This window comes from Kitasatospora sp. NPDC092948 (genome assembly GCF_044754805.1).
In the GTDB taxonomy this organism is placed as follows: Bacteria; Actinomycetota; Actinomycetes; order Streptomycetales; family Streptomycetaceae; genus Kitasatospora.
Genome location: NZ_JBIVPU010000016.1, coordinates 55880 through 157643, shown reverse-complemented (window position 1 = coordinate 157643; position 101764 = coordinate 55880). Strand labels below are relative to the sequence as shown.

Genomic DNA, 101764 nt, shown 5'->3' with positions numbered 1-101764 from the left:
TGACTTTTGGCACGCTGTTGAGTTCTCAAGGAACGGACACTTCCTTCGAGCCGCATTCCTGCGGGCCCTCCGGGCGCTTCGTTCTTTCGTGTTTCGAGCTTATCAGACCGTTTCCTCGGCGTTGACCGTGGGTTTACGTTCTCGACTTGCTCTGTTTACCGCCGTTGCGCGGCGACCTGAGCAACGATAGCGGGTCGGCGGCCGAGTGCCTAATCGAGGCGCGGGTGGATCACTCGGACGGCAGTCCTGCCCGTGTGGGCAGGGCTGAGGGGGCGTCACCCGGATGCCGTAGAGTGCGGCGCGTTGGCCAAGAGGACTAGACCACTTGAGGGCGGCCGGTCCGGAGGAGAGGGTGCGCGAAGGTCGGTTCGTGCGCGGCGGGGTGGACGTCGGGATCGATCTTCACTCGGGCGACTCGTGAGCGTTACGTCATGAAATGTCCGAGTTGACGTAATTTGGGTTCCGTCGATCACCGGGCCGCTGCCCCGCGGCCGCACGCGATGTACTCCGTACCTGGGAGGCTCCACCATGACCACTGTGACGTCGCCGCTCGCCGGACGTGCTGTCGGCCTCGCCAATGTGCCCGACCCGGTGTTCGCCGGAGCGATGGTGGGGCCCGGGACGGCGATCGATCCGTTGCGGGAGCCGATCGAGGCGCTGTCGCCGGTGGACGGGCAGGTGGTGTCGATGCATCCGCACGCGTTCGTGGTGATGGACGAGAACGGGCACGGGGTGCTGACGCATCTGGGGATCGACACCGTGCAGCTGAATGGGGAGGGGTTCGAACTCCTCGTGCACAAGGGGGACCGGGTGAAGCGGGGGCAGCCGGTGATCAAGTGGAATCCGGCGGCGGTGGAGGCGGCGGGGAAGTCGCCCATCTCGCCGATCGTGGCGTTGGAGGCCTCGGCGGAGCAGCTGAGCGGGGTGGCCGAGTCGGGTGAGATCACGGCCGGCGGCGAGCTGTTCATCTGGAACTGACGGCGACGACGGGCGAAGGGGTTCGGGCCATGGAGCGGATGCTGCGCGGTGTGGGCGTGAGTCACGGGGTTGCCATCGGGCCGGTGCGGCACATGGGTACGGCGGTGCTGGAGCCGCCGTCCGCCCAGATCTCGGCTGCGGACGTGCCGCGCGAGCAGGCCAGGGCGCAGGCCGCGGTGGAGGCGGTGGCTGCGGATCTGATCGCGCGCGGGAATCTGGCGGGCGGTGAGGCGCAGGCGGTGCTGGAGGCGCAGGCGCTGATGGCGCAGGATCCGGAGCTGATCGCGGATGTGAATCGGCGGATCTCGGAGGGCAACAGCGCGGAGCGTGGGGTGTACGACGCGTTCGAGGCGTACCGGACCCTGCTGGCTGCGGCGGGCGAGTACCTGGCGGGGCGGGTCGCCGACCTGGACGACGTGCGGAACCGGATCGTGGCTCGGCTGTTGGGGGTGCCGATGCCGGGGGTGCCGGACAGTGACGAGCCGTATGTGCTGCTGGCGCGGGACCTGGCGCCGGCGGACACCGCGTTGTTGGATCCGTCGCTGGTCCTGGGGTTCGTGACCGAGGAGGGCGGGCCGACGTCGCACAGCGCGATTCTGGCGCGGGCGCTGGGGGTGCCGGCGGTGGTGGCGCTGCCGCGGGCGACGGAGTTGGCGGAGGAGGTGGTGATCGCGGTCGACGGGTCGACCGGCGAGGTGGTGGTGGAGCCGTCGGCGGAGCGGCAGGCGGAGTTGCGTCGGCTGGCGGCGGAGCAGCAGGCGGCGTTGGCGGCGTCCTCGGGGCCGGGTCGGACGTCGGACGGGTTCATGGTGCCGTTGCTGGCGAACGTGGGTGGTCCGGCGGATCTGCCGGCGGCGTTGGAGCACGGGGCGGAGGGCGTGGGGCTGTTCCGGACGGAGTTCCTGTTCCTGGACGATTCGGCGAAGGCGCCGAGTGAGGACAAGCAGGTCCAGGCGTACCGGAAGGTGTTGGAGGCGTTCCCGGACGGCCGGGTCGTGGTGCGGGTGCTGGACGCGGGGGCGGACAAGCCGCTGGATTTCCTGACGCCCGGGGACGAGCCGAATCCGGCGTTGGGGGTGCGGGGGCTGCGGTCGCTGCTGGAGCACCCGGAGGTGTTGCGTTCACAGCTGCGGGCGTTGGCGCGGGCGGCGGAGGGGTTGTCGGCGCGGCTGGAGGTGATGGCGCCGATGGTGGCGGACCGGGAGGACGCGCGGGCGTTCGCGGAGGCCTGCCGGGAGGCGCGGTTGGACGCCAAGTACGGGGCGATGGTGGAGATTCCTTCGGCCGCGCTGCGGGCGGGGTCGTTGCTGCGGGAGGTGGAGTTCCTGTCGCTGGGGACGAACGACCTGGCGCAGTACGCGTTCGCGGCGGACCGGCAGGTGGGTTCGCTGGCGCGGTTGCAGGACCCGTGGCAGCCGGCGTTGCTGGATCTGATCGCGTCGGCGGCGGAGGCGGCGAAGGCGGCCGGTAAGAGCTGCGGGGTGTGTGGGGAGGCGGCTTCGGATCCGCTGCTGGCGTGTGTGCTGACGGGGCTCGGGGTGACCAGTCTGTCGATGGGGGCGGCGTCGATCCCGTATGTGCGGTCGGCGTTGTCGCAGGCGTCGTTGGCGCAGTGTCGGCAGGCTGCTGCGGCGGCGCGGGCGGCGGACTCGGCGGAGGAGGCCCGGGCGGCGGCGCGGCAGGTGTTGTCCGGGGTGTAGGCGTCCGGACGTTCGACTCCCGAGGGGTCGCTGCCACCGTGGGGGTTGGCGGCGGCCCCTCGGGTCCTTCGGGACCGTCGGGGTGTGGAGTGGTCAGTGCTTGCGAGTGGTGGCGAGCTGCTCGAAGAAACGCAGGTGGTCGAGGTTGTCGACGGAGCCGGGGTTGACCGCCTTGGTGAGGGGGGTGCCGCCCAGCAGGCGCTTGACGGGGACTTCGAGGCGCTTGCCGGTGAGGGTGTGCGGCAGGCCCTGGACGGTGATCACCTCGTCGGGGACATGGCGCGGGGAGAGCTCGGTGCGCAGCGAGGTGCGGATCCGAGCGGTCAGGTCGTCGTCCAGGACGGCGCCGGGGGCGAGCACGACGAACAGCGGCATCCAGTAGCCGCCGTCGGGTTCCTCGAGGCCGATGACCAGGGATTCGGCGATCTCGGGGAGGCGTTCGACGACCTCGTAGATGTCGGAGGAGCCCATCCGGACGCCCTGCCGGTTGAGGGTGGAGTCGGAGCGGCCGTGGATGACGATGGTGCCGCGGGTGGTGGCGGTGATCCAGTCGCCGTGGCGCCAGATGCCGGGGTAGGTGTCGAAGTAGCTGTCGTGGTAGCGGATGCCGTCGGGGTCGTTCCAGAAGCCGGTGGGCATGGACGGGAGCGGCTTGGTGACGACGAGTTCGCCGACCGCGTCGGTGAGGGGTCGGCCGGCCGGGTCCCAGGATTCGACGGCGGCGCCGAGGCAGGGGGCCTGGATCTCGCCGAGGTACACGGGGAGGGTGGGGACGCCGCCGACGAAGCAGGAGCAGACGTCGGTGCCGCCGCTGACGGAGGCGAGCCAGACGTCGGGCTTGACCTCGTCGTAGATCCACTGGAAGCCGTCGGGCGGCAGCGGGGAGCCGGTGGTGCCGAGGCAGCGGACGGCGGACAGGTCGAGGTCGCGTCCGGGGTGCAGCTCGGCCTTGCGACTGGCGATGACGTAGGCGGCGGAGGTGCCGAGGACGGTGGCGCGGGTGCGGGCGGCGACCGACCAGAGGGCACCGGTGTCGGGGTGTCCGGGGCTGCCGTCGTAGGTGACGATCGTGGTTCCGGTGAGCAGGCCGGCGAGGAGGAAGTTCCACATCATCCAGCCGGTGGAGGTGTACCAGAGGAAGCGGTCGTCCGGGCCGAGGTCGAGGTGGAGGGCGGCCTGCTTGAGGTGTTCGACCAGGATGCCGCCCTGGCTCTGCACGATGGCCTTGGGGAGGCCGGTGGTGCCGGAGGAGTAGAGCACCCAGAGCGGGTGGTCGAAGGGAACGGGCTCGAAGACCGGTTCGGTGTCGTGGGCGACCAGGTCGTCGTAGTGCAGGGCGCCTTCGGGGGCGGGGGTGTTCAGCAGCGGGACGTGGACGACCGTACGGAGGGTGGGGAGTTCGCGGCGGAGCTCGGCGACCACCTCGGTGCGGTCGTGGTTCTTGCCGCCGTAGTGGTAGCCGTCGACGGCGAACAGGACGGTCGGCTCGATCTGCTGGAGGCGGTCGAGGACGCTGCGGGCGCCGAAGTCGGGGGCGCAGCTGGTCCAGGTCGCGCCGACGGCGGCGGTGGCGAGCAGGGCGACGGCGGCCTGCGGAATGTTCGGCAGGTAAGCGCTTACCCGGTCGCCCGGGCGGACGCCGTTGGCGCGCAGGGCGGCGGCCAACGAGCCGACCTGGCGGCGCAGTTCGGACCAGCTGGTGGCGACGGGTTCGGCGGTGCGCTCGTCCAGGTGGAGGATCGCCGGGCGGTCGGCGTTGGCCGGGTCCTCGGCGGCGCGCAGGGCGTGCTCGGCGTAGTTGAGGGTAGCGCCGGGGAACCAGGTCGCGCCCGGCATGGTGGCGGGCTCGGCGAGGACGGCGGTGGGTGGGGTGTGGAAGCGCACGTCGAAGTACTCGGTGACGGCGGTCCAGAAGCGCGGGAGGTCGTCGGTGGACCAGCGGTGGAGGTCCGCGTAGCGGGTGGCGGCCTCGGCGTCGGTGGTGACCGGTGCGAGCGGGGCGGCCGGGGCTCCGTGGTGTTCGGCGGCCCAGCGCTGGAAGTCGACCAGCCGGCTGGCGGCGGCGCGGGCGGGGTCCGGGCGCCAGAGCGGCTCGGGGTCCGGGTGCTGCAGGTCCTGGGGGGTCGGAGGGGTACTCACGTGGTGGTCTCCAGGCCGGTGGGGACGGATGGGCTTGTGGCAGGCCGTCCGTGGGTTCTGACGGTGCAGACCATGCCATGTGATCGCCCGGTGGTCCAGGGTTCGTCCTGGTGGTGGACAGTGCGAGGTCGGCGGCGGGCGGCGCGGTGGTGGTGGGGTGGGTGCGGGCCGGGCCGGTCGGTTGCTGCGCGCCGGCCTGCGGTGCGGGCCGGTCGGATGGTGCGCGGTGGGTGGTGGGCGGCGACGGGGGGTGGTAGGACGGCGGGATGACGGTGGCTTATGACGTGGTGATCGTGGGTGGCGGGCACAACGGGCTGGTGGCGGCCGGGTATTTGGGGCGTGCCGGGCTGCGGGTGCTGGTGCTGGAACGGCTCGGGCACGTGGGTGGGGCGGCGGTCTCGGAGCGGGCGTTCCCGGGGGTGGATGCGCGGCTGTCGCGCTACTCGTACCTGGTGAGTCTGTTGCCGCGTCAGATCCTCTCGGACCTGGACGTGCGGGTGGACCTGCGGCGTCGGCGGATCTCCTCCTACACGCCGTGGGAGCGGGACGGGCGGTCCGGCGGGCTGCTGGTGGATGCCTCGGACGAGCGTCGAACGGCCGAGTCGTTCCGTGAACTGACGGGAAGCGAACGGGAGTTCGCGGCTTGGCAGGAGTTCTACGGGATGACCGGGCGGGTGGCGCAGCGGGTGTTCCCGTCGTTGACCGAGCCGCTGCCGTCGCGGGCGGAGTTGCGGACTCGGGTGAACGATGCGGCGGCCTGGGCGGAGTTGTTCGAGCGGCCGTTGGGCGAGGCCCTGGAGCGACGCTTCACGGACGACGTGGTGCGGGGAGTGGTGCTGACGGATGCCCTGATCGGGACGTTCACGCATGCGCACGATCCCTCGCTGCGACAGAACCGGTGCTTCCTCTACCACGTGATCGGCGGCGGCACGGGCGACTGGGACGTGCCGGTCGGCGGCATGGGCGCGGTAACCGGTGCCCTGGCGGCGGCGGCCCGGGCGGGCGGCGCGGAGTTCCTGACGGGGTGCGAGGTCGTCGCGGTGGACCCGGGCGGACCGGGGCGGCCGGCCGAGGTCGGATACCTGGACGCGGACGGGACGGAACGTCGGGTCGGCGCGCAGTGGGTGCTGTGCAACGCCGCCCCGGTGGAGCTGGCGCGGCTGCTGGGTGGGAGCGGCGAGGCGGGAGCGGGGCTGGTCCCGGAGAGCGGCGGAGGCGCTCCGGAGGGGGCGCAGCTGAAAGTCAACATGTTGCTTCGACGCCTTCCCCGGTTGCGGGACGAGGCGGTGGACGTGCGGGACGCGTTCGGGGGGACGTTCCACATCGCGGAGTCGTACCGGGAGCTGGAAAGCGCTTACCGAGTGGCTTCGGCGGGCCGACTCCCCTCTCCCGCGCCGTCCGAGATCTACTGCCATTCGCTGGCGGACCGCTCGATCCTCGGCCCGGACGTGCCGGCCGGCTGGCACACGCTCACCCTGTTCGGCCTGCAGCTGCCGGCGCGCCTGTTCGCCGGCGATCCGGAGGAGATGCGCCAGGCCGCGCTGGAGAGTGTGCTGGCCGCGCTCGACGGGGTGCTGGCGGAACCGCTCGCGGACTGCCTGGCGGTCGACGCAGACGGTCGGCCCTGCCTGGAGGTGCGCAGCCCGCTTGACCTGGAAGCCGATCTGCGGCTGCCGGGCGGCAACATCTTCCACCGGGACCTGGCCTTCCCGTTCCGATCGGAGGGAGGGGAACGCGGGGTTGGGGCGCTGGAGGGGGACCCCGGCCGGTGGGGCGTGGAGACTGCCGCGGCTCGGGTCCTGCTGTGCGGGGCCGGGGCGGTTCGCGGTGGCGGGGTCAGCGGGATTCCGGGGCACAACGCGGCGATGGCGGTGCTGGGGAGGTAGGCGCGGGGCCGGCAGCGGTGGCGGGCGGCGGGCGGTGGGCGATGGGAAAGCGCTTACCGGTTGCTGGGGCGACCCGAAGGGGGTGAACGGTAAGCGCTTTCCGATTGCCGCGGCAGCCCCCGGAGAGTGAACCGGAAAGCGCTTTCCCCTCCCCCGTCGGGCTCCCCCCCTGCCGCCCCTCCCCGCGGCCCCTCCCCGCCGGTCCCGCTCTCGCGTTAGCGCGAGCTCAGCGGGTGGGTGAACTCGCCGTCGAACCAGGAGCGGGCGACGCGGGTGTGGAAGGGGAAGGCCAATGGGGTGTCGATGGTGGCGAGTTGCCAGCCGTCGGTCTCGTCGGTGGGGACGGACGGCGGGAGGTCGGCGAGGTTGCGGGCGGGGAGCAGGGCGAACAGGCAGAGGAAGCCGCCGAGGGTGTCGGAGTCGGTGGAGACCAGTCGGGCGTCGGCGGCGTCGGCCAGGATGCCCGTCTCCTCCCGCAGTTCGCGGACGGCGGCCTGCTGCCAGCTCTCGCCGTAGTCGACATAGCCGCCGGGGAGGGCGAGTTGGCCGTAGCCGGGCTCGATGGTGCGGCGGATGACGGTGAGCCGGGTGTCCCCGTCGGGGTGGTGGATCGGGAGCAGCGTGACGGTGACCGGGAGCGGGTTGCGGTAGCTGATCTCGTGGCAGCCGGGGCAGCTGCGCGGCCAGGTCTCGGTGCCGGCCGGGTACGGCGTTCCGCACCAGTGGCAGTGCGTGTTGGGGCCGAACAGGGTGGGGCGGGCGGACGGCTGGGTCGTCATGAGTGGATGGTAGTTCGATCGGGTGACGGGCCGGGTGCGAAGTGAGAAGCCGGTGCCGGGAGCAGTCGCGTAGGCGGTGGGGCAGGGAGGCAGGAGACAGGGAGGCGGCGGAGTGCCTCTCGACATCAGGCGCGCGGTGGTGCGGTGGGGGCGGTCGGGTGGCGTCGTGGCCCGGCCGGACGGGTGAATGTGGAGTACGCGGTTGGAATTCCGGCGGGCGCACGCGATAGCGATGGGGCGAGCCCGTGATCGACGCGGGTGTTGAAAATGCTTAAGGATGATTGTGCGAGCAATTCTGGTTTCCATGGTGGCCGCAGCCTCGGTGCTCGGTGCGGCCGCTCCCGCCCCTGCGGCGCCGCGGGCGGCAAACGGCCAGGTCGTCGTGTTCTCCACCGAACTGCAGCCGCTGGACGTCTACAACAACCCGTCCGGATGCCAGCAACTCCCCACTGTTGCGCATGTGTTGAGCAACCAGACGGACCGCCCGGTGCAGGTGTACGGCAACCCGTTCTGCGTGGGCCCGTCGGCTGTGGTGCAGCCCGGGTTCGGCACGCATGTGCCGGGTGGCGCGGGGAGCTTCTCCGCCTGACCTGAGCATCGGGAATGCGGGTGGATGGCCGCCGGAATGGCCATCCACCCGCTTTTCGGTTAATCACAGAATTGCATCCATTCAGCGGCATTGTGCCATCATGGTGCGCGCCGACTTCTCGCCCGTCGTGGCGAATTGGCGCACCGTCAGCGCGGTCGGCTCGTTGTCTGAGGCCGCCCGGCGCAGTGGCGTTCCAGGGTTGCGGCCGCCATTGAGAGGACTGCTTTCCGTGGAGCACGTCACTGTGTCCGCTGCTCCGGAGGCGGCGGCCGCCACCCCCGGAGCGACACCCGCTGCCGCCGGGGCAGCAGCCGCACGCGGGGCGACCCCCGCCGCCTGGCGGGCGTATGCCAGGCTCGCCAAACTCGACATCTACGACTACTACTTGAGCGTTCCGCTGGTGGCCGCGATGGTGCTGGCGACCGGTTCGGGCGCGGCGGCCGGGGCGGGTCTCGGCGGCACGATCGCCGTGCTGGTGCTGTTCCTCGGCGGCGAGGTCGCGATGAGTGCCGCGATGTGCACCTTCGACGACGTGACCGGCTACCGGGACGGCAGCGACGCGGTGAACTACGGTCCCGACGCGCCCGCCCGCCGACTGGCCCGAAAGCCTTTGGTGGCAGGCACGTTGACGGAACCGCAGGCGATCCGGTTCGGCTGGGCGACGGTGGCGGCGTGCGTACTGTGCTGGCTCGCGGCGGTCGCACTGGCACCGGCCCGGCCGGCCTGGGCGGTGGCCGGGGTGATCGCGCTCGCGGTGTACGGCTTCCAGTACTCGTGGTGGCTGCGGATCAGCTACAACGGCTTCCAGGAGTTCTTCCTCGCAGCGCTCGGTTGGTTCTTCGTGCTGCCCCTGTACGGGCTGCTGACCGGCCGGTTCGACGGCTTCGTCGCGGTGCAGGCGCTGGTGTTCGGCCTGGGCCCGCTGCTGTTCGGCGTGTACTCCAACACCAACGACATCCCGGGCGACCGGGCAGTGGGTCGCAAGACCGTCGCCGTACTGGTGTCGCCGCGCGGCAACTCCGTCTTCGTGGCCGGGTGTTCGGCGCTGGAGGCGGTGCTGCTGGTGGGTTCGGCGGTCGCCGGGATCGCACCGTGGTGGTTCCCCCTGGTGATGGCCCCGGTGATGGTGCTGCGGGCCCGGCAGTGGGTGCTGGGGTTCGTTCGCGGCGACATTCTGGTCGCACGCCGGCTGGGCATCCACCTGCACCGGCTGTGCTGTGCGCTGCTGGTGGGCGTGGACCTGGCGGTCGCCGTGTTCGGCGGCGGGCTGTGACGGGGACCGGCCGGGCGACCCGGCACAGCAACGGCCCGGCGGCCCTGCACAGTGGCGGCCAGGCGGCCAGGCGCAGTGGCGGCTTGGCGTCCATGGTCCGGCGGCTGCCGCTCGACCTGGGCCCGCTCTTCGACACGCTGGCCGAGCAACGCCCGTCGGTGGACGTCCAATTGGGGCGTCCGCTGGACCTGGCACCGGACGGTGGCACCAGCTGGGACACCGCCGGGCTGGCCGAGCTGGTGCGGGAGACCGCGGCCTGGCTGGCGGCGGCGGGCGCGCGTCCGGGGTCGTCGGTGGCGATCGTCAAGCGCAACCACTGGGACTACGTGCTGCTGGCGTGCGCGGCGGCGCGGCTCGGTGCGGTGCCGGCGCTGCTCTCCGACCGGGTCGCGCCGGATGCGCTGGTCGCCCTGCTGCACCGGCTGCGCCCGGACGTGCTGGTCACCCAGCGGGACGTCCTGGCGGGCGCCCGGGCGGCCGGGCACGACCTGGACCGGCTCGCCGTCCGCACGGTGTGTCTGGACGGGCCCGCCGAGGGGGCGTTGACGCCGGACGAGCTGCGCGGCGGGGCGGTCCCGCCGGTGCACGCGCGTGGGGACGACGAGCCGCTGGCGGTCATCCACACCTCGGGTACCACCGGGGTGCCGAAGTTGGTGGTGCACTCCACCCGGACGCTGATCCGGCGGCTGTCCGCGTTCGAGGCGCGCCCGTGGCCGGTGCTGTCGGTGCGCGGCGACGACACCGTGGCCAGCGCGATCTCCTTCGCCCACGGCCGGGCCCTGACCTGGACCGTCAGCGCGTTCTGGCGTTCCCCGCGCACGGTCGCGCTGCTGCCGGACTCCGACCTGTCGACCGCCGCGGCGCTGCTGCGCAGCCACCCGCCGACCGTGCTGGAGGCGATGCCGTCCAACTACGTGCGGTGGCAGCAGTTGGCCGACGGCGCAGCGGGTGCGGCAGCCGGGGCGCGGGCGGAGCCGTCCCGGGAGGCGAGTCCGGTCCAGGGCGCGGAGCCGTCTCCGGAGGCGAATCCGTTCAGGAATGTGCGGCTGTTCATCTCGACCTTCGATGCGATGCACCCGCCGACGGTGCGGGCGTTCCTGAATGCGAGTCAGCGGCGGCGACCGTTGTGGATGCAGGGTTGGGGACAGAGCGAGACCGGTCCGTTGAGCTTCCGGTTCCTGACTCGGAAAACGCTTTCCGCACCCGCCGGCCGACACCCGACCACCCGCGATCTGGGACGTCCGGTGCCCGGGTGGGTGCGGGTGAAGGTGGCCGATCCGGAGCGGCCCGGCCGGGCGGTTCGCCGGGGCGAGCTGGGCATGCTGTACGCCCGTACCGGTGCGCTGTGCCTCGGCTACCTCGGCGAACCGGAACGGTGGGCGCAGAAGGTCGACGGCCCCTGGTTCAACACTGGCGACCTCGGGGTGCACACCCGCGACGGCCGGGTCTTCGTGCTGGACCGGGAGGTGGACATGGTTCCCGGGCTGAGCTGCGTCGAGATCGAGGACGTACTGCACGAGCGGCTGCCGGACGTCGAAGAGGCCGTGCTGCTCTCGGTCGCGGACGGCCGCCCGCAGCCGGTGCTGGTCACCGCCGACGGCGAGCTCGATCCGCAGCGTTGGCGGGCTGCCGTGCGTGATCTGCCGCCGCTCGCCAAGCCGTTGATCGTCCCTTGGGACGCGGTGCCGCGCACGGCCACCGGGAAGGTCCGGCGGCACGAGCTGCGCGAACAGGTGCTGGCGGGGAGCTCGCCGATCGGGACGGGCCGGTGGACGTGAATCGGCGCGCTTGAGTCGGTGGCAGTCGTGGGCCGGTGCGTTCTGGGCCGGCGTGCTTGAGGTCGACGTGCTTGAGGTTGGCGCGCTTGGGGTCGGTGCGCTTGGGGCCGGTGACCGGCCGGGTCGGGTGGTGGAACGGATGGAGGAGTTGGGCGTGGACGAGCTCGATGTTGCGGTGGTGGGTGCGGGGATCGCGGGGTTGTCCGCGGCGCACCACCTGGCGGCGGCCGGGCGTGAGGTGCGGGTCTTCGAGGGCGCGGAGCGGGTCGGCGGGCGGATGGCGTCCACCCGGGTGGACGGCTGGCTGCTCGACGAGGGCGCGGAGACCATCGCGGGCGCCGGGTACGAGGCGACCTGGGAGTTGATCCGTGCGGTCGGTGTCCCGGAGTCGGAGGTGCCGGTGATCGAACCCGGCTTCGCGCTGTGGCGCGGCGGCCGGGCGCACCCCCATCTGGGCCATCCGAAGGGCCTGTTGACGGGTGCCGGGCTGTCCTGGCGCGGCCGGGCGGCGTGGCTGCGGTTCGCGGTGGAGCTGGCCACGTCCTGGCGCGGTTTCGACCCGGACCACCCCGAGACCGCGCCCAGCGGCGACCTGACGCTGAGCCGGTTCTGCGCCGGTTCGGCCGGGCGGGCGGAGTTGCTGGCGGCGATGCTGCAACCGCTTTCCAGTCACTGTTTCGGCTGGCGGCCCGAGAGTTCCGCGGTCGCGCCGATGGTGGCGACGCTGATGTCGGTCGGAGGGGCCGGTGCCCGCTGGATGACCTACCGGGACGGCATGGACACCCTGGCCCGGCGGCTGGCCGAGCGTCTCCGGGTGGACCTGGGCTCGCGGGTGGTGGCGGTCCGGGATGCGCCCGGCGGGGCGGGTGTCCGGCTGGAGTTCGCCGACGGTGCGCAGGTGGTGGCCCGGCAGGTGGTGCTGGCCGTGCCGGCGCCGCTGACGCTCGAACTGCACGGCGACGCCGCGCAGGACGCACGGCCGTACCTGGCGGCCAGTACGTACGCGCCGATGCTCAAGGTCGCGTGCCTGCTGGACCGTCCGCTGCCGAGTCCGACCCGCTCCCCCAGCTACGCGATGTCGGTGCCGGAGAGCGAGAGTCGGGTGTGCACCGGTCTGCTCCTCGACCACCTGAAGGCGGCGGGCCGCGCCCCTGAGGGACGTGGCCTGGCGAGTGTCTTCGCCTCGCCGTGGATCTCCCCCGAGCTGATGGACGAGCCCGACGAGCGGGTGGTGGAGACGGTCTGCACCGAGGCCGAACGCTTCCTGCCGGGCCTGCGGGACGCCACCGTCCGCACGCTGGTGCATCGCTTCCGGCTCGGCCTGCCGCAGGGTTCACCGGCGGCTGTGCGGGAGCGGGCCGCCTTCCTGGCCCGGCCGGCCCGGGCGGTGGAGTACGCCGGAGACTGGGTGATGCTCCGGCCGAGCAGTGAAGGAGCCGTCCGTTCGGGCAAGTTGGCGGCCGAGCGGGTGCTGGCGTTCGCAGCGGAGCGGTCCGGGGCGGTGTCGGTGGCAGGGCCCTCGTCGATGGCAGGACCGTCGTCGACGGCAGGGACGTCGCCCGTGCCAGGGATGTCGCCAGTGGCAGACCTGTCATCGGTGCCAGGGCCGCGTGTTCCGGGAGCAGCTTCGGATGCGGATGCGGATACTTCGGGGGTGACTGCTGGCGGGGTTCCAGTGTCGGATCCCTCGGCGGGCGACCGGGGCGGCGAGACGGCTGGGGCGGTCTGATGACGGGTGTGGTGCGGGAGTTGGGGTCCGGAAGCGGTGGGGCCTCGTACCTGTTCGACAACGCCAGTGTGCATGCGGGTGGCCAACACCGCTGCCTGGCCGGGTGGTTGGACTGGATCAGCATTGGCGAGCTGACCCGGGTCGGGGTTCGGCCCGGGGCGAGCTGTCTGGACGTGGGGGCCGGGGCGGGCAGCATCGCTGTCTGGTTGGCAGATCAAGTCGGGCCCGAGGGTGCCGTGCTGGCCACGGATCTGGCTCCGCTGCCGATGGCCGAGCGGCCCGCGTTGACGGTGCGTCGCCACGACGTGGTGCGGGATCCGCTGCCGGAGGCCGCGTTCGACCTGGTGCACGTCCGGCTGGTGCTGTCCCATCTGCCGGAGCGGGAAGCCGTGTTGGCGCGCCTGTTCGCGGCCCTGCGGCCGGGCGGCGTGCTGCATCTGCTGGAGTTCGACGCCGAGTACGCACCCGTCCTGACCGTCCCGGACGAACGGGCCCGCGACCTCTACGGGCGGTACCAGCAGGCCAAGTTGCTCGCCTTTCGGGCGCGCGGCTCGGACCAGGGGTGGGGCCGGAAGTGCGCCGCGGCGATGGTGCGCGCCGGTTTCGTCGGCGTGGAGGCATTGCCGTACCTGGACACGCTCGGGCCCGGCACGCCGCAGCTGGAGATGCAGGTGCACAACACCTGGCACCTGCGGGACGCCTTACTGGGCCAGGGCCTGACGGACGACGAACTCGCCGAGCTGCGCGCGCTGTTCACCGATCCGCTGTTCCGGGCCTGCTCGAACGTGGTGTACGCGGTGCACGGCCGCAAGCCGTGAGGGTGGTGAAGACATTGGCTCCCGCTCCCCCGTCCGGGTGGGCGGTCGGTTCGGTCGGGTGTGACGTGGTGGCCTCTCGGTGAGGCGGGGCGGGGTGGTGCGGCTGGCCCGTGACGGTTCTGGGAGGTTCGAATGACAAGCGATCAACTGCTGCGCGAGTCAACGATTTTGGTAGGACAAGGCTCGACACCGCGAGTCGCGGCCCGGGTCGCGGCGGGCCTGCTGCGGGCTGCCGGGGTGGAGGTGGCGGAGGCGCCGGACGGCGTGCTGGAGGTCGATCGGGCGCTGACCTGTCGGCTGTCGTGGGCGGGGCCGGTCGCGCTCCCGCTGCGGAGTGAGGCGGACGTGCAGGCGGCATGCGGGGTGATGCACGTCCACGGGCGCAGGTACGGCGGTCCGCGCCTGCTGGGCGTGGACTTCGCGTCGGTTGCGGCCGGGGTGCTGGCCGCCGGAGGTTCTCTCGCCGCGTTGCGGGCACGGCAGTTGGGCGTGCCGTACCGCGAGGTGGGGGTCTCGGTCGCGCAGGCCGCACTGCTCGGCCTGTCGCAGTACCTGGCGGCGGCGACGGCGGACGAGCTGTGTGCGGAGCCGGCCGGGGTGGGCGGTCCGCCGTTCCGCTCGTCGGACGGGATCTGGTTCGAGCTGGAGACCCTGGCCCCTGACGGCTGGTTGCGTTTCTGGACCGAACTCGGCGTCGACCGGCGGGTGGTGGGCCGTTCGTGGCTTCCGTTCCAGGCCCGATACGGGACGGCGACGTGTCCGCTGCCGGACGAACTCTTCGCCGTGGCAGAGCAGTTGGCGTTCCAGTATCTGGTGGCGTCGGCGGAGCGGTGCGGGGTCGCCGTGACGGCTGTGGAGGCTCGGCCGGTTGCGGCGGACGGGGTGCCGTGGCGCCGACGAGAGGGAGCGGCCGGGGCGCAGCGGCCGTGCGAAGCGCCGCGCGGTGGGTGGGGCCCGCTGGACGGCGTCACCGTGGTCGAGGTGGCACGCCGGGTTCAAGGACCCATGGCTGGGCGGGTGTTGAGCCTTCTGGGTGCGCGGGTGGTGCGGGTGGAGCCGCCGGGTGGGGACCCGTTGCGGGGTGTGCCGCCGATGACGGCTCTCGACGGGGAGCCGGTGTCGGCGAGGTTCGCTGCACTCAACCACGGCAAGGAGGTGCTGGAGGCAGACCTTCGATCGGAGGAAGGGCGCTCCGCAGTACGGGAGTTGGTGCGCGAAGCGGATGTGTTGGTGCACAGTCTCGCGCCGTCGAAGGTGGTCGAGCTGGGCCTGGACGCGGACACACTGGAGGTGGTCCGTCCGGGCTTGGTGTATGCGCAGGCGTCCGGGGGCGCACCTGGGGTGAACACCGACTACCCCGTCCAGGCGTACTCCGGGCTCGCGGCGCTGGTAACTCCATCCGGGCTGCCGCCGCGGCCCACCCTGCTGACGGTCTGCGACGTTCTCGGCGGACTGGTCTGCGCAACGGCAGCCGTCGCCGGCCTGACGGCACGGGCCCGGACCGGGCGGGCGCAGCGAGTCGAGTCGTCGCTGCTGTCGGCGGCGAGGCTGCTGAGCGGCGCCGCGAGCGGGGCGGACCGCTTGGGGGGCGGGGTCGCGGTCTGTACGGACCTGGCGGCGCTGGCCGACGATCCTCAATTCGCCGCGGCGCTGGACAGTTCAGGGTGCACCGTCGTCCGCGCGCCCTGGGAGTTCCGGACGTGAGCGGGCGACGGTGGCGCGAGCGACGCCCTCGTCCGCTGTGCGGACGCTCAGCCCGAACGCCGTCCCGCCAGCGCCTCACCGGCCGGGGCCGCAGACGCTGCACGTACGGACGCTGGAGCCGCTGCACCCCTCCCCCGGAGGGCGCACCGGACAAGCCCGAGCCGGGGCACGGGCACGGGCACGGGCCGGGGCACGGGCCGGGGCACGGGCACGGGCACGGGCCGGGGCACGGGCACGGGCACGGGCCGGGGCACGGGCACGGGCACGGGCACGGGCACGGGCACGGGCACGGGCACGGGCACAGCGATGGGCACGGCGCGGCGCGGTCTGCGATGCCGGGCCGAAGGACGGGTGACTGCCACGGCGCTGGTCCGGGGTCCGGAGGTTCGGGCGGGCGGTGGACCTGGGTGGCGGGTCGGTGCCGGCATTCGGGTGGCGGGGCGTCCGCACCGGGGGCGGGTGAAGGCCCAGTGGGGACGGACCGGCGTGGAACTGTGCGGCCAGGGGCGGTAGGTCGATGGTCGGGTGCCGACGCTTCGCCAGCCGGGGGCTGGCGATCCGACGGTTCGGCAATAGCTGTTCCGCGAACGGGTGGCTGTCGTTTCGGCGGACGGAGAGCCCCGGCGGCGAGTCGGTGCCGACGCAAAGGCGGCGGGATGTTCGCGCCGCCGACAGCTGGCGAAGGCCCGGTGGGGGCGGACCGGCACGGGGGCGTCCGCCCGAAGGTGCCGGGCGCATGTGCAGCCGCCTGTCCCTCGCGGTACGCGGACGAGCGAGCCTCCAGTCAGACAGCACTCGCCCGCCGGGGAGGCAGCAGCCGTTCGGACAAGCCACGCACACATCAGGCCGGTCGACGTCGACAAGCAGACGGCAGGGCACCCACGCCCAGAGCCACCGAAGGCCGGATGACGAGGCGCCCTCGCAGAACTGGGCATCCCGGGACGCCAGGCGCGTGGGCTCCCGCTCACCCTTCTCTCAGAAGGTTCGGGCGATCCGACGAGTCTGCTGCCGCTGCCCTGGGAGACGGTAGCTGCCCAAGCCGGTGGCGGGCCCGGGCCGCGGATCGGTGCCGGCAGGAGGGGAGCGGGGTGCCCGCGCCCGGATCCGGCCACGGCCGGGCAGTGAGCTGCCCTTGCGGAACGGCGGGTCCCGGGACGCCGAGTACGTGGGCGCCTGTTCGGCCCTCGCGTTACGGGCTCGGGGGAACCAACGGTTCAACAGCCACTTCCCGACGAAACAGTGGCTGCCCAAGCCAGCGACGAGCCACGACCACAGGCCGGTGTCGGCAGAAGGGGAGTGGGGTGCCCGGAGCCGGCCGAGGCCAGGCGGCGAGCTGCCCTTGCGGAACGGCGGGTCCCGGGACGCCAAGTGCGTTTCGGCCCTCGCACTGCCGGCTCGGGGGAACCGGCGGTTCAACAGCCACTTCCCAAGGAAACGGTGCCTGCCCAAGCCCGCGGCAAGCCAGAACCGCAGATCGGTGCCGACAGAAGGGGCACGGGGTGCCCGCGCCCGGAGCTGGCCAAGGCCTGGCGACGAGGCACCCTCGCGGGACGGCGCATCCCGGGACGCCGAGTGCGTGGGCGCCTGTTCGGCCCTCGCGTTACGGGCTCGGGGGAACCGGCGGTTCAACAGCCACTTCCCAACGAAACAGTGGCTGCCCAAGCCCGCGACGAGCCCGGACCGCAGGCCGGTGCCGGCAAGAGGGACGCGGGGGATCCTTGCTGGGGGTCAACGAGGGCCTGGCGGGGACCGGCTGTCGCGAAGCTGCTCGTGCCAGGAAGACGCGGGACGCCGGTCGCACGCCTGCGCGCTTCAGGTGGTGTGGAGATTCGACAACAACCGCTTCTCGTACGGGCGGTGGCTGTCCAGATGGGCGGCGCCTGCCGGGTACTGCGGATGACGATGCACGCACGCCCAAGGCCGGTGACGGCCCAGCCGCAACGAACCGGCGCGAAGCCGTTCATCCCGAGGCACCCGGTGCATGGACACACGGCGACACCGCACGGAGCGGGTTCGGGCCCGCCGCCAGTTCCACAACAGCCGCTTCCCGAAGGAACGGTGGATGTCCGGTCGGGTCGCGGGTCCGGGCGGCGAATCGGTGTCGGCGTGCGGATGGCGGGGCGTCCGTGCCGAAGGCCGACGAAGGCGCGATGGGGACGGAGCGGCACGGGGCTCTTGACCCGAGGATGTCCAGCGCACGGGCAGCCGCTTGGCCCTCGCACTGCGTGGCCGGACGGTCCGACAGTTTGGCAACATCCGGCTTCCGAGGAGGAAGTGGCTGTTCCGGCGGGCCACGCATCCACCTGACCGTCCGATGCCGGCGCGGTGACACCGGAATGCCCGCGCCCGAGGCAGGCAACGGCCCGGCGGGAACGGGCCCGGGCGCAGTTGTCTTCCCTTGGACACCAGAAACAAGGGTGCCTACTCGCCCCTCGCACGCCAGGTTTGGGCGATCCGATGCTTCGCCACCAGCCTCGTGCCGACCGAGTCGCGGCTACGCAATCGGACAGCGAGCCCGGGTTGCGGGTCGGTGTCCGCACACGAGGGACAGTGGGTCCGCAGCTGGGCTCGACGAAACTCGGGCGAGGGCGGGCGTGCGGCCCAGGGCTGCGGGCCGGAGGGCGGCTACCAACGTGCCGCCGGGCGGGATCGGGCAATCCGGCCGTCCGACAACAGTCCATTCCCGAACGGGCGGTGGCCACCCGGTGGGACGGCCCGCCCGGATTACGACTCGGTGTCGACCCACAAGGGACGGAGCGTCCGAATCGGGACTTGAGGAAAGCCGGGAGGGTCGGCGCGGCACCGCTCAGGCCAGGGCCGTGAGCCGGAGGGCGGCTACCGACGTGCTGTCAGGCGAGATCGGGCAATCCGGCCGTCCGACAACAGTCCATTCCCGAACGGGCGGTGGCCACCCAGCCGAGCGAAGGGCCCGGGCGGCGGATCGGTGTCGGCCGATGAGCGGCAGGGGGTCCGTATCGGGACTCGATCAAGTTCGGATGGGGACGAGTCGGCGCTGCGCCATGCGACCCGGGGCAGCAGGCCGGAGGCTGGCTGCCGACATGCCGCCAGGCGAGATCCGGCGATCCGGCCGCCGTCGACCACCGCCATTCCGCCAGAGGGCGGCTGCCGTCGGGGCGGGCCAAGGGCCCTGGCAGCAGATCGGTGGCGGCGTGCAGCCGTTGGGGCGTCCACGTCGAAGGCCGGCGAAGGCTCGGTGGGGACGGGGCGGCACGGGGCTGATCGCCCGAGGGTGCCGGGGGCGTGGACAGCCGTCTGTCCCTCGCGTGACGCATTCCGGCGATCCGGTGGTTCGACAACAGCCGGCAACGCAACGGGCGGTGAGCGTCCAACCATGCGAGGGGCCTGGATCGCGCGACCGTCTCGACCTACGGAAGGCGGGGGGTCCGCGCCGACCTTCCGTGCGGGGGCGGCCGCGACGTGGCACCTGTCCACACCGTTCGGGGCGCGCTCCCGGCGGGGGGGGTGCCCGCGTGGCCGCACGATGCGCGGACCGTCGACAGGGGCCGGGCCGGCTGTCTCCGGCTCGGGCCGGCTCTGCGTCGAACGCGCCGACAACCGGTCTGCGAGCCCTGCGGTGTGTCGCCGGTCGGCGCGGGCGCAACGGGCTTCGGTGCGGAGGCCGACGCCTGGGCGATGCGGGCGAAGGGGGAGCCTTCGGCCGGCAGGGGGCGGGGGGATCAAGTCAGTGGATCGATCAAGTGATGGGAGTGGTGGTTGTGGACGGAACGTGGGTCTCGGTGGCCGGGGTTGAGTTTCCGGATCAGGTGGAGCGGGGGTTGCGGGAGGAGTGGGTGGCTCGGGGGTGGTGTCCGGGGCGAGGGCTGTACGAGTTGTTCGTGGAGCGGGTGGGGACGGACGGGGGGCGGGTGGCTCTGGTGGACGACGGCGGTGAGTTGACGTTCGCGCAACTCGCCTCGCGGGTGCGGGGGTTGGCGGCGGGGCTGGCGGCGCGGGGGGTGGGGCCGGGGTCGGTGGTGGCGACGAAACTGCCGGCGGACTGGCGGGGGGTGGCGGTGGATCTGGCGGTGGCGGCACTGGGGGCGGTGGTGTTGCCGTGTGTGCCGGGGCACGGGCGGCGGGATCTGTTGGCGCTGCTGGGGACGTCGCGAGCGGATGCGGTGGTGACGGCGCCGGAGTGGAAGGCGCTGGTCGACGGCCTGCGGCCCGAACTGCCTTGGCTGCACGAGGTGGTGGTGCTGGGGTCCGAGCCGTGGCCGGAGCGGGCGGGGTGGGAGCCCGCGGCAGTGGACGCGGAGGCGCCGGCGCGGATTCTGGTGTCCTCGGGGTCGGAGGCTGCGCCGAAGCTGGTCGCGTACTCGCACAATGCGTTGGCCGGGGGCCGGGGGCGGTACGTGGAGCGGGTGTTGGAGACGGTGGACGGCGCGCCGCCGCGGGTGTTGCTGTTGGTGCATCCGGCGACGGCGTACGGGTCGCTGGCGGTGGTGTCGTTGGTGCGGTGCGGGGCCACAGTGGTGTTGCGGGAGCGGTTCGACCCGGCGGATGCGCTGGCGGCGGTGGGGCGCCGGCGGCCTACGCATCTGGCCGCGGTGCCGACGATGCTGCGCCGCCTGGCGGAGCAACCGCCGTCGCCGGATGAGGACTTGTCGTCCTTGCAGGCGGTGGTGTCGAGTTCGGCGATGTTGTCGTCCGCCGTGCTGGGGGCCGCGTTGCGACGCTTCGGGTGTCCGGTGGTGAACGTGTATGGGGCCAGTGACGGATTGAACTGCCATACTCGGTGGACGAGTTCGGATGTGGATGTGCTGCGGGTGGGGCGGCCGGATCCGGCGGTGGTGGAGTTCCGGGTGTGTGGGCCGGACGGGCGGGCGGTGCCGGCCGGGGTTGCGGGCGAGGTGCAGGCGCGCGGGCCGATGAGTCCGCTGTGCCACGTCGGGGAACCGGAGTTGGACGCCCGGCTGCGGGTGGACGGCGGGTGGGTGCGGTCCGGGGATCGGGGAGTGCTGGAGGCCGACGGGTCGCTGCGGGTGGTGGCGCGGATCAAGCAGATGGTGAACCGGGGCGGGGTGTCGATCGGCCTGTCGGAGGTGGAACGCCTGCTGGAGGGCCACCCGGGCCTGGTGGAGGCGGTGTGCGTGCCGGTGCCGGATCCCGACCTCGGGGAGCGGATGTGCGTGTGCGCCGTGCCGCGGGAGCCGGCCGGCGGGCTGGCGCTCGTGGAACTCACGGACTATCTGGGCCAGTTGTGCGGCTTGGAGAAGTACAAGTGGCCGGAGCGGCTGGTCCTGCTGGACCGGCTGCCGCTGGGTGCGTCCGGGAAGCCGGACCGGCTGGTGCTCACCGAGCTGGCCGCGGCCGCGACTCGCGTGCAGGAGGCGGCAGTTGTGCTGACTTGATGCCCTGATGTCTCGACCCCGCCCGGCTTGGGCCCCTCACGGGCCCGGGCCGGGCGGGCGACTGTCTCAGACCACGGATACGGACGCGTCGGCGACCGAGCCCACCGCCGCCGCGCCGGCGAAGGAGAGCACCGCGGCCGTGATCCGGTCGACCTGGGCATCCGTCAGGTGGGGGTAGATCGGGAGGGACAGGCACTGCCGGGCCGCGCGTTCGGCGTTCGGCCAGCGGCCGACGGCAGGAACAGCAGGGCCACCGGGGGCACCTGGGCCACCGGGGCCGCCGGGGCCGCCGGGGGTCGCGGTGGCGAAGGCGGGCTGGTGGGGCAGCGCGCGGGGGTAGTAGATGTGGCTGTCGACGCCGTGGGCGGCGAGGTGCTGCTGGAGCTGGTCGCGGTGGTCGGCGAGCAGTGAATAGACGTAGTAGCAGCGGCCGTTGGTGCCGGGCGGCGGCGGGGTGATGCCGTGGGCGGCGAGTGGTGCGAACTGTTCGGTGTAGTGGGCGGCGATCTCGGCGCGGCGGGCCAGCCGGCGGGCCAGGCCGGGGTGGCGGCGGAGCTGGAACGCGGCGAGGACTTCGTCGAACCGGCTGTTCATGCCGATCAGGTGGTGCCGGAAGCGGTGCACGCCGTCCTGTCCGTGGTTGCGCAGCATCCTGACAGTGCGGGCGAGTTCGGGGTCGTCGGTGACCACGACGCCGCCCTCGCCGGGGCCACCGAAGGACTTCACCTGGACGAACGAGAACAGGGCGGCGTCGCCCCAGGTGCCGGCGGGTCGGCCGTCCAGGACGGCGCCCTGGGCGACGGCGGAGTCCTCGATCAGGCGGAGGCCGTGGCGGTCGGCGAGGGCACGCAGGCGCGGCATGTCGGCCATCACCGAGAACATGTGGGCGGGCATCAGCGCCTTGGTGCGGGCGGTGATCAGGGCCTCGGCGGCGTCCGGGTCGACGACCAGGGTGTGCGGGTCGATGTCGGCGAACACGGGGGTGGCGCCGACACCGAGGACGGTGTTCGCGAGCGGGGCGCAGCCAAACGCGGGGACGATCACTTCGTCGCCGGCGGTGATACCCATGGCGCGGAGGATGAGGGTGAGCGCGGTGGTGCCGCTGCCGCAGGCGACGACGTCGGTGACGCCGAGGTCGGTGCGCAGCAACTCCTCGAAGCGGGCGACGCGTTCGCCGAGGATGAAGCGCTGAGTGGGGTCGGTGGCGACTTCGTGGACTACGTCCAGCAGCAGGTCGCGGTCGTCCTCGAAGAGGTCGGGCGGGAAGAACGGGATCGGCGGGCGCGTGGTGGCGGTCATCGGTGCTTTCCGTGCTGGAAGCCGCGGACCAGGTCGCTGACCAGGTCCAGGTCGTGGTCGGCGAGGTCGGGGTAGAGCGGCAGTGCGAGGGCGCGCTTGCAGGCGGCCTCGGCGTGGGGGAACTCGCCGGGCCGGTGGCCGAGTTCGGCGAAGCAGGGCTGGAGGTGCAGCGGCGTCGGGTAGTACGTCTCGGTCTGGACGCCGTGCCGGGCGAGGTGGGCGGCGAGTTCGTCGCGGTGGTCGGACTCGATCACGTAGACGTACCAGACGGGGTTGGTGGCGGCGGTGCGCGGGACGACGGTGGGAACGGTCAGGCCGGGGGTGCCGGCCAGGCGTTCGGTGTAGCGGGCGGCGAGTTCGGCCCGGCGGGCGATGCACTGGTCGGCGCGGTCGAGTTTGGCGAGCAGGACGGCGGCCTGGATGTCGTCCATCTTGCTGTTGGTGCCGAGGAGTTCGGTGGGCCGGTTGATGGTGTGGAAGTCGTCGACGGTGGCGCCGGTGCGGCCGTGGTGGCGCATGGCGGCGACGGCGTCGGCGATGGCGGGGTCGTCGGTGAGCACGGCCCCGGCGTCGCCGATCGCCCCGAGGGTCTTGGTGGGGAAGAACGACAGCACGCCGCCGGCGCCGTGGAGTCCGGCGTGGACGCCGTTCCAGCGCATGCCGAAGGCCTCGGCGCTGTCCTCGACCACGGTCAGTCGGTGGCGGTCGGCGAAGTCCAGCAGGGCTCCCAGGTCGGCGAGTTGGTGGAACAGGTGGACCGGCATGACCATCCGGGTGCGCTCGGTGCGGACGGCTTCGGCGCCGGCCGGGTCGAGGCTGTAGCTGTGCGGGTCGATGTCGGCGAAGACCGGGCGGCCGCCGGCCAGCACCACGGCGGTGGCGGAGGCGACGAAGCTGTAGGTCGGGACGATCACCTCGTCGCCGGGCCGCAGGCTGGCCGCCCGCAGCAGCAGGACCAGCGCGTCGGTGCCACTGTTGACCCCGACGACGTGGCGGGCGCCGGTCCAGGCGGCGAGGGCGGCTTCGAGCTCGGCGACCTTTGGACCGTGCGAGTACTTGCCGCGGTCCATCAGTTCGTCGAGGTGGCGCCGAGTGGTGGGCCAGAGGGATTCGAAGGTCTCGGTCTGGTCGAAGAAGGAGACGCCGGAGGAGGCACCCATGAGACTCTCATCGGGTTGTGGGCGGTGACGGACGGGTGGCACGCCGACCGCAGTGGGAAAGCGCTTTCCGATCACCGCCACGCAGGGGGATCACCGCCACGTAGCGGCATCTCCACCACGCAGCCGTAGCTCCACCACGCACGGGGATCTCCACCACGAGAGGGACCGCCGCCACGCAGCGGAATCCCACCGCGCGGGGGAAGTGAAAGCGCTTTCCGGTTGCCCGAGCCGATTCGCCACCGACATGCGGGCGCAGTTGAATCGCCGCGCGACGGTCCGACGCACCCCGCTGAATCTATGCGGCCACGACCCCCGTCCATCGCGCGAAGGCGGCCGCTTCACTCGTTCGAATGGCCTGCCAGATAAGCGAGTTGACGATCTGTCAGGTCATCCCGAAAGTGCTGGTTGAATACCCGGCGACGCGATCCCCGCGCATCGGACGGAAGGACGGCCCGCCATGTCGAACGGACTCGGGACCTTACTGGTCGGAATGGGGCGGGCGGGCAGCGGGCTCCACCTGCCGGTGCTGCGTCGGTTGCGCACCGCCGCCGATTCCGCGCACCTGTTCGCCCCGGCGCCGATACTCGCGGTCGACCCGCGTCGGCGGCCCGGGACCGCGGTCGATCTGCGGCCCGTCAGCCTCGCGGAGGCTCCCCGGCTGGCCGACCCCGCCGAGACCGTGGTGCACCTGTGCACCCCGCCGACCGAGCGGGTCGCCGCCCTCGACACGCTGGGCCGACTCGGCTACCGGCGCATCCTGCTGGAGAAGCCGTTCGCCGCCGACGCGGCCGGGCTGGACGAGCTGCTCGCGCTGCGCGAGCGCCACGGGCTGGACCTGGTGGTGGTCGCCCAGTGGCTCGGCAGCCGACTGACCGACCGGCTGCGCGCCGCGCTGGCGAGCGGCGCGTACGGGCCGCTGCGAACGATCCACGTGGTGCAGCGCAAGCCGCGGTTCTCCCGGTCGCTGGCCGGCGACGGTCACCCCACCGCGTTCGACATCGAGCTGCCGCACTCGCTCGGCCTCTGTCTCTCCCTGGCCGGGCCCGGCCAGGTCACCGCTGCGGGCGGCACCGACATGGTGGTCGGTGGGCAGGTGCTGCCGCGGCTCGGCACCGCCTGGCTCAACCTCCAGCACGACGGGGGCGCGTGGACCCGGATCCGCTCCGACCTCACGTCCCCCGTCCGCGAGCGCCGGGTCACCCTGGAACTCGCCCACGGCACCCTGATCGGCCACTTCCCGGGCAGCGAGGCCGACGCCTACGCCCGCCTCACCGTCATCGACCATGCCGGCGAGAGCACCGAGCTGCTCCACGACGACTCGCTGAGCACCTTCCTGCACCGCGTCTACGCCTACTTCGCGGCGGGCGGCGCGGCCGGGGGCGCCCACCATCCGCACCCCGACCTGGCGGTCAACTCCCAGGTGGTGCGGCTGCTCGACCAGGCCAAGACGATGGCCGCACAGGCGCGCGACACGCAGGCATCGGAAGCGGGGACGCGCGGCGGGCAGGCCCGGGACGTCCCGGCCGGCGACGTCCAGGCCAGCAACGTTCAGGCTCGGGGCGTCCAGGCCCGTTCGGCGGCGGTCCGATGACCGACTCCGCCCCGCAAAGCGCAGGCACCGCCTCCGCAGCGCCGCTCGACCCGCCACCGAGTGACCCGCCACCGCTAAAACCGCCACCACTCGGCCCGCCACCACTCCGCGCGTCCACCAGGCCGCTGCCACACTCGCTGTCCCGCGCGCCGGCCCCCACGCTGTCGCGCCCGTTCGGCGACCGGCTTCCAGGCCCCACGATCAGCTTCGGCGGGATCGGCGACGAGGCCGCCCCGGATCTGCCCGGTCAGCTCGATGCGCTGAACGAACTCGGCTGGCACGACCTGGAGTTGCGGACTGTGGACGGCAGGTGGATCGCCGAGCTGCCGCTCGACCGGGTCCGTCGGATCGCCGAGACGCTCGCCGCCCGTGGCACCCGGGTGACCGGCCTGGCCTCGCGGATCGGCAACTGGGCGAGCCGGATCACCGACGACTTCGACCGCGATCTGGCGGAGCTGTCCGCGCTCGCCGTCCGTGCCGCGCTGCTGGGCACCGACCGGATTCGCGTGATGTCCTATCCCAACGCGGAGCTGTCGGAGGCGACTTGGCGCCGCCGGGCGCTGGAGCGGCTGACCCGGCTGGCCGAGCTGGCCGACCGGAACGGCCTGACGCTGCTGCACGAGAACTGCAGCGGTTGGGCCGGCACCTGCGCCGAGCGCCAACTCGACCTGGTCACCACGGTGGACAGCCCGGCGCTGCGCCTGCTGTTCGATGCCGGGAACGGGGTTCCGCACGGCTACGACGGCTACTCGATGCTCCGCGAAGTGGTCGACCACGTCGCGCACGTCCACATCAAGGACGCGGTGGGCGGCGGCCACCGCACCGAGTACGTGCTGCCGGGCGAGGGCGTGGCGCGGCTCGCGGAGAGCCTGCGCTTCCTGGTCGACCGGGGCTGGTCCGGCGGCTGGTCGCTGGAGCCCCACCTCGCCACCCGCCCGCATCACGGCCTGGCTGCGGACGGTACCGCCGTGAGCGGATTCGTGGCCGCCGGAAGGGCGTTGGGCGCACTGGTGGAGACCGAGATCCTGCCGTCCGCGGCCGGCTGGCGCTCGGTGCCGGGCGGTCTGGAGTGCTCTGCGGCGGTGTCGCATGAGCAGTGACACCTCTCCCCCGGCCTCTCCCCCCGCATGTCCCCCCGCGTCTCCCCCGGCCCCTCTCCCCGTCTCTCCCTCAGCGCTCCTCCCCGCCTCCGCTCCGGCCCCCCGTCCCGCCCCGCGCACCGGTCCCGCTCCGCTCCCGACCGAGGCCCGACTCCGGCCGGGTGAGCACGAGTTGCTGCTCGACCTGCTGCGCCTGCCGACCGCCGGCCCACTGGAGACCGGGCCTGGCGCGCCACCCCCGCTGCTCCCGGAGGCGCTCACGGTTTATGCCCGGGCCGCGGCGGCGAGCGGCCTGGTCGAGGTGTATCGCGGCGCGCCCCGCGCCGCTGAACTCGACCGGCCGGACGTGCCGTTGACGGTACGCCGAGGTGTCCGCGAGGAGGGGTTCCTGGCGTGCCAGCCGAGTCTGGTGCTCCGGCTCGGCGCGGAGCTTCCCCGGTCGGCGACGGTGATGTTCAACGTGCACCTGGACACGGTGGCGGGTCTGGAGCCGGTCGGTTTCGACGGGCGGCGGTTCACGGGGCGTGGTGCGATCGACGCCAAGGGCCCGGCGGTGGCGCTGCTGGCGGGGATTCGGGCGGCGGTCGCGGCGGAGCCCCGGGTGGGCCGTGCGGTCGGGGTGCTGGTGCAGGCTGTGTCGGGCGAAGAGGGCGGCGCGATGGGCGTGTTCGGCACCCGTCCGCTGGTGGAGGCCGGGTACGTGGGTGCGCTGAACGTGTTCTGCGAGCCGACCGGTCTTCGGTATCTGCCCCGGGCCACCGCCGCCGCGACCGCCCGGCTCCGGGTGTGCGGTGAGGACGCGATCGACGACGCCCCCGGCGGGGGCCACAACGCGACGGTTCTGCTCGGGTTCCTCGCCCAGTACCTGGCACGGGAGTTGGGCGCGCTCCCGACCCCGCGCGACCCGGTGTGCGTGGCGGGCCTGCACACCGGGTCGCTGCACAACCGGGTGTACGGCACGGGCGAGTTGCTGCTCAACCTCCCTTATCGGGACGCCCGTTCGGGCCGTCGCGTGGAGCAGACCGTGCAGGCGGCGGTCTCTGCCGGACTGGCCGCGTTCCGGCGTGAGTTCGCGGGGCTGCCGGAGTTCGTCCGGACGGCCGCCGACGGTGCGCGGATCACCCGGCTGGACTGGCTCAAACGCGGCCTGCCCGTCCTGGACAACCGGCATCCCGCCTTCGAGGAGTTGCTGGCGCGGCAGGCCGGCATTCCCCGATTCCCGGACCACGAACCGGCGTTCACCTGCGACGCGATCTGGACGGCGGGTCTGCCGGACGCGTTCACCGTGGTGCTCGGCCCCGGCGACCTCGGCGCCAACCGGGCGCACGCGGAGGGCGAGTTCGCCGAGCTGTCCCAACTCGACGGCTTCGCCCGCACGGTGGCCCGCCTGCTGGTGGCCTTCGCCCGTCGGCAGCCCCGGCACTGATCGCACCGGCCTCCGCCGGAAGCGCCAACTCTGCGATTCCGGCCACCACTTCACCTTCCCACCAGCAAGGAGACCGTTTCCCCATGAGTACCGTGGCGTCCGCGCCCGATTCCGCCGCCGGCCCCTCGTCCCACCCCTCCGTCCACCCCTCCTCCCACCCCTCCGACGATCCCTCCGTCCGCACCGTTCGCGTCCCGTACGACGAGCTGCTCCGGTTCACCACCGATGTGTTCGTCGCGCACCAACTGCCGCCCGACCGGGCCAGGTCGGCGGCGGAGGCGCTGTGCTACGGGGATGCGGCGGGGATGGAGTCGCACGGGCTGGTGAATCTGTCCCGGCTGTATCTGCCGCTGTTGGCGGAGGGGCGGGCCGATCCGCTGGCCGAGCCGGCGGTGGTGGCCGACCGGGGGGCCGCGGTGCTGGTGGACGCGGGGAACGCGCTCGGGCTGTGGCAGGCGGGCGCGGCCATGGAGTTGGCGGCGGAGCGGGCCGAGCGGTTCGGCATCGGGCTGGTGTCCGTACGGCGGGCGACGCACTTCGGGTGCGCCGGGCACCATGCGGCGCGAGTGACCGGGCGCGGCATGGTCGGGCTGTTGGCGTCGAACTGCGGCCGGCAGCGGATCGCCCGCCCACCGGGCGGTGCGGTCGCGCTGCTCGGCACCAATCCGTGGAGCGTGGCCGCGCCGGCGGGTGAACTTCCGCCGTACGTCCTGGACATGAGTACGACGGCCGTGCCGACGGGGCGGGTGCGGGCGGCGGCGCGGGCGGGGCGGTCGATTCCGGAGGGGTGGCTGGCCGACGAGGACGGCCGGCCGGTGACCGACCCGGCCGCGTTCGACCGGGGCGAGGCGCATCTGTTGTGGCTGGGGTCGGGTTCGGGCGCCGAGTTCAAGGGGTTCGGGCTGGGTCTGATGGTGGAGGTGCTGGCGGCGCTGCTGCCCGGTGCGGGTCTCGGCCCGGAACCGGCGGCGCTGGACGGGGACGGCGGCCCGACCGGCCGGGACGACGACATCGGCCTGTTCGCCCTGGCGATCGCCCCGGCGACGCTCCGCGATCCGGATCAACTGGCGGCGGATGCAAGGACGTTGTTCGGCACGGTGCTGGACTGTCCGCCGGCCGGGGATCAGGCCGGGCCGGTCGTCTACCCGGGTTGGCACGAGGCGCGGCGGACCGCCGAGGCGCGCCGCGACGGTGTGCCGTTGGCGGCGCCGCTGCTGGCGGAACTCGCCGCGGTGGCCGAACAGTTCGGTGTCCGTCCGGTAGCCGTGGAGGTGGCGGAGTGAGCGGCCTGCGGGTGGGGGTGATCGGCCTCGGGGTGATCTCGCGGTTCTACCTGACCGCGCTGGAGCAGGTCCCGGGGGTGTGCCTGGCGGCGGTCTGCGACCGGGACGCCGAGCTGCTGCGTGAATTCGCCGACCGGGCGGGGTGTTTCACGGACCACCGGGCGATGCTGGCGGCGGGCGGGCTGGACGCGGTGGTGGTGACCGTTCCGAACGACCGGCATCTGGCGATCTGCCGGGACGCACTGCGGGCGGGGCTGCCGGTGTGCGTGGAGAAGCCGCTGGCGCTGCGGGCCTCGGAGGGCGCGGAGTTGGCGGCGCTGGCGGCGGAGCGCCGGGTGCCGTTGTTCACGGCGTTCCACCGACGGTACAACGCGGCGGTGCGGGAGCTGCGCCGAACGTTGGAGAGCGCGGCGCCGGTGCGGTCGGTGACGGCGCGGTACTTCGAGCTGATCGAGGAGCATGTCGGCCGGGACCGCTGGTACTTGGACCCGGCGCGCTGCGGCGGCGGCTGCGTCGCCGACAACGGCCCGAACGCGTACGACCTGCTGCGGCTGCTGGCCGGGCCGATGGACGTGGACGCTGCGGCGGTGGTGCGGGACGGGACCGGGGTGGACCGGTCGGCGGTGCTGGAGCTGTCGGGCGCGGGCGGGGTGCGCGGCCGGATCGAGCTGGACTGGTCCTATCCGGGTGAACTGAAGGACGTCGCCGTGGAGTTGGCGGACGGCTCGGTGCTGCGGGCGGACCTGCTGGCCGGGCACGACGGGTTCAAGCAGTCGCTGTGGCACGAGTACGTCGGCATCGTCACCGAATTCGCCGGACTGCTGACCGCCGCCGACCCGAGCGGACAGAACGGCCGGGGCCCGGACGGGGTGGACGCGCTACGGGTGGTCGAGGCGGCGTACCGGGCCGAGCGGGCGGGGGTGCGCGGATGATCCGGCAACGTGGCGAGCGGCCCCAACTACCGGTCGTGGTAAGGGAGAACGGGCCTAAGCGGACGGTGACGGGCACCCTGGTGAAGGTGCTGCTGCACAGCCGGACAGAGCGCGGGATGTGCCTGGAGCCGTTCGCCAGCCGGTGTGTGCGGGCCGGCGAGGTGCACGAGCTGGTGACCACCGATCAGCGGGACACGGCGGCGGGTGCGCGGATCGACCGGGTGGGATTCCTCGGCTTCGCGGAGATCGCGGCGGCGGGGGTGCTGGACCGGGGCGACGAGGTGTTCGTCGGCGAGCACCGGGTGGGGACGGTGCTGGGCTTCGACGCCTGCCACTTCCCCAACCACTACAACGTGCTGATCGCAGCCGACCGGCTGCTGACCGGCGAGAAGCTGGACCTGCGGCCGGAGTTGCCGGTGCGGTTCGTCCCGGCGGCCGCGAAGTCCTGAACGACCGGCCCGGCGGCCACGGGGTCCCGCCGGGCCGCAGCCGCCGGCACCGCAGCCCGCCGACCGCAGCACGGCACAGGCCGCCCACCACAGACCGTCCACCGCAGGCCGTCCACCCCAGGCCGCCGAATGCAGGCGTCCACCGCAGTACGGGCACCACAGCATGGGCACCGCAGCGCGGCCGAGCGTGTCCCGGCATGCCACAAGGGCCCGGATCGGGGGGCGCCTTCCCCGTTCCGGGCCCGGTTGCGTCAGGCCGTCGCCGGCCGCGCGGTGGGGCTCAGCCGAGCAGCGGAACGTCCAGCTCGCCCACGTGGTAGGCGCGGACGGCGTGGACCAGCTCGTCGACGGACAGCTGGCCGTCGCCGTTGGCGTCGATCTGGCGGAAGGCGTCGGCCGGCTCGATGCCCTCGACGCCGATGGCGTCCAGCCAGGTCTTGAACTCGGCCGGGTTGACCTGGCCGTCGCCGTCCACGTCGACCAGCTCGACCATGGCCTGGATGGTCGGCTTGACGATGCGGCCGAAGCCGGCGCCGCCGTTCTCCAGGACGTGCTCCTCGGCGATGTGGTTGAACTGCTCGGGGGTGAGCGCGCCGCCGTGCTCGTCGATGCCGGCCTTCTCGGCGAAGAAGCTCCACATGCCGAGGTAGGCCTCGGTCAGCGCACGGCCGGCCGGGGAGGCCGAGGTCTCGCCGAAGGCCTGCAGGATGCGGGTGGCCTCGGCGTTCCAGTCGTCACGGTCGATCTGGCCGTCGCCGTTCACGTCCCAGAGGTCGAAGCGCTTCTGGGTGCGGTCGGCCTGCACGGAAATGGTCATCGGGTGTCTCCACGTGAGTCTGTTGCGGGCGGCGGCCGGCCCAGGGACGTCCAGGGACGTCCGGGCACAGGGCGGCGAGTGTCGCCCGCCGGGGTTCGAATGAATGGCGATCACACAATCAGTGCGGTCGGCCACGGAACGTCACACTACCGGCGCGGTTCACTCCACTTCCTCGGCGTGCCGCCAAGTGGGTGACATATTTCGCGTATTGACTGACCGTCAGGCCAGGTGTCGTTGAACTCCAAGGCCCCAGACACGATTTGGGGACGTGGTCAACGGTTTCGTGGTCCGTCTCCCGAGTGGGTGATCGGGGCCCGGCAGGTCGTCGGCGGGCCCGCGCCGGGCCTCTAGTCTCGCTCCGTGACCGACACCTCTGCGGCCTCCGCCGCCTCCGCGCCCCTTGCGTCCGGGGCACTCCCCGCACTCCCGATGACCGAGCTCGCCCCGCAGGCCTTCGCCGCCGTCCACGCGCTGCACGGCGCGGTGGAGCAGGCCGCGGCGGCAGCCGGGATGGAGCCGCTGCTGCTGGAGTTGGTGCGGCTGCGCTGCTCGCAGCTGAACGGCTGCACCTACTGCGTGGACCTGCACACCGCGGCGGCACGGAAGGCCGGCGAGTCGGACGAGCGGCTGGACCGGCTGACGGCCTGGCGGGAGTCCGGCCCGCTGTTCACGCCCCGCGAGCAGGCCGCGCTGGCCCTCGCCGAGGCGGTCACCCGGCTCCCCGACCACGCGGAGGGCGCGCGGGCGCAGCGGGCGGCGCGGGCGGTGCTGTCCGATCCGGAGGCGGCGTTCGTGGCCTGGGCGGCGGCGGTGGTGAACACGTACAACCGGATCGCGGTCACCTCGCGGCCGGTGCCGGCGGTTTAGCGCGCCCCAGGGTCCGCAGGTTCGCCCGGCGGCGGGCGGTGCGGCAGGCTGGAGGGGTGGCAGCGACATTCGACGGCGCGGGGGCGTTCGGCGGCGCGGGCGGGTCCGGTCCGGGCGGGTCCGGTCCGGGCGGGTCCGGTCCGGGCGGGTCCGATCCCGGTGCGGCCTTCGCGGCAGCGGTGTCGGCGGTGTCGTCGTCGGCGCCGGCGACCGGGCCGGTGGTATTGGACGGCGGGCTGTCCGCCCAGTTGGAAGCTCAGGGCTGCGATCTCTCGGACGCGCTGTGGTCGGCGCGGCTGTTGCTGGACGATCCCGGGCAGGTGGTGGCGGCGCACCGGGCGTTCTTCGCGGCCGGGGCGCTGGTGGCCACCACGGCGAGCTACCAGGCGAGTCGGGCGGGGTTCGCGGGGCGCGGCGTGGGCGCGGCGAAAGCGGACCGACTGCTGGCGTTGAGCGTGGAGTTGGCGCGGCAGGCGGCCGAGGAGGCGTCGGCGGAGCTGGGTGACGGGCGGGCGCGCTGGGTGGCGGCGTCGGTGGGTCCGTACGGGGCGGTGCTGGCGGACGGCTCCGAGTACCGGGGTCATTACGGGCTGTCCGCCGCCGAGTTGGCCGCCTTCCACCGTCCGCGGCTGGAGGTGTTGGCGGCGGCGGGGCCGGACGTGCTGGCGGTGGAGACGGTGCCCGACCTGCTGGAGGCGTCCGTCCTGGCGGACTGTGTCCGGGGGTTGGGCCTGCCGGTGTGGTTCTCGTTCGGCGCGGCGGACGGCCGGACCAGGGGCGGCGAGCCGCTGGCGGAGGCGTTCGCGTTGCTGGCGGACGTGCCGGAGGTGGTGGCGGTGGGCGTCAACTGCTGTGCGCCGCAGGAGGTTTCGGCGGCGGTGTCGCTGGCGGTGGAGGTGACGGGCCGGCCGGCGGTGGCGTACCCGAACAGCGGTGAGGGCTGGGACGCGGCGGCCGACGGCTGGGCGGGCCCGCCTGCCTTCGACCCTGTCGACGCGCCGCGCTGGGTCGCGGCGGGCGCCCGGTTGGTGGGCGGCTGCTGCCGGGTGGGCCCGGACCGGATCGCGGAGTTGGCGGCGGCGCTCTCCGGGTGACCGCCACGCGCCGAAGCCGGGGAACGCCGGACCGCGCGGCGCGGGCCGGCCGGGAGGGCCCGATGGCCGGCCCGGCCCCCGAATCGCCGGGCCGGCCGCAGGGGCGGCCGGGTGCGGAGGCGGGAGGATGGTCGCGGTGATCGACGGGCGGAGAGGGGTCGTGGTGCGGGCGGTCGGGTTGGTGAACGGTCTCGGGGCGCGGTGGGGGCGGGAGTTGGCGTTCGAGGCCGGGCAGGTGTGGACGGCGGTGGGGGTGTGGCCGCTGTTGGCGATGCTGGCGGCGGGGGCGGGCGAGCCGGTCCGGTCGGAGTTGGGGCGGGCGTTGGGGGTTTCGGCCGAGGAGGCTCCGGCGGCGGCCCGTGAGTTGCTGGGGCTGGTGCGGCGGACGCCGGGGTGTGCGGCGGCGCTCGGGTTGTGGACGGCGGAGCGGGTCGAGGTGGAGCCCGGCTGGGTGGCGCAGCTGGGCGCGTCGTCGTGGGGGAGGTTGACGGGCGAGGTTGCTGCCGATCGGGCGGCGCTGGACCGTTGGGCGGCGGAGCGGACCGGTGGCCTGGTGCGGCAGCTGCCGATGGATCTCGCCGGGGCGGAGTTGGTGCTGGCGTCGGCGGTGACGGTGCGGACGGACTGGGCGGCGCCGTTCCGGAGGGGCCGTTTTCCGGTGGCCGGGGGCCCGTGGGCGGGGCGGGAGTTCGAGCAGTTGGCGCGGTCCGGGCCGGAGCTGTTCGAGCGGATCTCGGTGGCGGAGACCTCGGCGGGCCCGGTGACGGAGGTCCGGGTGGTGGGGGACGGCGAGGTGGACGTCCATCTGGTGCTGGGCGGGCGCGACGCGGCGCCGGGTGCGGTGGTGGCGGCCGGGTTCGAGCTGGTGTCGGGTGGGGCGGGGCGGCTGCCGGTGGCCGACCGGGTGGACGGGAAGCCTTGGCCGGGGCTGGAGTTGACGACGGTGGAGTCGGCGTCGTCGGGTGATGTCGGCGAGCTGCGGACGGCGGGTTTCACCGTCCGGGCCGAGCACGACCTGTTGTCGGCGGCGGAGCTGTTCGGTCTGCGGACGGCCGTCCGGGACGGCGACTGGTTCCGGGGCATCAGCCGCAGTTTTCCGTTGAAGGTGTCGCAGGCCCGGCAGGTGGCGATGGCGGAGTTCTCGGCGAAGGGTTTCGAGGCGGGCGCGGTGACGGCGGTGGCGATGACGAGGTCCGCGTCGGTCGTCCTCCGCCGGTTCCGGGTGCGCCGGGCGGTGGCGCAGTTCGACCGGCCGTTCGCGTTCCTGGCGGTGCACCGTGCCTCGGGCCTGGTGCTGATGGCGGGCTGGGTGGCGGAGCCGGGCGCGGCGGGGGCTTGATCGTGCGGCCGGGCGTCCGGGCGGGGGCGGCGGGGTAGTACGGTCGGAGGACGGTAGGTGGGGTCGGCATGGCCGACCGGTGGTCATGGAGGTGGGCCGGTGTCCGGTGCGATCCAGTCGCTGTCGCGGGCGGCCGCGATCCTGCGCCTGTTGGCGGGCGGGGAGCGGCGGCTCGGCCTGTCGGAGGTGGCGACGGGGCTGGGGCTGGCGAAGGGCACGGCGCACGGCATCCTGCGCACCCTCCAGCAGGAGGGGTTCGTCGAGCAGGATCCGGACAGCGGCAAGTACCAGCTGGGGGCGGAGCTGCTGCGGCTCGGCCAGAGCTACCTGGACGTGCACGAGCTGCGGGCCCGGGCGCTGGTGTGGGCGGACGACCTGGCGCGGGCGGCCGGCGAGACGGTGTACCTGGGGGTGCTGCACCAGCGGGGGGTGCTGGTGGTGCACCACGTGTTCCGGCCGGACGACACCCGGCAGGTGCTGGAGGTCGGTTCGATGCAGCCGCTGCACGCGACGGCGCTGGGCAAGGTGCTGCTGGCGTACGACCCGGTGGCGCGCGGCGAGTTGGGCGACGGGCCGTGGGAGGCATTCACGCCGCGGACGGTGACCGATCCGGCGGCGCTGGACGCGCAGTGCGCGCTGGTGCGGGAGCGGGGCTGGGCGGACGCGGTGGAGGAGACCTGGGAGGGCGTGGCGTCGGTGGCGGCGCTGATCCAGGACCGGCGGCGCAACCCGGTGGGCGCGGTGTGCGTGAGCGGCGCGGTGGAGACGGTGTGCGAGGGCGGTGCGGTGCGGCCGTCGCTGGTGGCGTCGGTGCGGACGGCGGCCCGGGCGATCTCCCGCGACCTGGGGGCGCACCGGTTCTGAGTGGGCGTGGTGGGCGCCGGGTGATCATTCGACGGCGGTGCGTGTCCGTCGGGGGCGTCGCGGGTCACAACGCCTTGACGTCGGGCGTCCGGCTGCGGTTGGCTTCCAAACGTCGGTCGACATTGTCGAACGACGGCTGGAGAGTCCGGGTGTTCCGCGCCGCCCGCGTGGTTTGCCGGACCTGCGCGCACGGGGACTGACGAAGGGTCGGCCCCCACTCCCCCGTCGACATCCCTGAGCCGAGCCGAGCCGAGGAACCGCATGACTGCCAGCTACATCGCCGCGATCGACCAGGGCACCACGTCCAGCCGGTGCATCCTGTTCGGGGCGGACGGCCGGATCGTCGCCGTCGAGCAGCAGGAGCACGCGCAGATCTTTCCGCAGCCGGGCTGGGTCGAGCACGACGCGGCGGAGATCTGGACCCGAGTGCAGGCGGTGGTGCGCGGCGCGCTGGACAAGGCGGGGCTGACCCGGGAGGACATCCGGGCGGTCGGCATCACCAACCAGCGCGAGACCACGGTGCTGTGGGACCGGCACACCGGCGAGCCGGTGCACCACGCGATCGTCTGGCAGGACACCCGGACCGAGGCGCTCTGCCGGGAGCTGGGCCGCAACGTCGGCCAGGACCGGTTCCGCCGGGAGACCGGGCTGCCGCTGGCCAGCTACTTCGCCGGGCCGAAGATCCGCTGGCTGCTGGACAACGTCGAGGGTCTGCGCGAGCGCGCCGAGGCCGGGGACATCCTGTTCGGCACCATGGACACCTGGGTGATCTGGAACCTGACCGGCGGTGTGCACGGCGGCCGGCACGTCACGGACGTCACCAACGCCTCGCGCACCCTGCTGATGAACCTGCACACCCTGGAGTGGGACGAGCGGATCGCCGAGTCGATCGGCGTGCCGATGGCGATGCTGCCGGAGATCCGCTCCTCCGCCGAGGTGTACGGCGAGGCGGTCGGCGTGCTGGCGGGCGTGCCGGTCGCGGCGGCGCTCGGCGACCAGCAGGCCGCGCTGTTCGGCCAGACCTGCTTCGACGTCGGCGAGGCGAAGTCGACGTACGGCACCGGCACGTTCCTGCTGCTGAACACCGGCGAACGGATCGTCAACTCGTACCACGGGCTGCTCACCACGGTCGGCTACCGGATCGGCGACCAGCCGCCGGTGTACGCCCTGGAGGGGTCGATCGCGGTCACCGGCTCGCTGGTGCAGTGGCTGCGCGACCAGCTCGGGATCATCTCGACGGCGGCCGAGATCGAGACCCTGGCGGGCACCGTCGAGGACAACGGCGGCGCGTACTTCGTGCCCGCGTTCTCCGGCCTGTTCGCGCCGTACTGGCGTTCCGACGCGCGCGGCGTGATCACCGGCCTGACCAGGTACGTCACCAAGGGCCACCTGGCCCGGGCGGTGCTGGAGGCGACCGCCTGGCAGACCCGCGAGGTGGTGGACGCCATGCAGAAGGACTCCGGCGTCACGCTGACCGCGCTGAAGGTCGACGGCGGCATGACCTCCAACAACCTGCTGATGCAGAACATCGCGGACGTGCTGGACGTCCCGGTGGAGCGCCCGTACGTCGCCGAGACCACCGCGCTCGGCGCGGCCTACGCGGCCGGCCTGGCGGTCGGCTTCTGGGACTGCCTGGACACCCTGCGCGCCAACTGGCACCGGGCCGCCGAGTGGACCCCCCGGATGGACGACGCGACCCGCGAGCGCGAGCACCGCAACTGGCTGAAAGCGGTGGAGCGCACCATGGGCTGGATCGAGCAGGACGACGAGCAGCCGCAGCTCTGACGCCCAGTCAGAGACCCATCACCGAAAGGAGACGCGGACCGGCGAGAACCGGGCCCGCCGCACACACCATGGCAAGCATCCCGACCCTGGGCGCCGAGCGCGCCGCCGGCCGCGTCGCCTCCCGTGCCGCCACCCGCGAGCTGCTCGGCCGGGCCCGCTACGACCTGCTGGTCATCGGCGGCGGCATCCTCGGCACCGCCACCGCCTGGACCGCCGCCCAGGCCGGGCTGAAGGTGGCCATGGTGGACGCCGGGGACTTCGCGAACGCCACCTCCTCCGCGTCCTCCAAGCTGGTCCACGGCGGGCTGCGCTACCTGCAGACCGGCGCGGTCAGGCTGGTCGCCGAGAACCACAAGGAGCGCCGGGCGCTGGCCACCGACGTGGCCCCGCACCTGGTCAACCCGCTGACCTTCTTCGTCCCCGTCTACGAGGGCGGGCCGCACTCGGCGCCGAAGCTCGGCGCGGGCGTGTTCCTGTACTCGGCGCTGTCCGCGTTCCGCGACGGCCTGGGCCGGGTGGTCTCCCCCGCGCAGGCGGCCCGCGCGGTGCCCGGGCTGCGCACCGAGGGCCTGCGCCGCGTCGCGGTGTACGGCGACCACCAGATGAACGACGCCCGGATGGCCGTGATGACGGTCCGCGCGGCGGTGGACGCGGGCGCGGTGGTGCTCAACCACGCCGAGGTGACGGGTCTGCGCTTCACCCGCGGCCGGGTGACCGGAGCGGAGGTCCGCGACCGCCTGGACGGCGCCGAGTTCGGCATCGACGCCCGCCTGGTGCTGAACGCCACCGGCCCGTGGGTGGACCACCTGCGGCGGATGGAGTTCCCGGGCGCCGAGCCGTCGATCCGGCTGTCGAAGGGCGCGCACGTGGTGCTGCGCCGACAGGCCCCGTGGCGGGCCGCGCTGACCATTCCGATCGACCAGTACCGGGTGTCGTTCGCGATCCCGTGGGAGGACCACGTCCTGCTGGGCACCACCGACGAGGAGTACGTCGGCGACCCGCTGGACGTGCGGGCCACCGACGCCGACATCGACCAGATCCTGTCCGAGGCGGGGCACGCGGTGCGCGACGAGCACCTGCGGCGCGAGGACATCACGTACGCCTTCGCGGGCCTGCGGGTGCTGCCGGGCGGTCCGGGGGCGACGGCCGCGGCCAAGCGGGAGACCGTCGTCACCGAGGGCCGGGCCGGGATGCTGTCGGTGGCGGGCGGCAAGTGGACCACCTACCGGCACATCGGCCGGGTGGTGCTGGAGAAGCTGAAGAACGCCCGGGGCGTGGGCCTGGCCGAGGACGTCTCGCCCATCCCGGCGACCGTGCCGCTGCCGGGCATCGGCGCCCCGCAGGCGGTCGCGCACCGCCTGCTGATGGACCGCGAGCCGGGCTCCCGGATGGACCCGCTGGTGGCCCGGCACCTGGCCACCCACTACGGCACGCTGTCGTTCGAGATCGCCCGCATGATCGCCGAGCGCCCGGAACTGGGCGAACGCGTGCACCCGGGCGGGCCGGACGTGTGGGCGCAGGTGGCGTACGCGGCCGAGCAGGAGTGGGCGTACACGGTGGACGACGTGCTGCGGCGACGCACCACGCTGACGGTGCGCGGGCTGGACACCGAGGAGGTCCGCAAGCGGACCGCGGAGCTGCTGGCGCGGTAGGCGCCCGCGGAGCCGCCGACGCGCCGGCCGTCCGAAGACACGACGACGCCCTCCGGGAGAGAAGCGGGATCCGGAGGGCGTCGCGGTCTGTGGGGCGCTCGGGCGCTAGATGATCAGGCTGAGCGGCAGGATCAGGGCGATCGCGACCACCGAGATCACCGTCTCCATCACCGACCAGGACTTCAGCGTCTGGCCGACGCTCATCCCGAAGTACTCCTTCACCAGCCAGAAGCCGGCGTCGTTGACGTGCGACAGGAACAGCGACCCGGCGCCGATGGCGAGCACCAGCAGCGCGGCGTGGGTGGTGGACATGTCGGCGGCCAGCGGGCCGACGATGCCGGCGGCGGTGATGGTGGCGACGGTGGCGGAGCCGGTGGCGAGGCGGATCAGCACGGCGATCAGCCAGCCGAGCAGCAGCGCGGAGATGTGCCACTTGCCGGACCACTCGCTGACGGCGTTGCCGACGCCGACGTCGATCAGGGTCTGCTTGAAGCCGCCGCCCGCGCCGACGATGAACACGATGCCGGCGATCGGGCCGAGCGAGTTGCCGACCGTCGCGGAGATCCGGGCCTTGTCGAACCCGGCGGCCCGGCCGAGGGTGACCATGGCGAGCAGGGTGGCGGCGAGCAGCGCGATCAGCGGGGAGCCGATGAAGTCGAAGAACCGCTGAACGGTGTTCTTCGGGTCGTCGACCACCACGTCGGCGAGGGCCTTGCCGAGCATCAGCACGACCGGCAGCAGGATGGTGACCAGGACGGCGCCGAACCGCGGGGTCTTCCCGTGCTTGGCGGTGTCGACGGGCGCGGTGTCGGCGGGGATCTCCAGCGGGCCGACCCAGCGCTGGGCGAACCGGGAGAACAGCGGGCCGGCCACGATCAGGGTGGGGACGGCGATCAGCAGGCCGAGCGCGAGGGTGACGCCGAGGTCGGCCTTGAGGGCGTCGACGGCGACCAGCGGGCCCGGGTGCGGGGGCACCAGGCCGTGCAGCACGGACAGGCCGGCCAGCGCGGGGATGCCGATCCGCATCAGCGGGACGTTGCCGCGGCGGGCGACCAGCAGCACGATCGGGATCAGCAGGACGACGCCGACCTCGAAGAACAGCGGCAGGCCGAGCACGGCGGCGATCAGCGCCATCGCCCAGGGCAGCATCTTCGGGCCGGTCCGGGCGAGCACCGTGTCGGCGATGATGTTGGCGCCGCCGGAGTCGGCGAGCAGCTTGCCGAGCATCGCGCCGAGGCCGATCAGCAGGCCGACGGAGGCGACGGTGGAGCCGAAGCCGGTGGAGAAGCTGCTGAGCAGCTTGTCGAACGGCGCGCCGGCGACGGCGGCGAGCAGGCCCGAGCCGAGGGTGAGCGCCAGGAACGGGTGCAGCTTGAACTTGGTGATCAGCAGCACGATGGCGCCGATGCTGAGCAGCACCGCGAGCAGCAGTTGGCCGTTGCTGGACGTGTGGGGGAGCGCCGGCGCCGCGGCGGCCAGCAGGGTGGGGGTCACGCGAGTCTCCATTGACGGGCCGTCGTCGCCCGGGGGTCCGGTGGGCGGCGGCGGGGTGTGACGGGGTGGGGCGGGGCGGGGCTCAGCTCGCCAGGCCGACGACGGCGCGATCGACGAGGGTGTCGGGGTCGGCGTCGACGTCCAGCACGGTGCCGCTCTCGTCCGCCTGGAGCGGTTCGAGGGTGGCGTACTGGGAGTCCAGCAGCGAGGGCGGCATGAAGTGGCCGGTGCGGTGGGCGATCCGGTCGCCGACCAGGTCGTGGCTGCCGGTCAGGTGCAGGAAGAACGCCTCGGGGCAGGCGTCCCGCAGGATGTCGCGGTAGCTGCGCTTGAGGGCGGAGCAGGTGACGACGCCGCCGGTGCCGGCCTCGGCGCGCTCCCCGAGCCAGGCGCCGAGGGCGCGCAGCCAGGGTTCGCGGTCGTGGTCGTCCAGCGGGGTCCCGGCGCTCATCTTGGCGATGTTGGCGGCGGGGTGGAAGTCGTCGGCCTCGGCGTACGGAAGGCCGAGGCGGTGGGCGAGCAGTCGGGCGACGGTGGTCTTCCCGACTCCGGAGACGCCCATCACCACGATGACGGGCGGCTTCTGGTTCTCGACGCTGAGAGCCATGGGTGGTGCTCCTGTCCTTGCCTGGTCCTGGGCAAGGTAGACCCAAAGGTATGACTTATTCAAGCCGCCGAAACCTAATCGTCATACTTATGTGCATCGCCGCAGGTGGGAGGCGTTCACCGCTCCCCCGCCCCCGGGTCGGCCGCGGCCTCGCCGATAGGCTGGCGGGATGGAGATCCAGGGCCTGCCCGGCCGACTGCTTGCCCACCTCGGCCCCGCGATCGCCTCCGGCGAGCTGCCCGCGGGCACCGTGCTGCGCACCGAGGAGCTGGAGGCGCAGCACGGGGTGTCCCGCACGGTGGTGCGGGAGGCGGTGCGCATCCTGGAGTCGATGCGGATGGTCGAGCCGCGCCGCCGGGTCGGGATCACGGTGCGGCCGCAGAGCGACTGGGACGTGTTCGACCCGCTGGTGATCCGCTGGCGGCTGGCCGGAGCCGGCCGCTCCGCGCAGCTGCGCTCGCTCGGCTCGCTGCGGGTCGCGGTGGAGCCGGCCGCGGCGGCGCTGGCGGCCCGCAACGCCAGCGACGACGACCGCCGGGAGCTCAGCGCGCTGGCCGTCGAGCTGACCGTCACCGCCCGGGCCGCGGACCTGGAGTCCTTCCTGGAGCACGACATCGCCTTCCACGCGACGGTGCTGCGGGCGTCCGGCAACGAGATGTTCGCGCACCTGAAGGACACCGTCGGCGCGGTGCTGACCGGCCGCACCGAGCACCGGCTGATGCCGCACCGGCCGCGCGAGTACGCGGTGCAGCTGCACCGGGACGTCGCCGAGGCGATCTGCGCGGGCGATCCCGAGCTGGCGGAACAGGCGATGCGCACCATCGTGGCCGGCGCGTTGGAGGAGCTCGACGCCACCCTGCCCGACTGACGCCCCGTCGGCCCGATCGGCCCTCTTGCCGGGCGGAATACGATCCTGGACGGGGGGGGTTGACGGTCCGTCGGCGCAACACGCCCGGTTTGAGTGGAATTCAGCCGGGTGGCGGCATACCTTCACCCTTATTGGGCAGCCTGGGTAGCACCGGACGGGTGCGCATCCGACAGGGGGGTGGGCGATGGCGCGTCGTCGGCGCAGTCGGTTGCCGGACGAGGTGCGGGACGCCGCGGTCCGGGCCGGGCTGGCATTCGCCTTCACGGTGGTGACGGTGATCGTCGCCGTCCTGGCGTCCTGGTCGCACACCACGATCATCGTGCCCGCGCTGGCGATGATGGCGATGGGCGTCTTCGTCACGGCCTGGTGCCTGATCGACGTGGTGGTCTCCCGCCAGGTCGCCGCGTCCCGCCGCCGCGCCCCCAACTCGATAGGCCCGTTGGACGGTTCGCGCGAACGCACCCGCCGCCCCCAGCCGTACGGCAGCCACCCGCAACGCGGCTGACCGCCCGTCACGGCAGCCGTCCCGACGCGGCCGACCGCCCGTCACGGCTGCCGGTGGCGGCCGGGGGTGGTGCCGAACGCGTGCCGGAACGCCTCGATGAACGCGCTCGGCGAGCGGAATCCGCAGGCGGCGGCGGTGGACGTCACCGAGCGGCCCTGCGCGAGCAGCACCAGGGCGTGCTGGAGCCGCAGTTGGGTGCGCCACTGCGGAAAGCCGAGGCCCAGCTCGCGGCGGAACAGCCGGCTCAGGGTGCGTTCGGCGGCGCCGACGGCCCGGCCGAGTTCGGCCAGCGAGCGCCCGTCGGCGGGATCGGCGGTGAGCAGCGCGGCGACGTCCCGCAGGCGCGGGTCGGTGGGCCGCGGCAGGCCGAGCGGCAGTTCGGGGGCGCGTGCGAGCTGGTCCAGTGCGGCGAGTTCGAGCGTCCGGGCCGGCCGTCCGACGGGGGCGTCCGGGCCGGTGAGGTGCGCGATGATCTCGCGCAGCAGCGGGGTGACGGCCAGCACGGCGGGCGCCGCCAGCCCCAGCGGGTTCGTCCCGGCCGGATACACCAGGCACCTCAACTCGCTCGTCCCGTGGGACCGGTGGGTGTGCGCGACGCCGGCGGGCAGCCACACCGCGCGGTGCGGGGGCACCACCCAGCGGCCGTGCGGGGTGCTCACCTCCAGCACGCCGAGCCCCGGCGTGATCAGCTGGTTGACGTCGTGCCAGTGCCAGGCGATCCGCTCCCGGTGCACCAGCCGGTGGCGGCTCGGGCCGGTCTCCTTCTGGTGCGGCGCCCGCGAAGGCGGTCGGGGCGGGTCGGCCGGAGGTTGGCGGGTCGGCGACATGGATTGGCAGAGTAGCGGAAGCCAGCCCGGCGGGTCGGCGGCCAGGCTGGGCGTCATGACAACGGATCGGGCCGGCGTGTGGCGCCGGATGAGACTGTGGGGTGCGGCGCACGCCGTGGACGACCTGTACCAGGGCCTGGTGCCGGCGGTGGTCCCCTACTTCGTGCTGGAACGCGGCTACGGCTACGTCGCCGCAGGCGGGTTGACGCTCGCGGCCACCCTCGGCAGCGCGATTCCGCAGCCGCTGGTCGGCCTGCTGGTGGACCGCCGCCCGCTGCCGTGGCTGTCCGCCGCCGGGCTGGCCCTGGCCGGGCTGGGCGTCGGCCTGAGCGGACTCGCCGACGGCTACGCCCTGGTGTGGCTGCTGGTCCTGCTCTCCGGCCTCGGGGTCGCCGCGTTCCACCCGGCGGCCGGGCGGGCCGCCCGGGAGGCGGCGGGCGACAGCGCGAGCGCGATGAGCGTCTTCGCGGCGGGCGGCAGCGTCGGCTTCTTCCTCGCGCCGGTGCTGGCCACCCCGCTGCTCACGGCGTGGGGCGTGCGGGCGACGGCGGTGTTCGTGCTGCCGGCGCTGGTGATGGCCGCCGTCCTGTACCGGGCCCGGCACCGCGGCCGCGGCGGGTCGGGCGGGAGCGCGGCCCGCACCGGGAAAGACCGGTGGCGGCCGTTCCTGGTGCTGACCGGGGTGGAGATCGTCCGCTCGGTGGCCTTCTTCGGGGTCAGCACGTTCATCGAGCTGTACTGGCTGCGGCAGTTGGGCGCCTCCCACCTGCTGGCGGGCGCGGCCCTGACCTGTTTCCTGCTCGGCGGCGTGGTCGGCACCCTGGGCGGCGGCCGGCTGGCGGACCGGATCGGCATGGTCCGCACCGCGCAGTGGGGGACGGCGCTCACCGCCCCCGCGCTCGTCCTGCTGCGGGTGACGCCGGGCCAGTGGGCGCCGCTCGCCTTCGCCGTGCTGGCCGGCGCCATGCTCAACCTGCCGTTCGCCGTCCTGGTGAAACTCGGCCAGGACTACCTCCCCACCCGCCCCGGCACCGCCGCCGGCGTCACCCTCGGCCTCGCCGTCAGCGTCGGCGGCCTGATCGCCCCGCTGTTCGGCCTCGTCGCCCAGTCGCACGGCCCCCAGGGCGTGCTCACGGTGCTTCCGGCGGTGCCGGTGCTGGGCGTGCTGCTGGGGATGTTCATGGTCGAACCCCGGGCGGACTGGGCCGAACCGGACGGCGACGGGACGGACGGCGACGGGACGGGCGGGGCCGGGGGCGCTGCGGACGCCGCCGCCCCCGCGCCCCCGTCGACTCAGCCCCTGGAGCCCACCGCGTAGCCGTACTGCACCGGCCAGGTGCGCTCCGCGCCCAGCGCCTTCGCGGCGTGCAGCGGCCAGTACGGGTCGCGGAGCAGCTCGCGGCCCAGCAGGACCACGTCCGCGTCGCCGGCCGTGAGGATCTGCTCCGCCTGGGCCGGTTCGGTGATCATTCCGACGGTGCCGACCGGGAGGCCGGCCTCGCGCCGGATCTGCGCGCCGAAGGGCACCTGGTAGCCCGGCCCGACGGTGATGTTCGCGCGCGGGACGATGCCGCCGGAGGAGACGTCGATCAGGTCGACGCCGAGGGCCTGGAGTTCCTTGGCGAGCAGGACGCTCTCGTCGACGGTCCAGCTGGGCCGGTCGGTGACCCAGTCGGTGGCGGAGATCCGGAACAGGACGGGGAGGTCCGCGGGCCAGACGGCCCGTACCGCGGCGGCGACCTCGCGGGCCAGTCGGCTGCGGCCGGCGAAGTCGCCGCCGTAGCCGTCGGTGCGGTGGTTGGTGAGCGGGGACAGGAACTGGTGGATCAGGTAGCCGTGGGCGCCGTGCACCTCGACCGCCCGGAAGCCGGCGGCCAGTGCGCGGCGGGCGGAGGACGCGAAGTCCTGCACCAGTTCGGCGATCTGGGCCTCGGTCAGCTCCGCGGGAGTGGGGTAGCCGTCGTCGAACGGGATCGGCGAGGCGCCGACCACCGGCCAGCCGCCGTCCTCGACGGCCAGCGGGCCGCCGCCCGCACTCGCCTTCGCGGTGGAGGCCTTGCGGCCGGCGTGGGCCAGCTGGATCGCGGGGACCGAGCCGTGCTCGCGGATCAGGGCGGCGATCCGGGCGAGCGCCTCCTGCTGGCGGTCGTTCCACAGGCCGAGGTCCCAGGGGGAGATCCGGCCGTCGGGGCGGACGCCGGTGGCCTCGACCATCACCAGTCCGGCGCCGCCGGCGGCGCGGGAGCCGAGGTGGGCGAGGTGGAAGTCGGTGGCGACGCCGGTCTCGGGGCCGTCGGCGGGGGCCGAGTACATGCACATCGGGCTGAGCCAGATCCGGTTGGGGACGGTCAGCGAACGGAGGGTGATCGGCTCGAACAGGGCGCTCATGGGGCCCGTCCTTCCTGTGGTCCCGACGGTGGCATTCTCTTCGCTTCGTACGATAGCTGCCGTACTACGAGATCTGTCAAACTACGAGGACTCTCGTACTATGGACGGGTGACCATCGACCAGGACTGTGCGGGCGACCCGGACTGCCCGAGGCTGCTGCCCGAGCCGGCCGTCGCCGAGCTGCGGCTGGAAACGGTGCTGCACGCGCTCGCCGACCCGACCCGGCTGCGGATCGTCGCCGAACTCGCGGAGGCGGGGGGCGACGAGCTGAATTGCCTCGCATTCGACCTTCCAGTCACCAAGTCGACATTGACACATCACTTTCGGGTCCTTCGTGAAGCGGGCCTGATTCGTCAGCATCGGCGCGGCACTTCTAAGATGAACACACTGCGCTTGGCCGATCTCGGCGAGCGCTTTCCTGGCCTGCTGGACGCGGTGCTGGCCGCCGCCGAGCCGTGCTTCCCCACCCCGAAGCCGGCTGCCCGCTGACCTTCCGACCGAACCGCGGGCCACGAGCCTGACGATCCGTCAATTCCTGCGGCGAGTCCCCGCCATGGACTTCGGCGACCCTTCGCCAACCGCATTCGCAACCATTCGAACAACGCTGTACGTCAACCGCCACAGAAGCCCCTCCCGGCACAGCCGAGGGGCAATTCCTGGCGCGGTCATGCCTGGTCACACAGGCTTCACCGAAGTTGCCCCAGCGTTCATCGTGCGTGGTCATTTGGTCTATACCAATCAGGTAATCTGACCGTCGACAGGTGTCAATGACCGGCCGTGGGGGGCCTTATGACTGTCAATCACCTTCCGTCGCCACCCTCCGATCAGGAGCTCTACTGGTACTTCGGGCCTCAGCGCCGCTGGGTCCCACTGCTCTCCGCGCTCGCCTTCGTGTTCAGCGCGGCCACAATGTTCAGCTTCTCGCTCCGCAATCCCGTGCTCTGGCCGTTCCTGGCCGTGCTCGGCATCAACCTCGTCGCCCTGGCGCTGACTTGCCTCAACGGGCTGCGCCGTCGGCGTTTCACCCGGGCCGGGCACGAACTGCTCGTCGCCGCCTGGCAGCCCGCCGAACCGCCGTCCGTCGACCTCTACCTGCCGACCTGCGGCGAACCGCTCGACATCCTCGCCAACGCCTACCGGGCGGTCGCCCGACTGGACGCCCCCGGGCGCCTCGACGTGTGGGTGCTGGACGACGGAGACCGGCCCGAAGTGGCCGCGCTGGCCCGGGAGTTCGGCTACCACTACGTAGTGCGACCGAACCGCGGCGAGTTCAAGAAGGCCGGCAATCTCAACCATGCGCTGACCTTGAGCAACGGCGAGTACATCGCCATCCTGGACGCCGACTTCGCGCCGCGCGCCGACCTGCTCCAGCACCTGCTGCCGTACTTCGGCGACCCGAAGGTCGGCATCGTGCAGAGCCCGCAGTGCTTCGACACCGACGCCGAGATGGGCTGGGTGCAGCGCGCCGCGGGAGCGGCCCAGGAGTGGTTCTTCCGCTGGGTGCAGCCCAGCCGGGACGCCTCCGACGCGGCGATCTGCTGCGGCTCCAACGCGGTCTACCGACGCTCCGCGATCGACGCCGCCGGCGGCTTCGCCCGGCTCGACCACAGCGAGGACATGTACACCGGACTCGCCCTGCACCAGCGGGGATTCACCACCCGCTACGTGCCCGTCCTGGTCGCCAAGGGCACCTCGCCCGAGTCCACCACCAGCTTCGTCAACCAGCAGTACCGCTGGGCGATGGGCAACCTTCACCTGATCGGCGACCGCACCACCCGCAAGGCCATGACCTGGCGGATGCGCCGCTGCTTCGACGAGGGCATCGTCGGCTACCTGGCCGCCGCCGTGAACGTGCTCACCGCACCGCTGCCGCCGCTGATCATGCTGTTCGCGTTCCCCGGCGAGGTCCGCGCCTGGTACGTGCTGCCGATGCTCTCCCTGCTGTGGCTGTGGCACGTGCTGCTGCCCCGGGTCAGCCGCACCCGCTGGCGCACCGAGGTGCTGCGCGCCAACGTGCTGATGAGCTTCGCCGCCGGCACCGCCTACTGGCACACCCTGCGCGGCCGCAGCGCCGCCTGGGTGCCCACCGGCGCGGCCAAGCCCGGAAGCAACCGCGGCATGGCCCGCAACGTCCTGCTGGTCTCCCTGCTGTGGACGGCCGGCACCCTGGTCGCCACCACCGTCGGCGTGGCCGTCGCCACCGCCCTGCACGGCTGGCACTACACCTGGGGCCTGGCCCTGTACCTGGCCGTGCAACTGCACGCCGGCGTGCCGCTGGTCCGCAACCTGTACTCCGAGCTGCGGCCGCACACCACCGAGAACACCGAATCCGGGGCCCGCCCGGCGATGCGGCCCAGGCGCTGGCCCGAGGCCCTCGCCGTCACCAGCGCGCTCGCCCTGATCGCCCTGCTCGCCTCCGGCTGGGTAGCGCCGATGCTGCCCTGGCTGGGCTGAAAGGTCCACCTCCCGTGTCCACCAGCACCGCCCCGCTCACCGTCGTTCTCGGGCAACCACCCGTCGAACGGCCCCGGTTCAGACCCGACATCGAAGGACTGCGGGCCGTCGCCGTGCTCGCCGTGCTCGCCTTCCACGCGGCCGTCCCCGGCCTGGCCGGCGGCTTCGTCGGCGTCGACGTCTTCTTCGTCATCTCCGGCTACCTCATCACCGGCCTGCTGCGCAGCGAGAGCGCCGCCACCGGAAAGGTCCGGCTGGCCGAGTTCTACTCGCGCCGCGCCCGCCGCCTGCTGCCCTCCGCCGCCGTGGTGCTCGCCGTGGTCGCCGTCCTCGGCGCCCTGCTCACCGCGCCGCTGCGCCGCGCCGACCTGGAACGCGACGTCCTCGCCTCCGCGCTGTCCGTCGCCAACTGGCGCTTCATCGCCGAACAGACCGACTACCTGGCGGCCGGCCGCGACCCGAGCGTGCTGCTGCACTTCTGGTCGCTCGCCGTCGAGGAGCAGTTCTACCTGCTGTGGGCCCCGCTGATGGCCCTCGCCGCCCGCTGGGCCTGGAAGCGGCGCACCCTGCTCGGCCTGACCCTGGTCCTCGGCGCCGGCTCGTTCTGGCTCTCCCTGCACTGGAGTGCCGGCGCCTACCTCTCCACGCCCACCCGGGCCTGGCAGTTCGCCGCCGGCGCCGTCGTCGCGCTGCTGCCGATCCGTCGAATACCACGCCTGATACGGGAGTTGCTGGGCCTCGGCGGCATGGCCGCGGTGCTCGGCGCGGTGCTGGTCTTCGACGCCCGCACCCCCTACCCCGGCTACGCCGCGCTGGTGCCCACGATCGGCACCGCCGCGATCGTGCTGGCCGGTGAACAGCACCTGGTGGGGCGGGTGTTGGCGCTCGGCGCGCCGCGCGCGATCGGCCGGCTCTCCTACAACCTGTACCTGTGGCACTGGCCGGTGCTGGTGCTCGCCGAAGCCCGATGGGGCACCCTGCACTGGGGGGTGAAGGTCGCGCTGACGGCAGCCGCCGCGCTGCCCGCACTCGCCGCCCTGAACTGGCTGGAGCAGCCGCTGCGCCGCAGCCGGGTGCTCGGTGAAATCCCGCGCCGCGGACTGTCGTTGGGTCTCACCGCGGTGGTGATGCCGGTGGTGCTGGCGCTGGTCGTCGGCACCGGCACGATCAAGATGCTCGGCCCGGCCACTCCCCCGGACCCGTCCGGCCTGCCGCCGGGCGCCCGCACCGGCCCGACCCTGCTCGCCGGCGCGCCGCCCGCGCACGGCCCGACCGTGCCCAACCCCGTGCAGGCCCGGCAGGACTTCCCGCCGGACGGCATGTGCGAGGTGAACCCGACGGACACCGTCAGCCCGCCCTGCCGGTTCGGCACCGGCGACGACCGGATCGTGCTGCTCGGCGACTCGCACGCCGGCCAGTGGTTCTCCGCGATGCTCGGCATCGCCGCCCAGCACCGCCTGGCCGTCGAGGAACTCGTCAAGCAGGGCTGCCCGCTGCCCGAACTCACGGTCAACAACCCCCAGTTGGGCCGCACCTACCACGAGTGCGACACCTGGCGGTCGTACGCGCTGAGCCGGCTGAAGCAGGGGCCCAAGCCCAAGCTGATCGTCATCTCCACGCTGAACCGCTACACCGCCGACCGGGCGGCGCTGCTGCACGGCTGGGAGCAGACCCTCGCCCCGCTGCGGGAGCTGGGCGTCCCGATCGTCTACCTCCAGGACACCCCGATCCCCGGCCGGGACATTCCCGCCTGCGTCTCCGGGCACTCCGACACCACGTCCGCCTGCGACTTCCCGCGCAGCGACAGCCTGTGGGCCGATCCGCTGGCCGAGGAGATCGCCGCCGGCCGCGTCCCCGGCGTCCGCACCATCGGCGTCAACTCGGTGCTCTGCCCCGGCGAGGGAAAGACCTGCCCCTCCGTCCTGGAGCACGTGCTGCTCTACCGCGACGACTCGCACCTGACCAACGCGGCGTCCGTCGTCCTCACCTCCCGGATCGACCAACTCCTCGCCGACGCGGGCGTGTTCGGCGAAGGCTGGGCCACCCTGCTGCACGACGACTTCGACGGCCCGGCCGGATCGAAGCCGGACCCGGCGAACTGGCAGTACGACACCGGCACCTGCTACCCCGGCTGCCCCGCCGCCCAGTGGGGCACCGGCGAGTTCGAAACCATGACCGACTCCACCGACAACGTCCGCCTGGACGGCCAGGGTTCGCTGGAGATCGTGCCCACCCGGGACGGGGCCGGCCACTGGTTCTCCGGCCGGATCGAATCCCGGCGCGCGGACTTCGCCGCCCCGGCGGGCGGCGTGCTGCGGGTGGAGGCGAAGGTGGCCCTGCCCGCCGTCAACGGGCCTGCCGCCGCCGGCTATTGGCCCGCGTTCTGGGCGCTCGGCGGCAAGCTCCGCGACGGGTACACCGGCTGGCCGGGCGTCGGCGAGCTCGACGTCCTCGAGTCGATCGGCGGGCGCGGGGTGTTCGGCACCATGCACTGCGGCACCACCCCGGGCGGCCCCTGCAAGGAGCCGACCGGCCTGGGCTCCGGCGAGAAGCCCTGCCCGGACTGCTGGGGCACGTTCCACACCTACACGCTGGAGGTCGACCGCTCGTCCCCCGTCGAGAAGGTCCGCTGGCTGCGCGACGGCCAGGAGTACTTCGCCGTCACCTCCGACCAGGTCGACCCGGCCGCCTGGGACCAGGCGGTGCACCACGGGATCTTCCTGATCCTGAACGTCGCGATCGGCGGCAACCTGCCCACCGCGTACGACAGTTCGCCGACGACGGCAACGGAGCCGGGGCACCCGATGAAGGTCGCGTCCGTCACCGTCTCGACCAAGCAGTAGGAGCGCGCGCAGTCGGGCGCGAAAACAGGGGCGCGTGGGGCACCTCCCAGCCCGCTGGGGCTGGGGGAGAACTGCGCGAGCGGCCACGCACCCAACCGCAAGGTCGCGATCAACGGCAAGTCATTGCCCGCGTCGCGACCTTGCGGTTGGGTCCTCCCGCTTCGCGCGGTTCCCCGCGCCCCCGGTTGTGCGCCCGCCTGTCCGCGCGCCCCTATTCGGGCTTGCGGAACATCCTGGTCGCCGTGATCTCCCCGTGGATCGTCGGACCGTCCGGGTCCTGCGGTGCCGGGAGGCCCGGGCGGAGGTGTTCCTCGACCGAGATGTACTTCAGGCCGGCCCGGAGGTCCGCGTCGTTGCGCAGGCGGATGACGAGCGGGAACTCGGCCAGTGCCGTGGTGTCGAACAGGCCGGTGGTGTAGATGAGTTGGACGCCGAGCGCGTCGGCGACGGCGCGCTGGAGCTCCAGCAGGTAGGTCGCGTTGGCGCGGCCGATCGGGTTGTCGAGGAAGAGCGTGCCGGCGTGCCGGAGCTGCGACTGGCCGCGGTCGTTGGCGCGCAGGGCGGCCATCGTGCAGTAGAGGGCAATCGCGGCGGTGAGCAGCTGGCCGCCGGAGAAGACGTCCGACATCTGGCCGACCGAGACCCGCTCGGCGCGGAGTACCGCGTCCGGCTTGAGGATCTCGACCGAGACGCCCTTGGGGCCGATCGCCGCGGCGACGCCGCGCAGCAGCAGGGACATGCCGTCGCGGCGCAGGTCGGAGTTCTTCCGGACGGCGGACTGGGTGGCTTCGTCGATGACCTCGCCGAGCCGTTCGACCAGGACGGCGTGGTCGGGGTCGTCGAAGCGGATGCGCAGGAATTCCTGGCCCGACCATTCGCCGAGGCCTTCGGGGAGGCGGGACAGGCGCTGGGCGGCGCGCAGGGTGGCGAGGGAGGACTCGACCAGGCCGCGCAGGCGGTCGACGATGGAGGCGCGGTTGCGTTCCAACTGGGCGAGTTCGTCGGTGAGGACGCGCAGGCGGGGTGCGAACGCGGCGGCCCAGGCGGCGGCGTGGTCGGGCAGGGCGGCCGCCGGCAGCTCGCGGATCTGCTGGCGGGCGGGGGTGCGGACGGCCTCGTAGCGGGCGGCGTTGGCGTGCCGGACGAGGGCGTCGGAGGCGTCCCGGACGGCGAGTTCGGCGCCGGTGAGCTCGGAGGCGGCGGTGCGCATGGCGCGCCGGGTGTCGGCGACGGCGGCGCGGGCCGCGGCGAGGCCGCCGAGGTAGGCGTCGGCGGTCTCGGTCTCCTCGCCGTTGTCGCGCAGCCCGTCGCGGAGCTGCCCGGCGAGTTCCTCGAAGTCGGTGGCGGCGGCCTGCGCCTGGTCCAGGGTGCGCTGCAGGTCGGCGTTCTCGGTGCGGGCGGTGTCCACGCGTTCGCGGCGTTCGGCGAGCAGCGCGGTGGCGGTGCGCAGCAGGGCCTGGGCGTGTTCGGTGTCGGCGGGGACGAGGTCGTCGGGGAGTTCGGTGTGGGCTTCGCCGTTCACCGGGGCGGAGCGTTCGGCGTCGCCGCGCAGTCGGCCGACTTCTTCGGCGGCGGCGCCGGAGCGGGCTTCGATGATGGTGACGAGTTCTTCGGCGCGGGCGGCGGCGGCCTGCCGGGCGGGGCCGTCGGCGCCGTCGGGGCTGGCGAGGAGTTCCTCGGCGCGGGCCTTGACCTTGTTGCTGAGGCGGTCCAGCTCGGTTGCGGCGGCGGCTTCGTCGCCTTCGGCGCGGGCCTGTTCGGCGCGCAGGTCGGCGCCGACGCCGACCTTCTCGTAGAGCTGGGCGGCGGCCCGGTAGGCCTCGCGCAGGGCGGGCAGCGAGGTGGGGGTGGACTCGTCGGGTTCGGCGGTGTCGGCGGCGGCGATCTCGGCGCGTTCGCCGCGCAGGGTGCGCGCGGTGCGGCGGGCGTCGTCGGCGGCGCGCTGGGCGGCGCGGCGGTCCTCGTCGCAGGTGCGGGCGCGTTCGGTGCACAGCGCCTGGCGGCGTTCGCATTCGGTGGCGTCGTCGGCGAGTTCGCGCTGCCGGCGGGTCCAGTTGGCGCGTTCGCGCAGGCGGAAGGCGAGGCCGGCGAGGGCGTCGGCGCGGCGGCGGGTGCGCTGGGCGGTCTCCCGGCACTCCTCGTGGCGGGCGGCGGCGGCCTGGTGGTCGGCGTCGGCTTCGGCGTGGTCGGCGCGCAGGGTGGCGAGTTCGGCGGCGGTGGCTTCGGCGTGGTCGGCGGCCGCGGCGGCGGCCTCGGCGAGTTCGGCGAGGGTGCCGGGCGGGCAGGCGGCGTGCCAGGAGGCGAGCCGGGCGGCGAGGGCGCGGTCGCCGCCGAGGCGGGCGGCGAGTTCGCGGATGTGTTCCTCGCGGGCGGTGGCGCGGCCGCGCAGTTCGCGGCGTTCGTCATCGGCGGCGGTCTCGTTGTGCATGGCCGGGTTCGGCGGCACCAGGAAGAAGCCGGGTTCGCCCTCGATGGGGGCGATCAGGGCGGCGGCGGTGCCGACGGCGACGGTGGAGCGGGGCAGCAGGGCGGCGGCGGCGAGCGCTTCGCGGGCCCGGTCGAGCGAGGCGGGGTCGGTGACCACGACGCCGTCGACGAGTTCGGGGCGGGCGGCGAGGATCGCGTCGTGGTCGGCGGGGTCGACGGACTGGGCGAGGTAGCGCCAGCCGGGCAGGGCGGGGATGCCCTGTTCGCCGAGGTGTTCGACGGTGGCGAGGACGTCCGGGCCGGGCGGCAGCAGGCCGCCGTCGCCGAGCGCGGCGAGGATGCGGGAGTCGTCGGCGGCGGCGGTGCGCAGGTCGAACAGGGTGCGTTCGGCGTGGGCGACGGCCTGGTCGAGCAGTTCGCGCAGGTCCTCGGCGGAGGCGTCGAGTTGGCGGGGCGTCAGGAAGCCCTCGGACTCGTCCGCGCCGTCCTGGTAGGGGGAGAGCGAGAGCAGTTCGGCGAGCCGGGGCTCGGCGGCGAGCTGGGCGGCGGTGCGCTGTTCGGCGGCCAGGGTGCGTTCGGCGGCGGTGCGGGCGTCGGTGGCGCGGGCGGCGGCGAGTTCGGCGCGGGCCTCGGCGGCGGCGGACTCGCGGGCCCGGACGGCGGCGGACTCGGCGACGGTGCGGGCCTGGTCGAGGGCTTCGGTGGCGGCGCGTTCGGCGTCGGCGGCGTGCAGGGCGGCGCGGGCCGGGTCGGGTTCGGCGCCGGAGTCGTCGATCCAGCCGGCTTCGACGGCGGCGGCGGTCTCCTGCTCGACCTCGGTGAGGCGCTGGCGCAGGTGTTCGGCCTCGGAGCGGGCCTTCTGGGCGGCGGTGGCGGCGGCGGTGGCCTCGGCCTGGGCGGCGGAGCCGTCCTGCTGCAACTCGCCTGCGCGCAGCTCTTCCTGGTCGGCGCGGGTCTCGGCGTTCAGGGCGGCGGATTCGAGGGCGCGGGCGAGGGCGCCGGCGGCGCGGTCGCGGGCGGCGAGGGCGGGCGCGGCGTCGAGTTCGGCTTCCCGGATGGCCGCGGCGACCCGGCTGGCCCGGTCGGCGGCGGCGCGGTGCCGCAGGACCGCCTCGGCGGCCTGCCAGGCGGCGAACTGGGCGCGGGCGTCGGTGAGTTCGCGGCGCAGGCGGCCGGCTTCGGAGGTCGCGGCCTCCAGTCCGAGGGTGGCGTGCCGGTAGCCGAGTTCGGAGACGATCAGGGCGTGCCGGGTGCGGTCGGTCTCGGCGGCGGTGACGGCGCCCGCGGCGGCGGCGACCTCGACGGCCAGGTCGTGCACCCGGTCGCGTTCGACGGCGGAGCGGGCGGACAGCGACGACGCGAGCCTGCGGGTGCGGCGTTCGGCGGCGCGGTGGCCCTCGCGGACGGTCTCCCGGCCGGCGGTGGCGTCGACGATGCGCTGCAGCAGGTCGACGGAACCGGCGGTGAAGTCGCGTTCGGCGGTGAGTTCGGCGCGGCGGCCGAGCTTGGCGGCGAAGCCGTGCACCAGGTCGGCGAGGCCGTCGGTGTCGCGGGTGTCGGTGACGGCGCGCAGCAGCAGGTCGGTGAAGTCGGCGTCGTTGCGGACCGCGAACAGGCCGGCGGCCTCGCCCTCGTCGGCGTTCATCTCGCGCTGGTAGCGGAAGAGTTCGGGGTCGAGGCCGAGCGCGCCGAGGTGCTCGTTCCAGCGGTCGTGGATCTCCTCGAAGGTGACGTCGAGGTGCGGGTGGGCCTTGGCGGCCTCGGTGAGGGTGTCGCGGAAGCCCTTCATGGTGCGGCGGCGGCCGCGGGCCTTCTGGTCGCCGGCCAGGCTGGGCCGTTCGGCGACCGGCAGGGCGTCCAGGGTGAGGCCGGGGCCGGGCCGGAAGGAGTACCAGAGTTCGGCGAACTTCCGCGGGTCGGAGGAGACCTGGCGGCCGCGCCACTCGCTGACCTTGCCGACCACGATGAGTTCGCCGGTGACGGTGTGCTGCCATTCGAGGGCGACGTGGCCGCAGTCGTCGGCCAGCAGGAACTTGCGCAGCACGCCGGAGGACGCGCCGCCGAGGGTGTTGCGGTGGCCGGGCAGCATCACCGAGAAGATCAGCTTGAGCAGCACCGACTTGCCGCCGCCGTTCTCCAGGAACAGCACGCCGGCGGGCGCGGGGCGGCGCTGCGGGCCCTCGGGCTCCTCGCCGAACAGGCCGATCTGCTGCGGCTGCGGCTCGGGGACCGGCTCGCCGACACCGCGCAGGTCGAGCACCGTGTCGGCGTAGCGCGCGCCCGCCGGTCCGATCGAGTACAGGCGGACCCGGTTCAGCTCGTACATGTGCGGTGGTTCTCCTGGAGCGGCAGTTTCAGTGTGGCGCTGGACAGTTGACGGAGCGTCGGGGTGTTGACGGGAGCGTCGGGGTGCTGACGGGAGTGTCAGAGTGCGTGGAACGGCAGGCCGGCGTCGGCGACGAGTTCGTCGCTGTCGTCGGGCGGCAGCAGGGTGGCGGTGCCGTCGCTGACCGGGACGACGCCGAGGTCGAGCAGTTCGCCCATGGCGGCGCTGCCGGCCAGGTCGCGGACCTGCAACTGGTAGCGGGCGGTGGTGCGGTAGGTGCCGCCGGCGTCGTCGGAGGTCTTCTGCAGGAAGCCGGAGTCGACCAGGAAGGACACCGCCTTGGAGACGATGCCGGTGGTGGATCCGGCCAGTCGGCGGGCGTCCTTGGTGGCGCCGGTCGCGGAGCGGCGCGCCCACACCCGCCAGGCCGCCTCCAGGCCGGGGGCGGAGCTCGCCGGGTCGGTGTTGCTGCCCTCGGCCGCGGCGTGTTCCTCCAGCCGGCGGCAGGCCTGCCGGACGAACGCGTCCACGCCGTTGACGCTGACCCGGCCGAGGTAGCCGTCGTCGGCGAGGTCCTCGGGGCGGGGGAAGGCGAGCGCGGCGACCGCGAGGTGGGCGAGGCCGTGCAGGAAGCGGTCGGTGGACTCGGAGGCGGCGCGGCGCGAGTAGTCGCCCATCCGAACGGCGAACACCGAGTCCTCGGCGGCGGCGACCGCCATGCCGGCCCGCGGCGAGACCTCCAGCACCACCAGGCCCATGCCGGTGGCGACCGCGTCGGCCAGCCGGCCGAACTGCGGGTCGTCGCGGTAGCGGCGCACCAGTTCGGCGTACTCCGCGTCCCGCGAGGGCAGCAGCTTCGCCTGCAGCCCGAAGGACACCAGGCGGGCGGCCTCGGCGACGTCCGCCGGGCTGATCGGCGAGTGGACGGCGACGGCCGGCTCGGCGTCCTGCGGCGCCCACGCCTCGGGGCTGGTGGTCATGCGGGTGCTCCTTCGGTGCGAGGGCTGCGGGCAGTGCCAGTGGTGCCGGTGCTGCGGGCGGTGCGAGGGCTGCGCGGGCTGCCGGTGCTGCGGCCAGTGCGGGCGGCACCGGTGCCGCGAGCGGCGCGGACGGCACAGGCGCTGCGCGCGCCACAGACGATGCACGTGCCAATGGCGGTGCCCGTGCCGCGCGTGCCGCCAGTGCGGGCGGAACCGGTGCCGCGGGCGCCAACGGCAGTGCCGGTGCCGCTTGCAGCGGTGCCCGCGCCGCAGGCGCAACCCGTCCCGCGAACGCAGCCCGCGCCGCAGGCGCAACCCGTCCCGCGAACGCAGCCCGCGCCGCAGGCGCAACCCGCGCGCCAGGCGCTGCCCATGCCGCGTGCGCCGCCGGCGGGCCCGGCTGTCACTTCGCGTCCCGGCGGTCGGCGGCCATGCCTGCGGCGTCGAGGAGGGCGCTGCCGACGATCAGGTCGGCGCCGCCGAAGCCCGGGTCGTCGAGGCGGGTGCCGTCGTCGACGGCGAACAGCAGGCGTTCCTCGCCCTGGCGGTACGCGGTGCCGACCGGGGGGCTGGCGGCGTGCACGGCCAGCAGGGCGACCAGGTAGGCGAGTTCCTCGCCGTTCTCGCCGACGTCGGTGCCGCGGGCGCGGGCGTCGGCGAGCAGGCCGGACAGGCGGCGGGGCGCGTCGGCGGGCAGGTCGAGCAGGTCGAGCGCGGCCTCCAGCTGGGCCTCGGAGAACCGGCTGTCGTCGGGGGTGGCGACCAGGTCGGGCTCGGGCAGTTCGGCGCCGAGGTGCTCGCGTTCGACGGGCGGGGTGAGCAGCAGGTCGACCAGGTCGCCGACCCGGACCGAGACGGGGGTGCGCAGGCCGGTGCCGCGGGCGAAGAACGCGTCGGTGGGCCGGGTGGCGTCCGCGAGCGGGAGGGTGAGGACGGGGGCGAGGAGTTGACCGTACAGGTCGATGCCGGTGCGCGCGGTGGGTGCGGAAAACGCTTGCCGGTCCTGTTCGGCGCGGAACAGCGGGCCGGCTTCCAGCAGGCGGGTCTGCAGCTGGGTGTGCCGGCGGATGCAGTCCTTGACGATGTCGACGAGTTCGGCGGCGCGCCGCTTGTGCTCGGCGTCGACGCTCTCGTCGCGGGCCTTGCGGATGTTGGTGAGGATGGCGTTCTCGTGCCGGTACCGGTCGGCGATGTGGTCGAGCGCCTCGTCGATCAGGTCGGGGACGGTCTCCATCCAGTCCACCGCGCGGACGTTGCGGCGGGTGGCCTCCAGTGCGCGGCGCAGCGTCTCGGCGTACTGGACGGTGCGGTAGCGGGCCTGTTCGGCGGCGAGTTGGGCGTCGGCGAGGCGGCCGCGGCGGATCAGCACCTCCAGCTTGACCTCGGCGGCGATCTGAGCGCTCGTCACGTCGGTGTCCAGCGCGCCGACCAGGACGTTGACGGCCTCGTCGGTGGTGCGCAGGTAGACGCCGCCGTCCTGGCCGGGGACTTCCTCGATCAGCTTGAAGTCGTAGTCGCGGCGGGTGTATTCGCCGTCCGGCCCGAAGGTGCCGTAGACGGCGCGGAAGCCGCGGTCGACGCTGCCGACGTTGATCAGCGACTCCAGCACCCAGCGGGCCACCCGCTCGTGCTCGGTGACGGTGCGGCCGGGGTTCTGTGCGGCGATCCGGGGCTGAAGCCGGCTCAGCACTATGTCGCGGTCGGCCCCGGTGTCGAAGTCCATGTTGAGGGTGACCAGGTCGATCGCGGCGAGGGCGATCTCGGCCATCGTGTACGAGGCGTACTCGCCGGCCAGGTTGACCTTGCGGCTGTCCAGGTCGTGCAGCGGCGCGGTGCAGGCGAGCGCCTTGAGCCGGCGGGCGAGTCCCTCGTCGGCGGCCGGTCCGGGGGCGGGCCTGGTGGGCTGGTCTGCGATGGCGGTCACGGGGGACAAGATTAGGGCTTTCCGTGGACAGGTCCGAAACGTCCCCTTTGGGGCAGGCTGTTCCGCACTGTTGAACGCGTTCAAATTCAGGTCTAGAGTCCTTCCCGCGACACCGTGCCGTCTCCGGCACCCGCGTCATGGAGGGGGGACTTCCCATGTCCGACATCGCCACCGCCCCAACCGGTTCCACCACCGCCGGCCCCGGCTCCGCAGCAGTCACCGACACCGCACGCGTCCGACGGCGGATCAGGCGCTGGCTGTGGCTGTTCATCGTCTGTCTGGTGCTCAGCGGGGTGACCGCCTTCCCGTTGCAGAGCGAGACCGCGCTGCTGGTCCGGGTCCTGGACGCCACCGGCCTGGGCGCGCTGCTGCCCGCCCTCGGCGACTGGGCCGTGGTGGCCCGGGACAGCGTCGCCGACGGCTACGGCAGCCACCCGCTCCTCGCCTACGGCACCGACTGGCTGGCCTTCGCACACCTGGTGATCGCGGCCGCGTTCTGGGGGCCGCTGCGCGACCCGGTCCGCAACGTCTGGGTGATCCGCTGGGCGATGCTCGCCTGCGGCGCCGTCGTCCCGCTCGCGCTGATCTGCGGGCCGCTGCGCGACATCCCGCTGTTCTGGCGATTCATCGACATGTCGTTCGGTGTCTTCGGCGTCATTCCGCTGCTCGTCGTGCACCGCCTGATCCGCACCCTGGAGTGGGATCAGGCGGTCCGCACCCACCACGACTTCGCCCGGGTCATTCCCTCCCCCTGACCCGCCCGGTTCAGTGCGCGGCGCCGGCCTCCACCTGGGACACCGTGCCGTCGTGCAGCGAGATCACCCGGTCGGCCTGGGCCATCAGCGTCGGGTCGTGGGTGGCGACCAGGGCGGTGACGCCCTGGGAGCGGACCACGGCCCGGAGCAGTTCCATCACGGCCAGGCCGGTCTCGGAGTCGAGTTGGCCGGTCGGCTCGTCCGCGACGATCAGCGCGGGGTCGTTGGCCAGCGCCCGGGCGATCGCCACCCGCTGCTGCTGGCCGCCGGAGAGTTCGCTCGGCCGCTGCCCGGCGTGGTCGGCCAGCCCGACCAGGGCCAGCAGGGTGCGGACCCGCTCCTCGCGTTCGGCTGCGGGCAGCCGGCGCAGCCGCATCGGGACGCCGACGTTCTCGGCGGCGGTGAGCGTCGACAGCAGGCCGAAGGACTGGAAGACGAACCCGATCCGGTCCCGGCGCAGCGCGAGCCGCCCCGCCTCGTCGAGGCCGGACAGGTCGGTGCCGTCGAGCGTGATCCGGCCGCTGGTCGGGGTGTCGAGGCCGCCGACCAGGTTGAGCAGGGTGGTCTTGCCGGAGCCGGACCTGCCCTTGAGCGCGGTGAGTTCGCCGCGGGCCGCGGTGAACGAGACGCCGCGCAGCGCGTGCACGGTGCGCGGTCCGGTTCCGAAGCTGCGGCACAGGTCCTCGACCACGACCATGGGCGCCGGTGTTTCGATCATCTTGGTGTCCCCCCGTTTGGCGAATGAGCGTGCAGGTGCTCGATTCTGCTCACTCCCGCAACGCTTTGCGCAAGGCCCTTCCGCTACTCGTTCGTATCTGACAGAGTCGTCCGCCATCCGGTACACGATGACCGGAACGGGGGTACGGGGAAACATGTTGGGCTTTGTCCTGCGCCGTCTGCGCGGAAGGCTGCCGCTGGCGGCCGCGGTGTTGTTCACGGTGCTGATCACCACCACGGTGCTGACCACGCTGGTCGCGTTCAACCGCACCGTGGCCGAGGCCGGCCTGCGCCGGAACCTGGACGGCGGCAGCCGGGTCGGCGTGCAGCTGAGCGCCGACCACCAGGTGGACGCCCGGGCGGCGGACGACGCCCAGGCCGCCGCGCTCGGCGCCGCGCTGTTCGACGGGCTGCCCGTCGCCACCCAGACCCTGGCGCTCAGCCGTTCGTACGGGCTGCCCGGCCAGCCGAGCCTCGGCCACGACGTGGACCTGACGGTGCTGGCCGCGCTGGACCGCGACCGGTTGAAACTGACGGCCGGTCAGTGGCCGACCGCCGAGGGCGCCCCGGCCGGCCCGGACACCGCCGGAACGGTCCAGGTCGCCGTGCCGGAGAGCGCCCTGCACCGGCTCGACCTGACCGCGGCCGCGCTGCCCGCGCAGGTCACCGTCTCCGACCGGTACGGCGGCCGCCCGCTCACCGTCCGGATCACCGGCGTCTACCAGGTCGCCGACCGCGAGTCCCCGTACTGGCGGCTCGACCCGCTCGGCGGCCGCGAGATCCAGGTCCGCGGCTTCACCACGTACGGGCCGATGGTGGTCGACGACGGCGTCTTCACCTCCGGCCTGCTGCCGCAGGGCAGCCGCAGCACCCTGCTGACCGGCGACTTCTCCGCCGCCGCCCCGGAGCGCGTCGACCGCGTCCGGACCCGCGCCGCACACCTGACGGATCTGGCCAAGCAGTACAGCCCGGGCCTCCAGCCGAAGACCGAACTGCCCGCACTGCTCGACGAGTTGCAGTCGGCGATGCTGGTCGCCAGGTCCAGCCTGATGATCGGGGCGCTGCAACTCGCGGTGCTGGCCGCCGCCGCGCTGCTGCTGGTGGTGCACCTGGTGGCGGAGCGGCAGACCTCGGAGAACGGCCTGCTCACCGCGCGCGGCGCGACCCGCGGCCGGCTGTCCGCGTGGACGGCCCTGGAGGCGCTGCTGCTGGCCCTGCCCGCCGCCCTGCTCGCCCCCCTGCTGACCGGGCCGCTGCTGCGCCTGCTGACTTCGTACGGCCCGCTGTCCGGGCTGCCGCTCGACCACACCGACACCGCCGTCCGCTGGCCGGTGGCCGCGCTCTGCGCGCTGGCCTGCGTCGGGCTCACCTCGCTGCCCGCCGTGCTGCGGCGCGGCGGCGAGCGGGTGGTGTCCCGCCGGCAGGCCGTGGTCAGCACCGTGGCGCGCTCCGGCGCCGACCTGACCCTGCTCGTCCTGGCCGTGATCGCCTACCAGCAGCTCGACGCCCGCACCGGCGGCCTCTCCACGAACGCCGACGGGCAGTTGGGCATCGACCCGGTGCTGGTCGCGGCGCCCACCCTGGCCCTGTGCGCCGGGACGCTGCTGGTGCTGCGGGTGCTGCCGTTCGCGGCCCGGCTCGGGGCCCGGCTGGCCGCCCGGGGCCGCGCGCTCGGCCCGGCGCTCGCCGGATGGCAGCTGGCCCGCCGCCCGGGCCGGGCGAACGGCCCGGTGCTGCTGCTGGTGCTGGCCGTCGCCACCGGCGTGCTGGCGCTCGGTCAGCACGCCGCCTGGCGCGACTCGCAGCGCGACCAGGCCGACTTCGCCTCGGCGGGCGGCCTGCGGATCCAGGGCTCGGCGCTGCCCGCGCTCGGCCAGGGCGGCCGCTACGCGGCACTGCCCGGCGGCGACCGGCTGCTGCCGGTCGCCGGGTTCGACCAGTGGCTCCCCGGCGACAAGAAGGGCCGGGTGGTGCTCACCGACACCGCCCGCGCCGCCACCGAACTGCACGTCCGGTCCGACCTGTTCGACCACCGGACGCCCGGGGAGCTGCTCGCCCCGCTGGCCGAGCCGCAGCCGGCCGGCCTGCGGCTGCCCGGGAAGCCCACCCGGATCGACCTGACCCTGGCGGTCCACCTCGGCGAGCGCTCCGGCGGGCCGTTCCCCGCCTGGATGCCGCCGCCGTCGGCGCCCGACCTCTGGCTCCACCTGCGGGACGCCTTCGGGGCGAGCTACCGCGTCCTGCTGCCGCAGCTCCCCGACCAGGGCGAGGTGACCGTCTCCGTCAGCCTGGAGTCGCTGACCGCCGCACCGCTCGGCTCGGCCGCCGCACCGCTGACCCTGACCGGCTTCGAGCTGACCTACGGCTCCAACGCGGCCGACGCCGCCGACGAGGTGACGGTCCGCCGGTTCGCGCTGTCCGACACCGCGTCCGGCCCGGCCGTGCCCGTCCCGATGCCCGCCGGCGCGTGGACCGGCACCGGCGACGCCTCCGTGCAGATCACCGGCGACCCGGCCGAGGGGCGGCTGCTGACCGTCTCCTACACGCCGCCCGCCACCAACAACTGGGGCCGGCACGACGCCAAGCGCGCCCTGGTGCTGCCCCCCGGCGACACCATGTCCGGCGCGGAGGTCAAGGCCCTCGCCACCCGCGGCTACCTGACCGCGTCCGGCGCCAAGGTCGGCGACCTGATCAAGGTCCAGGTCGGCAACGCCATGCTGCCGGTGCGGGTCACCGGCCAGGTCGCGGCACTGCCCGTGTACGGCGACACCGCGCTGATGCTCGACCTGGCCGGCGCCCACCGGTGGCTGACCGACCGGGGCGCCGACGTCCCGCCGATCTCCGAGTGGTGGCTGCCCGCCACCGGACCCGACGACCGCACCCCCGCCGACGCCGCCGCCGCGCTGCGCGCCGGGCCGACCGCCCAGCAGCTGACGCTCCGCGAGGAGGACGCCGCGGCCCGCTCCGGCGACCCGCTGAGCGCCGCCCCGCAGAGCGCGCTGGCCGCGCTGGCGGTGGTCGCCGCGATCCTCGCCACCATCGGCTTCGCCGCCGCCGCGGCCGCCTCGGCGAGCGAGCGGGCCGGCGAGTCGGCGGTGCTGCTCGCCCTCGGCACGCCCCGGCGACAGCTGCGGCGCACCGCCGCCGCCGAACAGGTCGTGCTGGTCGGCATCGGCACCGGCGTCGGGCTGCTGCTCGGAGCCGTCCTGGTCCATCTGGTGGTGCCGCTGGTGATCCTCACCCCGGCGGCCCGCCCACCGGTCCCCTTCGTCCTGGTCGGGCTGCCGCTCGGCCAGGTGCTGGCCCTGGCGGCCGGGACCGCCGCCCTGCCGCTGGTGTCCGCCTTCCTGGTCGGCGGCCGCCGCCGGGACGTGGCCGCCCGGCTCCGGTTCGTGGAGGACAAATGAGCACCCCGGCCCCCTGGGTCCGCACCCGGCTGCGCACCTCGGCGCTGGCCACCCTGCTCACCGCCGCCCTGGCGCTGACTGTGGTCTTCCTGTCCGCCGCCCTGCCCCGGGCCCAGGACCGCGGGGCGGACGACGCGCTGCACAGCTTCCTGCGCGAGGCCGGCCCGGCCGCCGACAGCGTGCAGGTCACCGCGACCATCCCCCGGACCGGCGACACGGTCCGGCTGCTGGACGACAACGCGGCCAAGATCACCGCCATGGTCGACCCGGTGCTCCCGCTCGACCCGAGCGGCCCGGTCTACGGACGCCGGGGCGCGACGCCGCGTTCGCTGGGCGACCCCTCGCTGGACCGCCTCGACGGCGTCCCGCCCGAGATCGCCGTGCAGTACCAGCACGCGGCGCCCGAGCACCTCCGGCTGACGTCCGGTCAGTGGCCGGGTGCCGCCACCGACGGCGATCCCGTCCCGATCGCCGTGTCGGAGGCCGCCGCCAAGTCCATCGGGCTCCGGCTCGGCTCGGTGTACGCCGGCGGCAGGTCCGTCGTCGGCCGCGACCCCATGCTGCCGCCGCGGCAGATCCGGGTGGTCGGCCTGTACACCGTCGACGACCCGGCGGACCCGTTCTGGAGCGAGCTCCACTGCGCGCTCAAGGCCTGCGTGAACCTCACCCCCGGCGGCCCGGGAGATCCCCCGCACCCGTACTGGTACGCCGTCGGGCTGACCAGCCCCGAGGCCGCGCCGCAGGTGGCCATGTGGAGCTCCGTCGCCGAGGACTACTGGCGGCTGCCGGTGCGGGTGGACGCGCTGCGGGCCGACCGGCTCAAGCAGACCTCCTTCGACCTCGCCGCGGTCACCACCGGGCCGGTCGCCGTCAAACTGGCCACCGGCGTCGGACGGGACAACATCCGGATCACCTCCCAGCTGCGCACCCTGATCGACAACGCCTGGAAGCGGCAGAGCGCCATCGACCCGCTCGCCGAGCTCGGGCCCGCCGGCGCCGCCGGGGTCGCCGCCGTGGTGCTCTGCCTCGCCGCGGCGCTCACCACCGAACGACGCACCAGCGAACTGCGGCTGCTCCACGCCCGCGGCGCCGGAATCCGCGGGATCTTCCAACGCCTGCTCGGCGAAAGCGCGTTGACGGTACTGCCGCCCGCCGCGCTGGGCGCCGTACTCGCCGTCGTCCTGCTGCCCACCCCGCGCTGGCTGCCCACCGCCGTGGCCGTCGGCACAGTCACCCTGCTCGCCCTGCTGGCCTTCCCGGTCCGCGCCGCGCTGCTGCTCCGCGACAAGGCCGGCGGCGGTTTCTCCGGGCGCCGCCGGCTGATGGCCGAACTCGCCGTCCTGGCCGCCACCGTGGCCGCCGTCACCCAGGTCGCCCGGCGCGGGGTGAGCCCGACCGGCAGCGGCGTCGACCCGCTGCTGGTGGCCGCGCCGCTGCTGCTCGCGCTGACCGGCGCGCTGCTGCTGGCCCGGCTCCAACCCGCCCTGATCGGGCTGCTGGCCCGCTGGGCCGCGCGCCGTCCCGGCGCGATCGGCTTCCTCGGCCTGGCCCGCGCCGCCCGCAGCAGCGGCCCGCGCTCGCGCCCCTCGGTGCTGCCGCTGCTGGCCCTGGTGCTCGCCGTCACCTGCGGCGCGATCGGCGCCACCGTGCTGAGCTCGGTCACCGACCGGCGCACCACCGTCGCCCGGTACAACATCGGCGGTGACGCCTCGGTCTCCGCCCCGCTGAACAGCGCGCTGCCGGACGCCTTCGTCGCCGCCGCCGGCAAGCTGCCCGGCATCGGAACGGCGCTGCCGATCTGGATCGCCGACGACACCACCATGACGTTCGGCAACGGCGAATCGATCCGGGTCAACGTGGTGGTGGCCGATCCCGTCGAGTACGCCAAGATCGCCGAGGTCGCCGGACGCGGACAGTTCGACCCGTCGGTGCTCGCCGCCCCCGCCCCCGGACAGCCGCTGCCCGCCCTGGTCAGCAGCGACCTGCCGGAAGGCGACTTCAAGCTCCGGCTGGGCGGCGGAAACGCCGTCCCGATCCACACCGTCGGCGTCTGCGACGGCACCCCCGCCCTGAACGGGGCGATCGGCGTCAACGTCCTGCTGCCGCTCGGCCCCGCCACCGACCTGCTGCCCCGGATCCTCGGCCCCACCAGGTGGCTGGCCACCGGGCACATCGACGACGCCCGCCTGCGCGCACTGGCCGCGCAGTACCTCGGCCCGGCCGCGTCCGGCGAGCAGCGGGGCCACGTGGTGCGGACCACCACCGGCGAGGCCGCCGCCCTCGGCGGCGACCCGCTCCAGGCCTCCGCCGAACGGACGTTCTGGGCCGCGGTCGCCGCGACCGCCCTGTTCGCGCTGCTCTCCGTCCTGCTGACCCTGCTCCGGGCCGGACCCGAACGCGCCGCGACCCTGGCCCGGCTGCGCACCATGGGCCTGCGCCCCCGCCAGGGGCTGGCGCTGATCCTGGCCGAGGCCCTGCCGCAGGCCCTGGTCGCCGCACTCGGCGGGGCCCTGACGGCGGTCTGCGGCGTGCTGCTGCTCGGACCGGCCATCGACCTCGCCCCCCTGGTCGGCGCCGCGACCCGCACCGGGCTGCACCTCACCGCCGCGCCGATCCTCCAACAGGCCCTCGGGCTGGCCCTGTTGGCCGCCCTCGCGGTGCTGGCCGAGACCGCCGTCACCGCCCGCCGCCAGATCACCACCGAGCTACGAGCGGGAGACACCCGATGAGCACTCCGCCCCCGAGCCTGGACGAGCTCCGCGCCAGGGCGCTGGCCGCCTCCGAGCCCAGGACCGTCCGGGCCGACCTGGCGATCAACTGCGAGCGGCTGGTACGGATCTTCAGCGCCGACGGGATCGAGGTCCAGGCGCTCCAGGGCCTGGACCTGACGGTCGACCAGGGAGACCTGGTGGCCCTGGTCGGCGCGTCCGGCAGCGGCAAGTCCACCCTGCTGAACGTGCTCGCCGGGCTGGACACGCCGACCGCCGGCAACGCCACCGTGGCCGGCTCCGACCTGCTCACCATGACGCCCAAGGAGCGCCTGCGCTACCGGCGCGAAGTGGTCGGCTTCATCTGGCAGCAGACCGCCCGCAACCTGCTCCCGTTCCTGACGGCCGCCCAGAACGTCGCCCTGCCGATGCAGCTGCGCTCCGGCCACCGCGCCGCCAAGCAGCAGCGCGGCCGCGTCGCCGAACTGCTGGAGGCCCTGGACATCGGCGAGTTGGGGCACCGCCGCCCCTCCGAGCTCTCCGGCGGCCAGCAGCAGCGCGTCGCGATCGCGGTCGCGCTGGCCAACGACCCGGCGGTGCTGCTCGCCGACGAACCCACCGGCGAACTCGACTCCGAGACCGCCGTCGGCATCTTCGAGGCCTTCCGCACCGTCAACCGCGAACTCGGCACCACCGTCGTCATCGTCACCCACGACCCGATGGTGGCCGGCGAGGTCCGCCGCACCGTCGCGATCCGCGACGGCCGCACCAGCAGCGAGGTGCTCCGCCGCACCGTCACCGACGAACACGGCCAGGAGACCGTCAGCGAACGCGAGTACGTGATGCTGGACCGCACCGGCCGGGTCCAGCTCCCCGCCAAGTTCCTCGCCGCCCTCGGCATGGAACACCGGGTGGCGGCCGACCTGGCCGCCGATCACATCGCGCTGCACCCGGACGACACCACCGACTGATCAGCGCGGGCCCTCCCGCACGACGCCGGCCGCCGGCACCGGGCCGTCGGCGACCTCCTGGGCGCGCAGGCCCTCCCGCGCGACGCCGGCCGCCGGCAGGCGGCGCAGCGCGGTCGGGGTGTGGCCGAGGTGGCGGCGGGCGGTGCGAGGCGGCCGGTGAGCGGCCGGCGTTCCTCGTGCACGGCGAGGACCGGCTCGCCGAGATGGCGGGCGAACGGCGTTCCGGCACGGTCGGGGCGGATGTCGATCCGGCCCCACTCCCCCACGTCGAGGTCCTCGTGCGGCGGCTCGTCCTCGACGGTCGGGCACCGGTCGGAGCCGGTGGTGATCCGGGTGGTGCCGGTGGTGATCCGGGTGGTGCCGACCCGGCCGTCATGGAGCCACACGTCCGCCGGCTCCCGCTCGCGTTCGCCGCGCGGCGGTGTGAACCAGGACGCCGTCACCCCGGTCAGCCGGCGGGCGACCGGGGCGGCGTGGTCCGGGCCGCGGCCGTGGGCGCGGCAACCGGGCGGCACGGCAGGGGAGTTCGGGCCTCCGCCGCGCCGCCCGGGCGTGTCGTCAGCGCTCCGGGTCCCACTCGATCAGCCGGTCGAAGACCCGGGTGTCGCCGCCGAGCTTCAGCTCCTCGATCGGGAAGCGGCCGTAGAACATCAGCGCCAGGTCACTGGCCGAGCCGGCGGCGGAGGCGGTGGGCGCGCCGTCCGCGGGGACGGGGATCAGCGTCGCACCGGCCGCGGAGAGGCCGTTGCGCCAGGAGCGGCCCTCGGCGGCGTGGTAGTCGGCGGTGGCGGGCTCGTGCGGCCAGGCCTCCGTGGTGGTGCACATCGAGGAGAGGAACTCCTCCACGCAGTCGACCGCGACCTCGGCGGGCAGCGGCTCGGGCACGCCCGCGGCGAGCTGCGCGTCCCAGGCGTGCACGGAGATCTCGTGCACCTGGCGGCGGGCCGTGCCCCGGCTGGTCAGCGGCGTCTGCGACTTGCCCCACCAGCCCCAGCAGGGCCGGTCCGGGCCGGCCTCGCGGAGCACGCCCAGCAGCAGCTCCGTCGACTCGGTGAGCCAGCCGAGCAGCGCCTCGCGCTCCTCGGGCGCGGTCGCCTCGCCGAGCGGCGCGAGCCTGGCGGTGGCGTCGGGCCCGGCGGCGACCGTCGCGGCCCAGGCCCGGCGGCCCTCGCCCAGGTGTTGGGCGAGGTCGCGCAGCGTCCACTCCGGGCAGGACGGCACCGGCGCGTCGAGGGACGGCGCCGCGGCGATCGCGGCGCGGAAGGCCGTCGACCGCTCGTCGATCAGCCGCAGCAGGTCGTCGAAGTCGGGGCCGGCGAAGTCAGGGTTCGTTTCCACGCGCGGAGTTCTACCACTCGCCCCCGCCCGCCGGACACCGGTTTTCGCCGACGCCCCACCCTCACCAGCGCATCCGGACGTCCTCGGCCCAGCCCAACAGGCCGTCCACCGCGATCCGTTGGCCGTCGTCGGTGCGGATGCTCCCCCGGTAGTGGCCGAAGCACTGGTCGGTGCGGTTGGCGAGCAGGCCGGCCTCGGTGCGGACCTTGCGGTCGTGGAAGGGGGTGAACGTCAGGTCGACCTGGTCGCCGTCCGGGGTCCTGATCCGCCAGGGAGCGAGCGGGTCGGCCGGGTCGTACTGCCAGTCGAGTTCGGCGCCGATCTTGCTGAGCCGGCCGTCCACACAGAGCGCGTTCTCGGTGGAGCCCGTCCCGACCGTCCACTGGCCGCCGAACTGGAGACCGACCACGTGCCCGTCGGTCCGACCGGACGCGGCGCCCCAGTTCCAGCCGAGCGAACGCGGCCAGCGGCCCCGGCCGTGGTCGAGCACGCCCCACGCGTCCTCGTCGAACGCGTAGCTGCGCCCGCCGAGCCGCACGGTGCCGGTGGCCGGGCGGGCGGTGTGCTTGGAGGTGTACTGAAAGCGCTTTCCGTCCCAGGGGACGACCACCGACAGCGTCTCGTGACCGTCCGGCAGCGCGACCAGCAGGTCCACTTCCAGCGGCCGCAGATCGGCGGTGAGCGCGCGGGCCAGCAGCCGGGTGCCGCCCTCCTCGTGACGGATCGTCACCCGCACCCGGCGGCGGCCGGGCCGCTCGGGACCGACCGTGACATCCGCGCCGTACGGGCCGCCGGAACCCGCTATGCCCTCCGGCAGGGCGGTCGGGCGCAGCGGCAGGCCGGGGGCGAGCGCGGTGCGTTCGTGGTCCTCCAGCACCCCGTGGTCGTCCCAGGCGAGGAAGTGGACGCTGTCGAGGGTGAGGAAGTCCAGGTCGCTGACGGTCAGCGCGACCAGGTGGGTCGGCGTGGTGACGCACCAGTACTCGAACCGCTTGGTACGCCCCCAGCCCCGCAGGTTGCCCCGGTGCAGCGGGGTCCGGGACCACCCGACCGCAGCCCGGTTGAGCCGCCCGTCCGGGCCGCACAGATCGACGGGTTCGGTGATCTCACGCTCATGGGTCGCCATCCGCGCACCCTACTGCCACGAGCACGGGAACAGGGGCGTGTGCGGGTGCGAAAACAGGGGCGCGGGGAACTGCGCGCAGCGGAAGGGGCCCGCCGAAAGATCGTGACGCAGCACAATGACTTGCACGTGCTCGCGGTCTTGCGAAGGCGCGCCCCTTGCTCGCGTCGCTGCACTCTCCGGTCAGGTCCCGAGCAGCCCGAGAGCAAGCGCGGTGGCGTTGGCGTCGCTCGCGGGGTTCGGCGGACGGTTCGGGTCTTCCGCGCATGAGGCGGCCCCCGAGCATCCCGTCCAGCAGGCCCAGCTTGACGGCGTCGCGCAGGTCGGCCCAGTGGTCCGGATCGAGCACGAGCACCCGGTTCCGGTGGTCCTCGGCCACGGTCAGGACCACGCCGTCGGTCGATTCGGCGATGAGCACGCCTGCCGGGGGATCCACCTCGCACGATCACGCGCACTCTTCGAGTCATGCGCCATCTGAGCGGCTGCCCATTCGTTCGCACCGCGGGCTTTGACGGCGGCGGGCCGCCCGGCGCGGGACGAACCCGAGGTCCGCCGGCGACTTGTCCGGCCACATGTGCCGGAACACCCGCTGGTAGGCGTAGTTGGGGCAGCGGATCTCGCCGGCCTCCACCCGCCCGACGTAGCGCGCGTCGCAGGACACACGCTCGCCGATCTCCCGACCGGCCTTCTGGACCCGCTTGGCGAACTCCCTCGGCGAGAGGTCGCCGCGCAGCTCCCGCATCGCCAGGTTGGGGACGACCGCCGGGCCGGACACCTGCGACATGCCGTCCCGCACCCGCTCGTTGACCGTCGCCGTCCGAACGAACTGCGGATCGGCCCACCACGGCTCACCGCCGTACAGCATCGAGATGGCCGCCGGAGTACCGGGCGCCACTCCGGTCCGCGACTCCAAGGACCCCGGCGGCCCGGCCCTGATCTTCCCGACCAACGCCTGGTCGTCCTTCATCGACGCCGTCAAGACAGGCCACTTCGGCGCCGTGTGACCGCCCACATGCCTCGCCCCGACCTCTCCTTGCGAGCGGTCGGGGCGAGGCATCTGCCGTGTGTTGCGGATCAGTCGCTTTCCCCGCGCCTCTGAACGCGCGACCTATCGCGCCTGCGCGCCCTCCGCGACGGCCGGTGCCCCGTCCGACGGCACGGCCTTCAGCGTCGCCGCCCGGCGCATGCCGGGAATGGCGAGGGTGACCAGCCCGGCCAGCACGGCCGCGACCGCACCGATCATGAAGGCCGTGCGGAAACCGCTTTCCGAGGGCAGCGCGTGGCCGTGGAAGTCGGTGGTCATGTGCGCCAGCACCACGCCGATGACAGCCGAGGAGGACGAGGTGCCGATGGACCGCATCAGGGCGTTGAGCCCATTCGCGGCGGCGGTCTCGGAGGCCGGGACGGCGCCCATGATCAGCGCGGGCATGGCCGCGTAGGCGAACGCGATGCCGCCGCTGATCAGGCAGGAGAACACCAGGACGCCCCAGGCGTGGCCCATCAGGGCGAGTGCGGCGAGGTAGCCGGCGGTGATGATGACGGCGCCGACCAGCAGCGAGACCTTGGGGCCCTTGGCCCGCGACAGCTTGGCGGAGATCGGCGAGAGCAGCATCATCACCAGACCGGCGGGGGCCATCCACAGGCCGGCCTTGACCATCGACTGGCCGAGGCCGTAGCCGGTGGTGACGGGCAGCTGGAGCAGCTGCGGGGAGACCAGGCTCATCGCGTACATCGCGAAGCCGATCACCACGGAGGCCAGGTTGGTCATCAGCACCTGGCGGCGGGCGCTGGTGCGCAGGTCGACCAGCGGCTGCTCGGTGCGCAGCTCCCACCAGCCCCAGACCGGGAGCACGACCGCCGCGACGGCGAACATGCCGAGGGTGGAGCCGGACGCCCAGCCCCAGTCGCCGCCCTTGGAGATGGCGAGCAGCAGGGAGACCAGGCCGATGGTGAGGCCGACCGTGCCGACCACGTCGAAGCGTCCGCCGGAGCGCACCGGCGACTCGGGGACGAGCACGACGACCGCGGCGGCGATCAGCGCGCCGAGCGCGGCGGAGATCCAGAACAGGGCGTGCCAGCTGGCGTTCTGGGCGATGACGGCGGACAGCGGCAGGCCGAACGCGCCGCCGATGCCGAGCGAGGAGCTCATCAGCGCCATCGAGGAGCCGAGCTTCTGCGGCGGCAGTTCGTCGCGCATGATGCTGATGCCGAGCGGGATGACGCCGGCGCCGACGCCCTGCAGGGCGCGGCCGATCACCATCGGCGCGAGCGCGCTGCTGAAGGCGCAGATCACCGAGCCGATGACGAGCAGGGTGAGGCTGATCAGCAGCACCTTGCGCTTGCCGTACATGTCGCCGAGTCGGCCGAGCACCGGGGTGGCGACGGCGCCGGCCAGCAGGGTGGCGGTGATCGCCCAGGACGCGTTGGCGGCGGAGGTGTGGAGCAGCTGCGGCAGCTGGGGGATCAGCGGGACGACCAGGGTCTGCATCAACGAGACCACGATGCCCGCGCCGGCGAGCACTCCGACGATGGGGCCGGTGCGTGCCTGACTCATGGGGGTCTTCTCTTCTCTTGGATCTTCTCGAACTACATATGCATGATGCACATAATGTGTACCATACATATTTACTGCCTGCGGGATATGCTGCCGAAAAGTGATGCACGGGACGGAGGAGCATGCGGCACACCAAGGAACTCGCCCTGATCGAGCGGGAAATGATGCTGCTCAGCCGCCACCAGGTACTCGCCACCGCCCGCACCTCCGGCGGCGCCGACAGCCTCGACCGCAGCGCGTACACCCTGCTCAGCCGGATCGAGACCGAGGGCCCACTCACCATCGGCCAGCTCGCCGAGGCGTTCGGCCTGGACACCTCCACCGTCAACCGGCAGACCGCGGCCATGCTGCGGGCCGGCCTGGTGGACCGCATCCCCGACCCGGACGGCGGGGTGGCCCGCAAGCTGCGGATCACCGAGGAGGGGCTGCGCCGCCTCCACAACGACCGCGACTGGTCGATCCAGGGGCTGGCCCGGGTGGTGGACGACTGGACGGCCGAGGACCTCGCCGGGTTCGCCGAGACGCTGGAACGCTTCAACCGCGACATCGAGAAGATCCAGGGCCGCCCCTGGCCGCGCGACTGACCCTCCCGCCTGCCCGCCCCGGCGTCAATTCGCGCCGCCGGACGCTCCCCCGACCGCGTTGCACCCGAGCGGGTGGCCGGTGCGGCACGGACCGGGAACCGCCGGGTAAAACCTGTCACCCGGGGCCCGGCAGCCGCCCCCGGCGAAACGATCAGGCCCTACGATCGCCCCAGGAGCGGGCACCCGGGGCCCCGGGTCGGACCGCGCGGGAAAGGGCGGGCGAGGCGAAGTGGCCGAAGCGGTGATTGATCTCAATGCGGACCTCGGCGAGGGCTTCGGCCGCTGGCACCTCACCGACGACGAAGCCCTGCTCTCGGTGGTCACCAGCGCCAACGTCGCCTGCGGCTTCCACGCCGGGGACCCGTCCACCATGCGCCGGGTCTGCGCGCTGGCCGCCGAACACGGGGTGCGGATCGGCGCCCAGGTCTCCTACCGCGACCTCGCCGGATTCGGCCGCCGTGCGATGGACGTCCCGCCGGAGGAGCTCGCCGACGAGATCGCGTACCAGATCGGCGCCCTCCAGGTGTTCGCCCGCGCCGCCGGCTCCCGGGTGTCGTACGTCAAGCCGCACGGCGCCCTCTACAACCGGGTGGTGCACGACAACGAGCAGGCGGAGGCGGTGGTGTCGGGCGTCCTGCGGTCCGGCGCGATCTGCGACGGCCCGCTGCCGCTGCTCGGCCTGCCGGGCTCCCGCCTGCTGGCCGTCGCCGACGGCGTGGGCCTCCCGGTGGTCACCGAGGCGTTCGCCGACCGCGCGTACACCTGGGCCGGCACCCTCGTCCCGCGCCGCGATCCGGAGGCCGTCGTGCACGACCCCGAGGCGGTCATCGCCCGCGCCGTCGGCATCGCCCGCGACGGCACCGTCACCGCCGTCGGCGGCGAGCCCATCGCCGTCCAGGCCCGCTCGCTCTGCGTCCACGGCGACACCCCCGGCGCCGCCCAACTCGCCTGGCGGGTCAGGGGCGCACTGGCCTCCGCGGGCGTCCGGGTCGAAGCCTTCACCTGACGGACCGCCACCGCGCGGACGCCCCCGGGAAATTCCTCGAATTCGTGCCGCCGCGCCCGCCCGGAACTGCCCCTCCCGCGCCCTCCACGACACCCGGACACCCCTCCCGCCCCCACCCGCGACCGAGGCGGCGGGCCCGCTCCGAAACCCCCCGCACCGACCCTCACAGACCCTTGCCACATAGCCTCTGACCTGGTGTTTTCCCCGATTTCCCGTAGCGTTGGGGCACCGCCTGACACGTCGGAGGGGACACCGTGACGTACGAGTACAACGGCACAACGATCAAGGTGCTGGAAGGCCTGGAGGCCGTCCGGAAACGGCCCGGGATGTACATCGGCTCGACCGGCGAACGCGGCCTGCACACCATGCTGTACGAGGTGGCACAGCCGGCCATCGGCGAGGTGCTGCTCGGGCGCGCCCGCCGGGTGGAGGTCGTCCTGCTGGCCGACGGGAGCGTGCGGGTCGCCCACGACAGCTGCTACGAGCACCCCCTGGAGCAGCAGTTGACGGTCCTGACGATGCCCCGCTCGGCCCGGGGCGGCTGCATGGTCGGCGAAATCGGTTTCGGCATCGGCCTGTACGTGGTCAACGCGCTCTCCGACCGGTTGGTCGCCGAGGAGCGAAAGGACGGACTGACAGCCCGCCAGGAGTACGCACGAGGCGAGCCGGCCGTCACTGCCCGCCCGGAGCCGGCGAACGACACCGGCACGGTCATCACCTTCCGACCCGATCCGGAGATCTTCGAGACGGTGGCGTTCGACCGTGCCACCCTCGCCGAGCGCTTCCGCGAACTCGCCGCACTGAACCGCACCTTGGACCTGACCCTGACCGACGCCCGCGGTGACGCCCCGCACACCGAACGCTTCCACGTCTCGCACGGAGTCCGGGAGTTCCTCGCCCACCTCGGCGCCGACCCGGCCAGGGCAGTCGTCATCGAGCGCGAGGACGAGCGGATGGGCGGGTCGATGGAGATCGCGCTCGCCCCGACCGCCGACGGCACGCCGCAGCTGGCGGGTTTCGCCAACTCCCGTCGCACCAAAGGCGGAACCCACCTGAGGGGCTTCCGCGACGGCGTGCGGGCCGCCCTCGGTCGCAGCGCCCGGTTGACAGCCGTCGTCTCGGTGAAGCTGGACGAACCGGAACTCGAAGGCTGCACCCGCGAGTTCCTCGGCAACACCCCGGTCCGGAACTGCGTCGCCGAGGCCGTCCAACAGGCACTGGAGGCCTGGCGGGACGAACACCCGGAGCGGGCGGCCGCGCTGACCGCCGCCCGCTGACGGAACCTCACACCTCGACCCGGGCGCTCCCCGGGTCGAGGCGCCGCACCGTCACCGCCGCACTGTGCGGCGTCAACAGCTCGGCCAACTCCCCTGCGGCCGCCGCCAGCTGCTCACCGTCCGGGCGCAGCGTCTCCAGCAGGAACAGCGCGTCCACCGACTGCTCGGTGACCCGGGTCCGGTGTGCGTCGCGGTGGTTCCAGTGCCGGGTGAGGACGCCCGCCGCATCGCGGTAGATCACCTCGCCGGCCTTCGGCCGCTCCACCGTCCCCGGCTCGCCGAGCGGCGTGAACTCCTCGCTCCCGTCGGCGAATCCGATCACCACCTCGCCGTCCACCGCCGCCAGGTCGAACGCCCCGGCCGGCAGCCCGTGCCGGACGGACACCACGTTGTACGAGTCCACGGCGGGGTTGATCCGCGGCAGCACCCCCTGCTTGGCGAGCCGCCGCCCGAGCGCGTCCACGCTGGGCCGGATCCGCCGCGGGTTGGTCCCGAAGGCCCGGTACGCGGCGTGCCACACCCCGATCCGCGCATCGCTCTCGTCGGCCGGCCCCCACACGCCGTCGGCGAGTTGCCGCTCCAACTCCTCGACCGCGACGGCGGTCTCGGGCCACGGCTCGGCCCCACGGAGGCCTCGGGCGGTGACGAGGGCGATCCGGGTGTCGGGGAAGGCCTCGGCGACGGCGGGGTGCAGGTGCACGGATGTCATGCGGGTGGTGCTCCGTTCAGAGAGATACGGACGGATCGGGGCCGGGCAACCGGGCCACCGCGCACGGCGCCGCCCCGCCGGAGAGGCACGGACGGATCGGGGCCGGGCGCAGGGCCGCCATGCACGGTGATCACGCCAGGGCCAGCAGGCCGACCGCGACGGCGGCGGCGCCGAGGCCGGCGAGCTGGCTGCGGTGGATGCGTTCGGCGAGGACGGCGCGGGCCAGCAGGACCGTCCCGGCGGGGTAGAGGGCGGTGACGACGGCCACCACGGTGAGGTCGCCGCTGCGGGCGGCCAGCAGGAAGAACACGCTCGCCGTCGAGTCCAGCACACCGGCCGCCGCCGCCAGGCGGTACGCGGGGCGTTCGGGGCCGAGTCGGCGGCGCCACACGGCGGCGGCGGTCAGGGTGAGCGCGGAGGTGACGGTCCGTCCGACGATCAGCGGGGCGATACCGCTGCCGGCCGGGGCCTGGTGGAGGCAGACCAGCTGCACGGCGATCGCGCTGCCCGCGCCGAACGCCAGCAGCAGCGCCGTCCGGGAGACCCGGGCCCGACCGTCCGACGAGCCCGCGCTGACCAGCACCACGGCCACCAGCGCCAACGGCAGGCCCACCAGGCCTGCGGCGCCCAGGTGTTCACCCTGAAGCAGACCGACCGCGACCGGCAGCACCGCCGACACCAGCGCCGTCACCGGGGACAGTACGTTCATCGGGCCGATCGCCAACGTCCGGTACAGCAACGCGAACGCCGCCGCCGAGGCGGCACCGGAGGCCGCACCCCAACCGACCGCCCCCGCACCGAACTTCGCCCCGAGCACCGGCCACATCGCCAACTCGACCAGCAGACTGGCCGGGGCCGCGATCAGCACGGTCCGCAGCACATGCGCCCGGCGCGAGCCCAGGCCGCCCAGGAAGTCGGCGCAGCCGTAGGCGAGCGAACTGCCGAGGGCCAGCAGCAGAGCGATCATGGCACTTCTCCAACCGTGGAGCGGAACACCGGAACGGTACAGCAGGCTGCACGAAGCAGGCCAACACACTGACCGACCGAACTGTTCCGCCCCGCCCGGACCACATCCGGAAAGCGCTTGCCCCACCCAACCGGAAAGCGCTTGCCGCACCCCGCCCCCGACTGCTCTGCTCATCCCATGGACATCCGCCTGCGCACTGCCCGGCTCGCCCTGCGCCGTCTCTCCCCCGCCGACCTCCCGGCCGTCACGGCGCTGTGCGGCGACCCGGAGGTGATGCGGTATCTGGAGGACGGCCGCCCGATGTCCCCGGCGCAGGTCGCCGACGAGGTGCTGCCGGCGTTGCTGCGCGAGTACGAGCGACTGCCGGCCGGGCTCGGCTGCTGGGCGGTGGCCTCCGGCACGGAGCCGTTCCTCGGCTGGGCCGCGCTGCGCCCGGCGCACTCGGTGGGGCTGGAGACCGGCCCGGGCGGCGGGCTGGAGCTCGGGTACCGGCTGCTGCCCGCCGCCTGGGGACGGGGGTACGCGACGGAGGCGGCCGTCGGGCTGGTGCGGGCGGCGTTCACCGAGCTGGGGGCGGAGCGGGTGGTGGGCACCACCATGTCGGTGAACTCCGCTTCCCGCCGGGTGCTGGAGCGGGCCGGACTGCGCCACGTCCGGACGTTCTTCGAGGACTGGCCGGACCCGATCCCGGGCAGCGAACACGGCGACGTGGTGTACGAGCTGACCCGCGCCGAGTGGTCGGGCAGCGCACCGAGTTGACGCCCCCCAGCCGGGCCCGCCGACCGCCCGACCCGGGGCGTCAGGTGTCGAGGAACGCCAGGAACTTGGCCCAGCTGTCGACGTGCGCGGCCTCGTTCGCGGCGGCGTCGCCGCCCAGTTCGAGCGGCTTGCCGAGCAGGGTTTCGGCCGCGGTGCCGGCTCCGATTTCGGCCCCGGTGCCCCCGCACGGCAGGTAGGGGAAGCCGCCGACCACATGTCCGGCGCCAGGGTAGAGCACGGCCTGCCGGTTCGGCCTGGCGGCGGTCGGGGTGCCGATCTGGCGGGCCCAGCGCGGCGACGGCCAGAGCCGGTCGCTCTCGCCGGCGACCGCCAGGATGGACGCGGGGATCCCGTCCAACGCGATCGGCCCGGTCGGCACGGGCGTCCCGTTCTCGGTCCACGCCATCCCGTCCGGCAGACCGCCGTTGACCTCGGCCGACGGCGCGTACACCATCACCCGCCGGACCAGGTCGGGCAGTTGGGCGGCGAGCAGCAGGGCGAGTTCGCTGCCGCGGGAGGTGCCCTCGACGGCGATGCCGCCGTTCGCCGCGGTGGCGCCGGTCCGTTCGGCGAGCAGCCGGGCCGCGCCGACGGCGTACTCGACGGGGACGTTCTGCAGGGTGGACGGCAGGCCGGGCAGGCCGAAGTAGGCGACGGACATCGCGGGGTGGCCGTGCGAGGCGAGCAGCGCGGCGGCGCTGTCCCCCGAGTTGCCGCCCTCGGAGCCGCCGAACAGCAGGACGGGGGATTTGGCGGGTGTCCCGGCGGGCGGCAGGTAGAGGGTGCCGCGCACGTGGTCGGCGGCGACGTTCAGCGCGGCGCGGGTGACGCCGTCGGCCGTCCAGCGGCGGACCACGGTGTGCTCAGCGGGTTCCAGGCCGTCGGCGGTGGCGGTGACGCGGATCGAGAAGTCGGTGCCGGTGGAGGGCGAGGACGGCGGGATGAACATCGTGTCGGTGCGGTTGTCGGTCGGCAGCATCGACCAGAACAGGCCCATCCCGTCCGCCCGGTGGTAGGAGCCGCTGATCGGCGCGTCCCGGTCGAGGCCGACGTTGCCGTTGCCGTCCGCACGGTAGACGCCCGTGGACTTCCACTCGATGCCCGTCACGTCCTCGGCCTCGGCAGTGACGGTCACTTCCTGGCCCTGGCGCAGACCGGCCAGTATCAGGTGGACGGGCCGGTCGGCGAGGGTGTCCTTCTCGTCCGTGAGGATGACCAGGTGGTGCCGGCTGGATCCCGGCGTGCAGCCGGTCGCGCCGGTGAGCAGCAGGGCGGCCAGGGCGACGCCCAGGGCGCGGCGAGTTGTCCAGACCATTCGTTCCCCCCGTGTCGCGGAGCATTCTGCCCGGCGGCGGGATGCGCAATCAAGCGTCCGAATCGCCGAATTTCCGTTCCGGGAGAGGAGGTTGGCCGGTTTCCCGATCTCCCGCCCCCACCGCCCGGAATGCAGGGGATATTCCTGTATGCCTGATTGTGAACTCCGCGACATCTGAAGCCCCTATCATGCGGCCACGCCGGACCGAGCCCCCGAGCCGCTGCCGGACCACCCCACGAGCGAACAGGACTGACGCCATGCTGAACCACCGAGCGATATCCGCGGGGGTTGTCCGGTGATCGACTGGTTCCATGGGGCCGTACTCGGCCTGGTGCAGGGCCTGACCGAGTTCCTGCCGGTCTCCTCCAGTGCGCACCTGCGGGTGTTCTCCGCCCTCGCCGGCTGGGACGACCCGGGTGCGGCGTTCACGGCGGTGACGCAGCTGGGCACCGAGACCGCGGTGCTGATCTACTTCCGCCGCGACATCGGCGCGATCATCAAGGCGTGGACGCTGTCGCTGTTCAAGTCCGAGTGGCGGCGCGACCAGAACGCGAAGCTCGGCTGGTACGTGATCGTCGGCACGCTGCCGATCGGCATCATCGGCAAGCTGTTCCAGGACACCATCGAGACCACCCTGCGCGACCTCCGTCTGATCGGCACCACGCTGATCGTGTTCGGCCTGATCCTCGCCGTCGCCGACCGCTCGCGCGCCGTCCGCAACGCCCGCCCGATCAGCTCGCTGACCTTCCCGCACGCCCTGATCTACGGCGCGGCCCAGTCCCTGGCGCTGATCCCGGGCGTCTCCCGCTCCGGCGGCACCATCAGCGCGGGCCTCTTCCTCGGCTACAGCCGCGAGGCCGCCGCCCGCTACTCGTTCCTGCTCGCCATCCCCGCCGTCCTGGCGTCCGGCTGCCTCGAACTCCTGAAGATCGGCGAGGGCCCGGCTCCCGCCTGGGGCCCGACCGTCGTGGCCACCCTGATCGCCTTCGCCGTCGGCTACGCGGCCATCGCCTGGTTCCTGAAGTACATCTCCCACAACAGCTTCATGCCGTTCGTGATCTACCGCGTCCTCCTCGGCCTCACCATCATCGGCCTGGTCACCGCGGGCGTCCTCGCCCCGGACGCGGGCTCGGTGCACTGACGCCGGCTCGGTGCACTGACGCCCCCTCACCCCTCCGACAGGGGCGGGCCCCGGAACCCCGGGCGGCCCGCCCCTTTTCGTTCGCTCCGGCCGGCGTTCGGGGCCCGCCGCGACACGCCGCCCCACCAGCACACTTTGTTATTCGATCTGGTGTGCGATTAGATCCGGTGCCATGACACTCGCTTGGAAACTGGTCGTGGACAGCGCCAACGCCTCCGCCATCGCCGAGTTCTGGGCCGCCGCCCTCGAGTACGAGGTCGAGGACCCCACCGCGCTGATCGACTCGCTGCTCGCCGACGGCCGCCTCCCGGCCGCCGCCGTGCTCGAACGCCCGGACGGCCGCAAGGAGTTCCGCGGCTACGCGGCCGTCCGCCACCCCGACGACCCGTACGACCCGGCGTCCGGCATCGGCAAGGGCCGCCGCATCCTGTTCCAGGACGTCCCCGAGCCCAGGGCCGGCAAGAACCGCCTGCACCTGGACATCCACTCCGACGGCCGGCTCGACGCCACCGTCGCCCGCCTGGAGTCTCTCGGCGCCACCCGCGTCAAGGAGCACGACCAGGGCCCGATCGGCCACTGGTGGATCATGCTCGACCCCGAGGGCAACGAGTTCTGCGTCGCCTGACGCACGATCAAATCGGTGGCGGGCATCCGGAACGTGCGCGAAGATGCCCGCCATGACGACGTGAAGAGCACCGAAAGCCCGCCGCCCCTACTGGCTCAAAGTCCAGAGCGTGGGCGGCACAGGCACCTGCACCGACTGCGACGGCCCGATCCGTCGGTACCTGTACCGGCTCCACCCGCCCGAGTCGTCCGGCTACGAACGCTGCGTCGGCATCAGCTGGTGCGCCGCCTGCCGGACGTACAGCACCTTCCTGGGCGTCGTCCCGCGCGAGCGGGCACTGACGGACGCGCTCGCCGAGCTGCCCGCCGAGGAGCGAGAACGGCTGCTCCGCAAGGAACACCTGCTGGTCGCCCACCTCGCCCGCCGGGAGAGAGCCGAATTTGACGATCAGTCACATCTCGGGTGACGGGCCGTCGGTGAGGTGGTCGCCCAGCGGGGTGCGGTGGTAGAGGACGCGGCGGCCCAGGCGGGTGCGGTCGACGAGGCCGGAGTCGCGCAGGACGGCGAGGTGGCCGCCGACGGTGCCGACGGACTGGTTCATCAGGGCGGCGAGTTCGCTGGTGGTGGCGGGGACGTCGAGGTGGCGGAGGATCACCGCACGGCCGGCGCCGACCAGTCGGGCCAGGGCGCGGTCGCCGCCGGGTGCGGGGCCGGGGACGCCGGTGGCCCGGGCCGGGTAGACCAGGGCGTGCGGCAGGCCGGGGCCGTGGCAGAGCCAGGAGCTGCGACGCGCGCTGACCGGGACGAACAGCATGCCGTCCGCCCCGACCACCCGGTCCGGGCCCGGCCGGTCGCTGAACCGAATGGCGTCCACACCGACCCACGCGGTACGGCGGCTCATCAGGTGCAGGGCCCGCGGCCAGCCGTGCGCGGCCAGCAGCCCGGCCCGGTGGGTGACGTCGCGTTGCAGAACGGCCCGCCGGGCCGGCCAGTCGGCGGCCACGTGGGTGTCCCACACCGCCCGGAACAGTTCGGCGGCCCGCGCCGCGTGGTCGCGGCCGGTGCACCAGTCGAGCTGCTGCCGGTCGTCCCAGCTGTGCGCCAGCGACACCCGCAGCCCCTCCCGCACCGTCTCGTCCGACACCCGCGCCACCGCGGCGAGTTCGGACTCCAGGGTGGTCTCCATCCCGCCGCCCGGCGGCAGCACCAGATGGTCCGGCAGATACTTGGTGGCCGAGATCAGCCCGACCAGCCCCCGCGCGTACGGATCCGCCCGGAGCCGCGCAAGGAACTCCACCCGATGCCGGGCGTGCCACTGCGGATGCCACGAATCGGCGGCGGGACGGGCGAGTTGGACGATCGTGGCGAGCGTCTCGGCGAACGGCGACAGGGCGAACCTGGAGCGCGACAGCGCCAACGAATCCAACCGCAGCAACACCATGGCAGTACGTGCCCTCCCCCAGGTTTCGGTGAACGGCGAAACGATAGAACCCCGGCGGTGCGCCCTCGCACACTCTGCGGGTGCTTCCACCACTCCTTCACCTCTCCGGTTTCCGCTGGTTCTTCACCGGCCGCGCGATCTCCCTGCTCGGCAGCGCGATGGCACCCGTGGCACTGGCCTTCGCGGTGCTCGACGGCTCCGGCCGGGCCGCCGACCTGGGCGTCGTGCTCGCCCTGCGGACCCTCCCCATGCTGGCGTTCCTGCTACTGGGCGGCGCGATCGCCGACCGCCTGCCGCGCCGCACCGTCCTGCTCACCACCCACCTCGGGGCCGGCCTCACCCAGGGCACGGTCGCGGCCCTGCTGCTGACCGGCCACTACGCGCTCGGCCCGATCGCCGCCCTGGAGTTCCTCAACGGCGTGCTCACCGCGTTCACCTCGCCCGCGCTGGTCGGCGTCCTGCCCGAACTCGTCCCGCGCGAACAACTGCGCCCCGCGAACGCACTGTTGGGCATGGCCGCGAACGGCAGCAAGGTGTTCGGCCCGGCGCTGGCCGGACTGCTGGTGGCGAGCGCGGGCCCCGGCTGGGCGGTGGCCGGCGACGCACTCAGCTACCTGCCGGCCGCGCTCTGCCTGGCCCGCCTGCCCGCCGGCCGGATCCGCAGCCAACGGGCCGCCCTGCTGCCCGAGTTGCGCCAGGGGTGGGCGGTGTTCCGGCACACCCGCTGGATCTGGTGGACCACCTGGTCGTACTGCGCGACCAACCTGCTGCTCACCGGCCCCTGGCAGATCCTCGGCCCGCAGCTCTCCGGCCCGGCCCTCTGGGGCGCCCTGCTCGGCGCCCGGGGCGCCGGCCTGCTGCTGGCGGGCGCCGTCCTCTACCGGCTCGCACTCCCCCGCCTGCTGGCCGCCGGCCAACTCGCCAACCTGACACTGCCGTTGCCGCTGCTCGCGCTCGGCCTGCACGCGCCCGCCCCGTGGCTGCTCGCCGCCGCCCTCACCGCCGGCCTGGGCAGCGGCCTCGCCGGCACCGCCTGGGACACCTCGCTGCAGGAACACCTGCCGTCCGACGTGCTGTCCCGGGTCTCCGCGCACGCCGAGGTCTTCTCGTACCTCGCCATCCCCCTGGGCCAGTTGGCCTGCGGCCCGCTCGCCGCCCACTACGGCCCGCACACCGTCGGCACCGCCGTCACCCTCACCCAGGCCGCCCTCGCCCTGCTCCCCCTGCTCGCCCCGTCCGTCCGCGCCCTCCCCCACGGCACACCGGCCACCGCCTGACGGATCGCCACCGAAGCACGCACCCGGCCGGCGGGCCGCGACGGAGACAGCACGCCGAGGACGGTCGCCTGCGGTGCCCCGGCAGCCGCCTGCGACAACAGCGCCTCGGCGCCTAGCGGCCGGACCGCCCCGAGCGGCCGGAGCGGCGGCGCACCAGCAGGGCGATCACGGTGCCGAGCACGGCGACGGCGACGAGGGCGCCGAGGACGATCGTGGTGGTGCTCTCGCCGTCGTCGGACTTCGCGGTCGTGTCGGTGGCGGCGGCCGACGGCGGCGGCGAGGCCGTCACGCTGGCGGAGACCGACGCCGTGGCGGCGGGGGCCGGGGTCGAGGGCGCCGCGGCGGCGGGAAGGGCGGTGGCTCCGGCCGCGGCCGGGCGCAGGGCGAGGGCGGGCGCGGGGTGTTCGGGCTTGGCGTCGCCCTGCGGGAGTTCGATCCACCGGTCGGTGTGGCCGTCGGAGTAGTCGACCAGGGTCTTGAAGACCACCGAGGAGGTGGACGGGAGTTGACGGACCTTCACGCTGTACTCGGCGGGCGCGCCGGGCGCGAGGGCCGGGCCGGCGATCGTCCAGCCGTCGGCGGTGGGGGTGAAGGCCCAGCCGTCGGGGGTCTTGTCCGGGGTGATGTCGGCGGGGGCGAGCCCGGCGGGCAGCGTGACCTTGACATCGGTGATGCCCGCCGTGGAGGACTCGCCCTCGGCGGAGAAGGTGACAGTGGCATCGACGGCGAGCGCCTGCGCCGTCGAGGAGTTGACCTCGACGTGCGCGGCGGCGGTGCCGGCCGCTCCGAGGACCAGCCCCAGGCTGAGGAGGGCGGTCAGGACGTGGCGAGACGCTCGCGGTCGCTGCATGGACGCGACTCTACCGGTCGCGGGCCGTCAGACGGCCGCGAACGGCCGCATGGACTTCGGCTTCCTCGGCGGGGTCGGCGGCCAGCCGGCGCAGGCGTTCGAGGACGCGGGCGTCGCCGGTGGTGGTGACGTGGGTGGCGGCGAGCTCCCGGGTGGATTCCTCGCAGTCCCACAGGCACTCGACCGCGGGGCCCTCCCCGAAGTACGGGTCGGTGACGGCCAGCGCCTGGGCGGCCCGGCCGCGCAGCTCGGAGGAGGCCGCTTCGCCGTAGACGTGCCGCAGGGCCGGGACCGCGGCGTGTGCGCGCAGTCTGCCGATGCCGTCGACGAGGCTGCCGAGGCCGGTGCCGTCGACACCGTTCAGTGAGATCCATTGATGGAGTGCGGCGACCACCAGCGGGGCGTCGCAGGTTTCGCCGGCGTCGGCGAGGAGGCGGACGGCGGCCTGGCCGAGGGCGCTGTCGGCACTGCCGGTGGCCGGGTCGGCCCAGCGGCGGGCGTGCGCGAGCGCCTCGGGACCTCGCATCCGGCCGAGCAGCTCCAGGGCCGTGGCGACGATCCGGTGGTCCAGGTCGGCGGCGGCGCCCTCGATGTGCTCGGCGGCGGCCGGGTCGCGCTGTTCGACGAGGTACCGCAGGGCGGCACAGCGGGCGCCGGCCGGGCCGCGCTCGGCGGCCCGGTGCAGCAGCGGCGCGTCCTCGGGGCGGACCACGGCGGTCAGGCAGCGGGCGGCCGCGGCGGCGCGCCGGCCGAGGGCGCCGGGCTCGCGGCCCTCGCCCTGGTCGGCCCAGGCGAGCACGTCGGCGGTGGACCAACCGGGCGTGACGCCTTGGCGGTTGAGCTGTCGCTGCCACAGGTCGAACGGCGACTGCTCGCTCGCGGCGGCGACCCGCGGGTGGTGGACGGCCCACAGGCGCCACACCCTCGGCTCGTACGCGGCGCGGATGGCTTCGCGCAGTTCGGCGTCGCCCTCCGGGTCGGCCGGGAACCGGCCGAGGACGGCCGGGGCGAGGGCGAGCAGGGCCTCGTCGGTGTCGCGCAGGGCGAGCTCGTCGAGGGCCCAGGCCCAGTTGGCCCCGGTGGTGGTGTAGGCGCGCAGCAGGTCGAGGGCGTCGCGGCGGCCGTAGCCGGCGAGGTGGCCGAGTACGGCCAGGGCGAGGCCGGTGCGGGCCTCGTCGGTGTCGGTGGCGTCCTCGGGGGAGGTGAGGTGGAGTTCGAGGCCGGTGAGGGGGGCCTCCAACTCCATGTAGAGCCGCGCGTAGTACAAGGAGCGGTTCTCGACCTGCCAGTCGGCGCGGGGGTCGTTGGTCACGCAGCTCTCGACGGCGGCGATCGCCTCGTCGCGGTCTGCGGCCAACGCATGCAGCTGCCCGTCTCCGCGGCCTCGCTGAAGGAGGCCGAGGAGGCTGGCGCTGGGCGCTATCACTGGCTCGAACATGAGGTCAGCATCCGTTGCGGCGGTCGTCGTGGCAACGGGATTTCCGTCGCCGGGGTCGGTTGGCACAGCTCAGGCGCCCGGGCGCCGGAAACACCGAAGGTTACCGCCTGGGTGGCCGATCCGCACACAGGGCAACGGATTCCCGCAGGTGCGGGCGCGTGGAACCGGTCCGTCCGTACCGGATCGACCGGTTCCGGACGGTCGCGCGCCCGCCGGCGGGGCTGCTGCCCCGGGCCTGCTGGGCTGCTGCCCCTGGCCGGCGGCGGTCCGACCGTGCGCCGCTGTCCGCGCGCCACGCCCGCCTGCCTGCCTGCCCGCCTGCCGACCGGCCGCTTGCCGCTCAGATCGGCCGGGGCGCGCGGGGGGCGGGCAGTGCGGCGCGGATGCGTTCGCGCAGCTCGGCGACGGCGGGCCGGCCCCGGTGGCGGGCGGAGAGCCGGTCGGTGGCGCGCAGCCGGTCCCAGGTGCGCTTGGAGGAGGTCTGGTCGATCGAGGCGAGGACCAGGTCGGTCTGCGCCACGGCCGCGTCCGGTTCGTCGGCGATCCAGTGCACCGAGGCGAGGGTGATCCGGTCGAGCAGGGCGGAGCGTTCCCGGCCGCTCCGCTGCCGGAGCCGGATGGCCTGGTGGGCGTGGTGGGCGGCCAACGGGGCGGCGCGGGCGTCGTGTTCGGCGAGGGTGCGGTGGACCAGGGCCTGCATTCCGTGCAGTTCGGCCTCGTCGAACAGTTGCATCCAGGCGGGGGTGGGCCGGTCGGTGTCCTGGACGAAGAGGTGTTCGGCCTCGCCGAGCGCCCGGCGGGTGGCGTCGGAGCGGCCGAGCGAGGCCTGCGCCCAGGCTTCGACGGTGCACAGCATGGCGCGCGTGCGGGGAAGTGCGCCGTCGGCGGGGCGGGTGCCGGACCGGGCCAGCTGCATGAGTTCGAGGGCCTCGTCGGCGCGGCCGAGGTGAAGCATCTGCCGGGCGGCGCGGGAGACGGCCTCGGCGGCCCGGGGGCGGTCGCCGGCCTCCCGGGCGGCCTGCGCGGCGAGCGTGAAGTAGCGCTGGGCGGTGGGTTCGAGACCGACGTCGTGGGACATCCAGCCGGCCAGCACGGCGAGGTTGGCGGCGACCGTCCAGAGTCGGCGTTCCAGGGCGGCGGGGTGGCTGTGCGCGAGCAGTCCGCCGACCTCGTTGAGTTGGCCGACCACGGCCTTGCGCTGGAGGCCGCCGCCGCGGGAGGCGTCCCAGGCCCGGAACACCTCGACCGAGCGTTCGAGGGCGGCGACCTCGTCCTGGCCGACCGGGCCGGGTTCGTCGGTCAGCAGGGCGGGGGCGCCCCGGGCCGGGAGGCGGCCGGGGCCGGGTCGGGCGGCGGTTTCGGCGGGCGCCCCGCCGGTGAGCCAGTCGTGCAGGTTGTCGGTGATCACCGCGCCCGCCGCGAGGGCTGCGGAGGCGCCGACCAGTCCGCGTCTGTTCAGCATGAGGTCCATTCCCGTGAACTCGGCGAGGACCGCGGCCGTCCGGTCCGGCGCCCCGGGCTCCGGCGGCGGTACTGCCGTGCTGTCGGACCTGGCGGGTCGGTGCCGTTCGAGACCTAAGTCCTCGGTGGTGACGACACGGCCGAGCCGCTCGCTGAACACGGCCGCCAGCACCGTCGGCACCGGGTCGCGGGGGATCTCCCCCTGCTCGATCCAGCGCCGGACCCGGGAGGTGTCGGTGGACAGCTGCTGCTCGCCCAGTGCGGCACCCCGCCGGTTGACCAGCCTTGCCAGTTCGCCCTTGGACCAGCCGGTCAGCGCGAAATGGTCGGCCAATCTGCTGTTCGGCCCCCTGCTCAACTGAGCCCCCAGGTTCCTCGGCTGACTCGACCCTAGTCGTTCTGTCACATGCCAAGCGACCATTCGCCAGGGTTCGCCAGGGTGCGCTATGTGGTGTGCCAGTGCCGATCGGGTGTCAGGTAGGTATGCGCCACCCCGACTTCGCGTCGGAACGGCTCCCGACCGGCCCGGATGTCGACCCGACGGCCCGTCAGGAATCGTTCCGCAGCGAGTGGTTCAGGGGGTGGCGCGACCGGGTGGCGCGGTGGCCCGGGGCAGGGCACGGACGGTCGGATCGGACGCATTTCCCCAGGGTGCGGACGGTTCGGCGGGCCGGCTCCGCGCCCGGTGCCCGCGCCCCACCCGGCGGCCCGATCCCAGCCTGCCCGGGCCCCGTGAAGCTTTGCCGCCGGTCTAGGAAGGACCCTCACCCGCCCATGTACTCCACAGCCAGCACCGGTACTCGCCCGCCCGCCCCGATCGGGGTGGACGGCGTGGCCGCGCGCCCTCCACGCCCCGGTCTGCGCCCCCCGACCGCCGGCGCGGGCCGCCCCGCGCAGCGCGCCGTGGAGCTGCGCGACCCCCGTGGGCGCACCACCCTGGTGACCCGTCCGATGCCGGAGCAGGCGGGCCGGTTCGGCCGTCCGATGCCGGGGCGGGGCGCGGAGGCGTTCGTGGACCGGGTGGATCCGGCCGCGCTGCAGACCCCGGCGGTGCGTGCGGTGCTCGCCAATGTCGCGCGGATATGTCCCGCGTTCCTCCCCCGGCAGGTGCTGCGGGAGGGCAGCCGGCACATCCTGATCGCGGGCACCATCGGCCGGGCCCCGGTGGTGGCCAAGTGCCTGGCGCCGGCGGCGCTGCGCGGTCCGCAGGCGGCGCAGCTGGTGGACCGGTTCCACCACGAGGTGGCGGTGTACCGGGCGTTCGTGCGGCACCGTCCGCCGGTGCGGATGCCGCGCCTGGTGGCGGCCGACCACGACCGCTGCGTGCTGGTGCTGGAGCGGGTGCCGGGCCGGCCGGCGGCCCGTGAGCGGCACCCGGCGAACGCGCCGACCCCCGGCGAGGTGCGGGCGGTGCTCGGCGCGGTGCGCACGCTGAACCTGTGGCGCCCGCCGACGGACGTGTTCGACCAGCCGCTCGACTACCAGACCGAGATCGCCCGGTTCCACTCGCTGGGCCTGCTGACCGACCGGGACGCGGGCGACCTGCGCACCCTGCTGCACGGCCTGTCGACGATGCCGCGGCAGCTCTGCCACGGCGACGCGCTGCTCGGCAACGTGCTGCTGGCGCCGTCCGGCCCGGTGCTGCTCGACTGGGAGCAGGCGGGCTGGTACCTGCCCGGCTACGACCTGGCGGTGCTCTGGAGCGTGCTCTCCGGCGACACCGCGGCGCGCCGCCAGATCAGCCAACTCGCCCAGTCCGGCGGCACGCTGGCCCGGGACGCGTTCCTGGTCAACCTGACGCTGGTGCTGATGCGGGAGCTGCGCATCCACGACCTGCCGGGGGCGGGCGAGGAGCAGCGGATCATGATCCGTCGGCTGTACGACGATGCGTCGTTGGCTCGCCGCGCGGTCCGCGCGGCGGTCGGCACTCGCTGACTGCGGGTCAGTTTCCGAGCAGGGCTTGGCCGAGGGCGTCCAGGACGGCGTCCTCGGCAGGCAGCTGGGTGCGCAGGCTGAGGGTGTCGCGCAGGTGGCGCTCCAGCGGGTGGCGGCGGTCGAGGCCGGCGCTGCCCGCGAGGGTGAGGGCCTGCTGGACGGTGTCGGCGGCGGTGCGGGCCGCCAGCAGCTGGACGGTGGGGGCGCGTTCGGCGGCGGCCGGGTCGGCGTCGGTGCGGGCGGCGAGGCCGTGCACGAGTTCCTCGGCGCCGGTGAGCCGGGCGTCGAGTTCGCCGACCGGGCGGCGGTGTGCGGTGCTGCCGCGCAGGCGTTCGGCGGACCAGTCGAGGGCGGCCCTGGCGGTGCCCAGCAGGACGGCGGTGACGGCGAGTTGACGCCAGGCGGCGGTGAGCGGGTGGGCCGCCGGGGCCGGGGTGCGGGGCAGCAGGGCGGCGTCGGTGCCGACCCGGGCGCCGTCCAGCAGGACGTCGTGGCCGGCGGCGGCGCGCAGGCCGAGCTGGTCGGCGGCGGGGTCTATCTCAAGTCCGGGGCTGTCGGCGCGGACCAGGAACCAGCCGGTGCGGGGCAGCTGTTCCTCGGTGCGGGCCTCGACGGCGAGCCAGGCGAGTGCTTCGGCGCCGGGGCAGTGCGCGGCGCGACCGGTGAGCTGCCAGGCGTCGCCGTGCCAGTGCGCGGTGACGGCGGGCGGCCGGCCGGGTCGGGCCCGCAGGGTGCCGACCAGGGCGGGGCCGCGGCGGGATTCGGTGAGCAGCCGCCGGTAGAGCGCGGCGGGCCAGGGCGCGGTGCGGGCCTGTTCGGCGTGGTGCAGCAGGGTGTTGGCGGTGAGCAGGGCGACGGAGGCGTCGCCGCGGCCGAGTCGGGCGAGCACCTGGACGGTGTCGGCGAGTCCGGCGCCGGGGCCGCCGTAGCGCTGACCGATCGTCAGGGTGAGCAGTCCGGCTTCGTGGACGGCTTCGACGCCCTGGTACGGGAAGGTGCCGTCGCGGTCGTGTTCGGCGGCGCGGGCGGCGAGCAGGTCGACCACCCGGGGCAGCCGGTCGAGGGCGGTGGCCGGTTTGAGGTCCCGCTCGACGACGGGTGCGGCGGCGGCAGGGGTGTGCGCGGGGGTGCGGGGCATGGCGGCGGTCCTCCGGGCGGGGCGGGCGTGGTCGGTCGGGCGGTCCTGGACTCGAGGTGGGTCAGGACGCCGGACAGGCCGCGCCGGAGGTGCGCCGGAGGTCCACGTGCAGGCGGCGGGTGAGCAGCAGTGGCCGGGGCATGACCGCTAGTCCTGCTGGAACATCTCCGCCGGAAGCGGCTTCAGGAGTTGGTAGAGGTCGTCCGAAATCGGTCGGTCCCAGGAGGCGATGGTGACCTGGACGTCGTCGCTGCGCCCGAACTGGGAGCAGTACAGGCGTCCTTCGCTGACCTTGACCTTCCGGACGATCAGCAGGTCGTCGCCGAGCATGACCGGAAAGTCCTCGGCGGAGACGAATTCCACCGGCTCGTCGTTCTCCAGGGCGGCGAGCAGCTGGCGGACCTCGAACGGCACGCCGTCCTCGCTGTCGCGGGCGGGCGAGCCCTGCGGGACGTTGCCGATCAGCATGGCCGGGCCGCGACCGCCGAGCAGGTCGTAGCGCAGGAAAATGCCTTGGCAGGAGCCGTCCGGGGCGGCCATGATCATGGCGCCGAACAGGCCGGGCCAGTCGCCCGGATCCATTGCCAGGACGTCGAAGTCCGGGCCGGCGGGCTGTCCGGAGCGACGGCGGAGAAATGACATGGGCCCATCGTACGTGCCCGGTGGGCCGGGGCCGGTGAGTGGGTCCGCGATCAGGCCGGGATCTACGCTCAGGGACCAATGTTGACTCTGAGCAACCGTCCGGGCTACGTTCGGTTCAGCACGACGGCCGCCCCGGGCGAGATCCATTGGGCGCGGCTTGTCGCAGCGCGCCGTGCGCGCGTTCCCTCACTGCGTACGCGGTCGTGTGAACTCTGATTGTGTGAACTCACAAGCACCATTTGCTGATTCAATGGTCTTCACCACTGCGGCAGCCTGCGGACGACGCGGCAGCCGCTGATCGGTGGACGGCCGGTCGAGCAGCACACAAAAAGCCATATGGAACACCGAGCCAGGTCCGCGGGGCCCTTTTGCCGTCGCGTTCGCGGACCTTGCCCGGATCACCGCCGCGTGGGGGCGTGCGGGGTCCGGGTTCAGGCCCTGTCGGGGAGTAGCTCTTCCCGATCGGGCTCGCTCCCGTCGCGACGGCAGCCGCACTCTGTGCGGTCAAGGGTGGGAGGGCCCGTCATCGGCGCCGGTGACGGGCAGCACAAGCGGGCGCCGTGCCAGACCGCGTGGGGGCGGTCGGCACGGCGTCTGCCTGCTCATACTCTCTGGCAGGCTTGTCGGACAGTCAACAAGTTTCGGCCCATCAGAACTCTTTTGTAACCTGGGAGTATGCCCGCTCGTCACCTTTCCGAGCGGTTTCGCCAGGTGCGGATCAGGGCAGTCCGGGCGTACCGGTCACCTGCGAAACGGCCGAAACCCACCTGCGTGCGGCCGAATTCGACACCGAGGGGTGGGGATTCGGCCTGAAGTGCCGGTTCCAGGGCTCCGACTGCCGGTTCCGGGCCTCCCGACTGCCGGTTTCAGGCCTCCGGCTGCCGGTTCGGGTCGAACTCGCCGTCCCGTGCGCCGAGCACGAAGGCCCGCCATTCGGCGGGGGTGAAGATCAGCGCCGGCCCGTCCGGTTCCGCGCCGTTGCGCATCGCGATGTAGCCGTCGACGAAGGCGATCTGCACGCCGTCCGGGTCGTCGCCCGCGGACTGCCACTCGGCTCCGCTCACATCCAGCTCGATCTTGCGCCGGTCCGCCGCCTGTGCCGCCATTGCGCGCTCCCTCCGCCACTGCACCCTGTGTGCCGCGCGGCCAGCCTAACGAGCGCGGGCCGCGGGGTCGGCGGATCGCGCCGGGTCTGCCCCGCGGGTGGTGGAGATGGTCCGATCCGGCCGTGTCCGGCCGACACCTGTGCTAAAGGCGGGCCGCCGAGGTCCGTTCGAGGTAGGGATGGGTGACGATCAGTCAGCCACGCACCGGGGAGCAGCCGATGGACCAGCGGGACGGCAGCCGCGCCGACGTCATCCCGATCACCACCGCGCCGTCCGCCCCGCCGGCGGGCACCGCCACCGGCACCCTGACCGCCCCGGCGCCGACGGTGCCCCGTCCGTCGCGGCCCACCGGGCACGGCCGGGTGGGGGTGGTGCTGGTCTCGCACAGCCACGAGGTGGCGGACGCGGTGCGGGCGCTGGCCCTGGCGGTGGCGGAGTCGGACGATCCGGCGCCGGTGGTGGCGACCGGCGGCTCGATCGCGGACGGCCTGGGCACCAGCGCGGTGCTGGTGGCGACGGCGGCCCGCCGGGTCGACCAGGGCCACGGGGTGGCGGTGCTGTGCGACCTGGACGGCGCGGTGGAGACGGTGCTGGCACTGCTGACCGACGCCGACGAGCACGGCCTGCCGTTCCCGGTGCGGTTCGCGGACGCCCCGTTCGTGGAGGGCGCGGTGGCGGCGGTGGCGACCGCGACGGCCGGCGGAGACCTGGCGGCGGTGCTGGACGCGGCGGAGGAGAGCGGACGTCGGACGAAGCGATGAGGGGGTGGTCCGCCGGTCGTCGTACGGGATGTGGCCGATGGGACGGTTTGGGTACGACTGATCGGTTTTCGGCCCGATGGGCAAGGGTGCGCCACTAGAGTCGGCACATCGGCCCGGTGGGGGAACCCCGGGCTCGTCGGAGGGGCGGTATGCGGCGATGCGAGTGGTGATCACCGGCGGGGCCGGATTCATCGGGGCCAACCTGGCAAGGGAACTGACGGCCCGCCAGGAGATCTCCGAGGTCCGGGTGGTGGACGACCTGTCCACCGGGAGCAAGGCCAACCTGGCGGGGGTGGACGCCGCGCTGTTCGAGGGCACCATCCTCGATCCGGAGCTGCTGGACGCGGCGTTCGCCGGGGCGGACGCGGTGGTGCACCTGGCGGCGCTGCCCTCGGTGCCGCGTTCGGTGGCCGCGCCGCTGGCCAGCCACCGCGCGAACGCCACCGGCACGCTGGAGGTGCTGGAGGCGGCCCGCCGGGCCGGCGGGCTGTACGTGGTGGCGGCGTCCTCCTCGTCGGTGTACGGCGCCAACCTCGAGCTGCCCAAGCGCGAGTCGATGCGGACGGCCCCGATGAGCCCGTACGCGGTCTCCAAGCTCGCCGCCGAGTCGTACCTGCGGGCCTACCACCACTGCTACGGCCTGGGCGTGCTGCCGCTGCGGTTCTTCAACGTCTTCGGCCCGCTCCAGCCCGCCGGCCACGCGTACGCCGCCGTCGTCCCGGCGTTCCTGGACGCGGCGCTGGCGGGCCGGCCGGTGACGGTGCACGGGGACGGGCTGCAGAGCCGCGACTTCACCTACGTCGGCACGGTCGCGCAGGTGCTCGCCGAGGCGGTGCTGCGCCGGGTGGTCAGCGCGGAGCCGGTGAACCTGGCGTTCGGCACCCGCACCACGCTGCTGGAGCTGATCGGCCTGCTGGGCGAGGCGCTGGGCGCGCCGGTCGCCGCCGAGCACGTCGACCCGCGTCCGGGGGACGTACGCGACTCCCAGGCCGACAACTCCCGGCTGCGCGAGCTGTTCCCCGACGTCCGGCCGGTCCCGCTGCCGGAGGGCCTGCGCCGAACCGCGGAGTGGTTCCGCACCGGCTGAGCCGCCGCCCGCGCGAGCTGCCGCGCCCGGGGGCGCCGTCCCGCGCCCCCGGGCGCCGGCTCACACCTCGTTCAGTTCGAAGTGCGCCGCGCTGTTTCCGGCCAGCGCCAGCTTGATCCGTTCCCGCGTGGAGGCGTCCAGCTCGGGCAGCGCGTCCGGGTGGAACCAGCCCACCTCCAACGACTCGTCGTCGTTCACCCGTGCCTCGCCCGCCACCGGCCGGCAGCGGAAGGTCAGTTCCAGGTACTGGGCGCGGTCCCCGTTGGGGTAGTCGATCTCCGGCGAGACGCTCACCGAGACGAGCAGCTCCGGCCGGACCGTCACGCCCGTCTCCTCCAGGCACTCGCGCACCGCCGCATCGGCCGGCTGCTCGCCCGGGTCGATGATCCCGCCGACCAGTGACCACCGTCCGTTGTCGGCCCGCCGCCCGAGCAGCACCCGTCCCTCGTCGTCCACCGGCACCACGGCCACCCCGGACATCCACAGCGGCCGGTGCCCCACGATTTCGCGCAGCTCGGCCAGAAACACAGGAATTCCCATGGCCCCGAGCCTATGTCCTGTCCGCCGCCGCTCCGGGACGGGGCATCGGGCGGGCCGGGCAGCCGACGACAGTGGTGTGCGCCGCGACGTCGCGGGTCACGACGGCGCCGGCGCCGACGAACCCGGCGGGACCGACGGTGCGGCCCTGGAGGACGACGGCGTTCGAGCCGACGGTGACGTCGTCGTGCAGCAGCACCGCGCCGGAGACGTTCGCGCCCGGGTAGACGGTGACGCGGGCGCCGAGGCGGGCATCGTGGCCGACGGTGGCGTTGTAGTGGACCTGGCTGTGCGGCCCGAGGGTGACGCTGCTGGAGATGTGCGCGCCGCCCATCACCAGGCAGCCGTCGGCGAGTTCGGTCTCCGGCGCGACGATCGCCCGCGGGTGCACCAGCGTGGCGGGCCGGCCGCCCGCCGCATCCAGCAGGCGGGCCAGCCGGGCCCGCACCGCCGGGTCGGCGATGCCGATCAAGTACGGCGCGCCGGACGGGAGTTCATCGGGCTTGCGGACGGGCAGCCCGCGCACCCGTTCACCCGCCGACCGGTCGTCCAGGAATCCGGCGACCGGCACACCCGCCGCGATCGCCACGTCCAGCGCCTCCCGGCCGACTCCACCGGCACCCGCGATCCACAGCATCCGTCGCACTCTCCCTCTCCCCCGCGCCCGACACACCGTCGGCTCCGGACCCTACGGCAGCCCGGGCGGCCGCGGGGTGAGCCGCTGCCGCCCGGGCTGCCGTAGCGTTCCGTGGCCTGCCTTGTCCTGCCTTGTCCTGCCCTGCCCTGCTCTGTCCTGCCCTGCCCTGCCCTGCCCTGCCTGGGCGAATCGTTCCGTCAGCCGGGCAGTTCCTCCCGGGCCAGTCGGGGCGAGCTCGCCGTGGCCTGACGCGGCAGCACGACCCGCGGGGCGGGTGCGGCAGGAGTCTCGGCGGGGATCGGGAAGCCCGGGTTGACGCCGCCGGCCGCGGTGATGCCGGCGGGGCGCAGCAACATCCGGGCGGTGCCGGCCAGGATGCGCAGGTCGAGCAGCAGGGTGCGGTGTTCGATGTACCAGAGGTCGAGTTCGATCCGTTCCGGCCAGCTGATGGAGTTGCGGCCGCGGATCTGTGCCCAGCCGGTGAGGCCGGGGCGCAGCGCGAGGCGGCCGCGTTGCCGTGGTGAGTAGTGGACGACCTGTTCGGGCAGGGTGGGGCGGGGGCCGATGACGGCCATGTCGCCGCGGACGACGTTCCACAGTTGCGGGAGTTCGTCGAGGCTGGTCCGGCGCAGCAGCGCGCCGAGGCGGGTGATCCGCGGGGCGTCGGGCTCGTCCTCGTGGTGTTTGTCGCGCATGGTGCGGAACTTGAGAATGCGGAACTCCTGGCCGTGGCGGCCGGAGCGGGTCTGCCGGAAGATCACCGGTCCGCCCATGGTCGCGCGGATCAGCAGGGCGATCACCAGGCCGATCGGGACGGCGACGATCCCGGCCAGCGCGGCGACCGCGAGGTCCCCCCCTCGCTTCATTTCTCCCCCAACTGGGTTGGTGCGTTGTGGTGTTGTGGACCCCTGCCGGGGCGGGTGGCGGGCACGCCGGGCTGCTGGCGCGCATGACGGTGGTGCAGGCGGTGCCAGTGCTGTCGTGCTGTTCCACTGCCGTGCTGCTCTGCTGCCGTTCTGCTCGACGGCTGTACTGCGGCTGCGCTGTGCAGTGCGGTGCTGTGCAGTGCTGCGGCTGTGCTGCGCTGTGCTCTGCTGCGGTGCGGGTGGCGCCGGTCAGTCGGTGGTCCAGGGCAGGCCGCGTCTGCGGGCGACGGCGGCGTAGGTCTCCAGGGAGATCCGGGCGACGTTGCGCTGGTCGAACTGGTCGAGGGCGCGGCGGCGGGCGGCCGTGCCCAGGCGGGTCCGCAGGGCCGGCTCGGTGAGGAGCCGGTCGAGTGCGCCGGTGAGGGCGGCGGCGTCGGCGGCGGGGGTGAGCAGTAGGTGCTCGTCGTGCGTCCCGATCTCGCGGCAGCCGCGGATGTCGCTGAGCACCATGGGCAGGCCGCTGGCGGCGGCCTCCATCCCGGAGCGCGAGAAGCCTTCCCGGTAGGAGGGCAGGGCGAACACGTCGAGTGCGGCGTACACGGCGGGCATGTCGTCGCGGCTGCCGAGGAATTCGAGTCCGGCTTCGGCGGCGCGGAGTGCGTCGGGCTTGTCGGGGTCGTCCGGTCCGATCCAGACGAAGCGGGCCTTGCCGGCCAGTGCCCGGGCGGCTTCGGCGTATTCGCGGATGCCTTTCTCGGCGACCCGGCGGCCGACTCCGCCGACCAGCAACTCGTCGTCGCGCACGCCCAGTTGGGCCCGGGTGGCGGCGCGCAGCGCGTCCCGGGCGGGGCCGGGTGCGGGGAAGCGGTCGAGGTCGACGCCGTTGCCGACGACCCGGGCGCGCCGGGCGGGGACGCCCCAGCGGGCGAGGGTGCGGTGGTCCTCGGCGTTCTGGTACAGCTCGGCGTGCGAGAACCGGGCGGCGAACGCTTCGGCGCCGCGCACCAACAGCCGTTTGGCGAGCGGGTCGTGGGCCTGTGCCCAGAGTCCGTGGCAGGTGTTGACGACGACCGGCACCCGGGCGAGTCGGCCGAGGACGCGGCCGAGGACGCCGGTCTTCGGGTTGTGGGTGTGCAGCACGTCGGGCCGGATCTCGCGCAGCGCGGCGAGCAGTTCGCGGGCGGCGGCGAGGTCGGCGGCGGGCTGCCAGGCCCGGGTGAGCGAGGGCAATGGCCGGTACTGGACGCCGAGTTGCTCGATCCGCTGCCGGTAGGGGCCGGGGGCGCTGAGGCCGTAGGTCTCCAGGCCGGCTTCGACATCGACGGCGAGTTCGGTGGCCAGCAGCAGGTGCAGCGACATGTCGACGGTGGTCAGGTGGGCGACCCGCAGCGGCCGTCCGCCGTCGCCCTTCGGGCGCAGCTCAGGCACGGGCGCCCACCGCCTTCGCGGTGGCGACGATCCGGGCGTAGGCGCGCTCGGGGATCAGCCGGCCGTACAGCTTGGCGCGGAAGAAGTCGATCGGGTCGGTGCGGCGGACCGGTACGCGGTGCAGCCGGACCGGGTCGCCGCCGGGCAGGTTGCGGCCGACCCGGCCGGTGGCGCTGGTGCGGAACCGGGCCCGCAGCGCGGTCTCCATGTGCGGGACGGGCGTGCCCCAGGTGTAGGCGAAGTGGCGCGGGCGGGTGCCGAGGTGCTCCTCGACGTCGTCGCCGCAGGCGTCCAGTTCAGCGGTGGTGAGCAGCGCGGGGCGGGCGTGGCTGCGGGTGTGGTTGGCGACGGTGCACAGCCCGGACCCGGTCATCTCGCGCAGTTGTTCCCAGCTCAGCCCGGTGGCGGGGGCACCTTTGGCGGTGGAGCCCTCCCAGCGCATCGGGCCGCCGACCATGCCGCTGGCCAGGTAGACGGTGAACGGCAGGCCGCGTTCCCGGAGGATCGGCCAGGCGGTGTCGTACGTGTCGGCGAAGCCGTCGTCGAAGGTGAGGACGGTGCTGGGGGTGCGCAGGCCGATGTCGAGGCGGTCGGCGGCGGTGTCCAGGGAGACCACGCGGCCGGGCGGGAGTTCGGCGAGCAGGTCGGCCTGGGCGGTGAAGTCGGCGGTGGCGAGGTCGAGTTCGTCGGCGGTGCCGCCGCCGACCCGGTGGTAGATGAGGACGGTGGCGCCCTCTCCGGGAACGCGGCCGGCGGCGCGGGCCAGCTGCTGTTTGACCTTTGTCCTGATGCCTGTGGCGGCGACGACGGTGCTCGCCATGACGTCCCCCTCGCGGTGCCCCCGCACCGGACCATGTGGCCGCGGCGCCCCCGCGCCGGACCTTGAAAACTCCCCCGGCCCGCGACTGTTGCGGGCGATGCGTTTCACAGTAGGGGGAAGTGTGGCGTGAGTGCCGGGGAAACGTGAAAGAAGTGCGCAGGTAGGTCGAAAATCAGCCGATCCGACCGGCGCTGTCCGTTTGGTGGACGTTTTCGGCCCGCCCGGCCGATTCGCGCCCCTCCGGGGACCGCCCGGCAGACGACATCGGGCCGGGGCCCGCAGACCTCAGGACGCGGTGCCGCTGCCGGGGCGCAGCAGCGCCAGGCCGACCCGGACGAGCAGCAGCACTCCGGTGGCCAGGCAGCCGGCCACCGCCATCACCCAGGCGGGGCCGTCGCCCTCCGGGACCAGCACGGCGACCAGGATGCCGAGCACCACACAGGCCGCGCCGATCAGGGACAGCAGCAGCGGGTGACGGCGCAGGGCGCAGCCGCCGAACACGGTGGACCAGCGCGTAGCCACGCCGTCACTGGGAGTGTCTGCCATGCCTTCCACGGTAACCCGGTCCCGGGCGGCGGGCCACGGACCTTCGACTCTGGCCGGCGGTGCCGCGATGCGCTCCGGCACCGCGCGCACGGCTCCCCTCGGGGCGCCCCGGCGACTCTCCCGACCGCCGTTCCGAGCCCCGCACCGACCTCCGCGCCGAGCCGACCTCCGCGCCGAGCCGACCTCCGCGCCGGCCTCCGCACCGACCGCGGCTCCGAACCGTTCCGGGCCGTTCCGGGCCGTTCCGGGCCGTTCCGGATCATCGTTCGGACGATTCCGGACGGCCGTTCGGAGGTGGCCGCGAATTCTCGCCGTCCGCCGTACAACCATCCCGCCACGTCGATGGTCTCCACTACATTGAGCGATCCAGGAGCCGTCCGACGAGCGGGGCAAGGAGTACCCGTCGCGGGCTAGATCACTCGGGAGCGGAGCCGCCGCCCCCGGGGTCGGAGGCCGGGCTCCGCCTGCCGACGGGACCGCCACGCCGCATGCCGGCGACCGAGGGGGGAACCGTGTCGTACGTCACCACCGCCGCCGCCGTCTGCGCCCCGCCCCAACCTGCCGCCGCTCCCGCAGCCGCTGCGCCCGCCGCCACGCCGGAGCAGTCCCGGGACCGCAGCAGCTGGCTGCGGTTCAGCCCGGCCCAGCCGCTGTTCCGGGCCCGGGCCGCGCAGCGGCTCGCCGTCCTCGCCTATCACGGCATCACCGATCCACGCTCGTTCGGCGCCCAGCTCGACCGGCTCCGACGCCTGGCCACCCCGGTGTCGGTGCAGGACGTGGAGCGTTCGCTGGCCGAGGGCCGGCCGCTGCCGCCCCGTTCGGTGCTGGTGACCTTCGACGACCCGGACCGCACCGTGCTGCGGCACGCGCTGCCGGAGCTGGTGGCGCGCCGGATCCCGGCGGCGGCGTTCGTGATCGCCGAGGTGGTCGGCACCGAGCAGCCGTTCTGGTGGCACGAGGCGGCGTTCCTGGCCCGGCACGGCGGCCGGGCCCGGCTGCTGCCCGGCGGCGGGGACCCGGCGCGGGTGCTGGCGCTGCTCAAGTCGATGCCGGACCCGGACCGCCGGCGCAGCCTGGCCGAGCTGCGGGTCTCCGCCTCGCGCCGCCCGCCGGCCCAGGAGCAGCTGCACCCGGAGGACCTGCGGGCGCTGCGCGCGGCGGACGTCACGGTGGGCAACCACACCCTGGGGCACCCGTCGCTGCGGCGGTGCGACGAGGCGACGGTGCAGTCGGAGATCGTGGGCGCGCACCTGGCGCTGACCCGCTGGCTGGGCGAGGCCCCGTCGGCGTTCGCCTACCCGGACGGCGGGTTCGACGAGCGGGCGGACGCGGTGCTGCGCCAGCTCGGCTACCGGCTGGGTTTCCTCTCCGACCACCGGCTGGGCCCCCGGCTGCCGGCCCACCCGCTGCGGATCAGCCGCCTACAGGTGGACTCCACCACCTCGACCCGCCGGTTCGACACCATCCTGTCGGGCCTGGAGCCCGCGGTTCAGCGACTGCTGGGCGCGCAGGCGTAACGGTTCGCCCGGCCGTTCCCGACCGGGCGGGGCCCGTCACGCGGTGGAGGTGGGCCGGATGTTCCGCATCCGGCCCACCGCGTAGACGGAGCCGGCCAGCGCGAGGTCGGAGAGCAGCATGAAGCCGATCGAGTAGCTGCCCTTGGCGCTGTAGATGGCACCCATGACCAGCGGCGGGACGAAGCCGCCGAGGCCGCCGATCGCGCCGACGATGCCGGTGACGGAGCCGACCCGGTCGACCGGCGTGACCTGCGAGACCAGGGCGAACACCGAGCCGCTGGTGGTGCCGAGACCGGCCGCCATCAGCAGGAAGGCGATCGTCCCGACCGGGCTGAGCGCCGGGTCGAACGCCTGGACGACGGCGAAGACGGCGGTCAGCGCGAGCGCCCAACCGGTGACCACGGCGGGGTGGACGCGGTCCGACAGCCAGCCGCCGAACGGCCGGAACACCACGGTGACCAGCGCGAAGCCGGCCGCCCTGGTGCCCGCGTCGGTCGCCGACAGGTGGTACCAGGTCTTCAGGTACGTCGGCAGGTAGACGCCGAACGCGACGATGCCGCCGAAGCCGATCGCGTACAGCGCCGACAGCTCCCAGGTCACCCGCAGCCGCCCGGCCCGGCCCAGCCGGGTGGCCAGCGAGGCGGTCGGCACGGCCCGGTCGGGGCGGTCGCGCAGCAGCAGCGCAGCGAGCACGGTGTAGACGCCGAGCGCGACGGCCAGCACCAGGAACGGCAGGTCGTGGCCGTGCTTCCACAGCCGCGGCGTGAAGTAGCCGGACAGCGCGACGCCGCCCATGCCCATCCCGAACACGCCGAGGCCCAGCCCGCGCTTGTGCGGCGGGAACCAGGAGTTCACCAGCGGCACCCCGATCGCGAAGGTGGTGCCGCCCAGCCCGAGGAAGAACCCGACCACCAGCAGCGCCCCGTACGAGGACCGGGCCGGGATGATCAGCAGCACCGGGACGATGGTCAGCGCCGAGATCAGCGGGAACATCAGCCGGGCCCCGTACCGGTCGGTGAGCGCACCGACCGGGACCCGGCCGAGCGAGCCGACGATCACCGGGACGGCCACCAGGAACGACTGCCCGAACGACGACATGTGCAGCGTCTTGTCGAACTCGCCCGCCAGCGGGGCGATCAGGTTCCACGCCCAGAACGTCAGCCCGAAGCCCAGCGTCGCGACCACCAGGTTGGTGTACGCCGTCCCCGACACCCGCTCGTCCTGCGCGTTCGCCGCCGTCCGCTCTCCCATGAGCCCCAAGCGTGGGCATCCGCCGCACCCCTCGCACCCAACCCGGCCGCGCCGCCGCCGCACGTCAGCCGGACGGCGCAGGCCCCGGCCCGGGCCGTTCGGTTCCCGGGCCGCTCAGTTGTCGGGCGGGGCCATCTCCCACGGGGCCTGCGGCAGGGTCTCCCCCGTCTCCAGCAGCGACTTCAGGTTCGCCAGGACGGCCGGCCAGCCGTGCGAGATCGCCTGCAGCGCGGCCCGGTCGCGCAGCTTCTCGTGGATGACGGTCAGCCGGACGATGTCCTGGTACGGCTCGATCAGGAAGGTGACGGTGGCGGCCTCGTCGACGAACAGGTCCGGCCGGTCCTCGAAGGTCAGCACCAGCCGGGTCGGCGGCTCGGCCACCAGCACGTGTCCGGTGACGTCGACCTTCCCGGAGCCGTCCGTCCGGCGGTGCTCCCAGGTGGATCCGGCCTGCCAGTCGGAGACATTGGCGTGACCCCAGAAACGGGCCGTCAGATCGGCGTCGGTAAGCGCTTTCCACACCTGTTCCGGGGTGGCCCGGATGTAGGTGGCGTACACGTAGGCCGGAACAGTGCCGGACTCGGCCTCACGGCTCCCGGCCGTACGACTCTCGGATTCACGGGTCTCGGATCCGTGGGTCTCGGATCCGCGGGTCTCGGGTTCGTTGCTCATGGCGTACTCCTCCTCCGCCTGCTGTCTGATCCCGCCGAGGACGGCCAGCCGCGGGCGGTCGAAGTCGGCGATCCACCGCTGCTCGATCTCGTGGATCGGTCCCGGGTTGAGGTAGTGGAGCCGTTCCCGGCCCCGGCGGACCACGGTGATCAGCCGCGCCGCGACCAGCACGTCCAGGTGCTGGGTCACCGACTGGCGGGCCATCGCCGTCTCTTCGCAAAGCTCCCGCAGGGTCTGCCCGTCCCGCACCCGCAGCCGGTCGAGCAGTGACCGGCGGGTCGGGTCGGCGAGGGCCTTGAAGACCGCGTCCATCGGGGCGGCGGGGACTGCTTCCGGACTCACTCCTCCATCGTGCAGGCGTCTGCCTGCCTGTTGCAAACGGTGCAGCTCCGACCGCATTCACCTCCTGGTC

At 73.8% G+C, this 101764-nt stretch carries 81 protein-coding genes and 1 pseudogene; 45 read left to right on the top strand and 37 right to left on the bottom strand.

Annotated features, from left to right (window positions below):
• Positions 1 to 528: 528 nt before the first annotated feature.
• Together ACIQF6_RS32015 and ptsP are read left to right on the top strand one after the other, a co-directional pair.
• Positions 529 to 978 (top strand): PTS glucose transporter subunit IIA, encoded by a 450-nt coding sequence (locus tag ACIQF6_RS32015; RefSeq protein ID WP_400901329.1) that lies wholly within the window; start codon positions 529 to 531, stop codon positions 976 to 978.
• A gap of 29 nt (positions 979 to 1007) precedes the next feature.
• Positions 1008 to 2678, top strand: coding sequence for a phosphoenolpyruvate--protein phosphotransferase (gene ptsP / locus ACIQF6_RS32010; protein ID WP_400901327.1), 1671 nt, complete (start codon positions 1008 to 1010; stop codon positions 2676 to 2678).
• Between the two features lie 93 nt (positions 2679 to 2771).
• Here ptsP and ACIQF6_RS32005 read toward each other — a convergent pair whose 3' ends face one another.
• Positions 2772 to 4817 carry an acetoacetate--CoA ligase gene (locus ACIQF6_RS32005; RefSeq protein ID WP_400901325.1) on the bottom strand — a complete coding sequence of 682 codons (2046 nt, stop codon included), beginning with the start codon at positions 4815 to 4817 and terminating at the stop codon, positions 2772 to 2774.
• 266 nt (positions 4818 to 5083) lie between these two features.
• Here ACIQF6_RS32005 and ACIQF6_RS32000 point away from each other — a divergent pair, with 266 nt between their 5' ends.
• Positions 5084 to 6703 (top strand): phytoene desaturase family protein, encoded by a 1620-nt coding sequence (locus ACIQF6_RS32000; protein WP_400901323.1) that lies wholly within the window; start codon positions 5084 to 5086, stop codon positions 6701 to 6703.
• Between the two features lie 215 nt (positions 6704 to 6918).
• On the opposite strand, the gene ACIQF6_RS31995 is transcribed toward ACIQF6_RS32000, so the two are convergent.
• Positions 6919 to 7482: an NUDIX domain-containing protein gene (locus ACIQF6_RS31995; RefSeq protein WP_400901321.1), complete on the bottom strand. Its 564-nt coding sequence runs from the start codon at positions 7480 to 7482 to the stop codon at positions 6919 to 6921.
• Between the two features lie 304 nt (positions 7483 to 7786).
• Between ACIQF6_RS31995 and ACIQF6_RS31990 the strand changes: the two genes are divergently transcribed.
• The 7 genes from ACIQF6_RS31990 (at position 7787) to ACIQF6_RS31960 (ending at position 20745) form a co-directional block, all read left to right on the top strand.
• Positions 7787 to 8071 (top strand): hypothetical protein, encoded by a 285-nt coding sequence (locus ACIQF6_RS31990; protein ID WP_400901319.1) that lies wholly within the window; start codon positions 7787 to 7789, stop codon positions 8069 to 8071.
• 229 nt (positions 8072 to 8300) lie between these two features.
• On the top strand, positions 8301 to 9344 hold the full coding sequence (locus ACIQF6_RS31985) for a UbiA family prenyltransferase (RefSeq protein WP_400901317.1): 1044 nt from the start codon (positions 8301 to 8303) through the stop codon (positions 9342 to 9344).
• 92 nt (positions 9345 to 9436) lie between these two features.
• Positions 9437 to 11122, top strand: a complete 1686-nt coding sequence (locus tag ACIQF6_RS31980; protein WP_400901341.1) for a class I adenylate-forming enzyme family protein — start codon at positions 9437 to 9439, stop codon at positions 11120 to 11122.
• A gap of 154 nt (positions 11123 to 11276) precedes the next feature.
• Positions 11277 to 12851 (top strand): protoporphyrinogen/coproporphyrinogen oxidase, encoded by a 1575-nt coding sequence (locus tag ACIQF6_RS31975; protein ID WP_400901315.1) that lies wholly within the window; start codon positions 11277 to 11279, stop codon positions 12849 to 12851.
• The gene (locus ACIQF6_RS31970; protein ID WP_400901313.1) at positions 12851 to 13669 is read left to right on the top strand and encodes a class I SAM-dependent methyltransferase; all 819 of its coding nucleotides are present in this window, start codon (positions 12851 to 12853) and stop codon (positions 13667 to 13669) included. The genes ACIQF6_RS31975 and ACIQF6_RS31970 overlap by 1 nt, the downstream gene beginning before the upstream one ends.
• A 132-nt stretch (positions 13670 to 13801) precedes the next feature.
• Positions 13802 to 15373: a CoA transferase gene (locus ACIQF6_RS31965; RefSeq protein WP_400901311.1), complete on the top strand. Its 1572-nt coding sequence runs from the start codon at positions 13802 to 13804 to the stop codon at positions 15371 to 15373.
• Positions 15374 to 19101: 3728 nt separating this feature from the next.
• On the top strand, positions 19102 to 20745 hold the full coding sequence (locus ACIQF6_RS31960) for a class I adenylate-forming enzyme family protein (protein ID WP_400901309.1): 1644 nt from the start codon (positions 19102 to 19104) through the stop codon (positions 20743 to 20745).
• Positions 20746 to 20811: 66 nt separating this feature from the next.
• Here the strand turns inward: ACIQF6_RS31960 and ACIQF6_RS31955 are convergent, their stop codons facing one another.
• Positions 20812 to 22044, bottom strand: coding sequence for a DegT/DnrJ/EryC1/StrS family aminotransferase (locus tag ACIQF6_RS31955; RefSeq protein ID WP_400901307.1), 1233 nt, complete (start codon positions 22042 to 22044; stop codon positions 20812 to 20814).
• Complete coding sequence (locus ACIQF6_RS31950) at positions 22041 to 23204, bottom strand: DegT/DnrJ/EryC1/StrS family aminotransferase (protein ID WP_400901305.1); 1164 nt, start codon at positions 23202 to 23204, stop codon at positions 22041 to 22043. Before ACIQF6_RS31950 ends, ACIQF6_RS31955 begins: the two co-directional genes overlap by 4 nt.
• 457 nt (positions 23205 to 23661) lie before the next feature.
• On the opposite strand from ACIQF6_RS31950, the gene ACIQF6_RS31945 reads away from it, so the two are divergent.
• From ACIQF6_RS31945 to ACIQF6_RS31920, 6 genes are all read left to right on the top strand, one after another.
• Complete coding sequence (locus ACIQF6_RS31945) at positions 23662 to 24795, top strand: hypothetical protein (protein WP_400901303.1); 1134 nt, start codon at positions 23662 to 23664, stop codon at positions 24793 to 24795.
• Positions 24792 to 25895 (top strand): sugar phosphate isomerase/epimerase family protein, encoded by a 1104-nt coding sequence (locus tag ACIQF6_RS31940; RefSeq protein ID WP_400901301.1) that lies wholly within the window; start codon positions 24792 to 24794, stop codon positions 25893 to 25895. The genes ACIQF6_RS31945 and ACIQF6_RS31940 overlap by 4 nt, the downstream gene beginning before the upstream one ends.
• Positions 25896 to 26067: 172 nt before the next feature.
• Positions 26068 to 27321: a M20/M25/M40 family metallo-hydrolase gene (locus ACIQF6_RS31935; RefSeq protein ID WP_400901299.1), complete on the top strand. Its 1254-nt coding sequence runs from the start codon at positions 26068 to 26070 to the stop codon at positions 27319 to 27321.
• A gap of 83 nt (positions 27322 to 27404) precedes the next feature.
• The gene (locus ACIQF6_RS31930) at positions 27405 to 28604 is read left to right on the top strand and encodes an Ldh family oxidoreductase (RefSeq protein WP_400901297.1); all 1200 of its coding nucleotides are present in this window, start codon (positions 27405 to 27407) and stop codon (positions 28602 to 28604) included.
• Positions 28601 to 29536: a Gfo/Idh/MocA family protein gene (locus ACIQF6_RS31925; protein WP_400901295.1), complete on the top strand. Its 936-nt coding sequence runs from the start codon at positions 28601 to 28603 to the stop codon at positions 29534 to 29536. Before ACIQF6_RS31930 ends, ACIQF6_RS31925 begins: the two co-directional genes overlap by 4 nt.
• A complete protein-coding gene (locus ACIQF6_RS31920) occupies positions 29533 to 29985 on the top strand; it encodes a DUF6917 domain-containing protein (RefSeq protein WP_400901293.1) in 453 nt (150 codons plus the stop codon). Before ACIQF6_RS31925 ends, ACIQF6_RS31920 begins: the two co-directional genes overlap by 4 nt.
• Positions 29986 to 30265: 280 nt before the next feature.
• On the opposite strand, the gene ACIQF6_RS31915 is transcribed toward ACIQF6_RS31920, so the two are convergent.
• Complete coding sequence (locus ACIQF6_RS31915) at positions 30266 to 30802, bottom strand: EF-hand domain-containing protein (RefSeq protein WP_400901291.1); 537 nt, start codon at positions 30800 to 30802, stop codon at positions 30266 to 30268.
• Between the two features lie 360 nt (positions 30803 to 31162).
• Here ACIQF6_RS31915 and ACIQF6_RS31910 point away from each other — a divergent pair, with 360 nt between their 5' ends.
• From ACIQF6_RS31910 to ACIQF6_RS31885, 6 genes are all read left to right on the top strand, one after another.
• Entirely contained in the window at positions 31163 to 31669 is a 507-nt protein-coding gene (locus ACIQF6_RS31910; protein WP_400901289.1) for a carboxymuconolactone decarboxylase family protein, read from the top strand.
• A 179-nt stretch (positions 31670 to 31848) separates the two neighbouring features.
• The gene (gene mmuM, locus ACIQF6_RS31905; protein WP_400901339.1) at positions 31849 to 32763 is read left to right on the top strand and encodes a homocysteine S-methyltransferase; all 915 of its coding nucleotides are present in this window, start codon (positions 31849 to 31851) and stop codon (positions 32761 to 32763) included.
• Positions 32764 to 32890: 127 nt separating this feature from the next.
• A complete protein-coding gene (locus ACIQF6_RS31900) occupies positions 32891 to 34102 on the top strand; it encodes a serpin family protein (protein WP_400901287.1) in 1212 nt (403 codons plus the stop codon).
• A gap of 99 nt (positions 34103 to 34201) precedes the next feature.
• Positions 34202 to 34966 (top strand): IclR family transcriptional regulator, encoded by a 765-nt coding sequence (locus ACIQF6_RS31895; protein WP_400901285.1) that lies wholly within the window; start codon positions 34202 to 34204, stop codon positions 34964 to 34966.
• Positions 34967 to 35227: 261 nt separating this feature from the next.
• Positions 35228 to 36751 carry a glycerol kinase GlpK gene (gene glpK, locus ACIQF6_RS31890; protein WP_400901283.1) on the top strand — a complete coding sequence of 508 codons (1524 nt, stop codon included), beginning with the start codon at positions 35228 to 35230 and terminating at the stop codon, positions 36749 to 36751.
• Between the two features lie 68 nt (positions 36752 to 36819).
• Positions 36820 to 38403, top strand: a complete 1584-nt coding sequence (locus tag ACIQF6_RS31885; RefSeq protein WP_400901281.1) for a glycerol-3-phosphate dehydrogenase/oxidase — start codon at positions 36820 to 36822, stop codon at positions 38401 to 38403.
• A gap of 105 nt (positions 38404 to 38508) precedes the next feature.
• On the opposite strand, the gene ACIQF6_RS31880 is transcribed toward ACIQF6_RS31885, so the two are convergent.
• Together ACIQF6_RS31880 and ACIQF6_RS31875 are read right to left on the bottom strand one after the other, a co-directional pair.
• Entirely contained in the window at positions 38509 to 39909 is a 1401-nt protein-coding gene (locus tag ACIQF6_RS31880) for a gluconate:H+ symporter (RefSeq protein WP_400901279.1), read from the bottom strand.
• Positions 39910 to 39979: 70 nt separating this feature from the next.
• On the bottom strand, positions 39980 to 40504 hold the full coding sequence (locus ACIQF6_RS31875; RefSeq protein WP_400901277.1) for a gluconokinase: 525 nt from the start codon (positions 40502 to 40504) through the stop codon (positions 39980 to 39982).
• 169 nt (positions 40505 to 40673) lie between these two features.
• Between ACIQF6_RS31875 and ACIQF6_RS31870 the strand changes: the two genes are divergently transcribed.
• Together ACIQF6_RS31870 and ACIQF6_RS31865 are read left to right on the top strand one after the other, a co-directional pair.
• A complete protein-coding gene (locus tag ACIQF6_RS31870) occupies positions 40674 to 41372 on the top strand; it encodes a FadR/GntR family transcriptional regulator (RefSeq protein WP_400901275.1) in 699 nt (232 codons plus the stop codon).
• Between the two features lie 184 nt (positions 41373 to 41556).
• Positions 41557 to 41877, top strand: coding sequence for a hypothetical protein (locus tag ACIQF6_RS31865; RefSeq protein ID WP_400901273.1), 321 nt, complete (start codon positions 41557 to 41559; stop codon positions 41875 to 41877).
• Positions 41878 to 41918: 41 nt separating this feature from the next.
• Here the strand turns inward: ACIQF6_RS31865 and ACIQF6_RS31860 are convergent, their stop codons facing one another.
• A complete protein-coding gene (locus ACIQF6_RS31860) occupies positions 41919 to 42704 on the bottom strand; it encodes an AraC family transcriptional regulator (RefSeq protein ID WP_400901271.1) in 786 nt (261 codons plus the stop codon).
• Between the two features lie 55 nt (positions 42705 to 42759).
• On the opposite strand from ACIQF6_RS31860, the gene ACIQF6_RS31855 reads away from it, so the two are divergent.
• Positions 42760 to 44022 carry an MFS transporter gene (locus tag ACIQF6_RS31855; protein WP_400901269.1) on the top strand — a complete coding sequence of 421 codons (1263 nt, stop codon included), beginning with the start codon at positions 42760 to 42762 and terminating at the stop codon, positions 44020 to 44022.
• Here ACIQF6_RS31855 and ACIQF6_RS31850 read toward each other — a convergent pair.
• Complete coding sequence (locus ACIQF6_RS31850) at positions 43998 to 45092, bottom strand: NADH:flavin oxidoreductase/NADH oxidase (protein WP_400901267.1); 1095 nt, start codon at positions 45090 to 45092, stop codon at positions 43998 to 44000. The two genes, ACIQF6_RS31855 and ACIQF6_RS31850, sit on opposite strands and share 25 nt — an antisense overlap.
• Positions 45093 to 45200: 108 nt before the next feature.
• Here ACIQF6_RS31850 and ACIQF6_RS31845 point away from each other — a divergent pair, with 108 nt between their 5' ends.
• The 3 genes from ACIQF6_RS31845 (at position 45201) to ACIQF6_RS31835 (ending at position 50389) form a co-directional block, all read left to right on the top strand.
• Positions 45201 to 45581 (top strand): ArsR/SmtB family transcription factor, encoded by a 381-nt coding sequence (locus ACIQF6_RS31845; protein ID WP_400901265.1) that lies wholly within the window; start codon positions 45201 to 45203, stop codon positions 45579 to 45581.
• A gap of 300 nt (positions 45582 to 45881) precedes the next feature.
• Positions 45882 to 47546 (top strand): glycosyltransferase family 2 protein, encoded by a 1665-nt coding sequence (locus tag ACIQF6_RS31840; RefSeq protein ID WP_400901263.1) that lies wholly within the window; start codon positions 45882 to 45884, stop codon positions 47544 to 47546.
• A 14-nt stretch (positions 47547 to 47560) separates the two neighbouring features.
• Positions 47561 to 50389: an acyltransferase family protein gene (locus tag ACIQF6_RS31835; RefSeq protein WP_400901261.1), complete on the top strand. Its 2829-nt coding sequence runs from the start codon at positions 47561 to 47563 to the stop codon at positions 50387 to 50389.
• 211 nt (positions 50390 to 50600) lie between these two features.
• On the opposite strand, the gene ACIQF6_RS31830 is transcribed toward ACIQF6_RS31835, so the two are convergent.
• From ACIQF6_RS31830 to ACIQF6_RS31820, 3 genes are all read right to left on the bottom strand, one after another.
• Entirely contained in the window at positions 50601 to 55142 is a 4542-nt protein-coding gene (locus ACIQF6_RS31830; protein WP_400901259.1) for a hypothetical protein, read from the bottom strand.
• 98 nt (positions 55143 to 55240) lie between these two features.
• Entirely contained in the window at positions 55241 to 56122 is an 882-nt protein-coding gene (locus ACIQF6_RS31825; protein WP_400901257.1) for a hypothetical protein, read from the bottom strand.
• 403 nt (positions 56123 to 56525) lie between these two features.
• Positions 56526 to 58046, bottom strand: coding sequence for a hypothetical protein (locus ACIQF6_RS31820; protein ID WP_400901255.1), 1521 nt, complete (start codon positions 58044 to 58046; stop codon positions 56526 to 56528).
• A 155-nt stretch (positions 58047 to 58201) separates the two neighbouring features.
• On the opposite strand from ACIQF6_RS31820, the gene ACIQF6_RS31815 reads away from it, so the two are divergent.
• Positions 58202 to 58801: a hypothetical protein gene (locus ACIQF6_RS31815; protein ID WP_400901253.1), complete on the top strand. Its 600-nt coding sequence runs from the start codon at positions 58202 to 58204 to the stop codon at positions 58799 to 58801.
• Positions 58802 to 58811: 10 nt separating this feature from the next.
• On the opposite strand, the gene ACIQF6_RS31810 is transcribed toward ACIQF6_RS31815, so the two are convergent.
• A complete protein-coding gene (locus ACIQF6_RS31810) occupies positions 58812 to 59519 on the bottom strand; it encodes an ABC transporter ATP-binding protein (RefSeq protein ID WP_400901251.1) in 708 nt (235 codons plus the stop codon).
• A gap of 154 nt (positions 59520 to 59673) precedes the next feature.
• Here ACIQF6_RS31810 and ACIQF6_RS31805 point away from each other — a divergent pair, with 154 nt between their 5' ends.
• From ACIQF6_RS31805 to ACIQF6_RS31795, 3 genes are read left to right on the top strand one after another with little or no spacing between them, the layout of a single operon-like run.
• Positions 59674 to 62925, top strand: coding sequence for an FtsX-like permease family protein (locus tag ACIQF6_RS31805; RefSeq protein ID WP_400901249.1), 3252 nt, complete (start codon positions 59674 to 59676; stop codon positions 62923 to 62925).
• Complete coding sequence (locus ACIQF6_RS31800) at positions 62922 to 65654, top strand: hypothetical protein (protein WP_400901247.1); 2733 nt, start codon at positions 62922 to 62924, stop codon at positions 65652 to 65654. The genes ACIQF6_RS31805 and ACIQF6_RS31800 overlap by 4 nt, the downstream gene beginning before the upstream one ends.
• Entirely contained in the window at positions 65651 to 66604 is a 954-nt protein-coding gene (locus ACIQF6_RS31795) for an ABC transporter ATP-binding protein (RefSeq protein ID WP_400901245.1), read from the top strand. The genes ACIQF6_RS31800 and ACIQF6_RS31795 overlap by 4 nt, the downstream gene beginning before the upstream one ends.
• On the opposite strand, the gene ACIQF6_RS31790 is transcribed toward ACIQF6_RS31795, so the two are convergent.
• From ACIQF6_RS31790 to ACIQF6_RS31775, 4 genes and pseudogenes are all read right to left on the bottom strand, one after another.
• On the bottom strand, positions 66568 to 67119 hold the full coding sequence (locus ACIQF6_RS31790) for a hypothetical protein (protein ID WP_400901243.1): 552 nt from the start codon (positions 67117 to 67119) through the stop codon (positions 66568 to 66570). The genes ACIQF6_RS31795 and ACIQF6_RS31790 overlap by 37 nt on opposite strands.
• A gap of 43 nt (positions 67120 to 67162) precedes the next feature.
• Positions 67163 to 67942 (bottom strand): maleylpyruvate isomerase family mycothiol-dependent enzyme, encoded by a 780-nt coding sequence (locus ACIQF6_RS31785; RefSeq protein ID WP_400901241.1) that lies wholly within the window; start codon positions 67940 to 67942, stop codon positions 67163 to 67165.
• Between the two features lie 61 nt (positions 67943 to 68003).
• Entirely contained in the window at positions 68004 to 69068 is a 1065-nt protein-coding gene (locus ACIQF6_RS31780) for a DUF2804 domain-containing protein (protein ID WP_400901239.1), read from the bottom strand.
• Between the two features lie 496 nt (positions 69069 to 69564).
• Positions 69565 to 69849: pseudogene (locus ACIQF6_RS31775) on the bottom strand (tetratricopeptide repeat protein); the annotation flags it as partial.
• Between ACIQF6_RS31775 and ACIQF6_RS31770 the strand changes: the two are divergent.
• Entirely contained in the window at positions 69848 to 70069 is a 222-nt protein-coding gene (locus tag ACIQF6_RS31770) for a DUF397 domain-containing protein (RefSeq protein ID WP_400901237.1), read from the top strand. The pseudogene ACIQF6_RS31775 and the gene ACIQF6_RS31770 sit on opposite strands and share 2 nt — an antisense overlap.
• Before the next feature lie 104 nt (positions 70070 to 70173).
• Here the strand turns inward: ACIQF6_RS31770 and ACIQF6_RS31765 are convergent, their stop codons facing one another.
• A complete protein-coding gene (locus ACIQF6_RS31765) occupies positions 70174 to 71619 on the bottom strand; it encodes an MFS transporter (protein ID WP_400901235.1) in 1446 nt (481 codons plus the stop codon).
• 122 nt (positions 71620 to 71741) lie between these two features.
• On the opposite strand from ACIQF6_RS31765, the gene ACIQF6_RS31760 reads away from it, so the two are divergent.
• The 3 genes from ACIQF6_RS31760 to ACIQF6_RS31750 all read left to right on the top strand — a co-directional run bounded on the left by ACIQF6_RS31760 (position 71742) and on the right by ACIQF6_RS31750 (position 74486).
• The gene (locus ACIQF6_RS31760; RefSeq protein WP_400901233.1) at positions 71742 to 72203 is read left to right on the top strand and encodes a MarR family winged helix-turn-helix transcriptional regulator; all 462 of its coding nucleotides are present in this window, start codon (positions 71742 to 71744) and stop codon (positions 72201 to 72203) included.
• Positions 72204 to 72444: 241 nt separating this feature from the next.
• Positions 72445 to 73209, top strand: coding sequence for a LamB/YcsF family protein (locus ACIQF6_RS31755; RefSeq protein ID WP_400901231.1), 765 nt, complete (start codon positions 72445 to 72447; stop codon positions 73207 to 73209).
• Positions 73210 to 73463: 254 nt separating this feature from the next.
• On the top strand, positions 73464 to 74486 hold the full coding sequence (locus ACIQF6_RS31750) for a DNA gyrase subunit B (RefSeq protein WP_400901229.1): 1023 nt from the start codon (positions 73464 to 73466) through the stop codon (positions 74484 to 74486).
• Between the two features lie 7 nt (positions 74487 to 74493).
• Here the strand turns inward: ACIQF6_RS31750 and ACIQF6_RS31745 are convergent, their stop codons facing one another.
• Together ACIQF6_RS31745 and ACIQF6_RS31740 are read right to left on the bottom strand one after the other, a co-directional pair.
• Positions 74494 to 75195 (bottom strand): B3/4 domain-containing protein, encoded by a 702-nt coding sequence (locus ACIQF6_RS31745; RefSeq protein WP_400901227.1) that lies wholly within the window; start codon positions 75193 to 75195, stop codon positions 74494 to 74496.
• 130 nt (positions 75196 to 75325) lie between these two features.
• The gene (locus ACIQF6_RS31740; protein WP_400901225.1) at positions 75326 to 76162 is read right to left on the bottom strand and encodes an EamA family transporter; all 837 of its coding nucleotides are present in this window, start codon (positions 76160 to 76162) and stop codon (positions 75326 to 75328) included.
• 177 nt (positions 76163 to 76339) lie between these two features.
• On the opposite strand from ACIQF6_RS31740, the gene ACIQF6_RS31735 reads away from it, so the two are divergent.
• On the top strand, positions 76340 to 76921 hold the full coding sequence (locus tag ACIQF6_RS31735; protein ID WP_400901223.1) for a GNAT family N-acetyltransferase: 582 nt from the start codon (positions 76340 to 76342) through the stop codon (positions 76919 to 76921).
• Positions 76922 to 76961: 40 nt separating this feature from the next.
• On the opposite strand, the gene ACIQF6_RS31730 is transcribed toward ACIQF6_RS31735, so the two are convergent.
• Positions 76962 to 78236: an acyl-CoA thioesterase/bile acid-CoA:amino acid N-acyltransferase family protein gene (locus ACIQF6_RS31730; protein ID WP_400901221.1), complete on the bottom strand. Its 1275-nt coding sequence runs from the start codon at positions 78234 to 78236 to the stop codon at positions 76962 to 76964.
• A 298-nt stretch (positions 78237 to 78534) separates the two neighbouring features.
• On the opposite strand from ACIQF6_RS31730, the gene ACIQF6_RS31725 reads away from it, so the two are divergent.
• From ACIQF6_RS31725 to ACIQF6_RS31715, 3 genes are all read left to right on the top strand, one after another.
• Positions 78535 to 79377, top strand: coding sequence for an undecaprenyl-diphosphate phosphatase (locus ACIQF6_RS31725; protein WP_400901337.1), 843 nt, complete (start codon positions 78535 to 78537; stop codon positions 79375 to 79377).
• Between the two features lie 172 nt (positions 79378 to 79549).
• Positions 79550 to 80002 (top strand): VOC family protein, encoded by a 453-nt coding sequence (locus ACIQF6_RS31720; protein WP_400901219.1) that lies wholly within the window; start codon positions 79550 to 79552, stop codon positions 80000 to 80002.
• Positions 80003 to 80111: 109 nt separating this feature from the next.
• Entirely contained in the window at positions 80112 to 80408 is a 297-nt protein-coding gene (locus tag ACIQF6_RS31715; protein ID WP_400901217.1) for a hypothetical protein, read from the top strand.
• On the opposite strand, the gene ACIQF6_RS31710 is transcribed toward ACIQF6_RS31715, so the two are convergent.
• The gene (locus tag ACIQF6_RS31710) at positions 80394 to 81383 is read right to left on the bottom strand and encodes an ArsR/SmtB family transcription factor (protein WP_400901215.1); all 990 of its coding nucleotides are present in this window, start codon (positions 81381 to 81383) and stop codon (positions 80394 to 80396) included. The two genes, ACIQF6_RS31715 and ACIQF6_RS31710, sit on opposite strands and share 15 nt — an antisense overlap.
• Before the next feature lie 80 nt (positions 81384 to 81463).
• Between ACIQF6_RS31710 and ACIQF6_RS31705 the strand changes: the two genes are divergently transcribed.
• A complete protein-coding gene (locus ACIQF6_RS31705) occupies positions 81464 to 82660 on the top strand; it encodes an MFS transporter (RefSeq protein WP_400901213.1) in 1197 nt (398 codons plus the stop codon).
• A gap of 112 nt (positions 82661 to 82772) precedes the next feature.
• On the opposite strand, the gene ACIQF6_RS31700 is transcribed toward ACIQF6_RS31705, so the two are convergent.
• The 3 genes from ACIQF6_RS31700 to ACIQF6_RS31690 all read right to left on the bottom strand — a co-directional run bounded on the left by ACIQF6_RS31700 (position 82773) and on the right by ACIQF6_RS31690 (position 86767).
• Positions 82773 to 83510, bottom strand: coding sequence for a DUF1775 domain-containing protein (locus tag ACIQF6_RS31700; RefSeq protein WP_400901211.1), 738 nt, complete (start codon positions 83508 to 83510; stop codon positions 82773 to 82775).
• Positions 83511 to 83520: 10 nt separating this feature from the next.
• Complete coding sequence (locus tag ACIQF6_RS31695) at positions 83521 to 84948, bottom strand: HEAT repeat domain-containing protein (RefSeq protein ID WP_400901209.1); 1428 nt, start codon at positions 84946 to 84948, stop codon at positions 83521 to 83523.
• 340 nt (positions 84949 to 85288) lie between these two features.
• Positions 85289 to 86767 carry a hypothetical protein gene (locus ACIQF6_RS31690; RefSeq protein ID WP_400901207.1) on the bottom strand — a complete coding sequence of 493 codons (1479 nt, stop codon included), beginning with the start codon at positions 86765 to 86767 and terminating at the stop codon, positions 85289 to 85291.
• A gap of 416 nt (positions 86768 to 87183) precedes the next feature.
• Between ACIQF6_RS31690 and ACIQF6_RS31685 the strand changes: the two genes are divergently transcribed.
• Positions 87184 to 88344, top strand: a complete 1161-nt coding sequence (locus ACIQF6_RS31685; RefSeq protein WP_400901205.1) for an aminoglycoside phosphotransferase family protein — start codon at positions 87184 to 87186, stop codon at positions 88342 to 88344.
• 7 nt (positions 88345 to 88351) lie between these two features.
• Here the strand turns inward: ACIQF6_RS31685 and ACIQF6_RS31680 are convergent, their stop codons facing one another.
• The 4 genes from ACIQF6_RS31680 to ACIQF6_RS31665 form a co-directional block, all read right to left on the bottom strand.
• Positions 88352 to 89482, bottom strand: a complete 1131-nt coding sequence (locus tag ACIQF6_RS31680; RefSeq protein ID WP_400901203.1) for an acyl-CoA dehydrogenase family protein — start codon at positions 89480 to 89482, stop codon at positions 88352 to 88354.
• A 61-nt stretch (positions 89483 to 89543) separates the two neighbouring features.
• A complete protein-coding gene (locus tag ACIQF6_RS31675) occupies positions 89544 to 89624 on the bottom strand; it encodes a putative leader peptide (protein ID WP_400901335.1) in 81 nt (26 codons plus the stop codon).
• A gap of 5 nt (positions 89625 to 89629) precedes the next feature.
• Positions 89630 to 90124: a hypothetical protein gene (locus ACIQF6_RS31670; RefSeq protein WP_043908989.1), complete on the bottom strand. Its 495-nt coding sequence runs from the start codon at positions 90122 to 90124 to the stop codon at positions 89630 to 89632.
• Positions 90125 to 90990: 866 nt separating this feature from the next.
• A complete protein-coding gene (locus tag ACIQF6_RS31665; protein WP_400901200.1) occupies positions 90991 to 91230 on the bottom strand; it encodes a DUF397 domain-containing protein in 240 nt (79 codons plus the stop codon).
• 182 nt (positions 91231 to 91412) lie between these two features.
• Here ACIQF6_RS31665 and ACIQF6_RS31660 point away from each other — a divergent pair, with 182 nt between their 5' ends.
• Positions 91413 to 91991 (top strand): PTS-dependent dihydroxyacetone kinase phosphotransferase subunit DhaM, encoded by a 579-nt coding sequence (locus ACIQF6_RS31660; RefSeq protein WP_400901198.1) that lies wholly within the window; start codon positions 91413 to 91415, stop codon positions 91989 to 91991.
• A gap of 157 nt (positions 91992 to 92148) precedes the next feature.
• Positions 92149 to 93078 (top strand): NAD-dependent epimerase/dehydratase family protein, encoded by a 930-nt coding sequence (locus ACIQF6_RS31655; protein WP_400901196.1) that lies wholly within the window; start codon positions 92149 to 92151, stop codon positions 93076 to 93078.
• A 60-nt stretch (positions 93079 to 93138) separates the two neighbouring features.
• On the opposite strand, the gene ACIQF6_RS31650 is transcribed toward ACIQF6_RS31655, so the two are convergent.
• The 6 genes from ACIQF6_RS31650 to ACIQF6_RS31625 all read right to left on the bottom strand — a co-directional run bounded on the left by ACIQF6_RS31650 (position 93139) and on the right by ACIQF6_RS31625 (position 97912).
• Positions 93139 to 93618: an NUDIX hydrolase gene (locus tag ACIQF6_RS31650; protein ID WP_400901194.1), complete on the bottom strand. Its 480-nt coding sequence runs from the start codon at positions 93616 to 93618 to the stop codon at positions 93139 to 93141.
• Between the two features lie 10 nt (positions 93619 to 93628).
• Entirely contained in the window at positions 93629 to 94252 is a 624-nt protein-coding gene (locus ACIQF6_RS31645) for an acetyltransferase (protein ID WP_400901192.1), read from the bottom strand.
• 197 nt (positions 94253 to 94449) lie between these two features.
• A complete protein-coding gene (locus ACIQF6_RS31640) occupies positions 94450 to 95118 on the bottom strand; it encodes a sugar transferase (RefSeq protein ID WP_400901190.1) in 669 nt (222 codons plus the stop codon).
• A 249-nt stretch (positions 95119 to 95367) separates the two neighbouring features.
• On the bottom strand, positions 95368 to 96546 hold the full coding sequence (locus ACIQF6_RS31635) for a glycosyltransferase (protein ID WP_400901188.1): 1179 nt from the start codon (positions 96544 to 96546) through the stop codon (positions 95368 to 95370).
• The gene (locus ACIQF6_RS31630; RefSeq protein WP_400901186.1) at positions 96539 to 97366 is read right to left on the bottom strand and encodes a polysaccharide deacetylase family protein; all 828 of its coding nucleotides are present in this window, start codon (positions 97364 to 97366) and stop codon (positions 96539 to 96541) included. Before ACIQF6_RS31630 ends, ACIQF6_RS31635 begins: the two co-directional genes overlap by 8 nt.
• 285 nt (positions 97367 to 97651) lie before the next feature.
• Entirely contained in the window at positions 97652 to 97912 is a 261-nt protein-coding gene (locus tag ACIQF6_RS31625) for a hypothetical protein (RefSeq protein WP_400901184.1), read from the bottom strand.
• A 512-nt stretch (positions 97913 to 98424) separates the two neighbouring features.
• Here ACIQF6_RS31625 and ACIQF6_RS31620 point away from each other — a divergent pair.
• Positions 98425 to 99429, top strand: coding sequence for a polysaccharide deacetylase family protein (locus ACIQF6_RS31620; protein WP_400901182.1), 1005 nt, complete (start codon positions 98425 to 98427; stop codon positions 99427 to 99429).
• A gap of 36 nt (positions 99430 to 99465) precedes the next feature.
• On the opposite strand, the gene ACIQF6_RS31615 is transcribed toward ACIQF6_RS31620, so the two are convergent.
• Together ACIQF6_RS31615 and ACIQF6_RS31610 are read right to left on the bottom strand one after the other, a co-directional pair.
• Positions 99466 to 100680 (bottom strand): nitrate/nitrite transporter, encoded by a 1215-nt coding sequence (locus tag ACIQF6_RS31615; protein ID WP_400901180.1) that lies wholly within the window; start codon positions 100678 to 100680, stop codon positions 99466 to 99468.
• Positions 100681 to 100794: 114 nt separating this feature from the next.
• On the bottom strand, positions 100795 to 101664 hold the full coding sequence (locus ACIQF6_RS31610) for an ArsR/SmtB family transcription factor (RefSeq protein WP_400901333.1): 870 nt from the start codon (positions 101662 to 101664) through the stop codon (positions 100795 to 100797).
• Between the last annotated feature and the right edge of the window lie 100 nt (positions 101665 to 101764).

Coding starts and splice junctions, on each gene's coding strand:
- ACIQF6_RS32015 (WP_400901329.1), top strand. CDS start 529: ATGACCACTGTGACGTCGCCGCTCGCCGGACGTGCTGTCGGCCTCGCC.
- ptsP (WP_400901327.1), top strand. CDS start 1,008: ATGGAGCGGATGCTGCGCGGTGTGGGCGTGAGTCACGGGGTTGCCATC.
- ACIQF6_RS32000 (WP_400901323.1), top strand. CDS start 5,084: ATGACGGTGGCTTATGACGTGGTGATCGTGGGTGGCGGGCACAACGGG.
- ACIQF6_RS31995 (WP_400901321.1), bottom strand. CDS start 7,482: ATGACGACCCAGCCGTCCGCCCGCCCCACCCTGTTCGGCCCCAACACG.
- ACIQF6_RS31990 (WP_400901319.1), top strand. CDS start 7,787: ATGGTGGCCGCAGCCTCGGTGCTCGGTGCGGCCGCTCCCGCCCCTGCG.
- ACIQF6_RS31980 (WP_400901341.1), top strand. CDS start 9,437: ATGGTCCGGCGGCTGCCGCTCGACCTGGGCCCGCTCTTCGACACGCTG.
- ACIQF6_RS31970 (WP_400901313.1), top strand. CDS start 12,851: ATGACGGGTGTGGTGCGGGAGTTGGGGTCCGGAAGCGGTGGGGCCTCG.
- ACIQF6_RS31965 (WP_400901311.1), top strand. CDS start 13,802: ATGACAAGCGATCAACTGCTGCGCGAGTCAACGATTTTGGTAGGACAA.
- ACIQF6_RS31955 (WP_400901307.1), bottom strand. CDS start 22,044: ATGACCGCCACCACGCGCCCGCCGATCCCGTTCTTCCCGCCCGACCTC.
- ACIQF6_RS31950 (WP_400901305.1), bottom strand. CDS start 23,204: ATGGGTGCCTCCTCCGGCGTCTCCTTCTTCGACCAGACCGAGACCTTC.
- ACIQF6_RS31945 (WP_400901303.1), top strand. CDS start 23,662: ATGTCGAACGGACTCGGGACCTTACTGGTCGGAATGGGGCGGGCGGGC.
- ACIQF6_RS31940 (WP_400901301.1), top strand. CDS start 24,792: ATGACCGACTCCGCCCCGCAAAGCGCAGGCACCGCCTCCGCAGCGCCG.
- ACIQF6_RS31930 (WP_400901297.1), top strand. CDS start 27,405: ATGAGTACCGTGGCGTCCGCGCCCGATTCCGCCGCCGGCCCCTCGTCC.
- ACIQF6_RS31920 (WP_400901293.1), top strand. CDS start 29,533: ATGATCCGGCAACGTGGCGAGCGGCCCCAACTACCGGTCGTGGTAAGG.
- ACIQF6_RS31915 (WP_400901291.1), bottom strand. CDS start 30,802: ATGACCATTTCCGTGCAGGCCGACCGCACCCAGAAGCGCTTCGACCTC.
- ACIQF6_RS31900 (WP_400901287.1), top strand. CDS start 32,891: ATGGTCGCGGTGATCGACGGGCGGAGAGGGGTCGTGGTGCGGGCGGTC.
- glpK (WP_400901283.1), top strand. CDS start 35,228: ATGACTGCCAGCTACATCGCCGCGATCGACCAGGGCACCACGTCCAGC.
- ACIQF6_RS31885 (WP_400901281.1), top strand. CDS start 36,820: ATGGCAAGCATCCCGACCCTGGGCGCCGAGCGCGCCGCCGGCCGCGTC.
- ACIQF6_RS31880 (WP_400901279.1), bottom strand. CDS start 39,909: ATGGAGACTCGCGTGACCCCCACCCTGCTGGCCGCCGCGGCGCCGGCG.
- ACIQF6_RS31875 (WP_400901277.1), bottom strand. CDS start 40,504: ATGGCTCTCAGCGTCGAGAACCAGAAGCCGCCCGTCATCGTGGTGATG.
- ACIQF6_RS31870 (WP_400901275.1), top strand. CDS start 40,674: ATGGAGATCCAGGGCCTGCCCGGCCGACTGCTTGCCCACCTCGGCCCC.
- ACIQF6_RS31865 (WP_400901273.1), top strand. CDS start 41,557: ATGGCGCGTCGTCGGCGCAGTCGGTTGCCGGACGAGGTGCGGGACGCC.
- ACIQF6_RS31860 (WP_400901271.1), bottom strand. CDS start 42,704: ATGTCGCCGACCCGCCAACCTCCGGCCGACCCGCCCCGACCGCCTTCG.
- ACIQF6_RS31855 (WP_400901269.1), top strand. CDS start 42,760: ATGACAACGGATCGGGCCGGCGTGTGGCGCCGGATGAGACTGTGGGGT.
- ACIQF6_RS31850 (WP_400901267.1), bottom strand. CDS start 45,092: ATGAGCGCCCTGTTCGAGCCGATCACCCTCCGTTCGCTGACCGTCCCC.
- ACIQF6_RS31840 (WP_400901263.1), top strand. CDS start 45,882: ATGACTGTCAATCACCTTCCGTCGCCACCCTCCGATCAGGAGCTCTAC.
- ACIQF6_RS31830 (WP_400901259.1), bottom strand. CDS start 55,142: ATGTACGAGCTGAACCGGGTCCGCCTGTACTCGATCGGACCGGCGGGC.
- ACIQF6_RS31825 (WP_400901257.1), bottom strand. CDS start 56,122: ATGACCACCAGCCCCGAGGCGTGGGCGCCGCAGGACGCCGAGCCGGCC.
- ACIQF6_RS31815 (WP_400901253.1), top strand. CDS start 58,202: ATGTCCGACATCGCCACCGCCCCAACCGGTTCCACCACCGCCGGCCCC.
- ACIQF6_RS31810 (WP_400901251.1), bottom strand. CDS start 59,519: ATGATCGAAACACCGGCGCCCATGGTCGTGGTCGAGGACCTGTGCCGC.
- ACIQF6_RS31805 (WP_400901249.1), top strand. CDS start 59,674: ATGTTGGGCTTTGTCCTGCGCCGTCTGCGCGGAAGGCTGCCGCTGGCG.
- ACIQF6_RS31800 (WP_400901247.1), top strand. CDS start 62,922: ATGAGCACCCCGGCCCCCTGGGTCCGCACCCGGCTGCGCACCTCGGCG.
- ACIQF6_RS31795 (WP_400901245.1), top strand. CDS start 65,651: ATGAGCACTCCGCCCCCGAGCCTGGACGAGCTCCGCGCCAGGGCGCTG.
- ACIQF6_RS31780 (WP_400901239.1), bottom strand. CDS start 69,068: ATGGCGACCCATGAGCGTGAGATCACCGAACCCGTCGATCTGTGCGGC.
- ACIQF6_RS31770 (WP_400901237.1), top strand. CDS start 69,848: ATGCCGTCCCGCACCCGCTCGTTGACCGTCGCCGTCCGAACGAACTGC.
- ACIQF6_RS31765 (WP_400901235.1), bottom strand. CDS start 71,619: ATGAGTCAGGCACGCACCGGCCCCATCGTCGGAGTGCTCGCCGGCGCG.
- ACIQF6_RS31760 (WP_400901233.1), top strand. CDS start 71,742: ATGCGGCACACCAAGGAACTCGCCCTGATCGAGCGGGAAATGATGCTG.
- ACIQF6_RS31745 (WP_400901227.1), bottom strand. CDS start 75,195: ATGACATCCGTGCACCTGCACCCCGCCGTCGCCGAGGCCTTCCCCGAC.
- ACIQF6_RS31740 (WP_400901225.1), bottom strand. CDS start 76,162: ATGATCGCTCTGCTGCTGGCCCTCGGCAGTTCGCTCGCCTACGGCTGC.
- ACIQF6_RS31735 (WP_400901223.1), top strand. CDS start 76,340: ATGGACATCCGCCTGCGCACTGCCCGGCTCGCCCTGCGCCGTCTCTCC.
- ACIQF6_RS31730 (WP_400901221.1), bottom strand. CDS start 78,236: ATGGTCTGGACAACTCGCCGCGCCCTGGGCGTCGCCCTGGCCGCCCTG.
- ACIQF6_RS31720 (WP_400901219.1), top strand. CDS start 79,550: ATGACACTCGCTTGGAAACTGGTCGTGGACAGCGCCAACGCCTCCGCC.
- ACIQF6_RS31710 (WP_400901215.1), bottom strand. CDS start 81,383: ATGGTGTTGCTGCGGTTGGATTCGTTGGCGCTGTCGCGCTCCAGGTTC.
- ACIQF6_RS31700 (WP_400901211.1), bottom strand. CDS start 83,510: ATGCAGCGACCGCGAGCGTCTCGCCACGTCCTGACCGCCCTCCTCAGC.
- ACIQF6_RS31695 (WP_400901209.1), bottom strand. CDS start 84,948: ATGTTCGAGCCAGTGATAGCGCCCAGCGCCAGCCTCCTCGGCCTCCTT.
- ACIQF6_RS31685 (WP_400901205.1), top strand. CDS start 87,184: ATGTACTCCACAGCCAGCACCGGTACTCGCCCGCCCGCCCCGATCGGG.
- ACIQF6_RS31680 (WP_400901203.1), bottom strand. CDS start 89,482: ATGCCCCGCACCCCCGCGCACACCCCTGCCGCCGCCGCACCCGTCGTC.
- ACIQF6_RS31675 (WP_400901335.1), bottom strand. CDS start 89,624: ATGCCCCGGCCACTGCTGCTCACCCGCCGCCTGCACGTGGACCTCCGG.
- ACIQF6_RS31670 (WP_043908989.1), bottom strand. CDS start 90,124: ATGTCATTTCTCCGCCGTCGCTCCGGACAGCCCGCCGGCCCGGACTTC.
- ACIQF6_RS31665 (WP_400901200.1), bottom strand. CDS start 91,230: ATGGCGGCACAGGCGGCGGACCGGCGCAAGATCGAGCTGGATGTGAGC.
- ACIQF6_RS31655 (WP_400901196.1), top strand. CDS start 92,149: ATGCGAGTGGTGATCACCGGCGGGGCCGGATTCATCGGGGCCAACCTG.
- ACIQF6_RS31650 (WP_400901194.1), bottom strand. CDS start 93,618: ATGGGAATTCCTGTGTTTCTGGCCGAGCTGCGCGAAATCGTGGGGCAC.
- ACIQF6_RS31645 (WP_400901192.1), bottom strand. CDS start 94,252: ATGCTGTGGATCGCGGGTGCCGGTGGAGTCGGCCGGGAGGCGCTGGAC.
- ACIQF6_RS31640 (WP_400901190.1), bottom strand. CDS start 95,118: ATGAAGCGAGGGGGGGACCTCGCGGTCGCCGCGCTGGCCGGGATCGTC.
- ACIQF6_RS31630 (WP_400901186.1), bottom strand. CDS start 97,366: ATGGCGAGCACCGTCGTCGCCGCCACAGGCATCAGGACAAAGGTCAAA.
- ACIQF6_RS31625 (WP_400901184.1), bottom strand. CDS start 97,912: ATGGCAGACACTCCCAGTGACGGCGTGGCTACGCGCTGGTCCACCGTG.
- ACIQF6_RS31615 (WP_400901180.1), bottom strand. CDS start 100,680: ATGGGAGAGCGGACGGCGGCGAACGCGCAGGACGAGCGGGTGTCGGGG.
- ACIQF6_RS31610 (WP_400901333.1), bottom strand. CDS start 101,664: ATGGACGCGGTCTTCAAGGCCCTCGCCGACCCGACCCGCCGGTCACTG.